The following is a 112239-nucleotide window of genomic DNA, read 5'->3' as shown; positions in this document are numbered from 1 at the left end:
TACCACTTCGGCTCGAAAAAGGCGCTGATCCAGGCGGTCTTCTCGCGCTTCCTCGGGCCGTTCTGCGCAAGCCTTGAGCGTGAACTCGAGCGCCGCCAGGGCCGCCCGGAACTCAAGCCGAGCCTTGAAGAGCTGCTGGAGATGCTGGTTGAGCAAGCGCTGGTGGTGCAGCCGCGCAGCAATAATGACCTGTCGATCTTCATGCGCCTGCTCGGCCTGGCGTTCAGCCAGAGCCAGGGCCACCTGCGCCGCTACCTTGAAGACATGTACGGCAAGGTGTTCCGCCGCTACATGCTGCTGGTCAATGATGCCGCGCCGCGTATCCCGCCGATCGAGTTGTTCTGGCGGGTGCACTTCATGCTCGGCGCGGCGGCGTTCAGCATGTCCGGGATCAAGGCCTTGCGCGCTATCGCCGAAACCGACTTTGGTATCAACACCTCGATCGAGCAGGTCATGCGCCTGATGGTGCCGTTCCTCGCAGCCGGTATGCGTGCCGACAGCGGCGTCACCGACCAGGCCATGGCTGCCGCGCAACTGCGCCCGCGCAGCAAGACCAGCCCTGCTGGCACGCCGGCCAAAGCCTGAGCCGGCACTGGCGCGCGGGCACAGGCTTCGCAGATAATTCACTGCACGACATTCCCTGAAGGACTTTTCATGACTGCCAGCCTGCAAGGCTCCCTGATGATCGACATCGCCGGTACCTGGCTGACTGCCGAGGACCGGCAGTTGCTGCGCCAGCCTGAAGTAGCTGGCCTGATCATCTTCGCCCGCAATATCGACAGCCCGCGCCAGGTGCGTGAGTTGTGTGCGTCGATTCGGGCGATCCGGCCTGATCTGATTCTGGCTGTCGATCAGGAGGGCGGGCGCGTGCAGCGCTTGCGTCAGGGCTTTGTGCGCCTGCCGGCCATGCGCGCTATAGCCGACAACCGCAATGCCGAGTACCTGGCCGAGCAATGTGGCTGGTTGATGGCCACTGAAGTGCTGGCGGTCGGTCTGGACCTGAGCTTTGCGCCGGTGCTCGACCTTGATCATCAGCGCAGCGCAGTGGTTGGCAGCCGCGCCTTCGAAGGCGATCCGGAGCGGGCCACGCAACTGGCCGGCGCGTTCATCCGCGGCATGAACTCAGCCGGCATGGCTGCGTGCGGCAAACACTTCCCGGGGCATGGTTGGGCCGAGGCCGACTCGCACGTGGCCATCCCCACCGACGAGCGCAGCCTCGAGCAGTTGCGCCAGGCTGACCTGGTGCCGTTCACCCGCCTGCGCGGTCAGTTGGCTGCGGTCATGCCCGCGCATGTGATCTACCCGCAGATCGACAATCAGCCTGCTGGCTTCTCGCGCCGCTGGTTGCAGGACATTCTGCGTGGCGAGCTGGGCTTTACCGGGGTTATCTTCAGTGACGACCTGTCGATGGCCGGTGCGCATGTGGTCGGCGATGCCGCCAACCGGATCGAAGCGGCCTTGAGCGCCGGCTGTGACATGGGCCTGGTGTGTAATGACCGGGCCGCGGCAGAGCTGGCTTTGAGTGCAGCGCAGCGGCTTAAGGTCAAGCCTTCGCCACGGGTTGCCGGCATGCGCGGGCAAGGTTTTGCCAGCACCGATTATCGCCAGCAGCCACGCTGGCTGGAGGCGCTTGGCGCTTTGAAAGAAGCACAGTTGATCGACTGAGCAAATGCCGAGCTGACCTAGGTGACAGGTCAGCCCGGCTCACCTAACGGCTGCGCTTGCCCGGCAGCGGCGCGAACAGCGCTTCAATCTCTTCATCACCCAGACGCCATTGGCCGCTATGGCCGCCATCGAGCAGGCCGGCGGCGAGTGCTGCCTTCTCTTGCTGCAGCAACTGGATCTTCTCTTCGACGGTACCGCGAGTGATCAGCTTGTAGACGAACACTGGTTTGTCCTGGCCGATCCGGTAGGCACGGTCGGTCGCCTGGTTTTCGCTTGCCGGGTTCCACCATGGGTCATAGTGGATCACCGTATCCGCGGCGGTCAGGTTGAGCCCGGTGCCGCCGGCCTTGAGGCTGATCAGAAACACTTCGCTGTCACCCTGCTGGAACTGCTGCACCGGTGCGCGCCGATCGCGAGTGTCGCCGGTCAGCAGGCTGTAGCGGATGTCACGCTTGATCAGCTCCTGCTCGATCAGCGCCAGCATCGAGGTGAACTGGGAAAACAACAGGACCCGGCGGCCTTCGCTGAGTAACTCTTCGAGCATCTGCAGCAGGCTGCCCAGCTTGCCCTTGTCGGCTTGATTACCCTTGCTCTCGACACTCTTGACCAGGCGCAGGTCGCAGCACACCTGGCGCAGCTTCAGCAGGGCATCGAGAATCACGATCTGGCTGCGTGCTGCGCCGTTACGGGCAAGTTCGTCGCGGACCTTCTTGTCCATCGCCACCCGCACCGCCTCGTAGGTGTCGCGCTGGGCGTCGCTGAGCTCGACCCAGTGCACCATCTCGGTCTTGGCTGGCAGCTCCTTGGCCACCTGCTCTTTGGTACGACGCAGCAGGAACGGGCGAATGCGCCCAGCCAGGTGGGCCAGGCGGTCCTGATCGCCGTGGCGCTCGATGGGGGTGCGGTATTCCTGATTGAAGCGTTTGCTGTCGCCCAGCCAGCCGGGCATGAGGAAGTGAAACAGCGACCAGAGCTCGCCGAGGTTGTTTTCCATCGGCGTACCGGTCAGGCACAGGCGCTGGCCTGCCTGCAGCTCGCCGACGGCGACGGCGGCCTTGCTGGTGCTGGTCTTGATGTTCTGCGCTTCATCCAGCACCAGCGTGTGCCAGTGCTGCCCGCGCAGCTGCTCTATATCGCGCGGCACCAGCGCGTAGGTGGTCAGGACCAGGTCGTATTGGTCAAGGCTGGCGAAGTGCTTGCTGCGCGCCGGCCCATGCAGGGCCAGCACGCGCAGGTCGGGGGCAAAGCGCTGAGCTTCGTCGATCCAGTTGGGGATCAAGCTGGTCGGCATCACCGCCAAGGCTGGCTGCAGCAGGCGTCCATGTTGTTTCTCCAGCAGCAGATGGGCGAGGGTCTGCAGAGTCTTGCCCAGGCCCATGTCGTCGCCCAGAATCCCGCCCGTGCCGATCTCGCGCAACGCCTGCAGCCAGTTCAAGCCCTGTTGCTGGTACGGGCGCAGGGTGGCGTTGAGCGCGAGCGGCGGCTCGACCTGGATATCCCGTGCATCGCGCAGGCGCCGCCCGAGGCCGCGCACGTGCTCGCCGCCTTCCCACAGCAGCGGCATGTGTTCCATGTCGCTCAGGCGCGCGGCATCGGCGCGGTCTAGGCGCAGCGCCGGGCCGCCTGCATGTTCATGCAGGTACAGCTCGCCGAGGGTCGCCATCACGGCCTTGATCCGGCCATAGGGCAGGGCAACGCGCAGCGGCGGGCTGTCGAGGCGGCCGCGGTTGAGGTCCAGCAGCAAGTGCTCATCGTCACTGCGCCGGGCCAGTTCGCTGGGGCGCAGCATTTCCGGATTGCTGCGCAGCAGTTGCAGCACGATCGGCAGCAGGCTGTGACGCTGGCCATCGACAACGATGCCCAGCTCAAGGTCGAACCATTCGTGGCCAGGCGCTTCGTCGACGCTGGCGTACCAGTCTTCGACCTCCTGCAAGTTGAAGGCAAAGTCGCGGTGCACATCGATGTGCCAGCCGGCCTCACGCAGGCGCGGCAAGCCGTCGCGGGCAAATGTCAGCCACGCTTCGTCGTCGGCAAGCTGATGCATGTCGCCGGCACTGTCGGGCAATGCTTTGCTTTGCCGGGTGGCCAGCTTGAAGCCCAGCTCGCGCAGGGTCTTGCGCATGGCTTGCTCGGCCTGTGGCTGACGGCGGATGCGCTGGCTGGTGGCGCCAACCAGGCGGGTCAGGGGCTTGTCGTCGTTGCCGATTGCCAGCACGCCGTCGTAGTCGAACGCCAGCGCGGCGCGGTGTTGCATCTGCCGCTGCATGCGCCCGGTCTTGGGCGTGTAAGCGCTGAACTCGAGGCTGCCCAGGGTCAGGCGCGGGGTCGGCTGGATATCTTCGAGCAACTGCTGCTTGACCTGGGTCGGGGTCGGCACTTGATGGTTGAGGGCGTTGAGCTTGTGACTCAGCGGCACTACCAGATGCTCGGGTACCGGTGGTGCCAGTGACAGTTGCAGGGCTATATGCGGGTCGAGTGAGTGGCTGACACGGCCAATTTCACCGGCGCGTACATCCAGCCAGAACAGCGGCGCCAGTGCCAGCACGAACAGCTTCTCCTCGCCGCTGAACCAGCTGCCGCAATAGGTGGCGTCGCTCTGGCGCACCCAGCGGAACTCGGCCTCGCGTTCCGGGCCCTGGCGCAGCAGTGGTCGGTCGTCGCTGTACAGGACGCGGCCGGTGTCCAGTGCGCGCTGCAGCAATTCGCCGCCTTCCTGGCCTTTGAGTGCGTAGCCGCGGTCCTGGCCGTAAGGGATGTTCTGTCCATTCAACTGGCGCAGGATGCGCAGGTCTTCAGCTGTGACGAAGCGCGGCGTGTCATACAAAAAGTCATACAGCGACTGCACCCGGCTGAAGCGCAGGCCACGCTCATCGTCGGTGCCTTTGCGCACGCGCAGGCTGCAGCTGCGGTCTTCATGGAGCACCAGCTGATAGCAGACCATCCGCCCGCGTTTGTCATCTGCGCCGAGGCTGACGGTGGCCGGTTGCTGCATTCCTTGCAGCCAGTGCTGTAGATGATGGGGCAGGGCGTCGCTTTCAGCCGGCGCGCTGCTGTCGAGCAGGGCGAACAGCACCGCAGCACAGTGCTTGCAGTTCTCTCTGACCGGGCACGAACAGTGGCCGCGCACATGGCACTGGCCAGCTGCCGCAGTGATGAAAATGCGCTGGGTATAGATGCCGCTGCCGCTACCGCGACAGGTGGCTTCAATCCGCGTGTCGTCATGGTCGAGGATCTGTACCCGGTCTTCTTCGGCGTAGCGCTGGCCGCGTTGCAAAACCGCAGCGGAGAAGGCGCGTTTCCAGCTGATGTTGCTGCGCACCAGGGCGACTGCGTCGGAGGTCACGGTGTCACTGCTCCATCATCTCCGGAGTCATCTCCGGCAGTTTGCGCGCGCCGACAGGTGCGACCTTGAGCAGAAGTGCCAGGTGGCCACCGTCGAGGAAGGTCAGCTGGCCGCTTTTCATGTTGCGATTGCTCTGCTGGAAATGCTCGCTGCGCAGCACGTTACCGTTGCCATCGAGCTGGTTGACCCAGAAGCTCGCCTGCACGGCGATGAAGCGGCCGTCGGCCAGGCTCAGGTTGCCCTCGATCGGGAAGTGACCGAACTGCTCCTCGCCAGCGCCCAGAGCAATGCTGCTGGGCTCGCTGCCGAGTTGTTGCTGCCAGGCCTTGTGCAGCAGCACGGTGTAGCTCGGCGTGGCCTCGAGGCGGGTCGCTTCGTCGGTCAGCACCGGTGGCCGTTCGGCTTCCTTGCTCAAGCGCGGCGCGCCGGCGCGCCAGTCTTCCGGGGCGAACTGGCTGGTCACCGCTGGCACATCGTTTTGCCGCACCAGCAGCATTTCCACCTGATACAAGCCATCAGCAAACGCCGTCGGCGCACACAGCGTCAACAGCAAGGTCAGGCAACGAATGGCACGCATGTAACTTCCTTCAAGCAGGCTGTGGGGTGAGGCGCTCGAACAGCGCCTCCACGGTATTGAAGCGTTCTTCCGGGCGTTCCATCGGCACCAGGAAGCGGAACTGGGTAGCGCCTTCGAACTTGTAGCGTTTGGGCTGGCCCTGGATCAGCTTGATCAGGGTCAGCGGGTCGACCGGGGTCTCGGCTTCGAATTCGATCTTGCCGCCGTTGGGGCCGCCGTCGACTTTCTTGATGCCGAGTTTTTCGGCCTGCAGCTTGAGCAGGGTGATGCGGATCAGGTTCTTGGTCGGCTCCGGCAACAGGCCGAAACGGTCGATCATCTCGACCTGCAGGTCCTTGAGGCCTTCTTCGTCGGCCGCCGAAGCGATGCGCTTGTACAGGATCAGCCGCGCATGCACATCGGGCAGGTAGTCTTCCGGGATCAACGCCGGCAGGCGCAGGTTGATTTCCGGGCCGCCGCCAAGCGGTTGTTCCAGGTTTGGCTGATTGCCCTTGCGGATCGCCTTGACTGCGCGTTCGAGCATTTCCATGTACAGGGTGAAACCGACTGCCTGGATCTGGCCGCTCTGGCCATCGCCAAGCAACTCGCCGGCGCCGCGGATTTCCAGGTCGTTGGTGGCCAGCACGAAGCCGGCACCGAGGTCCTGAGTGTTGGCAATCGCCTCCAGGCGTTTTTCGGCGTCGCTGCTGACCTTCTGCCGGGCAGGGGTGAGCAGGTAGGCATAGGCCTGGTGGTGGCTACGGCCAACCCGGCCGCGCAGCTGGTGCAGCTGGGCCAGGCCGAATTTGTCGGCGCGCTCGATGACGATGGTGTTGGCGCTGGGCACGTCGATACCGGTTTCGATGATGGTCGAGGCGATCAGCACGTTGAAGCGCTTGTGGTAGAAGTCGCTCATGACCTGTTCCAGCTCGCGTTCGCGCATCTGCCCGTGGCCGATGCCGATGCGCGCTTCAGGTACCAGTTCGGCGAGGTCAGCGGCGCACTTCTCGATGGTCTTGACGTCGTTGTGCAGGTAATACACCTGGCCGCCACGCAGCAGTTCGCGCAGTAGAGCTTCCTTTACCGTGCTGTTGTTCTGCTCCATGACGAAGGTGCGCACCGACAACCGGCGCGCCGGCGGGGTGGCGATGATCGACAGGTCGCGCATGCCGGCCACGGCCATGTTCAGGGTGCGCGGGATCGGCGTGGCGGTCAGGGTGAGGATGTCGACTTCGCTGCGCAGGGCCTTGAGCTGCTCTTTTTGCCGCACGCCAAAGCGGTGCTCTTCGTCGATCACTACCAGACCGAGGTCTTTGAAGCGCACGTCATCCTGCAGCAGCTTGTGCGTGCCGATCAGGATGTCGATCTTGCCCTCGGCCAGATCGGCAGCAGCAGTGGCGATGTCCTTGGCCGACTTGAAGCGGCTCATCACCTCGACGGTTACCGGCCAGTCGGCAAAGCGGTCGCGGAAGCTGTTGTAGTGCTGCTGGGCGAGCAGGGTGGTCGGTACCAGCACGGCCACCTGGCGGCCGCTGTGCACGGCGATGAATGCCGCGCGCATGGCCACTTCGGTCTTGCCAAAGCCGACGTCGCCGCAGACCAGGCGGTCCATCGGCTTGGCAGCGAGCATGTCCTCGCGCACCGCGTCGATGGCGTTCTGCTGATCGGGTGTTTCCTCGAACGGGAAGCCGGCGCTGAAGGTGGCGTAATCGGCTGCAGGATCGGCAAAGGCATAGCCCTTGCGTGCGGCGCGACGGGCATAGATGTCGAGCAGTTCGGCGGCCACGTCGCGGACCTGCTCGGCAGCCTTGCGCTTGGCCTTCTGCCAGGTTTCCGAGCCGAGCCGGTGCAGCGGCGCCAGGGCGTCATCGCTGCCGGTGTAGCGGGCGATCAGGTGCAGGTTGGCGACCGGCACGTACAGCTTGGCGTTCTCGGCGTACTCAAGGGTGAGGAATTCGGCGGCCTGGCCGTCGATTTCCAGTGTGGCCAGGCCCAGATAGCGGCCGACCCCGTGATCGATATGCACCACCGGTGCGCCTTCGCGCAGCTCGGTGAGGTTTTTGATCACCGCATCGTTGGCCGCCTCGCCGCGCTTTTCGCGGCGTCGGCGCTGCATCACGCGCTGGCCGAACAACGGGCTTTCGGCGATCAACGCCAGTGCCGGGTCGTCCAGCAACAGGCCGTAGTCGAGCGGTGCGATGGTGATCGCCAGGCGCTCTTTGCCGGTAATGAAATCGGTCCAGCCGTCAACGGTCTGCGGGCGCAGCTTGAGCCGTTCGAGCAGCTCCAGCAGCACTTCGCGGCGGCCGGCAGATTCTGCAGTGAACAGCACCCGGCCCGGGAACTGCTCAAGAAATGCCGACAATGCCGCCAGGGGTTGATTGGCCTTGGCTTCGATGGCCAGGTTGGGTAGCTCGCGCGCCGGGAAGCTCTGGCGGCCAGCGCCGGGTTCGAGGTCGTCACTGCTGACCACCACGCGCGGCCACTGCTTGAGGCGGGCAAAGCAGTCTTCCACTGGCATGAACAGTTCAGCCGGCGGCAGCAGTGGTCGGGTCAGGTCGCCGCGGCGGTCTTCATAGCGCCCGCGCACGTCGTTCCAGAAATGCTCGGCAGCCTGCTCGACGCCGGGCATCGAGAACACCTGGGTGTCAGCCGGAAGGTAGTCGAACAGTGTCGCGGTTTCTTCAAAGAACAGCGGCAGGTAGTACTCGATGCCGGCCGGGATGATCCCGCTGGCGAGGTCCTGGAAGATCGCGCTGCGGCGAAAATCCACGTCGAAGCGCTCGCGGAAGCGTGCCTTGAAGCGGGTGACTTCTTCCTTCTGCATCGGAAATTCGCGTGCCGGCAGCAGGCGTACCGATTCGACCTTGTCGATCGAGCGCTGGGTCTCTGGATCGAAGGTGCGCAAGGTCTCGATTTCGTTGTCGAACAGGTCGATCCGAAACGGCAGCTTGCTGCCCATCGGGAACAGGTCGATCAGCGCGCCGCGCACGGCAAATTCGCCATGCTCGTAGACCGTGTCGACGCAGCGATAGCCGCTGGCTTCGAGGCGGCTGCGCATCTGCTCGACATCGATGGTCTGGCCGACGTCGAGGACCAGGCTGCTGCCGAGCAGAAAGCGCGTTGGCGCCAGGCGGTGCAGGGCGGTGGTGATCGGCACCACAAGAATGCCGTGGTCCAGCTCCGGCAGCCGGTACAGGCTGGCGATACGCTGCGAGATGATGTCCTGATGCGGCGAGAACAGATCGTATGGCAGGGTTTCCCAGTCGGGGAACGGCAGCACCGGCAGGTCCGGGGCAAAGAAGCGCAGCTCCTGCTCGAGACGGTCGGCGGCCTGGCTGTCGGCGGTCAGCAGCAGGGTAAAGCGCCGGGCGCCACTGGCGGCCTCGGCGATGGCCAGGCTGAGGGCGGCACCGGGCAAGTTGCCCCAGGTTTGTTTGCCGGCCTGGGCCGACAATTGCGGTAAGCGCAGAACTGACACGGGAGAATGCACTCCAAGCGTTGCGGCAAAGAGGTCGATTGTACCGACGCCGGTGCCAGCTGTCAGGCTCGCGAGGGCTCAGGCAGCGGTGCGCAGCGTTAACGACAGGCGCTCATTGCTCGATACGCCGTGGGGCGTCATAATGTAGCCCCTTTTTTCTACCCCTACATGTGGAAGGTTCCCGTGACTCAGAAGCCCGACCAGTGTCTTGGTGAGTGGATTGATCGTGAAGCTTTGGCTGAAGCCATGATCCCGCTTATCGGTCAGCTCTACCGCAACAACAATGTGGTGAGCTCGATCTATGGCCGTAGCCTGATCAACCGTTCGGTGATCTCGATCCTCAAGGCGCACCGCTTTGCGCGTCACCGTCAGACCGACGAGACCGAACTGTCTGTCCACGAGACGTTCCCTTTGCTCAAGGCGATGAGCGAGCTGAAACTGGGCGCCGCTTCGGTCGACCTGGGCAAGCTGGCCAACAAGTTCAAGCTTGAAGGCAATGGCCGCAGCGCCGAGCAGTTCGTCCGCGAAGAACTGGCCGACGTGGTTGGTCAGCAAAACGTTTCGGCGCGCAAGGGCACCGACGTCGTGCTGTACGGCTTCGGTCGTATCGGCCGTCTGCTGGCACGCATCCTGATCGAAAAAACCGGTGGTGGCGACGGCCTGCGTCTGCGCGCCATCGTTGTCCGCAAGGGTGCTGAAAACGACCTGGTCAAGCGCGCCAGCCTGCTGCGTCGTGACTCGGTGCATGGCCCCTTCGATGGCACCATCACCATCGACGAAGCCAACAACACCATCACCGCCAACGGCAACCTGATCCAGGTTATCTACGCCAAGAGCCCGAGCGAAGTCGACTACACCCAGTACGGCATCAAAGATGCGCTGATCGTCGACAACACCGGTGTATGGCGTGACGCCGACGGCCTCGGCCAGCACCTGGCATGCCCAGGCGCTGCCCGCGTGATCCTCACCGCACCTGGCAAAGGCGCGCTGAAGAACATCGTGCACGGCATCAACCACGGTGAAATCAGCGCTGATGACAAGATCATCTCCGCGGCTTCCTGCACCACCAACGCCATCGTGCCGGTGCTCAAGGCAGTCAACGACAAGTTCGGCATCATCAACGGCCACGTCGAAACCGTTCACTCGTTCACCAACGACCAGAACCTGATCGACAACTTCCACAAGGGCAGCCGTCGTGGCCGCGCCGCGCCGCTGAACATGGTCATCACCGAAACCGGTGCTGCCACCGCCGCTGCCAAGGCGCTGCCTGTGCTCAAGGGCAAGCTGACCGGCAACGCGATCCGCGTACCGACGCCGAACGTGTCCATGGCCATCCTCAACCTGAACCTCGAAACCGGCACCAGCCGCGAAGAGATCAACGAGTACCTGCGCCAGACCGCGATGCACTCCGAGCTGCACAAGCAGATCGACTACGTCAACTCGCAGGAAGTGGTTTCGACCGACTTCGTTGGCTCGCGCCACGCCGGTGTGGTTGATGCTGAAGCGACCATCTGCAACGAAAACCGTGTTGTCCTGTACGTCTGGTACGACAACGAATTCGGTTACAGCTGCCAGGTAGTGCGCGTGATGGAAGACATGGCCGGGGTCAACCCGCCAGCCTTCCCGCGCTGATCCGCCGATAGCATTGTTTTGCTGATTTTGGGGCTGCTTTGCAGCCCTTCGCGGGTGAACCCGCTCCCACAGATAGCCGCGATCCTGTGGGAGCGGGTTCACCCGCGAAGGGCCGCAAAGCGGCCCCATTGCTTAACTGATGGGCATTCGGCCGCCTCACGCAGGCGTGCTTGCCACGATATGTAGTGAAGGCAAAATTCGCCTACGACGCGACCAAGGGTTAATGTGCGCGGCGTTCCCGCTTGATTAGACTGCACCCGAATTTTTCCATGGCGCCGCGGCGACATGATCGCGCCCCGCGGCCAACCGGCCGGCGGGCCAGTTTTGAAGGAGTACGCATGGCTGTCTACAACTACGACGTAGTGGTGCTGGGTTCCGGCCCGGCCGGAGAAGGTGCGGCAATGAACGCCGCCAAAGCAGGGCGCAAGGTGGCGATGGTCGATAGCCGTCGCCAGGTTGGCGGCAACTGCACCCACCTGGGCACCATCCCGTCCAAGGCACTGCGTCACTCGGTGCGGCAGATCATGCAGTTCAACACCAACCCGATGTTCCGTGCCATCGGCGAGCCGCGCTGGTTCTCGTTCCCGGACGTGCTCAAGAGCGCCGAGAAGGTGATCTCCAAGCAGGTCGCTTCGCGCACCGGCTACTACGCCCGTAACCGCGTCGACGTGTTTGTCGGTACCGGCAGTTTTGCCGACGAGCAAACCGTCGAAGTGGTCTGCGCCAATGGCGTGGTCGAAAAGCTGGTGGCCAAGCACATCATCATCGCCACCGGTTCGCGCCCGTACCGCCCGGCTGACATCGACTTCAACCACCCGCGTGTGTACGACAGCGACACCATCCTCAGCCTCAGCCACACCCCGCGCAAACTGATTGTCTACGGCGCTGGCGTGATCGGTTGCGAGTACGCCTCGATCTTCAGCGGCCTGGGTGTACTGGTCGAGCTGGTCGACAACCGTGGGCAGTTGCTGAGCTTCCTCGATTCGGAAATCTCCCAGGCACTGAGCTACCACTTCAGCAACAACAACATCACCGTGCGTCATAACGAAGACTACGAGCGGGTCGAAGGCCTCGACAACGGCGTGATCCTGCATTTGAAGTCGGGCAAGAAGATCAAGGCCGACGCCTTGCTCTGGTGCAACGGCCGTACCGGCAACACCGACAAGCTGGGCCTGGAAAACATCGGCATCAAGGTCAACAGCCGTGGCCAGATCGAAGTCGACGAAGCCTACCGCAGCACCGTGCCGAACATTTATGGCGCCGGTGACGTGATCGGCTGGCCGAGCCTGGCCAGTGCCGCCCACGATCAGGGCCGCTCGGCAGCGGGCAGCATTGTCGACAATGGCAGCTGGCGCTTCGTCAACGACGTGCCGACCGGGATCTACACCATTCCCGAGATCAGCTCGATCGGCAAGAACGAGCAGGAGCTGACCCAGGCCAAGGTGCCGTACGAAGTCGGCAAGGCATTCTTCAAGAGCATGGCGCGTGCGCAGATCGCCGGTGAGCCGCAAGGCATGCTGAAGATCCTGTTCCATCGCGAGACCTTGCAGATCCTTGGCGTACACTGCTTTGGTTACCAGGCCTCGGAGATCGTGCACATCGGCCAGGCGATCATGGATCAGCCGGGTGAGCGCAATACCCTGAAGTACTTCGTCAACACCACCTTCAACTACCCGACCATGGCCGAAGCCTATCGCGTAGCGGCCTACGACGGCCTCAACCGGCTTTTTTGAGCGGCTCCGACCGGTGGCCTGAGCCGGTCGGGGAGCTCGGTTTCAATCCTACCCAAGGGTGGTCTTGGCCAAACCGGGAAAGTCTGTAATCAGGCTGTCAGCGCCAAAGTCGGCGAGTCGGCGCATCAGTGCCGGCTCGTTGACCGTCCATACCGACACGTGCAAACCCTGGCGCTGTGCCTTGATCAGGCGCTCGGGAGTGCATAGCGTCCAGTTCAGGGCGAGCATCTGGCAGTTGTAGTTCTGCGCGACCTTCAGTGGGTCGAGCCAGGCATATTCCGCCACCAGTCCACGCGATACATCCGGCACCAGCTCAACCGCAGCGCTGAGCACTTCACGCGAGCTTGAGGTGATGGTGACCTTGTCGAGCAGGCCATATTGCTGCGCCAGCTCACGGATGGCCAGCACGGTGCTGGCGGCGCGGGTGCGCGACGCGCTTTTGACCTCAAGCTGCCAGTGCTCGAATGCGCATTTCTCGAACAGCTCTTCAAGCCGTGGAATAGGGCAGGGCTGTACATGGCCGGGGCCGCCGGCACGGGCGTCATAGGTGGTCAGGTCAGCGGCGCTGTGCTCGACCACCTTGCCGCGGCGGCCAGTGGTGCGCTTGAGTGTCGGGTCGTGGATCACCATCAGCTGGTTGTCGGCCGACAGGTGCAGGTCCAGTTCACAGCGATTGACGCCGTGCTCCAGGCACTGACGGAAGCTGGTCAGGGTGTTTTCAGGTGCTTCGCCCTTGGCGCCGCGATGGCCGTAGATCAGGGTCACGTTCGTTCCTTCAAATCAATAAGAGCGGAGCTCAGGAGGCGGGGTCGTTCTGTTCCAGTGCCTGCCGACGTTGCTGTTGCTGGCGCTGCAGGATATACCGCGCCAACAACTGGCGCTGGGCGTCGGTCATGTCGGTGAATTCGGTGCCGACTTCATAATCGCCGCCGGGGCGAGCGTCGCAGTGGGTAACCCGGCCGCGCAGCAGCAAACCGTGGGCGCGGGGCATCAACACCATCTTGACCTTGACCCGGGTGCCGGCGGCGATCGCGCTGGTCTGGCTGAACTCGATGCCGCCCTCGGACAGGATCACCCGATGCGGTGCGCCGATCTCGCCGAGCAGGCTGTGCGCGACCACTGCGCTGAGCAGGTCGAGGCGTTTGTTCTGGGCCCGTAAAAACGCCGCCAGGGTGCGGTCCTTGTCGCTCAACTGGCGCAGCAGATGTTGCGATTCAAAGTCCGACAGATGCAGTTCGCTGAGCAGGTTGAACAGCGGCGAATCATCCTGCAACAGTTCTGGCTCCAGGGCCTCAGCCGCGCTCAGCGGGGTGATTTCCAGTGCGATCCTGTCTTCGATGCGGTAGTATTCGCGGCGATCTTCATCGTCTATTGTCGTCATGGCGAACCCAAGGTTACGGCGGTGGTCCGAGTGTAAAGCCGCCGTAGGCGCCTCGCCACAAGGACGTTCCCTTTCATCCGAACAAGCCCCGACATGTTCAGACCTCTTTTCGTATTTATTGGTACTCGCTACACCCGTGCCAAACGCCGCAACCATTTCGTCTCGTTCATTTCCCTGACCTCGATGATCGGCCTCGCCCTGGGCGTGGTGGTGATGATCGTGGTGCTCTCGGTGATGAATGGCTTCGACCACGAGATGCGTACCCGCGTGCTTGGCATGATCCCTCACGCCACGCTTGAGAGCGGCCAGCCGATCAATGATTGGCCTGCCCTTGCTCAACAAGTAAAGCAGAATCCACAAGTCGTGGCGGTCGCGCCCTTCACCCAGATGCAGGGCCTGCTGACCTTCGATGGCAAGGTCAGCAAGGTGCTGCTCAACGGTATTGATCCTGCGCGTGAGCGAGAGGTGTCGATCATCGACAACTTCATCCGCGAAGGCAGCATCGACAAGCTGGCGCCGGGCGAGTGGGGCATCATGATCGGCGACAAGGCCGCGGCCAAACTGGGTGTCAAGGTCGGTGACAAACTGACCTTCGTGGCGCCAGAGGTCAGCGTCACGCCGGCGGGCATGTTCCCGCGCATGAAGCGCTTCACCGTGGTCGGCACCTTTCATGTCGGTGCGGGCGAGATCGACGGCTTCCTGGGCTTGACCAACATCGCCGACCTGTCGCGCCTGCACCGCTGGAAAGCGGATCAGGTGCAGGGCCTGCGGCTGAAATTCGACGACCTGTTCGAAGCCCCGCGCGTGGCCTGGAGCATCGCCCAGCAGTTGGGCGAGCAGGAGTTCTACTCGCGTGACTGGACCCGCACCCACGGCAACCTGTATCAGGCCATCCGCATGGAGAAGGCGATGATTGGTCTGCTCCTGCTGCTGATCGTGGCGGTGGCGGCGTTCAACATCATTTCTACCCTGGTGATGGTGGTCAATGACAAGCGTGGCGACATCGCCATTCTGCGAACCCTGGGCGCTACGCCTGGGCAGATCATGGCCATCTTCATGGTCCAGGGTACGGTGATCGGCGTGGTCGGCACCTTGATTGGTGCGGTGGTTGGCATTCTCGCAGCGCTCAATGTCAGCGCAGCGATTGCCGGCATCGAGAAGCTGATCGGGCACAAGTTCCTCAACGCCGATGTGTACTTCATCGACTACCTGCCTTCGCAGATCATCGCCCAGGACGTGTGGATGGTCTGCGGCGCGGCATTGATCCTGAGTTTCCTCGCCACCCTGTATCCGGCCTGGCGTGCGGCGCGCACCCAGCCTGCAGAGGCGCTACGTTATGAGTGAGTCGCGCATGAGTGATAAAGCCGTTCTGAGTTGCCGCAACCTGGGCAAGTCCTACGACGAGGGCCCGGAGTCGGTGCAGGTGCTGGCCAATCTGCAGCTTGAACTGCTGCCGGGTGAGCGGGTGGCGATTGTCGGCAGCTCCGGTTCCGGCAAGAGTACCTTGCTCAACTTGCTGGGCGGCCTCGACACGCCGAGCCAGGGCAGCGTGTGGCTGGCTGGCGAAGAGTTGTCGGCACTGGGCGAGCGCGCCCGTGGCCTGCTGCGCAACCGTGCGCTGGGCTTCGTGTATCAGTTTCACCACCTGCTGGCCGAGTTCACGGCGCTGGAAAACGTATGCATGCCGCTGCTGATCGGGCGCACGCCGATCCCGGAAGCGCGCGAGCGTGCCGAGGCCTTGCTCAAGCGAGTCGGCCTCGGCCATCGCCTGAGCCACAAACCGGCCGAGCTGTCCGGTGGTGAGCGCCAGCGTGTGGCGATCGCCCGCGCTCTGGTCAATCGGCCGGGGCTGGTGATGCTCGATGAGCCGACCGGCAACCTCGACCATCACACTGCGCAGGGCATTCAGGAACTGATGCAAGAGCTTTCCAGCTCATCGCGCACTGCGTTCCTGGTGGTGACCCACGACCTGAGCCTGGCGCGGCAGATGGATCGCGTGCTCAAGCTGGAAGATGGCCACCTGGTGGCGATCTGAGTCGACTGCCCGGGGTGGAATGATCCACCCCGCAACTTTTGTTCATTGGGTGTTCTCGTAAATGTTCAGACCCTTGCCCTTGTTCATCGGTGCTCGCTACACCCGTGCCAAGCGCCGCAATCACTTCATCTCGTTCATCTCGATGACTTCGATGATCGGCTTGTCCCTGGGCGTGCTGGCCATGATCGTGGTGCTGTCGGTGATGAACGGCTTCCAGCGCGAAATGAGCTCACGCATTCTTGGCCTGGTGCCGCATGCGAGCATCCTTGGCGCGCAGCCGCTGAGCGACTGGCGCAGTGTGGCTGACGCAGCGCTGAAGAACCCGGCAGTGGTCGCTGCGGCGCCGGTCACCGAAATGGAAGGCATGCTCTCGTACAAAGGCGCGATGCAGCCGATTCAGGTCAGCGGGATCGAGCCGGCCGAAGAGGGCAAGGTGTCGATCGTCGGCCAGCATATCGTCCAGGGCGCGTTGCAGGATCTGGTCCCGGGTGAATACGGGGTGGTGATCGGCGAGCTGACGGCGCGGCGCTTCCGGCTCAACACCGGTGACAAGCTGACTTTGATCGTGCCGGAAATCAGCAAGGCCCCGGGTGGTATCACGCCACGCATGCAGCGCCTGACCGTGGTCGGCATCTTCAAAGTGGGTGCCGAGCTGGATGGCTCGCAGGCTTATATCAACGTGGCCGACGCCGCCGAGATGCAGCGCTGGGCGCCGGGCAGCGTGCAGGGCGTGCGGCTCAAACTTCAGGACCTGTACGCGGCGCCGCAGGTGTCCAAGGCCATCGCCGGGCAGTTGGGCGATGCCTACCACGCCGATGACTGGTCGCACACCCAGGGCAGCCTTTTCAGCGCCATGAAGATGGAAAAGACCATGATCGGCTTGCTGCTGATGATGATCATCGCGGTGGCGGCGTTCAATATCATCGCCACCCTGGTGATGGTGGTGAACGACAAGGGCGCGGATATCGCCATCCTGCGCACCATTGGCGCCACGCCGATGCAGATCATGGGCACGTTCATGGTTCAGGGCAGCTTGATCGGTGTGGTCGGCACGCTGATTGGCGGGGTGCTGGGGGTAATTGCGGCGATCAACGTGAGTCAGATCGTTGGCTGGCTGGAGCGGGTCAGCGGTCAGCACATCTTCACCTCCGATGTGTATTTCATCAGCAGCTTGCCTTCGCAGTTGCAGTGGGGGGATGTGCTGATGATCTGTACGGCGGGCTTGGTGATGAGCTTCCTGGCGACTGTGTATCCGGCTTACCGGGCTTCGCAGATCGAGCCGGCTATGGCATTGCGTTACGAGTAAGGGCGGCGTTGGTATCTTTGGGGTCGCTGTGCGGCCCCTTGCCGAAATCAATCACAAACCGCGTCCATCCTGCTTCGCACTCCACCTGAATCCCGCCACCATGGGCGAGGACGATCGAACGGGTGATTGCCAGGCCCAGCCCGGCGTGCTCAGCGCCTCCTTCGGCCCGTGCCGAATCCCCGCGGTAGAATCGATCAAACAAGCGCTGCGCAGCCGCTGCTTCAATCGCCGCACCGGTATTGGCGACCGTAACTTGCCCTCCAGCTTGTAAATGCACCTTCACCACGCCACCTACTCCAGCAAACCGCAGCGCATTTTCCAGCAAGTTGGACAACGCCCGCCGCAACATCTGCCGATCGCCCTCGATCATCAGCTCACCTTCGCGGAGCAGGGTCACTCCAGCGTCCTCAGCCAGTGGCGCGTAATACTCCAGCAGTGCATCCACTTCCGAGGCAAGGTCCAGCACCTGCTGTTCTGGCACCAGCAGGCCGTGCTCAGCCTTGGCCAGGTAGAGCATGTCGTTGACCAGCTGCGCCATCCATTGCAGCTCCTCAAGGTTGCCATGCAAGGCCTCGCGATATTCGTCCAGGCTGCGTGGGCGGGTTAGCGTTACCTGAGTGTGGGTCAGCAGGTTCGACAACGGCGTGCGCAGTTCATGGGCGATGTCCGCGGAGAACGCCGACAGCCGTTGAAACGCATCGTCCAGCCGCTGCAGCATGGCATTCATGCTTTCTGCCAGCTGAGCCAACTCCTCGGGCATCTGCGCCACTGGCAGACGTGTGGTCAGCGAACGAGCGTTGACGCTCGCCGCCACCGCGCCGATCTGGCGCAACGGGCGCAAGCCGCGGCGTACCGCCCAGGCGCCGAGCAATGCCGTGGCCAGTGCCGACAGACCCACCGTTAGCCAGATCAAGCGCTGCATGCTCTGCAAGAAGTGCTGGTGATGGGTGATGTCGAGCAGCACGGTCAGTTGCGGTGACTGTGGGTCATGCTCGATCAATGGCGCCGACAAGCCGCGATAGTCGACGCCGCCGGCCTGCAGTGTCTTCAGTTGTGCAGACTGGTTGGCATCGGGCAAACCTGGCCGGCTTTCGAACCAGGCTTCGCCCGTGCCGCTGCTGATGCGCAGTGCGACATCGGTCTGGAGGTTGAATTGGCTCCGTAGCTCGGGGAGCCTGTCGACTACCTGCTGCCGTGTCTGGAGACCGGTAAGTTGCTCGCGTAACTGCGTCAGGCGAGTGTCGAGCAGTTGCTCATCCAACTCGATGAAATGCTGCTCGCTGGCTTGGGTGAAGAGCACGCCGGCGCCAAGCGAAACCGCCGCGGTACAGGCAGCAAACAGCAGAGCGAGGCGGCTGCCGAGGGATATCCGGCGCATCAGTCCTGGCGCTCTTCGAGTACATAACCCATGCCACGCACCGTGTGTATCAGCTTGCTGGCGTGACCGTCGTCGATCTTCAGCCGCAGCCTGCGGATGGCCACTTCGATGACGTTGGTGTCGCTGTCGAAGTTCATGTCCCACACCTGCGAGGCAATCAACGACTTGGGTAGCACCTCGCCCTGACGGCGCAATAGCAATTCCAGCAGAGCGAACTCCTTGGCGGTGAGGTCGACGCGCTGGCCGGCACGCTCGGCGCGGCGGCGGATCAAGTCCAGGCGCAGGTCCGCCAAGGCCAGGGTGGTGTCCTGCACCCCGGCGCCGCCTCGGCGCAGCAAGCTGCGCACGCGGGCCAGCAGCTCGGAGAAGGCGAACGGCTTGACCAGATAGTCGTCTGCGCCCAGTTCCAGGCCATGCACGCGGTCCTCCACGGCGTCGCGGGCGGTGAGGAACAATACTGGGGTGGCGAGCCCTGCCTGGCGTACCGCCTGCAGAATCTCCCAACCGCTGCGGCCTGGCAGCATCACATCAAGAATCAGCAGGGCATGATCGCCGGTCAGCGCCAGGTGCAGCCCGGTTTCGCCGTCGGCGCTGAGCTCGCAGGCAAAGCCGGCCTCGGTGAGGCCTTGTTGCAGGTATTGGCCAGTCTTGACCTGGTCTTCGACGATCAGCAGTTTCATCAGGTTTTTGCGTCGGTCAGGGAGTAGTGGAAATGATACGTGACGAACCCGCTCTCAAGCCAAGCTGACAAAGTTGTAATCTTGCGGTCAGCCAGTTGCCAGCTGCGCCAGCGCAGAGTGGTACGACATTGCCGTCATAATCGGAGTAGATATGAAACACCTGTTCATCGCCGCTGCCTTCGCGCTGTTCAGCACGTCGGGCTGGGCTGACGCCGAGCACACCAGCTTCGCTTTCGGTGAGCCAGCGCCAGCGGCCAAGGCCACTCGCACGGTTGAGGTGGTGCTCAAGGACATCGCCTTTGAGCCCAGCACTTTGCAGGTCAAGGCCGGCGAGACCGTGCGTTTCGTGCTGATCAACCAGGGCCAGTTGCCTCATGAGTTCAACCTGGGCGACAAGGCCATGCACGCAGAGCATCAGAAACAGATGGTGGCGATGCAGGGCAAACTGTTCACCGGGGGCATGGATCACAGCCAGATGGGCCATGGTGAACACGGCCACGACAGCGGCAACACCGTGCTGCTGCAGCCCGGCCAGCGCGGTGAGCTGACCTGGACCTTCCGTAGCGCTGCGCCGATCGAGTTTGCCTGCAACGTGCCGGGGCATTATCAGGCCGGGATGGTCGGGCCTCTGACCATCGAGTGAGTTCGGACCCAAGGCGGGCTGCAAAACCGGTAAACTGGGCGCATCCGTTTTTTCCAGGTCCTGACCATGCATCCCGCTGCCGAAGACTCTCCGCTGGGTAAATCCAGTGAATACATTGCAACCTACACCCCGTCGCTGCTGTTCCCGATTCCGCGCCTGGCCAAGTGGGCCGAGCTCGGTGTCAGTGGCGACGCCCTGCCGTGGCAGGGCGTTGATTACTGGAACTGCTTCGAGCTGTCCTGGCTGTTGCCGTCCGGCAAGCCGGTGGTGGCCATCGGTGAGTTCGCCATCCCGGCACAGTCACCGAATATCATCGAATCGAAGTCGTTCAAGCTGTACCTCAACTCGCTTAACCAGACGGCCTTTGCCAGCAGCGCTGAGCTGCAGGCTTGCCTGGAGAAAGACTTGTCTGCCGCTGCGGGCGCGCCAGTGACGGTGCGCGTGCGCAGCCTGGCAGAAGTGCAGAGTGAAGGTGTAGTGGCATTGCCTGGGGTGTGCATTGACGAACTCGATGTCGCGATCAGCAACTACGAGCAACCGCAGCCGCAACTGTTGCAGTGCGATTCAACTCAAGTAGTGGAAGAGACGGTGCACAGCCACCTGCTCAAGTCCAATTGCCCGGTGACGGGCCAGCCTGACTGGGGCACGGTGGTAGTCAAGTACAAGGGCCTGGCGCTGGATCACGCCAGCTTGCTGACGTATCTGGTGAGCTTCCGCCAGCACGCTGACTTCCATGAGCAGTGCGTCGAGCGGATCTATCTGGACCTCAAGCGCTTGCTGCAGCCTGAGCACCTGACGGTGTACGCGCGGTACGTGCGTCGCGGTGGGCTGGATATCAACCCGTACCGCAGCACCGGGCCGATCAGCCCGCAAAACCTGCGTCTGGTTCGGCAGTAATAGTGGGCCGACGGGGCACATGAGTGCCGCGTCGGCCCCGCCTGATTCAGATGCCCATGCTGTGCAAGCTGTTGGCAATGTTGCGCAGCGTGGCGGTGAGGTCGGGGTGGGCCACCTCGAAGCGCTCGACGGCGAGGTTGACGCCGTCGACCAGGTTGGTGTCCTGGGTGGCTTCTTCCAGTTTGATCTGCGCCTCGATCTGTTGCATCAGGCTGTGCAGGTTGTCGCGCTCTTCCAGCGTGAGCGGCGGGTTGCGATCCAGTTGATCGCGCAGGCTATCGAGCTGCTCTTGCAATTCGCGGGCAGGCATCAGGTGTTCTCCCTCTATGACTTGGCAAAGCATGGACCTCGGCCATTGGGCAAAGGTTCGCGCATGCCTCAAGCGTAATCCACTCGCCACGGCTTTGCATGATCCGCGTCAAGCCGCCTGTATCAGGGTTTTTCACCTTTGCGGCGGCGTTGGGCGATATCTGCCAGGCACGGTTGTAGCGCTTCCAGATGATCGATCACCGAATGCGCGCCGAGCCTGAACAGCTCAAGGGTGGCCTTGCCGCGATTCGCTTGCTGGTCTTGGGCGGTCATCGCCTGCCAGCGCTTCGACGAGGCCTCGCAGCGGGGGCTGCATGCCGCCAGGCCGATAGTCCACAAACCGGCTTTGAGCGCAGATTCAAGCAAGCGCGGATCACCGCTGACCAGCACGCTGCCATCGAGCTTCGCGCTGTTGAGCTGCATCAGCGCCTGCCAGCAGGCATTCGGTGCCGGCCAGGGCAGGGAAGGGGTCGAATGCCCCGGCAGCCAACTCGGCAGCACCCTGGTCAATGACTCGCCGGTGCCGGGCTCATCCAGCCAGATGCAAGGCACCTGCTGGCTGTGCAGGTCAGCCAGCATGGCCAGCGCGCCAGGCGCTGGCGCAGATACGTCATTGGCGGTTTCCACCAGGCAGCCACGCAGCCCGAAAAGCACAGCGGTGAAGGCGGGTGCGTCGTGCATGGCAACTTCCCTGAAAATAGTCAGACTAAGTAGCGACTGTTACACGTAGATGACGTAGCAACAGTTACTGACAAAATAATGAGCAATACTCAGCGAAGCTGTTTATCAGCCGTCGACGCTTTATACTGTCGCCCAAACTCAGCAGAGCAAACGCGCATCTGCGACCGTGAATCTTGATGGAGAAACATCTATGCATAGGATCGGCGCCAGTGTGATCGAGCGAATCACCCAGGCCTGTGTCTGCGCCAGTCTGTTGCTGGCGCCCGTGGCTGCTACGCAGGCAGCTACCGAAGAAGATCCCTGGGAGGCGGTCAACCGGCCGATCTTCCGGTTCAACGATACGATCGACACCTATGCATTCAAGCCGTTGGCCCAAGGCTACCAGGCGATCACCCCGCAGTTCGTCGAAGACGGCATTCACAACGTCTTTCGCAACATCGGCGATGTCACCAACCTGGCCAACAATATTCTGCAGCTCAAGCCCCACGCTGCTGGCGTCGACACTGCCCGCTTGATCGTCAACACCACCTTCGGTATTGGCGGCCTGTTCGATGTGGGTACCCGCATGGGCCTGCAGCGCAACGACGAAGACTTCGGTCAGACCCTCGGTTACTGGGGCGTCGCAAGTGGCCCCTACGTGGTCATTCCGCTGCTCGGCCCGAGCACCGTGCGTGACGGCCTGGCCAAGTACCCGGACAGCTACACCAAGCCGTACCGCTACATCGATCATGTACCGACCCGCAACACGACGCTGGGGGTAGACCTGGTTGACACCCGTGCCAGCCTGCTCTCGGCTGAAAAGCTGATCAGTGGCGACAAGTACGTGTTCATCCGCAACGCCTACCTGCAGAACCGCGAGTTCAAGGTCAAGGATGGCGAAGTCGAAGACGACTTCTAAGTCTGGGTAGCTGGGGCTGCAAAGCAGCCCCAAAGCTGGGCCCGCAACGGACCTTGCGACCATCCATCGGGTTACCTCAAACACATTTCTTATAACTACCAGCAATTTGCCAAACGCTGTGTAATCAAGCCGACTCGCGCATGCTTGAAACCCCCGGCGGATGGGAGTACCGTCTGCGCCTGACAGGGCACCTCTGCTGTTGCCGGACAAGGGTTCTTGTCCTACAACTCTATAGGTAGAGCAGCCAAACAGTATTCCAGTAGTGATAGGCGCAATTGCGACGATCCTACGCAAACCTAATCCGGCGCCGTTCGCCCACATGCAGAAAACCAGTGCAACGCTGCTGATTATCGATGACGACGACGTGGTCCGTGCGAGCCTCGCCGCGTATCTCGAAGACAGCGGCTTTAGCGTCCTCCAGGCCGGCAATGGCCAGCAGGGGCTTCAGGTCTTCGAACAACACCAGCCTGATCTCGTGATCTGCGATCTGCGCATGCCGCAGATGGGCGGCCTTGAGTTGATCCGTCGGATCAGCGAAGTGGCCCCGCAGTTGCCGGTGATCGTGGTTTCGGGTGCCGGTGTCATGAGCGACGCTGTCGAGGCTCTGCGCCTGGGCGCTGACGATTACCTGATCAAGCCGCTCGAGGACCTGGCAGTGCTGGAGCACTCGGTGCACCGTGCGCTTGACCGTTCGCGCCTGCTGGTCGAAAACCAGCGCTATCGCGACAAACTGGAAACCGCCAATCGCGAGCTCGAGGCCAGCCTGCACCTGCTGCAGGAAGACCAGACCGCAGGGCGCCAGGTGCAGATGAACATGCTGCCCGAGAGCCCGTGGGTAGCCGGCGAGTTCTCCTTCGAGCACCAGATCATCCCGTCGCTGTACCTGTCGGGCGACTTTGCCGACTACTTCCGCGTGGATGAGCGGCGTATCGCGTTCTACCTGGCCGACGTATCCGGCCATGGTGCTTCGTCGGCGTTCGTGACCGTACTATTGAAATTCATGACCACCCGCCTGATGTTCGAATTCAAGCGTGGCGGCAAGATGCGCGATTTCAAGCCTTCGGAAGTGCTCAGTCACATCAACCGTGGCCTGATCAACTGCAAGCTGGGCAAGCATGTGACCATGGTCGGTGGCGTCATCGACGAAGACACCGGCCTTTTGACCTACGCCGTCGGCGGCCACCTGCCAATGCCGGTGCTGTATACCCCGGAGCACACGCGCTACCTCGAAGGCCGCGGCTTGCCGGTGGGGTTGTTCGAAGAAGCCACCTATCAGGATCTGGTGATCGAGTTGCCCGCGCAGTTCAGCCTCAGCCTGATGTCGGACGGTATTCTGGACCTTTTGCCCGGTAACACGCTCAAAGATAAAGAAGCTGCCTTGCCGGAGATCGTCAAAGCAGCAGGGGGTAGCCTGGATGGGCTGCGCCAACGTTTCGGATTGGCTACGCTTGGGGAGATGCCGGATGATATCGCCCTATTGGTGTTAAGCAGGAACCTTCAATGAGTACCGGTAGAATCCAGTTCGCCGAGCAAAGCGGTACCTTTGTACTGAAGTTTGTCGGTGAAGTACGCCTGACCTTGTGTTCGGCTTTGGATGCGACGATCGAGAAAATCTTCACTGCGCTGAATTTCTCGGCCATCGTCATCGATCTGACCGAAACCGAAAGCATCGACAGCACCACCCTGGGGCTGTTGGCCAAATTGTCCATTCTGTCCCGGCAGAAGGTGGGTCTGTTGCCGACCGTGGTCACCACCAATCCGGATATCTCGCGCTTGCTGCAGTCGATGGGTTTCGATCAGGTGTTCAACATTGTGGGTCGGCCGATCCCCTGCCCAGAGTGCCTGACCGACCTGCCGTCGCAAGACCAGAGCGAAGAGGTTGTACGCTCCAAGGTGCTTGAAGCACACCGCATCCTCATGGGCCTGAACGACTCCAATCGTGAAGCCTTCCATGACCTGGTCAGCGCGCTCGAGCGCTCCTGAGCCTCGACTGCGGTGCACTGATCACCGCAGCCGCTCACTGATCGCGCAAGAACTCATTAGCCTCTGAACCATCCGCATTGAGCTGGAACACCCGCTCTGGCTGGCCGTCAGCGGTGAAAAACACCTGCCCCAGCCCCGCGCTGTTCCACAGCCGCTCGCCGGCCTTGCTGCGGCTCGGCAGGCGTGGTGCGACTTCCATCAGGCGCCGCTTGGTAAACCAGTTCAGGGGCGAGCGCGGCGAATACAGCCAGCGGTTGAGCCGATCAAGCACATCCAGCAAACGCTGCGGAAACTGGTTCTTGATGCCGCTGCTGGTGACCTGCCACAGGTGCGGGTTGTGCTGGCGATGGCGGATCATCACTTCATAGACAAACGAATAATGCACGTCGCCTGACAGCACCACGTAATGCCCCGGGGTGCGCGAGTGGCGGAAGATATTCAGGATGACCTGCGCCGCGCCGCGGTGCGCCATCCAGTTTTCAGCGTCGACCAGCAGCGGATAACCCAGCCAGCTGAACACCCGCTGCACCGCCTCGATCAGCTTGACGCCGAAGATCGGCGCCGGTGACACGATGATCGCCGAAGGGTGGTCAAGCAATGCCTGCTGCAGCTCGCACAGCGCTTCCCAGTCGAGCAGGCCAGAAGGCTTGCTCAGGCTGTTCTCGCTACGCCAGCGCCGGGTGCGGGTGTCCAGCACCAGTAGCGGCGGGGTGGTCGGCAGGCTGAACTGCCAGCCCTGAAAGCGCAGCAGCTCGCCAATAAGTGCATCCTGCGCTTGCTTGGCCAGATGTTGCTCGGCCAGGCTGCAGTACTGCTCCAGCAGTGGCGTGCAACTGTCCGGGTCGTTGCCCCAGCCCTGGCAGAGCAGGTAGCCGAGCAGGGCATTGCCGATGATCCGCCGCGAGAACGGATGGCCATAAGCGGTCTCTTCCCACTGCGCCGACAGGTTCCAGTCATCGGTGATGTCGTGGTCATCGAAGATCATCAAGCAGGGCAGGTGCGCCATGACCCGAGCGACCCCGCCGAGCCCTGCGGTAAAGCCCTCGATCAGCGGCAGCTCTTCCTGATAGCGCGCCTGGCGCTTGTCGGTCAGCCCCGCCGGCATGTCCATCTGCACCAGGCTCCAAGGCGTTGGTGACCACACCAGCAGATACATCGCCATCACCTCGGCGAAGGTCACCAGATGGTTGTCAGCGTTGCTGGAGGAGAAGATCGGCTTGCGCTTGCCGCCAAAGAAGCGCTCCCGCAGGGTCTCGTTACCTTCCTGTGCGGGCAGCAGATCGGCGCGGTGGTAATAACAGGCAGGGTGGCCGTAGAGCTCGGCGCTGTCAGCGACCAGCGCACCTTCCAGGCTTTCCTCGAACAACCCCAAATGCTCGATCAAACTGTGAATCGCACGCAGCATCGGCCCGGCGACATCGTCGGCGTAAACCTGGTCGCCGGTCATCATCAGTACCGCGGGCCGCTGCTGCGGATTTGGGTTGGCTTGCAGCAAACGGTCGGCGCAGAGCAGGCCGTCGGCCGCCGGGTGATGAGGCTTGCGGCAGGAGCCATGCAGCAGTTGGTCGATGCGCTCACGCAGCACCAGGCTCGGTCGGCTGGCGCCGGGGTAGAGCAGGTGCGGCGCCCAGCTGGCAATGCCTTCGCCCGAATCGAGCAGCAAGTCGTATTCGAGGGCCACGTCAAACGGCAGCGCGGTGTCGAAATGGATATCCAGCAGGTGGATAAAAGCCGACCTGCCGATGGGCACGGTCTGGCAATTAATCTGAGCAGTGACACCGGGGTGTTCAAGGACGAAGTCCAACTGCAGCGGTTGCGATCCAACCAGCCAGATCGCCAGGCGCTGAGGCTCCAGGCGGCGCAGTACCGGGCCAGCGAGGACAAGGGGTAACGATTCGGGGGAAGGCGTCATCGACAACTCAACAGCTCGGTGAAGCCGGGGATTATCTCACAGGCAAAAAAACGGCGGAAAATGCTCGGCATTTCCCGCCTGTTGCTTACGCGCAGATTTGTATCAAGCCTTGTCGGCCATCAGCGCTTCCAGCTTCTCCTGATCGCGGGCGAACTGGCGAATACCCTCGGCCAGCTTCTCGGTGGCCATGGCGTCTTCGTTCATCGCCCAGCGGAACTGGCTTTCGTTCAGTTGCTGCTTGGCTTCACCGGCATTGCCAGGCTTGAGGATGCGCGGCAGCTCGCCGTGGTCTTCGCTCAACTGCTGCAGCAGCTCAGGGCTGATGGTCAGCCGGTCGCAGCCGGCCAGATGCTCGATCTGGCCGATATTGCGGAAGCTCGCGCCCATCACCACGGTGTTGTAGCCGTTGGTTTTGTAGTAGTCGTAGATACGGGTTACCGACTGCACGCCAGGATCGTCAGCGCCGACATATTCTTTGCCGGTGCTCTTCTTGTACCAGTCGTAGATACGCCCAACGAATGGCGAAATCAGGAATACCCCAGCGTCGGCACAGGCCTGCGCCTGGGCGAAGGAGAACAGCAGGGTCAGGTTGGTCTGGATGCCTTCCTTCTCCAGCTTCTCGGCAGCACGGATACCTTCCCAGGTCGACGCCAGCTTGATCAGCACCCGATCACGGCCAACACCGGCTGCGTCATACAGCGCAATCAGTTGGCGCGCCTTGGCCAGCAGCGCATCTTCGTCAAACGACAAGCGTGCATCGACCTCGGTCGAAATCCGCCCCGGGATGACTTTAAGGATTCCGCTACCTACCGCTACCGAGAACTTGTCACAGGCAAGGCCAACATCGCCTTTGGCATCCGCCTTCACCTGCTTGAGCAAGTCGGCATAGCCAGCAATACCAGCAGCCTTGAGCAATAGCGAAGGGTTGGTGGTGGCATCTTCCGGCTGCAGCCGGGTGATGGCATCCAGATCGCCAGTGTCGGCGACCACGGTGGTGAACTGCTTGAGTTGTTCCAGCTTGGAAGTCATGGCGTGCTCTGTCCTGTGCAATGGCTCGACATTACCCGAGCCCGGAGCAGCGCTCAAGGGGCGTCAGGGCAGGCCGAGCATGCCCCTCGTGAAATAGCGCGAAACCTTGATCAGGCAGGGCCAAATACGAGGGGCGGCGGGTTAGCTCAGGGGCCGACGGCGAACCGCAGCCCCAGCGCTGAAGAAAGTGTGCACGTTCGAGTCGTAGCCGTGCTCAGGGTTCCATCCATTCCCGCCCGACGGCTCAACGGCCCTGCAGCAGCTCGGCCGCCTGATCCAGCACCGCCAGCGGTTGGTCGGTCTTGTGGATGTCTGCAGACAGCAACTGCCGGAACCGCCGCGCCCCCGGGAAGCCCTGGCCGAGGCCGAGGATATGCCGAGTGATGTGATGCATCGCGCCGCCGCTTTCGATGTGCGCGACGATGTAAGGCCGCAGGCGCGCCATCGCCTCGCTGCGGGTGACTACCGGCGCGGTGCTGCCAAACAACTGTTGGTCGACCTCGGCCAGCAAGTACGGATTGTGATAGGCCTCGCGGCCGAGCATCACACCATCGAACGTCTGCAGATGAGTGCGGCATTCATCCAGCGTCTTGATGCCGCCGTTGAGGATGATTTCCAGGTCGGGGAAGTCGTTCTTCAGCTGCGCGGCAACGTCATAGCGCAGCGGCGGGATATCGCGGTTTTCCTTGGGCGAGAGGCCCTCGAGAATCGCGATCCGCGCGTGTACGGTAAAGCTCTGGCAGCCGGCGTCACGCACCTGGCCAACGAAGTCGCACAGCTCGGCGTAGCTGTCGCGGCCGTTGATGCCGATCCGGTGCTTGACCGTGATCGGCGTGGATACCGCATCGCGCATTGCCTTGACGCAATCGGCGACCAACGCCGGATGGGCCATCAGGCAGGCGCCGATCATGTTGTTCTGCACCCGGTCGCTTGGACAGCCGACGTTGAGGTTGACCTCGTCGTAGCCTGTTGCCTGCGCGAGTTTTGCGCAGGCGGCCAAGTCGGTCGGATTGCTGCCGCCGAGTTGCAAGGCGAGCGGGTGCTCGGAGACGTCATGGCGCAGGAAACGGTCGGCGTCGTTGTGCAGCAGAGCGCCGGTGGTGACCATTTCGGTGTAGAGCAGGGTGTGCTGGGAGAGCAGGCGCAGGAAGTACCGGCAGTGGCGGTCGGTCCAGTCCATCATCGGTGCGACGCTGAACCGGCGGGGCGGCTCAGGGCGCGTGTTTTGTGGGTTTGAGGCTGATTCTAGGGGCATTCTGGTCTACGCATTTTGTACCATTTTTCGGGATTTTAGGGTGTTCTTGGTGTGACGGTGGTACGATGTACCATCGCCAGCCACGCTTGTACCACCGGAAATCATGGCAACGATTAGAGCAAGGAAAAAGGCCGATGGAACGGTTAGCTATACCGTCCAGATCCGCCTCAAGAAAAAGGGTGTCCTAGTCTACCAAGAAGCCCAGACGTTCGCCCGAAAGCAGGCAGCTCAGGCCTGGGCGAAGCGACGAGAGACAGAGTTGGCTGTCCCCGGAGCCATTGAGCGGGCCACCCGCAAAGGGCACGCTGTCAAGGAAATGATTGACCGCTACCTAGTGGAAGCCGAGAAAGCCCGGCCGCTGGGTAAGACGAAACGGCAGACCCTGCTAGCCATCAAGAACAGTTACCTCGGCGAGGTGGTCGACGCCAATATCTCTCAGCAGGTGCTGGTGGACTACGCCTTGTGGCGTATGAGCACCGAAGGCGGCGGCATCAAGCCGCAGACAGCCGGCAATGATCTGGCTCACCTCGGGTCAGTGCTGTCGCTGGCGAGGGCGGCGTGGGAGTACGAGATCAACCCTCAAGCCATGCCTGACGCGCGGTTGGTGTTGAAGCGGCTCGGCTACAACATGAAAAGTCGGGAGCGGGATCGCCGGCCAACCCTCGAAGAGCTTGATAAGGTGCTCGAGCATTTTTTCGAGATGCTTGCGCGTCGCCCCACTGTGATTCACATGCCCAAGGTCGTGGCGTTTGCCATCTTCTCTACACGCCGCATGGACGAGATTGCCCGCATCAGGTGGGAGGATCTGGATGAACACCGCCAGGCGGTGAAAGTTCGTGACATGAAAAATCCAGGGCAGAAGATTGGCAACGATGTGTGGTGCCATCTGCCGGATGAGGCTTGGGCGATTGTTCATGGCATGCCGCGCAAGTGCGCTGAGATCTTCCCCTACAACACCGACTCAATCGGCACGGCTTGGTCCAGGGCATGCAAGGTGGTTGGCGTGGAGGATCTGCACTTTCACGATCTGCGTCATGAGGGTTTGAGCAGGTTGTTCGAGATGGATTGGGATATCCCGCGCGTATCGAGTGTTTCCGGTCATCGTGACTGGAACTCGCTGCGGCGTTACACCCATCTAAGGGGGCGTGGGGATCGATACATGGAATGGAGTTGGTTAGAGCAGATTATCAACGCCCCAGTCACTCTGGGCGCCCGAGTTGAGTAGTTGGTTGGGGATGCGCAGAATTAACCATCACTTGTACTCGTCTTGACTAGTCGGTTGCATCGGGCCTGACCAGTCCATTGGATGGTTTGACCGGCACGAAGCGGCCATGATCTGCCCTGCGCCTCACCTCCCCTTGGTCAGTCCGTGTATTGGGGGTGGCCGCTTGCGACCCCTAACTGCCTCTCGCGAAGTGCAGCAATCGCCCAGAAGCGGTCAGTCTTCCCGATTAATAAATACTTCGCCTTTATCCCAGCCGTGCTTAGCTGGAGCGTTAACGATCTATGCCCTGAACCAAAGTATCGTCCTGTGGCATGGAGACTACCTGTAATGGATCTGATGTTGGCGCTGATTCGAATTTGACTCAGGCTGCGGGAACTTATCGGCCCGCCCGGATACTCAGCAACCGATGACCTTGCTCGGGATTTCAGAGACTGCGTATAGGTCATTCAAAATTACCTGCCGGGGTGAAAATCGTAGCAGCTCCAAGAAATCGACTATACGCAGCACAGGATGATAAGGACTGCTTTGGAGAATGCCCCCACCTTTTGCTTACAGGTGGTCGCGGTAGATTCGTAATTGTGCATCGACAACTTGACGTAGTGCGTCCTCATCTCCACAAAACATAACTATCTTTTTTGTCCCTTCTAGTCGTGACGACACCGACAGCTCAAATTGAGTGCCTCCCTGTGGATGCTGCACGGCGCGGACGATGCAGTTGGAGCTTGGGTCTTGCTGTGCTGGGCCCAGAAAAAACGCGTAGCCGTCCGGATCGTTGTGTTGCTCGGCAACTAGCTCGGGGAATTTTCGGGCGAGGAAGGTACGAATTTCACTAGGCGACATGATGGGGCCTTGCGGGGCCTGCATCTGATTGAAGTACTCTTGAAGGTTGCCAAGCCGAGAGCGCATGTCATCTACCAAAACCAGGTGCTCCTCGAGACATTTTTCTGGCCCCTCGTCATTGCTGCTTTGACCTAGGATCGCATTGATGGACATCGTCCCTACTACCTGCGAAGTGCCGGCTTTTTCTGCGCTAGCCATGATTTGACGGAAGCTTGAGCTTTGGACTTGCTCCGGGAACGTGTCATTAATTTTTTTAATTTTCGGGCGGAGTACGGCAAGGACTGCATCCCCGTACTTTACAGCCTCTTCTCGCGATGGGATTTTGCCTTTATGGATTACCTCGTTTCTAAAGCTGATCAAAGCTGTGGGCAGCAGCAGAGGAGTTTCTTCGAAATGGTTAGCCCAAAGAAATATGAATGCACCAAGCTGCCGCTCTGACATGTTCGAGACACTTTTCCAAGCTGCTTGGAAAAGACCGTCACTACCCGAAGATTTTTCGAGGAGTATTCGGATGGTGTATTCGTAGAAACGCTCAAGACTGGAGGTAAAAGACGAAACTGCCTCTCGATAGTATCCATCCAGTATCGCGTGGGAGCCAATTTCAAACAAAACTTCAAATTTGTGTTGCTGAAGGACGGTCACGGTCCTGTGACCCGACAGGCAGGTTGCCATGTAGCAACCATCGTCCCGAACTTCGATTTGCGAAGCACCTCCTGGGCGTCCGTTTTCTTGCAAGCACTGCATGCATAGCAGCGTTAACCGCATGGGCCATTTCCTCTATGTGAGCGATGCATCATCACTTGCTGCGGTGCGATGCTTCTCGATGGGTAGTGTCACCATATTAAAGTGTGTTGCTCGGTAGATGTCGAATTTGACCTGGTATTTCAAGGAAATGCCTGACCCCCCTGTTTTTATAAAACATTAGATGACTGTTTCTAGGCGTTGCCTGCCCTTTTTGAAGGGCAGCTTTGGGTCGAAAGCTGTGGCTAATCGCGTAGTCGCGGGGGTATTTCCGCCGTTCCGATCCTGTCGATTCTTTAGGGGGGCGAGTCGATAGCCGCCGATCGTAGGCGGCCATCGACGCAAGGTGGCTAAGGCGAATTCGACTGGGCGGAAGGGGGAATGCAGTGAGTTGTTCTGGGTGGGCGGCTGACACTGATCAAGTGAGTGCAATCTCCGTAACAGCCTGTCCGTCACCTCTTATTCAATTGAGCACACTCTTTGCGCGCAGCATCCCGCTGGTGGTCCAGGTAGAGAGCCAAATCGGCAATGTGTATGCCTCGGGCGCTCTTCTGGCTCCGTTCAAGGCGGGTGATGGGCAGCTTGATTTCCCCGGCCAGCACCTTGCGTTGGAATACGAGTGGCGTGAGGTGAGTGAAGTAGTCAGCGCGTACTTGTTCGAGCGAGATAATCGCCATGCTGTTGTACTGCGCCATCAAGCCTCGGTGATCGAGGCACCCAGCAGGCGGTCAAGACCAAGCATCAAGACCCCAAAACCGGCGTTTTGAAAGTGGTGGAGCTGGGCAACGACGAAGCCCCTAGCGGCCTGCCATCCGTTCACACCGACCGCCATATCTACCCCAACGAGTCGGCCGCCAAGCAGGCCGCCAAAGCCAGGCTGTCGGCATTTAACCGCAGCACCGCCGCCGTGCGGCTGGAAATGGCCGGCCGTACCGACCTCTTTGCAGAACGCCAGATCAACGCCAAGGACTTCAAACCCGGCCTTGATGGTGAGTACCTGGTGGACAGCGTAGAGCAAGTCTTTACCCAGTCCGGCTGGACAACGACCGTCGAGTGCAACGGCGGCAAGAAGGGCAAAGCGAAGGCCGCCGGCAAGAAGACGAAGAAAGCCAAACAGCCGCTCAGGATCGAGCCGCTGTGACCGAATCAAAACCCTCCGACCTGTCGCGCCAGTGCGCCGGCATGGCGTTTTAAATCAACCCGCTCAAGGATATTTCCTGATGGCTATTACCGAAAAACAACTCCAGCAGATCCTCCCCAACGCCGGCACTAAAGCCGGCGTTTTCGTACCTGGTCTCAATGCGACCATGGGCAAGTACGCGATCATCACGCGGCTACGCATGGCCGCGTTCATTGCCCAGATCGGGCATGAGTCCGGCCAGCTTCGTCACGTGCGTGAGCTTGGCAATAATGCCTACCTGGCCAAGTACGACACTGGGCGCCTCGCCCAGCGCTTGGGCAATACCCCCGAGGCGGACGGTGACGGCCAGCTGTATCGCGGCCGTGGTCTGATCCAGATCACCGGGCGCGCGAACTATGAGGCCTGCAGCGAAGCGCTGTTTGGCGATAGCCGCTTGATCAATACCCCAGAGCTGCTCGAGCAGCCGGTGTATGCGGCGATGTCGGCGGGTTGGTTCTGGCAGCGCGCTGGGCTCAACACGCTTGCCGACAAAGGCGACTTCCTCACCATCACCAAGCGGATAAACGGCGGCACCAATGGCCTCGACGACCGGAAGGCGCTCTACAAGCGAGCGCTCGAGGTGCTGCAGTGAGCGCGCTCAGCTGGCGGTTAGCCGGCTTGGCGCTGCTGTTGGGTATCTACATCGGCGGACGCGCTGCCTGGTTGTGGCAAGCCAACCATTACGAAAAAGCGCTGGCTCAACAGTCCGGCCAATACCAGCGCGAGCGTGAAGCCGCGGCACTGGCCGTGATCGACTGGCAGGCTGAGGAACAGGATCGCCGGCGCGGTCTTGAGGGTCGTCTCAAGTCGACGGCAGAAACCCACTGGAAGGAGATGAGCAATGCTCAACAAACTCAAGCTCGCCTGCGTGACAGGCTTGCTACTGCTGACCTGCGGCTGTCAGTCGTCCTCGCCGCAACAGCCGGCGAGAGTGGTAGCTGTGGGGTGTCAACCGCCCCCGGCGCCCGAGGCGTGGTACATGGAGCCGTACGCGCCGACCTTGACCCCGCGCATGCTCAACGAATTGTCGCCATCACCCACTAAGGTGATCAAGGACTAATCGCATTAGGGGCGTGCCAAGCTTATGTTTCAGAACTACAGGCCGATAAAAAAGCCCAGCATTGAGCTGGGCGCTTTAGAGCTATGCGAAGTTACGTCTCTCGTAAATTTCGTCGATTTCGTTCCCCGCTGCCTTGATTATGGCCATGCCATTTCTAACTTTTTCTGGAAACCATTGAGTTTTCAAGATTTTGTGTCTTGCGGCATAATAAGCGAGGCGCGTTAGACTACTGTGGGATAATACCATCTCCATATAGGCTGAGTAGTATTCTTGCACCGCTAAAGAAACCTCATCAATCTCCAGCTCTCTGGATTTTAGGACATTTTCAGCTTCATCTTGTGCCTTTCGCAACGCATCATCGAAGCTCGATTTTTTGTTGTTGCTGAGGAATAAGAAAGCCTTGTAGGCTTGATCAAGACCAATGTTGGGAGCAAATTGAAGAAGCATATTTATACGTTTGTAATAATACTTAAATAATGCAGATTCTTCGTTGAGAAGGCCTTTAGAAACCAACAAGACTAGATTGTCTCTGACCGCATAAAGGCGATAAGTCGCCTTAACTCTTCTCAGTCGATTCATGACAATTGAGAAGATTATAGAAATCACCAATCCTAGTGATATGAAAATCAAGAAGATCTCGATCATGCTGACTTTCTCCCTTTTGACGAAATCCTACGCCTTAGCACCTGAGCTTCCAGCTCCGCTTTGACCACACTCAACCTATCGATCTCATCCTGTTTCAGCTGCTGGGCATACCCACAGGCCAGTACCCCCAGATTGCTGACCAGCATGAACAAGGTAACTGTGCACGCCCATACGAAGGGCTCCACTACGGGATTGCTACCTGTCAGCTTCTCCATCATGTAGCCCATACTGGCGATGAGACCACAGTAGAAGCCGAACGCGGCTACCACAGTTTTAACAGAAGCATGCTTGATGATGAATCGCATCATTGCGAGAACGGCCGCCTTCCTGAGCGAAAAATTGCCGCATCCTACCTTGATGGCTAAACGGCATCAAGCAGAGTTCCAGTCCGTCCGTCGTCAGAGCCTTAGGCAACCCTTGAGTACCAAGCCTAGTCTTAAGGTCAACCTACCATCAAATAGTTCCCGCTGATAGTGGCTATTTGAGGACTAGCCTTGACAAACGCAAGTGGGATGGGCGAGAACCCACCACATTTTTGTTACCAGAGATAAACAGGACTTGCAGGTAGGAGGCGCCAGCGCCCAGCCCGGCCAACCGAGCCTGCAGACCCTACTGTGAGTCCAGCCGTGACCTATTGAATTTTCCTTTGGATAGGTGGCAGCGTCATCTGGCCGGCCGGTTTAACCCCCTCTCTCCCTCATGAATGCTACGTCTAAATCTTCGCCGGCGGCGCCGCATTGTTCTTCATGCGTGGCCAGCTCGCACCGGTTGAGGTGCTGAACGATAATATGATGACCTGGTCACCTTCTGTCGTGTTGCAGAGCCATCTGGAGGAAATTGCGCACCAGCTCAAATAGGTGCTCAGCTTCCGCCAGATACTCCAGTGGCAGGAAATCGCGTTGAGGCGCTGGCCGGTTCTTTCACCTGCGGCAGAATGCCTTTGGCGGCAAGGTCACCGGGCAGACGTTCGGTACCGCTACACAGAACCGGCTATTAACCCCCCGTCCCCTTGGCCCATTTGTGCGTCTGAGCGCATGTGGTGCGAGCTGCAGTGGCGACGGTTGTCTGGCCTCCTACGCATTGAGGAAAACCATTACCTTTCTCGGAACCCCTACGGGCGACCCCGCGTTGCTCCCCGTTTATTCATTCCGCGTGCTGGCAGGATTCCCCTCACCTGCAGATGACCACCTTGATCGGCACATTTCCATTGATGAGTGGTCCGATCTCCGTGCACCCACATCTACCTCGTTCAGGTGGAACGGGACGGCATGCAGGGCGCCGGCATCCATTCCGCTGATCTTCTGATCGTCGACCACAGCAATGAGGCTGAGCACGGAGACATCGTGATCGCCGCAATCATCACCGAGCCTGCGTGCAAGCCGTTGTATCGCCGTAACGGTGCGCTGATCCTGCAGTCGGAGAATTCTGCATACACGCCCTCGACACGTGATGGAGGGTTACGACCTGACCATATGGGGCGTAATTCGTATAGCGTGCCCGACCATGCGCAATGAGGCGTCGTTATAGCGCGGACCAAGACCTTGGCAAAGCAGGACAACATACCGCGAAGCGCCTGCAGGCGGAGATTGGAGGTTTGGTCGACATCTTTGATCCGTTGTAGCGCGACTGGGTGCTGCGCAATACTGAAGTCAAAGAGGTCTGGGGATCGGCAAGCGGATGACCGCACACCGTAAGGCATGGGTATCCACAGTGCAATGGATCTCACCAAACTGATCAATGGACGCTTCGCGAAAAATTTAGCGTGTGTCGAGAAGACAGCAAGAGAGCTTGCGGGCACATCTTGCCTAGATCTCGAGGAAGTGATCCACCAAAGCAGGAGATCTGTTGCAGCCGGATGTTCGATATGCGGCTGTCGGAGCTGACGTCGATCAAGCAAGCGAAGGCAACCCACGAGGGGCGAGCGGTGGAGAAGCTGCGCGCCCAGGGTTTGTTGTGCAAACACCTCCGAGTCAGTATTCGCACTGGCATGTCAATCCTAACGAACTGCATCAAGCGCAGGGTGCTCTTATTGAGGTGTGAGTTGCTTTATCCAAATAACGACACGTTACTAGTTACGCGTGCGGCCACCTATGCTGAAGAGCGGATCTACCAGGCTGGCCACCGATACAGCAAGGCCGAAGTGCTGCCCCCGGATCTGCGCCAGCCCGGGGAGTGCACTGACGATCTGTTCTCGATCTCCCAGCCAGCAGCCTGCGATTGCCTCATGTCGACCGTCGACGAGATCAACGGTAGATATGGACTAGGGCCTGTTAGGTTTGGCAGCGTCCCCGATTGGAGTATGCGTCGCGAAATGATGGGTCAGTCCTACTCAACTCGCTTAGATCAGCTTTGGAGAATTTATTCTATCTTGTTGTGCATCAAGTGGTGGTAGATTGATGCTCGTGGAGCAGAAGAAATTTGGGTGCGCTGCTGTCTGTGCAGCAGCGTTATTAGTCTGCTGCCATGTAAAGATCTAACAACTACCTACATGTTCTCATTGGTCGAGGGCGAGTCGTGGATCAATCGGGGTTGGGTCTTTAAAGTCGAAAGAGGTGGCCAATGAAATTTTTGATTGGTCAGTGCCGTCAGGAAAATTAGCTTCGCGAGGGTATATGATTTTTAAGAGTGTACGCGACTATAAAGGCTTTAGCTTAGATGATTGTTTTGAATTTAATGATACGATTGCAGTTTTAACTGGAAAAAATGGGTCGGGAAAGACGCGTTTTCTCGAGTCTTTGGGTAATGGGGTTGAGGTTTATGATGCTGAGGGTACGCCTCTTGTTCTAAACATTAAGCGCATATCTGCGGACGAGATGCGAGGTGGATTTCAAAATTCCTTCCACCGTGAAGATCGTCGCACTAGGTTAAGTGCGATTGTAGCGTGGCATCAAAGAGATAAGGATGGTTTTTCGTCACCATATAATCCGGATAGAAATATGGGGATTCAGGATGGTGCTGTTCCGTATACATACGAGCAGTTGCATAAAGGATTCTCCTTGGTTGCTAAAAAGCTAGGGAAAAGTGTATGGAATTTGGAGGGGGATGAGATAAGGCTTCATTTTGAAGCGCCGACGCATATATGGGGAGGCCTAGATATTGGGGGGATGTGTAATGAGTACATCTCCCGGCAACGTGAGAATTATTTTTCAATGTGGCTTGCGCGCGAGCACGGGTATGCGCGGCACTATGTAGGTGCGGACGAGTTTGAGAAAAGCTTTGGTCGTCCGCCCTGGTTGATCTTTAATGAGGTGTTAGCTGAAATATTTGATGGAAAAATTTCAATTGTTTCACCAGGTGATATATTTTCTGAGGAAGTATATGTGCCGATATTACGGGAGGTCGCAACGGGGGTGGAGTTGCCACTGGATGGGCTCTCTTCAGGTGAGAAAAATTTGTTGTGGCTCGCAAATACTATATTTAAGTTTAAGTACGCGGCGGCCTCGGGTTTTCCTGATTTGATATTGTTGGATGAGCCGGATGCTTTTTTGCATCCCAAAATGGTGGTGAAGTTCTATTCGGTTATTCAATTGATGGTCGAATACTTCGGCTGTAAGGTAATGTTCACCACTCACTCGCCAACCACGGTGGCTTTGGCGCCTGAGGGTTGTGTATACCGAGTCACCCCGGCTGCGATAACTTCGGCGGAAAAAGATGAGGCGATAGCTGATTTACTAGATGGTGTTTCACAGATCTCCTTGAGTTCGCGCAACAGACGTGAGGTCTTCGTTGAAAGCAAGATTGACGGCGATCTGTATAGGTATATCTTTGATAAGGTCAAATCGAGGTTTTCATCTGTTGATCCAAAAATATCTCTATCTTTTTTAGTGGCTGGCCCTAAAATGCCTATCGCTCAGGTAGAGTCTAAGGTTCAACAATACTTAGGTTGTACTGATGTTGAAGCTGTTAAGAGTTTTGCTGAAGAGCTCAATGGTGTTGGCAGTTGTGGCCAAGTTGTTGCTATGGTTCAGTCATTGTCCGGGGCAGGTAATTTAACGGTTAGAGGTATTATAGATTGGGATCTCAGAAATAAGCCAGCATCCAATATTGTGGTCTTTGGATATGGTTTGTTCTATACCCTTGAAAATATTGTATTAAACCCCATCTATATATTGCGATTGCTGTATGCGCATTCTCCGGAAAAATATTCTTTGGCGCGTTATTGTAATCGGGATGTAAGCTTGCGTGAATGGATGGATGATATTGATTTGTTGCAGTGTTCAGTTGATAAGTTTATTTTAGAGCTTGCTGGTGTGCCTAGTAGACGAGATTCGGAAATTCGATTCCTAGGCGGGCATATCTTGCTACTCGACAGCGAATATTTAAGGTGTAACGGTCATGAGTTAATGGGTAGGATTTTGAATAGTTATGGTGCATTGAAAGCCTTCCGCAAGCGAGACGGAGATGTGCTGTCCTCTTTGGTGAAAGCAATGGTTGACGATTTCGGATGGAAGCATGTTCCGCACTGCTTTGGTGAGATGTTCAGTGCATTGCAGCGATGACAAAAGTCAGATTGGATTTTCATTAAGCATCGTGCGGGTAGGGCATGGCGTCGAATGTAGATGGCTTGAAGCCTTAATAATTGGTGTCGTGGGTGTCTATGCTCAGTACATGGCGTCCTACAAAGAATTGGACATTCTTGACGATCAGCAGCGGTATAACAAAGTTACCACGGTACGTTCAGGAACGTAAATATGCACGGACTTGCTAGGCCAGCAGAGAAGACGGTCTACGCCGTCATCGTGCCTTGGCTTGGCCATCCAGCATTTTTAATGGGGTAGAAATGGAGCTAACCATGCGCGTTCAATGCCAAACTATGCCATTGCACATGTGGATGCCAGAACGAAAGAAGGCGCCCAAACCCTTACTCTGTGGGGGTTGGGCGCCTTTTTCTGTTCCTACTGCATAATCGTGGTGTGATTCTCTCTGGCGGAGTCTGATTATTGCTTGATGCAAAGTATGCTTAGCTATAAAGAATATTATTTGGTACGAATATCTTCGATCCAGTCATGCGGTAGCTCTTCAAGTTTATTTTTTACTATTCGAGCATCGTTATCTAGTGCCGAGCGAAAAGCGCTTATAAAATCAGCACGCTTGCCAGTAGCCTCCGCAAGCAGTGGGATGGTAGTCATGAAATAACTTCCAATATAGTTTTGTGTGTACCAGCTTTGTCGGAGAAGTGAAATAAGGTTATCCGCCAAGATTCCTTTGTTCTGAAAGTTTTCCCAGAAAACACTCGCATACGTGCCTAGAACTCCGCCGGATATTTTCTTTATTCCATGAATGTCGACGTGGCCGGCCAATACATCTTTGGTGATAAGTTCTTCAAGTCGTATTTGCACAAGCTTTTTCAAGCCTGCCCAGTTGGCTTTTGGTAGGTTTGAAAGTAGTCGCAAGTTTGGCGGCCATTTCCCTTTTGGTGTCTCTTTGTCGATAGCTGCGCTCAAGTGCGTGAGGAATTCACTTCGTTTGGCAGTAGATAGTCGAGACCAAAGAATTCTTACATATTCATCATGTTTGTATTCGTATACTAACTCATTTGCCATTCGCTTGAGTAAGTCAAATACAGCGTGGTCTGGTGTGTCCTCGCCTAATGCAGCTGCATATGCTTCTCCCTTCACAAAGTCTGTGTCCACTACACGAGAGAATAGGTGGTCAAGTGTGCGCTGCTCGCGCTCAGGATCATCAGGCGAAGTTATATTTATGAAAGCGGTGCGTATGTCGTCTAGTTGAGCGCGTGATCCAAGCATGTTGTTGAACTCAGTGGCTTCGGCAGAGTCAATGTCCGAATTAACTATTAACTCCTGAATCATTAGTCGCAGACTAAGGATGTCTCTATTCAGGCGAGATGCACGATTTTCACTTGTCAGTGTAGATAGGGAGTTCAAGTATAGGATGTCGATGATTTTGGCGATATTAGCGCCAATCATCACGTTTTCAGCATGAAGATCTCCATGCGCCATGCCTTGTGCATGGATATGGGCTAACCCATCAATTATCCCTAGCCCAAACAAAACAACCTCAGCAGCTGTCAATTTCCCACGGCTAAGGTGTTTTGCAAGCGTTACTCCACGAATCAACTCCATGACTACACAACTAGTGTCTTTGCCGGTGTTTGGGTCTGAAATTGTTTCGAGGGTGAGAACAGCTACAACATTCGGGTGGGTTGCACGAGCTAAAGCTTTTGCATGGGTGAGAGCATCTGCAACTCCTACACTCGCCTCTCTAACAATTTTTACGGCGACCTCTCTATCTAGTTCGTCTCGCGCACGCCAAACATCTGCAAACATTCCATCGCCAAGTGGATCAATCAATTCCAACTTCATAGTTATTTCTTCATTCCATTGGTTTGCGAAGATTTAGACCAGTGCATGTCGCATACCATTATCCCGTGATAGACCTAGTGTCAAGGTTTCACCAGTTAAAGCTTCAGAGAAAATCAGTGATCGAAAGCGTCGTTGGTACAAAATTGGTACATATAGACTATTATTTGTCTGAAGCCCTTTAAAAAAGGGCGGCGTGGAATATATGTGTCCAATCCATCATCGGCGCAACGCTGAACCGGCGGGACGGCTCAGGGCGCTTGGTTTGTGGGTTTGAAGCTGATTCTAGGGGCATTCTGGTCTGCGCATGTCCGTACCTTTTCTACGAGTAGGCGCCTTGTTATGACAGCGGAGAAAGCGGTTCCACTGCTGGGCGCGCCGGCTCCGTCGAGATGGCAACAATGAGAGCAAGTAATAAGGCTGATGGATCGGTTAGCTGCATCGCCCTTACCAGCCTGAAAGGATGCCGTAGTCTACCAAGAAGCCCGCAGTTTCGCCCGCGATCACCCTGATAGGGCTCGAACGAGGCGACTAGAGGTGAAGTGATTACGAAAAATGGCATTTGCGCCCTTGGCAGTTCAAAGGACAAAAGCAAGCATCCGATCGGATGGGTGCCATATGGCCTTATCAGCCGTTTATGGCGGGAAAACTAGCAGGGATTGATGGCAACCCACGCGGGCTGCCATCTGTGCGTACCTTATTTCCCTTCAATCGCCGCAGCGATAGCGTCATTGAAGGCAGGAATGTCCTTCGGCGTCCGCGAGGTAATCAAGGTCCAGCCATTGGCCTCGCATTGTTTCACCTCAGCATCGACCCAACCTTCAGCCCCGGCATTTTCAAGGTCAAGCCTAACGCTAGGGTACGAGGTGAGGGTCTTGCCCGGAATAACCCCGGCATTGATCAACACCCAAGGGCCATGGCAGATCGCAGCGATCACCTTGCCCGCATCGGCGAACTCCTTCACCAAACGCTGAGCGTTCTCGTCCAATCGCAGCGTATCGGCATTGACCGTGCCGCCTGGAATCACAAGCGCATCGAAGTCTGCCGCCTTGAGTCCAGCCAGAGCGGTCTGGGACTCGACGGTGCGATCCTTCTCGGTGTCGCCAACGAACGTCTGCGTTGTGCCGCCCTCGCTCGACCCGTGGGTGACTTCCGCACCCTGAGCCTTCAGCGCTTCCAGCGGTTTGACCAGCTCATCGCGTTCGATGCCGGTGTTTGCGGTGATGAACAGTACCTTCTTGCCTGCCAGTTGATTACTCATGGTGGTCTCTCGGTCCTCTCGATCAAGGTGGTGGAAATGGTTCGGTCGGTGCTTTTCCCCGACGCGTGAAGATGGGAGGGCAGGGCGGTTTCGAAAGTTCAGCTGGATTCAGGCGGGTGCCGGGTGCGCCTGACTCAAGTGGTGTCGATCTAAGGTCAGAGGCATGCAACGGACGACCATTGGTTGCTCCGCTCTGAAGGGCATTCCCTCAAGGGCTCTGCATTTATCTGAATTTTTGTCTGGCTTGAGATTGCTGGGGCCGCTGCGCGCCCCTGACGACCTCACGACAAGTGCACTTTCAGAACACTTCAAAAGGGATGGCTCTACAGGCGGGCTGGACCAAACTGCAGTAATGTACGATGGATTTCGTATGTATACGGGCGTCGCGACGTGCCATTCAGCGACGGCCAGGGCCAGGCGCGAGATAGTCTTGTGGGCGTCTGCAGCGGCTGCGAAACCGTGGTGGCGATTCCGCCGCAGTCCACGCCGGCGCAAGCTTGTGTATCTCGCGGTTTGATTCAATCTCAGCTCGGTCGATATGACGCGTGTCTTATTTTGTTTCATATCGGACCTACGTCCTACGTGAATTAATCAGATTTTCGCTCTTCCCTGTAGTCCATTTCCGAATCATCCTATTACCGCTTTTTCGCCATTGCGGTGGTATCTCCAACCTCCTAGTCTCGCCCTGTCGCTGCGAAATCAGCGAACGGGTCTGCAAACCCGAGCCAGAGAGGAAGGAGTCACCACCAGGCTGTCGGCATGAATTCATGCTGGCGGTTGCGCTTTATGGTGGCTGCGTATGGGAGGTTTTCGGACCTACCGGGTTTCCTTCTTCTGCCCCGGCTTTGCAGCCTGTACGTAGCCGCCACCCATCCTCTGCAAAGGACAGGTGTCTGGCTTTCCCCACGCAGGAGAAGTCGACATGATCAAGATCGTCCCCGACCCACCCCATCCCAGCTCCCTCCACGCCCTCGAAGACACCCTGATCCAAGCCGCAGATTACGTCCTGTGCGCACTGACGGTGGCCCATCAATCTGCCTTGCTCCTGCCGCGCACGCCCGGCTCGATCATGATGCTGACCATCATGCATGAGCTCGAAACCGCCCGAGCTTTGGTGGATACGGCTCTCACGCAGGTACAGCGCTTCGATGAGCCGACCAAGCCGACGTTGCACTGAATCAGCCAAGCCGGAGGACTGCACATGGACAAAGAACCGCTAGACCGCATCGGCAGGCTGGGCTTGACAGTCGGCACAGCGACTTGCCTGGAAGGCGCCATTATGGGCAAGCGGCTGTTTCGTGTAGAGGCGGGTAACTGTTGTGACCACGCCTTGGCGCAGGCATCGGTGTTGATGGATAGCGCCCGTAAGGCCTCGTTTATAGGCGTCATGGACAATGAGCCTGCACTGGTTTGGGCCTCTCATTTTCTTGGTGAAATGGCTAAAGCGCTGATGGATGATGCGCATATGGGCATTAACAGAAACTCTTGAAGGGAACCCTTCAAGGTATTTGTCGGGCAGAAATTTTGGGGGCGCTGTGCGCCCCTTTCGCGACACAAGGCCGCTCCTGCAGTGACCGAGTATCGCTGTCGGTCATCGCGTCGGTTTCAGGATACGTCTGGTCGCTGGCGCACATCCCTGTACTGGCAGGAGTGCCATGCTGTGAGGATGCCCTCGACGCCAGTGCACGTAGATGCGCGGCCGTGGGCAAGGAGGTGTCCGGCGACCACGCAACCGTGACGTGGCCGGTGCGCCGCAGCAGAACACGTCGGGCGCAGGTACTGCCTGCGCTCGCGACGCCGAGGTCCGCTGTATGCCTGATGAGACGCTTGACCTGCCCGTGATCCAGCGTGTGCTGGATCACCACCGTGACACCCCCGGCGCGCTGTTGCCGATCCTGCATGCGATCCAGGCCGGCGTTGGGTATATCCCCGATGCCGCCGTGCCGGATATCGCCCATGCACTGAACCTCAGCCAGGCTGAGGTGCGCGGGGTGATCACCTTCTACCATGACTTCCGTACCGCGCCGCCAGCGCGGCATATCCTGCGCCTGTGCCGGGCCGAATCCTGCAAGAGCCGTGGCGCCGAGACGCTGGCGGCGCAGCTGCGCGAGCAGTTGGGGCTGGATGATCACGGCACCAGTGCCGACGGCGCGGTAAGCCTGCGGCCGGTGTATTGCCTGGGGGCCTGCGCCTGTTCGCCAGCGCTGGAACTGGATGGCCAGGTGCATGCGCGGCTGACGCCGGAGCGCTTGAGCGCACTGGTCAGCGGCTGCCTGCAGGAGGTGAAGCCATGCTGAAGCTCTTTGTTCCCTGCGACTCGGTGGCGCGTGCAGTGGGCGCCGATCAACTGGCCGACGCGCTCAGCGCCGAGGCGCAACGGCGGCAGGTCGAGGTACAGATTCAGCGCACCAGCTCGCGCGGGCTGTACTGGCTGGAACCGTTGCTTGAGGTGGAAACCGCTGAGGGCCGGCAGGGCTTTGGGCCGGTGGCTGCCGAAGATGTCGCGGGCCTGTTCGAGGCGTTGACGGCGGCGCCGGCTGAGCATCCGTTGGCGCTGGGCCTGGTCGAGCAGATCCCGTATCTGAGCAGTCAGCAGCGTTTGTTGTTCGCCCGTGCCGGCATCACCCGGCCGCTGTCGCTGGACGATTACCGCAACCACGGCGGCTTCGAAGGCCTGGCCAAGGCTGCGTTGCTGGAGCAGGCAGAGGTGGTCGCGGCAGTGCTCGATTCCGGCCTGCGCGGGCGGGGCGGCGCGGCGTTTCCGGCGGGGATCAAATGGCGCACGGTGCGCGATGCTCCGGCGGTGCAGAAGTACGTGGTATGCAACGCCGACGAGGGCGACTCGGGGACGTTTGCCGACCGCATGCTGATGGAGGGCGATCCGTTTCTGCTGATCGAAGGCATGATCATTGCCGGCCTGGCGGTGGGTGCTAGCAAGGGCTACATCTACGTACGTTCGGAATATCCGGATGCGGTCCACGCGCTCAACGAGGCGGTGTTGTTGGCCCGAGAGGCGGGCTATCTGGATACCACCGGCAGCGGTGTGGCGTTCGACCTGGAGGTGCGGGTCGGCGCTGGCGCGTATATCTGCGGTGAAGAAACCGCTCTGCTCGAATCTCTCGAAGGCAAGCGCGGCATCGTCCGCGCCAAGCCGCCACTGCCGGCGCTCGAAGGCCTGTTCGGCCAGCCGACGCTGGTGCACAACGTGCTCACCCTGGCCTCGGTGCCGATCATCATGGCCAAGGGCGCGCAGTTCTATCGCGACTTCGGCATGGGCCGTTCGCTGGGCACCTTGCCGTTCCAGCTGGCGGGCAACGTGCGCTATGGCGGTTTGGTCGAACGCGCATTTGGCTTGACCTTGCGCGAGCTGGTCGAAGGCTACGGCGGTGGCACTGCCAGCGGGCGTCCGCTGAAAGCCGCTCAGGTCGGCGGGCCATTGGGCGCTTGGGTGCCGCCGAGCCAGTTCGATACGCCGCTGGACTACGAAGCGTTCGCCGCGCTTGGCGCGATGATCGGCCACGGCGGTGTGGTCGTCGCCGATGACACCCTGAACATGGCCAACATGGCGCGCTTTGCCTTGCAGTTCTGCGCTGAAGAATCCTGCGGCAAGTGCACCCCGTGCCGGATCGGCTCGACCCGTGGCATGGAGGTGGTCGACCGCTTGATCGCCAGCAGCGACCCGGCCTACCGCGCCGACCAGGCCAACCTGCTGCACGACCTGTGCGACACCATGCAATACGGCTCGCTATGCGCCATGGGCGGGATGACTTCATACCCCGTGGCCAGCGCCCTCAAGCACTTCCCTGCCGACTTCGGTCTGGCCAGCCCGGAGGCCGCCCAATGATCAATTATTTCGACCCTGCCAGTGATGCCGACCTCGGCACCCCCGCGCGTGAAAGCCAGGTGCAGGTCAGCCTGAATATCGACGGCCGCGCCATCAGCGTGCCCGCTGGCACCTCAGTGATGCGCGCCGCCGCGTTGCTCGGCACCAACATCCCCAAACTGTGTGCCACCGATACCCTCGAAGCCTTTGGCTCGTGCCGCATGTGCATGGTCGAAGTCGACGGCATGCGCGGTTACCCGGCGTCGTGCACCACACCGGTCACCGAGGGCATGGTGGTGCGCACGCAGACGCCACGCCTGGCCGACCTGCGCCGCAATGTGATGGAGCTGTATATCTCTGACCACCCGCTGGACTGCCTGACCTGCTCGGCCAACGGCAACTGCGAGTTGCAGACCGTGGCCGGCCAGGTTGGCCTGCGTGAGGTGCGTTATGGCTACGAAGGCGCCAACCACCTTGCCGACGCCAAGGACCTGTCCAACCCATATTTCAATTACGAACCGAGCAAGTGCATTGTCTGCAGCCGTTGTGTGCGTGCCTGTGAAGACATTCAGGGCACCTTTGCTCTGACCATCACCGGTCGCGGTTTCGACTCGCGAGTAGCGGCGGCTGGCGGTAGCGACTTCCTCACCTCCGAGTGCGTGTCGTGCGGCGCCTGCGTGCAGGCCTGCCCAACCGCAACCCTGACTGAAAAAAGCCTGGTCGAACTGGGCCAGCCAGAACGTGCGGTGATCACCACCTGCGCCTATTGCGGCGTGGGCTGCTCGTTCCGCGCCGAGATGAAAGGCGACCAGCTGGTGCGCATGGTCCCGGACAAGAACGGCGGCGCCAACCACGGCCATGCTTGTGTCAAAGGCCGCTTCGCCTGGGGTTACGCGACCCACCCGGACCGCATCACCAAACCAATGATTCGCAAGCACATCGACGACCCGTGGCAAGAGGTCAGCTGGGACGAGGCGGTGACCTACGCAGCCAGCGAGCTGCGCCGCATTCAGCTCAAGTACGGGCGCGACTCGATCGGCGGGATTACCTCCAGCCGCTGCACCAACGAAGAAGCCTATCTGGTGCAGAAACTCGTGCGCACGGCGTTCGGCAACAACAACGTCGACACCTGTGCACGGGTCTGCCATTCGCCGACCGGTTATGGCCTCAAGCAGACCTTGGGCGAATCCGCTGGAACTCAGAGCTTTGACTCGGTGATGCAGGCCGACGTGATCCTGGTGATCGGTGCCAACCCAACCGACGCGCACCCGGTGTTCGGCTCGCAGCTCAAACGCCGCCTGCGTGAAGGCGCCAAACTAATCGTCATCGACCCTCGGCGGATCGATCTGGTCGACTCGCCGCATGCCCGCGCCGAGCTGCACCTGCAACTGCGCCCCGGCACCAACGTGGCCATGCTCAACGCACTTGCCCATGTGATCGTTACCGAAGGGCTACTTGATCAGGGCTTTATCGATGCCCGCTGTGAAGGGCCGGAGTTCGCTCGCTGGCGCGATTTCGTCAGCCTGCCAGAGAACTCCCCCGAAGCCCTTGGCCCGACCTGTGGCGTACCGGCCGAGCAGATCCGTGCGGCAGCCAGGCTGTATGCTGGCGCTGGCAACGCGGCCATCTACTACGGCCTCGGCGTCACCGAGCACAGCCAAGGCAGCACCGCAGTGATGGGCATCGCCAACCTGGCTATGGCTACTGGCAACATCGGCCGTGAAGGGGTAGGGGTGAACCCGCTGCGTGGGCAGAACAACGTCCAGGGCTCGTGTGACATGGGCTCGTTCCCGCATGAGCTGCCGGGTTATCGGCACATCTCCAACGCCACCGTGCGTGCCGAGTTCGAGCAGGCCTGGGGTGTGACCCTGCAGCCTGACCCAGGCCTGCGCATCCCCAACATGTTCGAGGCGGCGCTGGATGGCAGCTTCAAGGCGCTGTACTGCCAGGGCGAAGACATCGCCCAGAGCGATCCCAACACCCAGCACGTGACGGCCGCGCTGCGGGCGATGGAATGCGTGGTGGTGCAGGATATCTTCCTCAACGAGACGGCCAAGTTTGCCCATGTATTCCTGCCGGGCAGCTCGTTCCTTGAAAAGGACGGCACCTTCACCAACGCCGAACGGCGTATTTCGCGGGTGCGCAAAGTCATGCAGCCGTTGGCCGGCAAGGCTGACTGGGAAGGCACCATGGCCCTGGCCAACGCCCTCGGCTACCCGATGAACTACCGTCATCCGTCAGAGATCATGGACGAGATCGCCCGGCTGACACCGAGCTTCCACAGCGTCAGCTACAGCGAGCTGGAGCGTCACGGCAGCCTGCAATGGCCGTGCAACGAAGCCGCGCCAGACGGCACGCCGACCATGCACATCGACCAGTTCGTGCGCGGCAAGGGCCGCTTCATGCTGACTGGCTACGTGCCCACCGACGAGAAGGTCAACAGCCGTTATCCGCTGCTGCTGACCACTGGCCGCATCCTCAGCCAGTACAACGTCGGCGCGCAGACACGGCGTACCGAAAACGTCGCCTGGCATGCCCAGGATCGGCTTGAGATTCACCCAAGCGACGCCGAAAGCCGCGGCATTGTCGAAGGCGATTGGGTCGGTATTGGCAGCCGCGCCGGGCAGACGGTGCTGCGTGCTCAGGTCAGTACCCGGGTTGCGCCGGGGGTGGTGTACACCACCTTCCACTTCCCCGAGTCGGGCGCCAACGTCATCACCACCGACAACTCCGACTGGGCCACAAACTGCCCCGAGTACAAGGTTACGGCGGTAGAAGTGGTGCGTGTATCGCAGCCGTCGCAATGGCAGCAGCGTTATCAGGAATTCAGTGACGAACAACGGCGCCTGCTGCAGGAGCGGCGCAACAGCGAGCAACAGGAAACTGCCGAGGTACGCCGATGAGTGTCGACAGCCTGGTCAAGATGGCCAACCAGATCGCCCACTACTTTGACAGCGAGCCCAACCGGACGCTGGCGGTGCAGGGGGTACGCCAGCATATTCACAGCTTCTGGACCCCGCTGATGCGCAAACAGATCGTCGAGTGGATGCAGGCACATCCCGACGAAGGCGTGGACGATCTGGTGCGTGAGGCCCTCGCGGAGGGTTGACCAGAGGAGGCAGGCAGCGGCGTCCAGCCGCTGCCTTCTGCCTAGAACAGCGTTCCTTGCACTGTTTCCAGCACCAGCAACTGGGCACCTTCATTGCGCATGTTGCCTACGTCTTTGCTGACCGCAAACCACTCGAAATCAGCCACCGGCAAGCACTGCTCACGGGCCAGCCGTTCAGCCTGCTCGGCGGGTAGTTGCGGGTCGAGCCAGGCCCGTGCCTGTTCCGGCGCCAGCACCAAGGGGCGGCGGTCGTGGATATCGAGCATGCCCTCATCACTGGCCGCGGTGATGATCACGAAGCCATCGCCCTCGTTCGGCTCAAGCCCGGCTTGCACCTGCGCCAACGCTGCCATGAAAATAGGCGCCCGGCTTTTCAAACGGATGAAATACGGCTGCTTGCGCTTGGGGTCGGCCGGGTCGACCACCCATTCATACCAACCATCGGCCATCACCAGTGCCCGGCCTTGCGGCCACAGCGGTTGAAAGAACTTGCCGGTAGTCACCGTCTCGACCCGTGCATTGATCGGCGCTGGGCGTTTGCCGGTGGCCCAGAACGGCGCCCAGCCCCAATGACACGGGTCGATGCGCAGGCCGTCGGCGGCGTTGTGCAGGATCAGTACACGGCTGCCCGGGGCGACGTTGTAGCGGTCGATCGGCACGTTGTCGTAGCCACTGATGACATCCTGCTCGGCGTCCAGCTCACGCAGATAATCGGCCAGGCCTTGCGACTGAACAAAGCGTCCGCACATTGCAGGTCTCCCACTTGTCGAAATTTCCTACGCCGAAATTGACCAAAGCCGTGGCGCCCGATTAACTGTATATCCGTACAGTTTAATTGCAAGGCGTGCCTCATGACTACCATCCTTGGCCCCATCGCAGCCGGCGCAGGCGCGCTGTCACGCTATCTGTTCAGCGTGCCGGCAGGCTTTCCCTCGCCTGCGGCGGACCACATGGAGCAGCCGATCTCGCTGGACGAGCTGTTCAACCTGCGCGCGCCGCATATGTACCTGGTGAGAATAGACGGCGACAGCATGCAGGACGCGGGCATCTTCGATGGCGACCTGGTGCTGGTCGATCGCTCGATCGAAGCCCAGCACGGCCATGTGGTGATCGCCGCCGTCAATGGCGAGCCATTGTGCAAGCGGCTGCACAGAGTTGGCCGGCAGGTGGTGCTGCGCTCGGACAACCCGCGCTTTGCCCCGCGGCATATCCTCGAGGGCGACGAGCTGGCGATCTGGGGCGTGGTCACCTTCAGCGTGCGCAGCCACGATCCCAAGGCTTGAGTTCAAGATCGGGCACGCCAGAGAGCATTGAATTGGGTGGTGAAACTCTGGCTCATCAACTCGCGGCGCATCTCCCAATCCGGTGCCGCTGGCACACTGGCCGCGCGCATGGTGCCCGAGCCCCAGCGCCCGTTGATGTCATCCATCACCTGCATCAGGCGATCACAAGTCGGCGATTGTCTGGGGGCGAACAGGTCATCTGAAAACTCCCCCGGTTGGCACAGGTCCATCAACAACACCTCGGCCTTACTGTAGCGAAAGCCTGGGCGAAAGATCGTGCCTACCGCCTCCAGCGCCATGCGCGTAAGCAGCCGTACGTCGTCGGTGGGGTAGGGCAGTTGCACCACTACGCCGCTGGCGTACTTGGTTTCTTCGGGGTTGAACATGCCGGTGCGGATGCTCACCCGCAGCTTGCGCGCCAGCGAGCGTTGCGCGCGCAGTTTCTGGGTGGCGCGCATGACGTAGGTGGCCACCGCCTGCCTGATCGGCTGCAACTCGCTGACCCGCTCGCCGAACATGCGGCTGCAGCAGATTTCCTGGCGCGGCGGCTCCTGCGCCTGCAGTTCCAGGCAGGGCGTGCCGGACAACTCGCGGGCGGTTTTTTCAACTACCACGCTGAACTGCTTGCGTAGGCTCCACGGGTCGGCCTGAGCCAGGTCCCAGGCGCTGCGGATGTTCAGCGCGGTGAGGTGCGCCGCCATGCGCGGGCCGATACCCCAGACGTCCGAGGCCTGGCACTTTTTCAGCACCCAGTCGCGCCGTACCGGGTCGCGCATGTCGTAGACCCCGCCGGTTTGCGCGGTCCAGCGCTTGGCCGCGTGATTGGCCAGCTTAGCCAGGGTCTTGGTACCGGCGATGCCGACCCCGACGGGAATGCCGGTGTGCTTGAGAACACGCTCGCGAATGTCGCGGCCCAGTTGCTCGAGATCGCCAGGCACGCCGCTGAGGTCGGCGAAGGCTTCATCGATCGAGTACACCTCGGTGGCCGGGACCATGCCTTCGATCACCGTCATTACTCGCTGGCTCATGTCGCCATACAGCGCGTAATTGGAGGAGAACGCCACCACGCCGTGACGGCGCAGCACATCCCGCACCTGAAAGTACGGCTGGCCCATCTTTACCCATTGCTTGGCCTCGGCGCTGCGGGCAATGACGCAACCGTCGTTGTTGCTCAGTACCACGATCGGCGTGCGTACCAGGTCGGGGCGGAACACCCGTTCGCAGCTGGCGTAGAAGCTGTTGCAGTCGATCAGGGCGAATACGGGTGAGGTGGCGGTTGGCATGGCGGCTGGCTTTTTGCTGTATATACATACAGTAAACAGCTGCGGTTTGGGACGGTCAAGTTGGCCGCGACCGCCGGCCCGGCGACGTTGGTAAAGTTGACTTATGGATCAACACCAATCGCCGGTTTAATTGTGTACAGGAGATTAGCTAAAGATATAGATCCGTGCGGCCGAAACAGTGTGAGTAGCAGGTCGCCACTACTGCCCAGCAGCGGCCATTTGCCCCCGCCCTACATGGATGGTCGTGACAGTGAAAATAAAAACCAAATTGATCCTTGCCTTCGTCTCGGTAGCCTTTATCCCAGTCAGCGTGGTCGGGGTTATATCGGTGCTGAATATCCGCGCCGATGCACTTGAACAGTTTGTCGATGGCAGCACGCGGGAAATCCGTCAGATAGACGGCAACATGCGTCAGTTCTTTGATGCAACTACGCAAAACGTCGATCAACTGTCCGCTGATCCTGTATACACTTCAGTAAGTACTTTAAAACAGTACACCAGTCCCGACGCCGCCAGTCAGCCAATGCCGGCTGCGGCGCAGCAGGTCATTGATCAATTCGCCCGCTATGGTTCGACTCACCCGGCCGCGGCGATTCTGTCCATCGGCCTGGAAGACGGCAGTTACGCGAAATGGCCGGATGATCCCAAGCTTGCCAACTACGATCCGCGCACGCGGCCTTGGTACAAGGCGGCCATGGCCAGCCCGAACAAGACCGTGCGCACCGCTGCCTATTACTACGACAAGGACGATGTGGCGCTGGTCGGCACTGCGCGGGCATTGCTCGATGACGCCGGCAAGCCCAAGGGTGTGTTCGTCGTCAGCGTCTCGCTGAAAAACCTCACCGAGCTGATCAAGAGCATCAAGCTCGGCAACAGCGGCTACGTGATGCTGGTCGAAGACGGCACGGTGCTGGTCGACCCACGCGACGCCAGCCACAGTTTCAAGCAGCTCAAGGACCTTGGCGAGCCTTACGCGCATCTGGCAGCGACCGCGCAGGGCTCGACTGAAGTCGAGATCGATGGCGTCAACTACATGGCCAACGTATGGACTTCTCCAGGCCTGGGCTGGCGCTTTGTCGGCCTGATCGAGAAGCAGGAAGTGATGGCTGCGGCCACGCGCATGAGCTATCTCACGGCAGTCATCGTCATCTTGCTGGCGCTGGTATTTGCGGTGATCGCGGCGGCGTTCTCCAAGCTGATCGTCAAGCCCATCGGCCAGGTCAGCACCGGCTTGCAGTCGATCGCCGAAGGCGAGGGTGACCTGCGCCGAGATCTGCAGGTGCAGGGCAAGGATGAAACAGCTGAGCTGGCCGGCTGGTTCAACAAGTTCCTGGCGGCGATTCGCCAGCTGATCCAGCGCATCGGCGCTGCGTCGAGCAATCTTGAGGACGCTTCGCGGGTCAATAGCGAGGTGGCGAGCAATATGAACGAAGCCGCCGGGCGTCAGCGCGAAGCAGTCGAACTGGTGTCCACTGCATTCAACGAGATGGTCGCCACCGCCAACGAAGTTGCGCGCTCGTGCAGCAGCGCTGCCGATGCTGCCGAAAACGGCCACCGCCGTGTCGCTGAGGGCAAGCAGCAGATCGAGCAGACCACCGACAACGTCAACCGCCTCGGCATGCGCTTGAGCGAGTCGTCTCAGGCGATGGTCGAGCTGGAGCAGGGCAGTCGCAGCATCAACCAGATCCTCGGCACCATCCGCGCCATTGCCGAGCAGACCAACCTGCTGGCGTTGAACGCTGCGATCGAAGCTGCCCGCGCCGGTGATCAGGGCCGCGGCTTTGCCGTGGTGGCCGATGAAGTGCGCGCGCTGGCCAAGCGTACCGCTGACTCCACGGGCGAAATCGACCTGCTGCTCAATACCCTCGGCAGCAAGACTGCAGAGGTCTCGGAGAAGATGGACAGCTGCCTGGATCTGTCGCGGGCCAGCGTGTCGTCGATCGAGAGTGCGCGCGACAGCTTTGAAGGGATTCAGTTGTCGGTCAATGAAATCCGCGACCAGAACCTGCAGATTTCCGCAGCGGCGGAGGAGCAGCACAGCGTTGCCGAAGAGATCAACCGGCATATTCAGCAGATCTATGACGAAGCGCAGCTGGTCGAGGGCCTGGCCAGTTCGGCGCAGGCTGACTCCGGGCGGTTGTCGCAGCTGTCGCAGGAGTTGAATGGGTTGGTTGGGCGGTTCAAGTCCTGACAGCTAGGGCCGTACATTGGCTTGATGATTAGGGCAACCATTTGGGTTTCGGGGCTGCTGTGCAGCCCCTTTCGACTGGATTGCCGCCCCGCCAAGGGGTTTCACGTGGCAGGGTATCAGTGGCGATTCTGCAGCACCTCTCGAAACACGTCCGGGCGAGAGGCCGCGATATATAGCAGCGAGCGAGCCGCACCAGAAGGCGCTCGACGCCCTTGTTCCCACTCCTGAAGGGTTCGAATCGAAACACCCAGCAGTTCTGCGAATTTAAGCTGCGATAGCCCCGTCTTGTTACGCGCCTCAGCGGCTTCAGTCACTTCAACCTGATGCACTGCGCCGTAGCGGCCGGCTTTCACATCGCGGATCGACTGCAGTAATTCTTCGCCGATGTCGCGCTTGGCGTCCCGAAGCATGAGCTCTGTCTCACTCAACGGCATGGTCCAGCTCCTTCATGATCTTGCGCAGCACATGCGCAGGTATATTTTCTACAGCGCTTTTGCAGTACACGAGCAGTGTAACCAGTGCACCGTCAGCGAGTTGGGCCGTGTAGATGACTCTGACCGCGCCCCGTTTCCCTTGCCCATCCATGCTCCAGCGCACCTTGCGACACCCACCAGAACCGGCGATCACGACGCCAGCTTCTGGATCCGCAGCAAGGTACGCCATAAAAGCTCCATGCTCCTCGGCGGTCCAGTAATCCGGCCACTGCCTGGAGAAAAGCGGCGATTCGATAATGGTCAGCATACCTCATCCCTACGTCTTTGACGTAGCGATTGTGGGAGTCATAACACTGACGAGGGAAGGTCGATGTTGTATCGAGCAGTTGCTCGGCCTTGGATCGCAGCAGGCCGGCAACCTGCGCAAGTTCCCCACCCAATCTGTAAATTTCGTAAATAAGATTTAAAGTCATTTGAGAATCGTTATATTCCACATCCCTATTGGCCCCCCAAGTACTGCTTGAGAGGCCGGAGGGTGTGGGCTCTTCGGTTTCCTGGTCGGGGTTGGCATTTGCCCATGATCAGGAGATGTGTCGATGCAATCCAGAACCTCACCCAATGGCCTGGCCCTGGCTTTTGTTGCCTTGGCCACACCAGCACTGCTGGTCGCGCCGGCTCACGCCGAAGAGCAGCAAAACGCCGAGGTGCTGGACGTCCCGCTAGACAGCAATGCACTGATCATCCAGGACACTCTGGTTACCGCCGAACGTGAGGCGCGTCAGGCGCTCGGTTCGTCGATCATTACCGAAGAAGACATCAAGCGCCGCCCGCCCGCCAATGACCTGTCCGACATCATCCGCCGCGAGCCTGGGGTCAATCTGACCGGCAACAGCGCCAGCGGCGCGCGTGGCAACAACCGCCAGATCGACCTGCGTGGCATGGGCCCGGAAAACACCCTGATCCTGATCGACGGCAAGCCGTCCAATGCGCGCAACGCCGTGCGCTACGGCTGGAACGGTGACCGCGATACCCGTGGCGAGACCAACTGGGTGCCGGCCGAAGCGGTCGAGCGCATCGAGATCCTGCGTGGCCCGGCGGCGGCGCGTTACGGCTCCGGGGCCATGGGTGGGGTGGTCAACATCATCACCAAGCGCCCGACCGATGAGTTCAAGGGCAACGTCAACGTCTACACCCAGCTGCCGGAAGACAGCGCCGAGGGCATGAGCCGGCGGACCAACTTCAACCTCAGCGGTGGGCTGACCGAAAACCTTGGCTTCCGTCTGTTCGGCGGCCTGGCAAAGACCGATGCCGATGACCTCGACATCAATGCCGACGCGGCCAACAGTGCCCTCGTGGGCGGCCGCGAAGGTGTGCGCAACAAAGACATCAACGGCCTGCTGAGCTGGAAGCTCAACGACGAGCATCGCCTCGAGATGAGCAGCGGTTACAGCCGCCAAGGCAACATCTACGCCGGCGACACCATGAACAGCAACGGCGGCGGCAACGTTGATCTGATCTCCAGCCTGTACGGCAAGGAGACCAACATCATGCAGCGCAGCACCTACGACCTGACCCACCTGGGCGACTTCAGCTGGGGCACCAGCAAGACCGTGCTGGCCTACGAGTACGTGCGCAACTGGCGCCTCAACGAAGGCCTCGCCGGTGGCCCGGAAGGCGCGATCAACGACAGTGGCGCGGCTATGTCGCGGCTGCGCAACACGCGCCTGACCAGTGAGGTCAACCTGCCGTTCGCCATGGGCAGCACCGAACACGTGCTGACCCTGGGCGGCGAATACCTGTACGAGAGCCTCAACGACCAGGGCTCGTTCCGCCCGCAGAGCTTCGATCCGAGCGGCAACGGCGGCGATGCGATCAGTGGCTTTGATCGCAGCAACTCGAAGATGACTGCCAAGAGCTACGCGCTGTTCGTCGAAGACAACGTCATCATCGGCGATACCACCGTCACCCCCGGGCTGCGCCTGGATCACCACGAAGCCTTCGGTGACAACTTCAGCCCAAGCCTGAACCTGTCGCACAAGCTGACCGAGGCGCTGACCGTCAAGGGCGGCATTGCCCGTGCCTACAAAACGCCGAACCTCTACCAGTACAACTCCAACTACCTGCTGTACAGCCGCGGCAACGGGTGCAGCGTCGGCCAGACCAACTCCGGTGGCTGCTACCTGCAGGGTAACAGCGACCTCAAGCCGGAAATCAGCGTCAACAAGGAAATCGGCCTGCAGTACGACCGCGGCACCTGGCGCACCAGCGCGACGTACTTCCGTAACGACTACCAGAACAAGATCATCGGTGGCACCGACGTGATCTATGCGATCAACAGTGGTCGTCGCGTGACCCAGTGGGAAAACGCCGGCGAAGCGCGGGTCGAGGGTATCGAGGGCAACTTCTTCATCGAGCTGAGCCCGGCGCTCGACTGGAACACCAACCTGACCTGGATGCTCGACAACGACAACCGTGAAACCGGCGAGCCGCTGTCGGTGATCCCCGAGTACACGGTCAATACCACCCTCGACTGGCGCGCCACCGACAAGCTGTCGTTCCAGCTCGCCGGCACCTACTTCGGCAAGCAGAAGTCGCCAAGCTACAACTACCGCACCCAGCAGGACTACGACCTGGCAGCACAGCAGGATGTGGAAGCCTACGGCCTGGTGGATATCAGCACCGGCTACAAATTCAACCAGAACTACGACGTGCGCGTGGGCGTGAACAACGTCTTCGACAAGCAGATCCTGCGCGGCGGCAACGCCAGCAGCTCCGGCGCCAACACCTATAACCAGCCTGGGCGCGCCGTGTTTGCCTCGTTGAACATTTCGTTCTGATCGATCGGCACAAGGACCTTCTGATGAGCGAAACCCCAACCTGGCTGCGCATCCTCTCGCGCAGCGGCGCAGCCCTGTTGGGTGGCTACGCCTTCAGTTACGCCAGCACCGCCTGCCTGGCGCGGATCCTGCCGCTGGCGCCGGCGGACGCGGTGATCATCGCCACGCTACCGGCGTTCGTCTTCTATACCCTGGCGATCCTCTGGGCCTTCGCCAGCCGTGACGCGCTGCGGGCCTGGGCGCCACTGGCGCTGGCGGTGCCGTTGGCGTTGATTGGCTTCTGGCCGCAGGCGCTGCGGTGGCTGGCATGAAAAACACCTTCACTCAATCGATGGCCTGGCTGCACACCTGGGCCGGGCTGATCTTTGGCTGGCTGCTGTTCGCAATCTTTGTCACCGGCACCCTGGCGGTGTTCGACAAAGAGCTCAACCACTGGATGCAGCCAGAAATCCCGGCAAGTACAGTGTCCCAGGCCGATGCCGCCAAGCGCGCGATCAGCTACCTGCAACAGCACCAAGCCAACGCCGGCAACTGGGGTATCAGCTTGCCGACCGAACGCTCGCCGGGCTTGAGCGTCTCCACCGGCGATCGCCGCCACGGCGTGGTGGTGCCGCTCGACCCGAACAGCGGCGAGCCGCTTGCCGTACGTGACAGCGTCGGCGGCAACTTCTTCTTCCGCTTCCACTTCACCCTCGACCTGCCGCGCAACTGGGGCATCTTCGTGGTCGGCGCGCTGGCGCTGGTGATGCTTGCGGGGTTGATCACCGGCATCGTCATTCACAAGAAGATCTTCAAGGAGTTCTTTACCTTCCGCCCCGACAAAGGCCAGCGCTCGTGGTTGGACTTTCACAACGCCAGCGCGGTGTTGCTGCTGCCGTTTCACTTGATGATCACCTACACCGGCCTGGTGATTTTCATGATGATCTACATCCCCGCAGGCGTGGACGCCGTGTTCGAGGGCGACAGCCGGGCGTACTTCCAGGCCCAGGGCAATGCCCGTGTGGAACAACCGCGACGGCTGGCCAAGACGCCCGCCGAGCTGGTCGAGCTGGCGCCGCTGCTGGCCCAGGCCGAAGCTCGTCTCGGGCCAATTGGCAGCATTGGCATTCGTAACCCGAACACCGCCGCGGCGCTGATCGAAGTGCGGCCGGTGCTGGGTAACCGCATCGCGCTGACCAAAGGCAATGCAATGGTGTTCGACGGTGTCAGCGGCAAGCTGCTCAGCGACGTCCCTGAACTGCGCCCGGCGCCGCTGACTCAGCGGGTCATGGCCGGGCTGCATTTTGCGCAGTTTGGTGGCTACCCGATGCGCTGGCTGTACTTCATCTGCGGCTTGATCAGCTGCGCAATGATCGCCAGCGGGCTGGTGCTGTTCTGCGTCAAGCGTGGGCGCAAATATGCCGCTGCCGACAGCCGTGCCGATGCGGCGGCGCGACGTTGGTATCGCGTGGCTGAAGTGTGCAACGTCGGCTTTATCAGCGGCCTGATGGTCGCCTGTGTCGGCTTACTGTGGGCCAGCCGACTGTTGCCAGCGGAGCTGGCGCAACGTGAGGCGTGGGAAGTGCGGGCGTTCTTTGGCCTGTGGCTGCTGGCGTTGCTGCATGCCGGCGTGCGCCCTGCCAAACAGGCATGGGTCGAGCAGTTGGCACTTTGCGCCGTGCTGTGCGGTGGTCTGGGTGTGCTGGGTATCTTTGCCGGCGGCGTCGACCACCTGCGCCTGGGTGTCGAGGTCACGGGCCTGGTGTTGGGTATTGGCCTGGCCTTGGCGGCATGGCGTGTGGCGTGCCCCAAACCGGTGGTGGTCAAGCCGCGCGCGGCGCGCACAATGGAGGCCAAGGCATGATCAGTCTGGTGACGGGTAGCCTGCTGTTTGCCTATGCCGGCATGCTCGGTTTGTGTCAGGGGCTGGAGCGCCATTACAAACAGGTGTGGCAACGGTCACCGTCGCCAGCGCTGCGGCTGAGCCTGCGCGCGCTGGGCTGGCTGGGGCTGCTGTTGAGCTTGCTGCTGTGCGCTCAGGCCTGGGGCTGGGCGATGGGCGCGGTGGCCTGGTTTGGGGTGATCTCGCTGGCGGCGGTGATGCTGGTGATGCTGCTGCCGTACTGGCCCAGGTTCGCCGTAGCGCTGGTGGCGGCAATACCGGCGTGGGGCGTGCTGCACCTGTTCGGTTGATCAGGCCAGCACGCCGCAGTCCTGCAGCCAGTGCTCGAAGCACTCAAACGTAGCGATGGCGGCGGCCACCGTCTGTGGGTGACTGGCGGCAGGCTGGTCGAGGCGCTGCAGGAAACTGCGCCAATGCGCGCCGGTCAGCGGCCCGTACACGTCGAGAAAGCGCGCGCCGTGGTCGCCGTCGATCCCCAGGCGCTCAGCCATCGCCCGCTTGAGCACCTGACCGCCGAGGGTCGAGCCTTCGATCACATACATCACGCCGAGCACGCTGGCTTCATCGGCAGTTGCCGGCAGCGCCTCGCAGCGGGGCAGGGCGGCAACCTCTGCGCGGCTCAGGCCCAACGCCTGAAGGTCATGTTCGAGCACTGTGGTCTTGGCCCGCTCGCTGCCTTGATGGTCTGTCAGTAGCGCTTGTAGCGGGGCATGGAAGCCATAGTAAGCCTGCATCAGCCGTCGATAGGCAGGCAGGTCGAAGTCATCACGGAAAAACGGCAAGCGGGCTTCCAGACGCTGGTGACAGGCTTGGGTACCTGCGCGCAGTGCGAGCAGAAGCGGACTGGGGGTGTGGGGCATTGGCGGCTCGGGTAGAAGGGTGTGGCATCTAGACAGCATCCTACCGCAAGGTAGCGGTGGCAGCGTAGTATCAGCGCGCCTGAAGCCTGCGTTGGAGGACACCGGTGAAAGCTGTTCGCTTGACCTTGATCTGCCATGGACTGACCGATGCCCAGCGGCTCGGCCGTATGGCTTGCCCTGATGATGCGCTGGTTGCGCTGCCTTCTGCCGCTGAACTGATGGCTGATTACACGCAGGTATTGTCAGCGCCCGAGCGCCGTACCCTCGACACCGCCGGTGTGCTGGGCGATCAGGTGATGAGCGAGCCGGCCTTGGCCGACGCTGATCTGGGTCGCTGGCAGGGATTGACGCTGAAGCAGTTGCAGCGCGAGCAGCCGGATGCGCTGGCGCAGTGGCTGAGCGATCCCTACAGTGCCTCCCACGGCGGCGAATCCCTGGCTCAGCTGAGCGAACGAGTGGCCGCCTGGCTTGCGGCGTTCAACAGCCCAGGCTCGACCTTGGCAGTGACTCATCCTCAGGTGATCAGGGCTGTGCTTGGGCAACTGCTCGACTGCCCGCTGGCTGCCCTGCAGCGCATCGATGTACTGCCCCTGGCAAAACTACAGCTGAGCTTCAACGGGCAGTGGCGGGTGCGTCTGCTGTGACCTGACGCAAATCCTGGCAACGCCCGGTTGCACTTGGCGGCGCATCTGCAATGATCGTCAGGCCCGTTCAGGGCACCTCAAGGACTGCACAGGAATCAGCATGATGCACGTAACCCTCCCATGCCGGGCAGCCCTGCTCGGCCTCGCGTTGCTGCCGAGCCTGGCCGTAGCGGCTGGCCCGGAACCAGTACCGGTATATCGGCAGATCAAGGACTGGATCGTTGGCTGCGACAACACCCGCGCCTGTACCGCCGTCGCCGCAGCGCAGGAAGATACCAATTCGCTGTGGCTGGTGGTGCACCGCGAGGCCGGTCTGAACGGTGCGCTGAGCCTGCGCGTGGTCGGCGGTGCTGCCTGGGATTCGCCGCCGCTACTCGACGGCCAGCCATTGACGGCGAGCTGGCACAAGCAGCGCGACGAGTATCAGACCGTCCTGCAGGTGGACGGTGAGGCCGGCGCCGCGCTCGTGCGCCAGTTGCGCAACGGCGAGCGCCTGACAGCGGCCAGCAGCGACGGCGCGTTGCAGGCATCGCTGCAGGGCATCAGTGCGGCGCTGCTGCTGATCGATTCGGTGCAAGGCCGTATCGGCCACGCCAGCGCGTTGGTGCGCCCCGGCACTGCCGCAGATGCGAGCGTGCCACCAGCACCTACTATGGCCAAGCTGCCGCTGTTCACCGCAGCGCCCGCGCTGGACCCTGCGCAGGCCACCCAGATGCGCAGCGCGGTCATGGCCAAAGCCAAGGCCGACGGCGATGTATTTGATCAAGAGGGTGTGCGCAGCCTCGAACTGCAGCCACTCGACAGCCAGCACGCGCTGGCCCTGATCAGTTCGGAATGCGGCGCCTACAACTGCTCGTACACGCTGTACCGGGTTGGCCGCGCAGCGCCTTACGTGATCAGCGAGCTACCATTCGAGGCGCCGGCAAGTGAGGTGGTCGACAGCCGCTTGACCGGCTATGTCGCGTTCGATTCGAACAGCGGCGAGCTGTATGGCTTCGACAAGGGCCGCGGGATTGGCGACTGCGGTGTCAACGAGATCTGGCGCTACGACGGTGAGCGCATGCGCTTGCTCAGCCTGGCCAAGATGGACCGCTGTGCGCAGGTTTCTTCAGAGTATTGGCCGGTGCTGTGGCGTGCCGACAAGTAACGGCAAGGGCTGCGCTGCAGCCCCGGAAGAAGGTCAGAACGCCAGCTTGTAACCGATCAGCAGCAACATCGCCGCCAGGCATGGGCGCAGGACGTTGTCGGAGATGCGCCCGCTGAGGTGGCTGCCCAGGTAGATGCCCGGCAGCGAGCCCAGCAACAGATAACCGAGCAGCGACCAATCCATGTTGCCCATGCCGGCATGGCCAAGGCCCGCGACCAGCGTCAGCGGCACGGCGTGAGCGATCTCGGTGCCGACCAGGCGGCGGGTAACCAGGAACGGGTACAGCAGGAACAACGCTACCGTACCCAGGGCACCGGCGCCGATCGAGGTCAGGGTCACCATCACGCCGAGGATCACCCCGGTGAACACGGTCAGGCCGTTGAGGGTGCGATCGCTGAGGTGATAGTGGTCGCCGGCATGGCGGCTGGCAAAGGCCTGCAGGCGCGATTTGAACAGCAGCGCCAGCGCGGTCAGGATCAGCACCACAGCCAGGCCTTGCTTGATCACCGCATTCAGCGCCGAGGTGTCGGCATGCAGCGTGCTGAGGAACCACAGGGTTAGCGCCGCGGCAGGCACGCTGCCCAGGCTGAGCCAGCCGGTGATCTTCCAGTCGATGTTCTTGTTGCGCCCGTGCACCCAGACGCCACTGGCCTTGGTAATAGCAGCATAGAGCAGGTCGGTGCCCACGGCAGTTGCAGGGTTGACGCCAAACCAGAGCAGGATCGGCGTCATCAACGACCCGCCGCCAACGCCAGTCATGCCAACGATGAAACCTACGATTAGCCCTGCAATGGTGAAACCGAAAGAACCTACATCCATACGTTACTCGACTGCCCAACTTGCCCGTGATCGGATGAGCGCAAGCATATAGGTAGTTGATATAGCCAAATAGATTTGTTGGTTATTAGGTTATAACCGGGTGCGGGAGGGTGTTGCGGGCAAGCCCCGCGCCGTAGCTGGCGCGGGGCTTTGTCACGCGGGGCTGGATCAGATACGGAAACTGCCGACCAGCTGCTTCAGACGCCCCGCCTGCTGGCTCAGCGCATCGCAGTGCTGCAGGGTCTCGTTGAGGTTCTGCACGCCTTGCTGGTTGAGGGTGTTGATCTGGGTGATATCCAGGTTGAGGCTCTCGACCACGGCGGTCTGCTCTTCGGTGGCGGTGGCCACCGACTGGTTCATGCCGTCGATTTCACCGATCCGCTGCGTGACGCTGGCCAGCCGCTCACCGGCCTTGTTGGCGACCTGCACGGTCTGCTCACTCGACACCTGGCTGGCGTTCATGGTGTGCACCGCCTCACGCGAACCGACCTGCAGGCTGGTGATCATGCGGTGAATCTCTTCTGCCGACTCCTGCGTACGGTGGGCAAGGTTGCGCACCTCGTCGGCAACCACGGCAAAGCCACGGCCGGCTTCACCGGCGCGGGCAGCTTCGATGGCCGCGTTGAGCGCGAGCAGGTTGGTCTGCTGGGAAATCCCCTTGATCACATCAAGGATCTTGCCGATGTCGTCAGTGCTGGTGTTGAGGATTTCGATCTGCTCGCACGACTCACTGATTTTCAGCGACAGTGCGGTCATCGCCGTGATGGCATCGTCGACCACCTGGCGGCCGTCATGGGCCTGGTCGCTGGCGCCGCTGGCGTGTTGCGAGGCGTCGGCAGCGTTGCGGGCAATTTCCTGGGTCGCGGCACCGAGCTGATTGATCGCTGCCGCGACGCTGTTGGTGCGCATGCTTTGCTCTTCCGAGCCGCTGATCGAGGCATTGGAGGCACTGACGACTTTTTCCGAGAGGTCATGGACCAGGCGGGTCGCCGAGGACACCTCGCTGATGGAAGCATGGATGCGCTCGACGAAGCGGTTGAACGAGGTCGCCAGTTCGCCGAACTCGTCCTGGTTCTGCACGGTGAGGCGGCGGGTCAGGTCGCCTTCGCCTTCAGCGATGTCGCGCATGGCGCGGCCCATGGTGGTCAGCGGGCGCATCAATACCGGGATCAGCAAACCGAGCAGACCGGCGATGGCCGCTACGGCAACCAGCATGGCAATGATTGCCGAGGTGCGGAACTGGCTCAGCGCGGCATAGGCCTTGTCCTTGTCGATGGACAGGCCGATATACCACTTGGCCGACGGCAGGCCGTTGATCGGGGCGAACGAGATCAGCCGCTCCTGGCCATCGAGCACCACGTCCTGCATGCCCGGCTCGACGCGCAGGTTGGCGGCAGGGTAGATGTCCTTGAGGTTTTTCATCACCTGGGTCTTGTCCGGGCTGACGATCACCTGGCCGTCGCGGTCGGCCAGAAACGCATGGCCGATGCCGCCGAAGTCGACCGAGTTGATGATCTCGACCAGGGTGTCGAGCGACAGGTCACCGCCGATTACACCGAGCAGTTGGCCGTCGGCCTTGGCTTTGACCGGGGTGGCAATGGTCACCACCAGGCCGCCGACGGCGCTCTGGTAGGGCGGCGTCAGCAGGGTCTGGCCGGCGCTGACAGCGGCGCTGTACCAGGGGCGCTGACGCGGGTCGTAGGTGTCGGGCATCTTCTCGTCAGGGCGCTGGGTGAATACGCCATTGGTCTGGCCCAGGTAGGTGAAGAGGAAGTTGCGGGTGTACGAAGGCTGGCCGATCAGTCCGGCCAGGTTATTGCCAGCACCTTGCTCGGCAATGTCTTCAGCGAGGTTTTCCAGCACCAGGATGCGTCCACTCATCCAGTTTTGCACGCTGCTGGCAGTCAATGCGCCGGCCTGCTGCACCGACGATTCCAGGTTCTGGCGAATCGTACTGCGCTGCAGGTAGTCGTTGTAGAGGGTAAACAGGGCAAATGCCAGCACCACGACACCGCAGGCACTGAGGAGAATCTTGTGGCGGAACTTCAGGTTCATGTTTCGAGACCTTGAGCCATGTTGAGAGGACGCCGGGCGCTTGTGACGCGATGACGGCTTACTTGATTTCTATCGGCTCAAGCCGGACAAAACTGATAGGCCAGTGCGGCTTTATTTAGTGCACGGCGACGGACGGTGAGCGTCGGCTGGTTTGCCCATGCTGCAGTGCCTTGCGGCTAACGCTCAGTCAGCAGCTCGACCAGCATTCGCGCGCCCTGCGCCAGCGGCTGCTGTTTGCTCCAATAAGCATGCACGGGCAGCTCCAGGGCGTTCTGGGTATTGCCGAAATCCAGCTGCAGCAAGCGCCCGGCGGCGACCAGTGGGGTGACTCGAGAGGCCGGGAAGTCACCCCAGCCCAAGCCTGCCTCGACCAGCTGCAGGGCCAGATCGAGGCTGTTGCTGCGCCAGTGTGCGGCGCCGATCAGCGTGCGTGGATCAGCCAGCGGCAGCTCGCTGCTGCAGACCAGAATCTGGCGCACATTGACCAGGTCTTCGAGGTAGCGGATGCGCTTGCCGTTCAGGGCCGGATGATGCGGTGCCAGGGTTGCCAGTAGCGACTCCTTGCCGATGTTGTGAAAGCTGCGACGCGAGTCGACCTTGAGCTCGGCAAACGCCAGGCACAGGCTCACCCGTGCACTGTCGAGCAAGTGCAGGGCCTCATCCTGCGGCGCGCTGATCAGCTCAACGTCGAGCAGCGGGTAGCGTGCGCTCAAGGTCGCAATGGCTTGCAGCAGGGGTTGGTGGTCGATGTCCGGCACCACCGCAATGGCCAGGCTGCTTTCCAGCCCTCTGGACAGCTCCAGCGCATGCACCTGCAAGCGGCCCAGCTGGTCGCCGATCAGCCGTGCATGAGGCTCGAGTGCCAGTGCTTGCGGGGTAGGGCGGGCCTCACGCGGGCCTCGCTGAAACAGCGGGTAGCCAAGCTCAGCTTCGAGATTGCCGATTGCCATGCTCACCGCCGATGGCACCCGGCGCAAGGCGCGGGCGGCGGCCGAGAACGAGCCGTGGTCGAGGACGGCGAGAAACAGCTGGATCGTGTCGCTGGAAAAATTCATGGTCGGTCAGGCTCCTGTCAGCAAAGCTGATAGCAGCTGACTTTTCCTGTCAAGTCTACTGAAGCATCCTGCGCGCCTTCGGTGAACGCAAGACGTGAGGTAACGCTGTGCAAGGTGTCAAACGCAAACTGGTCTACGTGACTTTCTATGAGCTGATCGGCCTGTGCATGTCGACACTCGGGCTGGCTTATCTGTCCGACACCCAGGCGTCACATACCGGGCCGCTGGCGGTGATGATCACCACCATCGCGATGCTCTGGAACCTGATCTACAACAGCCTGTTCGAGTACTGGGAGGCGCGCCAGAGCAAGCGCGGGCGCAGCGTGGCGCGGCGGCTAGCGCATGCCATCGGTTTTCAGCTGACCCTGGTGGTATACCTGATCCCGCTGATTGCCTGGTGGCTGGACATGACCTTGCTTGAAGCACTGGTGGTGGATCTCGCGTTCATCATCTTGGTGCCGTGCTACACCTTTGCCTACAACTGGGCATTCGATCGCCTGTTCGGCCTGCCCACCTCGGCCATGGCTACTGCTTGAGCAGCAGGCCATCCTCGATCTGCCCCGACAGGTAATACACCCCGGACATCGCCCCACTCTGGCGGTTGTCCATCAGCTCGCGCCACTCCTGGTTGAGGGCAACGTTGAGGATCACCCGCAGTTGCTCGACCATCTGCGGTTGCTCTTGGTCGTGGCTGATCATCGCGATGCCGGTAGCGGCTACCGAGATCAACGCCCCGGCGGCCTTGCCCACCGCCGCCGCCACCGCACTGGCAATACCGCGTGGGGCGAGGGTGGCGCTGAGCTTTTCACTGGCGCGAGTGGCCACCGACGACAGGCCGAGCTGGGTTTGGCTGGCGAGTTTGGCTGCCTGTTGATTGAGGTGCTGGCGCAGCGCAAGCCAGGCTGGTTGCTGCGCCAGGGGTTTGGCTCTGAGCAGTTGATAGAGGCTGGCATCCCGCGCAGCGGGTGGGCCTAGTGCGATTGCCTTGACCCGCGTGAGGCGTTGGCTGAGCTGGTCGGGCGGGGCGTTGTAGCGCTGGATGATGGCCGTCAGTTGCTGGGCAAACAGTTGCAGGTACAGCTCGCTGGCGCGGTCACGGATGGCTTCGGGGTTGATCTCCCGTGCCACCGGCTCGAGTACGCGCTGGTGATACTGCTCCTGCAGATACAACGCCAGGCGCTTCTCGGGTGGCTCGGCACCGTTGCCGCTGTTCATCTTGTACCAGGCGACTTTCAGGGTCAGCCACTGCTGCGTCCAGTAGCCGGTGAACCACGGGATGAAGTCGCTTTCGGTGCGTTTCTGCACCTCGTCCTTCCATACTCGCATCGAGCGCCGCGCATAGTCGTTGGCCGAGCCGGTGGCAGCCAGCGAGGCGTTGATCAGTTCGCGATCGACCTGCTGCCAGGCGCCGACATTCAGAGCGACCGGGGGCGGCGCAGTGGGCCGCTTGCCGGCACAGCCGCCTACCGCCAGCACCAGGCAGAGCAAGAGCAAGCCACCACGCGCATTCATGCCGGCGCCTCCTTGTGAAGAGGCTGAGGGGATCAGCTGATTATAGGTAGGCAGCGGCCCCGCGGCAGTTTTTGCTAAAGGCTGTGGTCCTGGCCGAGATCGAGCTTGGCTTCGAGCCGGTCCAGATGCTCGTGCATCAAGGTCAGCGCCGCGCTGCTGTCGCCACTTTCAACGGCATCGATGATCGCGGCGTGTTCTTCCCAGGCGCAGTGGTCGCAGCAGGGTGACTCATAGCGGGCAATGATCAACGAAGTCATCGGCACCAGGCCATTGAGAAAGCGCGCCAAGGGTGCGTTGGCGGCCATCTGCGCAAGCTTCAGGTGGAACTCGCCGCCGAGGCGGATCGCCGTGCAGCGCTCGCCCTGTTCATGGTGCTGGCGCTCGCGCTCGACCAGTTGCCGTAGTTGCCGGATCTGATTGGGGCGGGCCCGTTGGGTCGCCAGGGTGATCAGGGTGGTTTCGGCCAGGCGGCGGGCGCTGAGCACTTGCCGCGCCTGTTGCGGGTCGGGTGCGGCCAGGTGCGCGGTATGGCTTGGACGCTGCACCACCACTTGCTGATCGGACAAGCGCCCAAGCACCCGCCGGATCACCGTGCGGCTGACGCCAAAGGCGTCGCCCAGAGCCTGTTCCGGCAGTGCACTGCCAGGTGGCAGGCGCTGTTCGAGGATGGCGTCGAACAAGCGTGGGTAGATCTGCTCGGCAGAGAGGCGGGTCTCGCCGGCGCCGAGCAGGGCAGGCAGGGGCTGGGCGGCGTGGGCGCAAGCGGTCATGGTCGCTCTCCTGGAGTCATGGGCCGGGGTGTTCGTCCGGGATATTCAGTTCGATACCCATGCGCAGGCCTTCCTGGAGGATGTGCCGACGCATCTGGGCACTGGCCTGGGCGCTGTTCTTGTCACGGATGGCACGCACCACGGCTTCGTTCTCACGCAGGCGCGCAGCCAGGTGCTCGGGCGAATTGCGCAGCATGTCGGCGCTTTGCTTGAGGGCATTGCCGGTCTGTTGCACCACGCTCTGGAAAATCGGGTTGGTGGTCAGGGCAAACAGCTCCTGGTGGAAGGCGATGTAGGCGTTGACGCCAGCTTCGCTGTCGCTGGCGTCTAGCGCCTCGCGCATGTCCATCAGGGTCAGGCGCAGTTGGCCTATGTCCTGGCTGTTAGCCGACTGCGCGACCAGGCCGACGATAAACGGCTCAAGGGTGTAACGCAGTTCGAGCACGTCAGCCAGGCTGGCAGCGCCGACGGCGTCGCCGACCGGCTCCTGCGCTGCGGCGGCGTCAGCGTCCAGGACCAGCACCCCTTTGCCCGGCAGCGAGCGCACCAGGCCGAGGGTTTCGAGGACGGTTACCGCTTCGCGCAGGCTCGGCCGGCTGATGCCCATCTGTTCGGCCAGCTCGCGCTGGCCGGGCAGCATTTCACCGCTGCGCCACTGGCCGCGGGCCAGCGCCTGGCGCAGTTTTTCCACTACTGATGTGACCACGGTCGATGAACTGATCATGGGTCGTTTCCTGATAAAAGTTGCATAACGCTCCTGAAACAGGCCGGCATCGCTGCCGGCCTGTTTCAATCAGAACTCCTGTTGATGGGCGATGGGTTGTTTGCGCGGCTGGTGGGCAAAGCCCGGTTTGCCGCTGAGCACGTTGTTGGCGCGCTCCAGGTCGATGTCTTTTTCCCAGCGGGCGATGGCCACGGTGGCGACGCAGTTGCCGATCAGGTTGGTCAGGGCGCGACCGATACCCATGAACCAGTCCACTGCCAGCACCAGCACCAGGCCAACCACCGGGATCGCCGGCACTGCGGTCAGCGTGGCTGCGAGGATCACCAGTGCCGAGCCGGGGATGCCGTGGGCGCCTTTGGAGGTGACCAGCGATACCAGCAAGATGGTCATCAGGTCAGTCATGGCCAGCGGCGTGCCGGTGGCATTGGCGATGAACACGATGGCCAACGTCAGGTAGATCGAGAAACCGTCGAGATTGAACGAGTAGCCGGTAGGGATCACCAGGCCAACCGTCGAGCTACCGATACCGAGGTGCTCGAGCTTGCGCATGATCTGCGGCAGTACAGCGTCGGACGAAGCGGTGCCCATGACGATGGTCAGCTCTTCACGCAGGTACTTGATCAGTGGCAGCAGGCGCAGGCCCGACAGGCGCATCACGGTGCCGAGCACGACCAGCACGAAGCCGGCGCAGGTCAGGTAGAACAGCGCGACCAGGCCGCCCAGGTGGTGCAGCGACTCCAGGCCATATTTGCTGGTAGTGAAAGCGATCGCGCCGAACACGCCAATCGGTGCCAGGCGCACGATCATGCCCATGATGCGGAAGATCACATGGCTGAGTTCGTTAATCAGGCGCGAAATGCCTGACGCGGCTTCACCAACCAGGTTCAGGGCACTGCCGAACAGCACCGAGAACAGCAGCACCTGCAGGATGTTGTTGTCGGCGAAGGCGCCGATGACCGAGGTCGGGATCAGGCCCATGAGGAAGGTGGCGGTGCTGTGCACCTGCTGGCCGCGGTCGGCGAGGCCATTGGCGTCGGCAACAGACAGTTGATCCAGATGGATGTTGGCGCCGCTACCGATGCCGGTACTGAAGGCGAACACCAGGCCGATGACCAGGGCAATAGTTGTCAGTACCTCGAAGTAGATCACCGACTTGAGGCCGATGCGCCCGACCTTTTTCAGGTCGCCGGCACCGGAAATGCCACTGACCACCACGCAGAACACGATCAGGCCGATGAGCATCTTGATCAGCTTGATAAAGCCGTCGCCGAGGGGTTTCAACTGGAGGGAGACCTCAGGGAAGCTGAGGCCGCAAACGATACCAAGGACCAGCCCTAGCACCACCTGAAGGAAAATCGAACGCGAGCACCACTTAAGCATGGGAGGAGTCTCAGATCGGTGTCCTTGCTTCGATGGAGCAGCGGGCCAAAGAGCGCAGGACTTAATTATTGTGGTCTTACCGGTTTGTTCAGTGCCCGATCATAAAACCGCGAAATTTCCTACATTGCAAGTGAATTTGGCCTGACCGGTCTGACCAGTTGCGAGCTATTGCATCTGGCCGCTCTGGCGCGGGAAATTACCTGTGCAAGCGCTCGAGCCAGAGCAATTTGCTGTGCAGGGTGCGGCAGATGCCGCTTGAACCCAAACGGCGCTAGCCAGTGCGCTGATGCTTTGGCCTCATTTCCATTCTCGGCATGGACACGTAGAATCCGCCGCTTTTGCTTGAGCGGCCGCCTGATCTGTATGGATGAAGCGGTTCAAGCGCTGGGCCAGGATGGCATATGGACGATAACTACCGCGCGGCCGTGGACGCGGCCGCGATTTTTTCCGAAGCCGACCTGAGCGGGCGTATCACCTACGTCAACCAGCAGTTTTGCAGCATCTCCGGCTACAGCCGGGAGGAACTGCTCGGCGCCAACCACCGGATCCTCAATTCGGGCCTGCACGAGCCTGAGTTCTTCCTCGACATGTGGCGCGCGCTGGTGGCCGGGCAGGTCTGGAAAGGCGAGATCTGCAACCGTGCCAAGGACGGTTCGTTGTATTGGGTCGACAGCACCATGGTGCCGTTGATTGATCCGGCGTCGGGCAAGGTTCGCAAGTACGTTTCGATCCGCTTCGACGTGACCGAAAAGCGCCAACTGCTGCACACCCTGCAGTGGCGGGTCGGACACGATGTGTTGACCGGGCTGCCCAATCGCGCCTACCTGTCCGATCTGCTCAATCAGGCCCTGGCTTTCTCTCGCAGAGAGAACATTCCGTTGGCCGTGTGCATGCTTGATCTGGACCGGTTCAAGGCGGTCAACGACGGCTACGGGCATGCTGCGGGTGACCGGTTGCTGGTGGAAGTGGCGAGCCGTCTGCAAAAGATCTTGCGCGCAGGGGACTCGGTGGCGCGGCTGTCAGGGGATGAGTTTGTGCTGATCCTGCGCCATGTAAAGGACAGTGACCAGCTGCATGCAGGCCTGCAGCGCATCCTCGATGCCCTGGCGGCGCCTTATCCGTTACGCGAGCAGACCGTGATCGTCAGTGCGAGCATCGGCGTTACCCTATTTCCGCAGGATGACGAGGATGCCGACACCCTGGTGCGCCATGCCGATCAGGCCATGTATGTTGCCAAGCAGCGCGGGCGCAACCGTTACCACCTGTTCGACGTGACGCAGGAGCTTGAACTCAAGGCCACTCACCAGACCGTGGCGCGGGTTCGCCAGGCCCTGCATGACGGTGAGCTGTGCCTGCATTACCAGCCCAAGGTGAATATGCGCAGCGGGGAAGTGCTGGGCTTTGAAGGGCTGCTGCGCTGGCAGCACCCGCTCAACGGAATGGTGATGCCTGGAGATTTTCTGCCATTGGTCGAGCAGACCGACCTGATCGTCGAACTGGGCGAATGGGTGATCGAGCAGGCCTTGAGGCAATTGCAAAGCTGGCACACGCAAGGTCATCAATGGTCGGTCAGCGTCAACATCGCTGCGCGTCATTTGCAGCGCGCTGATTTTGCCGAGCGTCTGGAGCAATTGCTGGCGCGCCATGCCTCGGTCGATCCGGCGCTGCTGGACCTGGAGATCGTCGAGTCGGTCGCCATCGAGAATATCCAGCACGTCAGCCAATGCCTGGCGGCTTGTCAGGGCCTTGGGGTGCGTTTCTCGCTGGACGACTTCGGTACCGGCTATTCCTCGCTCAGCTACCTGAAGCGATTGCAGGCGCAGACGATCAAGATCGACAAGTCGTTCGTGCGGGACATTTTGCATGATCAGGATGACCTGGCTCTGACCCGGGCGGTGATCGGCCTGGCTCGGGCCTTTGGCCGCGAGGTCATCGCCGAGGGTCTTGAGACTCACGAGCACGGCCTGGTATTGATGGCGCTGGGCTGTGATCTGGCTCAGGGGTATGCGATTGCGCGGCCCATGCCGGCGGCGGATGTGCTGGTGTGGGCGCACGGCTACGTGCAGCCAGAGCAGTGGCCTGGTGGAGTGCTCAAACGTATCTGACGAACTGGGCTCAAAAAAAACGGCACATGAGTGCCGTTTTTTTACGCTGTAGCAGCCGTGGCCACCATTGACCTTATTTATGCAGCTCTTGCGCCGCATACAAGGTGTTTTCCAGCAGGCAGGCGCGAGTCATCGGCCCAACGCCGCCTGGTACCGGCGTAATCCAGCCGGCACGGGGCAGGGCGGTCTCGTAGACCACATCGCCGACCAGCTTGCCGTCTTCCTGGCGGTTGATGCCGACGTCGATGACGATCGCGCCCGGCTTGATCCACTCACCCTTGACCAGGCCCGGCTTGCCCGCCGCAACCACGACCAGGTCGGCGCGGCCGACGTGTTCGGCCAGATCCTTGGTGAAGCGGTGAGTGACGGTCACGGTGCAGCCAGCCAGCAGCAGCTCCATGGCCATCGGCCGGCCAACGATATTCGAGGCGCCGACGACCACAGCGTCCATCCCGTACAGGTCCTGGCCGGTGCTTTCCAGCAGGGCCATGATGCCTTTCGGGGTGCATGGGCGCAGCAGCGGGATGCGCTGGGCGAGGCGGCCGACGTTATACGGATGGAAACCGTCGACGTCCTTGTCCGGGCGAATCCGCTCGAGCAGCAGCGAAGCGTCGAGGTGCGCTGGCAACGGCAGCTGCAGGAGGATGCCGTCGACTGCGGCGTCCTCATTGAGCTGGTCGATCAGGTCGGTCAGCGCTTGCTGGGAGGTTTCGCTGGGCAGGTCGAACGCCTGGGAGATAAAGCCGACCTCTTCGCAGTCCTTGCGCTTGTGCGATACATAGACTTGGGAGGCGGGATCGGTGCCGACCAGGATCACTGCCAGGCCTGGCGTGCGCAGGCCTTGCTGGCGGCGCTCCACGACCTGTTGAGCGATCTGCTGGCGCAGGTTGGCGGCGATCGCCTTGCCATCGATAAGGTGTGCAGTCATAGACGCGTGATTAACCATCGAGAAAGAAACAGATAGAATGGCGCATTCTCGCACGACACGGCCCGAGGGCAAAGGCGGGTGGTCGGGCAAATCCTCTAACTCCTTCAATAATTTCGATTTTTTAGAGAAAGGTGTTGACGCTTTTACAGCTCGTCTATAACATTCGGCGCACTTGTCGGGCACAGCCTATCACTGGTTGGCGAAGTCGGGCAGAATGGGTGGTTCGCAGCGTTGCTGCCAGCCCCTGTGAGGTTAGGCAGATTGCTTATGTGCCCGTAGCTCAGCTGGATAGAGCATCCGCCTTCTAAGCGGATGGTCGCAGGTTCGAGTCCTGCCGGGTGCGCCATTAGGCAGCTTAGGCACGCAAGTGATGCAGTAACGTAATGCCGCTATATGGTGGGCGTAGCTCAGTTGGTAGAGCGCCGGATTGTGATTCCGGTTGTCGTGGGTTCGATTCCCATCGTCCACCCCATATTTTTCGAAGGCGCCTTGATTGAACGATCTGGCGCCTTTGATTTAAGTGTTGCATGCGGATGTGGTGGAATTGGTAGACACACTGGATTTAGGTTCCAGCGGCGCAAGCTGTAAGAGTTCGAGTCTCTTCATCCGCACCATGCTTCAAGGTTTCAACGCAGTACCGCACTATGGTGGGCGTAGCTCAGTTGGTAGAGCGCCGGATTGTGATTCCGGTTGTCGTGGGTTCGATTCCCATCGTCCACCCCATATTTATATTAAAGGCGCCTCGATCGAATGATCAGGCGCCTTTTTTGTTTCCCACAGTTTGGCTCTGCCAGGTGCGCACTGTGTGCTGGTGAAATCCAGATAAAAGCTGATAGATTTCAGCTGGTTGAATTGCGGTTACGTGCCGCCAGAGGAAATACCCGATGATAGCCAAAGAAGCTCGCCAGGCGCTGGCACTGCAACGCTTTGCCGAGGCCAATCCGCAGATGCTCGAAGAGATCCGCGAATTGAGCCCGCGCGAGCAGGCTCAGCAGATCCAGTGGGCCTTTGATGATGCAGCGCAGGAGCAGGGCATCGAGCCCTGGGAACTGACCCTGCAATTGGTCGCTCAGAGCCCTGAGGAACTGCACGCCATGCGTCTTGAGGTGCACCGTGAGGTGGCCGAGGCGTTGGGCATGGAGTGGGATGAGTACTGCGCGTTCAACGAGATCGGCCCCGAGCACGGCTGATTGCCGCCGTGTTTGTTTGACAAGGTTTTTCAGTCAGGGGCTGCGGCTGCCTGCGTGCAGCCCTTTATAGATGAGGCCTGGCGCATTTTGCGCAGGGTTTTCCATGAAATCGATCGGCGAGATTTCCCGTCGTCTTGAGTGGGGTGACTTCTGGTGCGTGAGTCACTAGAATGCTTGCCCTTGATTCTGGAGTCGGGCTTTCGCCGGCTAACGTCTGTGCAACGAGGAATATCCATGCAAGTTTCGGTTGAAAACACTTCCGCTCTCGAGCGCCGCATGACCATCGCCGTCCCGGCCGAGCGCGTCGAGACCGAAGTCAACAAGCGTCTGCAGCAGACTGCCCGTCGCGCCAAGGTTGCGGGCTTCCGCCCTGGCAAGGTGCCAATGAGCGTGATCCGCCAGCGTTACGAAGAAGCTGCCCGTCAGGAAGCCTTCGGTGACCTGGTTCAGTCGTCCTTCTACGAGGCTGTGGTTGAGCAGAAGCTGAACCCGGCTGGCGCCCCGGCCGTTGAGCCAAAGTCCTTCGAAAAAGGCAAGGACCTGGAATTCGTTGCCATCTTCGAAGTGTTCCCAGAGTTCACCGTTGCCGGCTTCGACTCGATCAACGTCGAGCGTCTGAGCGCCGAAGTGGCTGATGCTGACCTGGACAACATGCTGGAAGTCCTGCGCAAGCAGAACACCCGCTTTGAAACTGTCGAGCGCGCTGCGCAGATCGACGACCAGGTCAACATCGACTTCGTCGGCAAGGTTGACGGTGAAGAGTTCGCCGGTGGCTCGGCCAAGGGCACCCAGCTGGTACTGGGCTCCGGCCGCATGATCCCAGGCTTCGAAGATGGCCTGGTAGGCGCCAAGGCTGGCGAAGAGCGCGTTGTCAACGTGACCTTCCCAGAGGACTACCAGAACCTCGACCTGGCTGGCAAAGCTGCTGAGTTCACCATGACCGTGAACAGCGTTTCGGCTCCCCAGCTGCCTGAGCTGAACGAAGAGTTCTTCGCCCAGTTCGGCATCAAGGAAACCACCCTGGAAGGCTTCCGCACCGAAGTTCGCAAGAACATGGAGCGTGAACTGCGCCAGGCGATCAAGACCAAGGTAAAAAACCAGGTCATGGACGGTCTGCTGGCCGCCAACCCGATCGAAGTGCCAAAAGCGCTGCTGGAAAACGAAGTCAACCGTCTGCGCGTACAGGCTGTTCAGCAGTTCGGTGGCAACATCAAGCCTGAGCAACTGCCGGCCGAGCTGTTCGAAGAACAAGCCAAGCGCCGCGTAGTGCTGGGTCTGATCGTGGCTGAAGTGGTCAAGCAGTTCGACCTCAAGCCTGACGAAGGCAAGGTTCGCGAGATGATCGAAGAAATGGCTTCCGCTTACCAGGAGCCAGAGCAGGTCATCAGCTGGTACTACAAAAACGACCAGCAGCTGAACGAAGTGCGTTCGGTTGTGCTGGAAGAGCAAGTTGTAGATACTGTCCTGCAGAAAGCGACTGTGACCGACAAATCGGTCTCGTACGAAGAAGCAGTAAAACCAGCACAGGCTCCTGCCGAAGCTGAGTAATCTGCAGCTCTCGTAGGAAACCACCACAAGCCAGCCTTCGCGCTGGCTTGTGCGTATTCAAGCCATGACTATTTGGGAGTGAGTGCAGGACATGTCCCGCAATTCTTATATTCAGCAGAGCTCTGACATCCAGGCCGCAGGCGGTCTGGTCCCGATGGTTGTCGAGCAGTCCGCCCGCGGCGAACGCGCCTATGACATCTACTCGCGCCTCTTGAAGGAGCGGGTGATCTTCCTGGTAGGTCCTGTAGAAGACTACATGGCCAACCTGGTAGTGGCGCAGATGTTGTTCCTCGAAGCGGAAAACCCGGACAAGGATATCCATCTCTACATCAACTCACCGGGCGGTTCGGTGACTGCGGGCATGTCGATCTACGACACCATGCAGTTCATCAAGCCGGATGTCTCCACCATCTGCATCGGCCAAGCCTGCAGCATGGGTGCCTTCCTGTTGACCGCGGGTGCCAAGGGCAAGCGTCACTGCCTGCCGAACTCGCGCGTCATGATCCACCAGCCGCTTGGCGGCTTCCAGGGTCAGGCCACCGACATCCAGATCCACGCCCAGGAAATCCTCAGCATCAAGGCCCGTCTCAACGAGCTGCTGGCCTACCACACTGGCCAGGATCTGGAGACGATCCAGCGTGATACTGAGCGTGACAACTTCATGAGCGCGCAGCGCGCGGCCGAGTACGGCCTGGTCGACTCGGTATACGACAAGCGGCAACTGGCGTCCTGATCCTCAGGGCCAGAGCAGGCAGGCGTCAAAAGCGCCTGCCTGCGGACTTGAAAAAGCCCGCAATTGCCTTCATCTTGTGTTGCAAGCCTACCGGATTGGATCGATCGAATGACTGACACCCGTAACGGCGAGGACAGCGGCAAATTGCTTTATTGCTCCTTCTGCGGCAAAAGCCAGCACGAAGTGCGCAAATTGATTGCTGGGCCCTCGGTATTTATCTGCGACGAGTGCGTCGACCTGTGCAACGACATCATCCGAGAGGAGGTGCAGGAAGCCCAGGCCGAAAGCAATGCGCACAAATTGCCTTCGCCGAAAGAAATCAGCGGCATCCTTGACCAGTACGTGATTGGTCAGGAGCGCGCGAAGAAGGTGCTCGCGGTAGCGGTGTACAACCACTACAAGCGCCTGAATCAGCGTGACAAGAAGGGCGACGAAGTCGAACTCGGCAAGAGCAACATTCTCCTGATCGGGCCGACTGGCTCGGGCAAGACGCTGCTCGCCGAAACCCTGGCACGCCTTTTGAACGTACCTTTTACCATTGCCGACGCCACCACCCTGACCGAAGCCGGTTATGTTGGTGAGGACGTCGAGAACATCATTCAGAAGCTGCTGCAAAAGTGCGACTACGACGTGGAGAAGGCCCAGATGGGCATTGTCTACATCGACGAAATCGACAAGATTTCGCGCAAGTCGGACAACCCGTCGATCACCCGTGACGTTTCGGGTGAGGGCGTGCAGCAAGCGCTGTTGAAGTTGATTGAAGGCACCGTGGCTTCCGTGCCGCCGCAAGGTGGTCGCAAGCACCCGCAACAGGAATTCCTGCAGGTTGATACCCGCAATATCCTGTTCATTTGCGGTGGCGCATTCTCTGGCCTCGAGAAGGTCATCCAAGGCCGTTCCACCAAAGGTGGCATTGGTTTTGGTGCAGAAGTGCGCAGCAAGGAAGAAGGCAAGAAGGTTGGTGAATCCCTGCGTGAAGTCGAGCCTGACGATCTGGTCAAGTTCGGTCTGATCCCTGAGTTCGTTGGCCGTCTGCCGGTGTTGGCTACCCTCGACGAGTTGGACGAAGCTGCGCTGATGCAGATTCTGACCGAGCCAAAGAACGCCCTCACCAAGCAGTACGCCAAGCTGTTCGAGATGGAAAGCGTGGACCTCGAGTTCCGCAGCGACGCTCTCAAGGCCGTCGCGCGCAAGGCCCTGGAGCGCAAGACCGGCGCCCGTGGCCTGCGTTCGATTCTCGAAGGCGTGTTGCTCGACACCATGTACGAGATTCCTTCGCAGAAGGAAGTCAGCAAGGTGGTGATCGACGAGAGCGTCATCGAAGGTACCTCGCAGCCGTTGCTCATTTACGAGAACAACGAGCCGCAGGCCAAAGCCGCACCGGACGCCTGATCCAGGCAGCCGTTGTGAAAAATGAAAGGGGCCTTCGGGCCCCTTTCTGCTTTTCCCGCTTAAGTGCTTGTAATTTGAAGGACCTACCCCCACATTAGGTCCAAGCACTATTTCCACCGGATTCGGCCATAAGGCCGCTGTAGAGGCGAAATCATGAAGACAACCCTCGACTTGCCTCTTTTGCCATTGCGCGATGTCGTCGTTTACCCGCACATGGTTATCCCGCTGTTTGTGGGGCGCGAAAAATCCATCGAAGCCCTCGAGGCGGCGATGACGGGCGAAAAGCAGATCCTGCTGCTTGCCCAGAAAAACCCTGCCGATGATGATCCAGGTGAAGACGCCCTGTACCGCGTCGGCACCATCGCCACTGTCCTGCAGCTGCTGAAACTGCCCGATGGCACCGTCAAGGTCCTGGTCGAAGGTGAGCAGCGCGGCGCTGTAGAGCGTTTCAACGAGGTTGATGGGCATGTCCGTGCCGACGTCAGCCTGATCGATGAAACCGACGCCCCAGAGCGTGAGTCGGAAGTGTTCGTGCGCAGCTTGCTGTCGCAGTTCGAGCAGTATGTGCAGTTGGGCAAGAAAGTCCCGGCTGAAGTACTGTCCTCGCTCAACAGCATCGAAGAGCCGGGTCGCCTGGTCGATACCATGGCCGCGCATATGGCGCTGAAGATCGAGCAGAAGCAAGAGATCCTCGAGATTGTCGACCTGCAGGCGCGGGTCGAGCACGTGCTGGCCTTGCTGGATGGCGAGATCGACCTGCTGCAGGTTGAAAAACGCATCCGCGGCCGGGTCAAGAAGCAGATGGAGCGCAGCCAGCGCGAGTACTACCTGAATGAGCAGATGAAGGCCATTCAGAAGGAGCTTGGTGATGGCGATGAAGGCCACAACGAAGTCGAAGAGCTGAAAAAGCGCATCGATGCCGCTGGCCTGCCCAAAGATGCCCTGACCAAGGCTCAGGCTGAGCTGAACAAACTCAAGCAGATGTCGCCTATGTCGGCTGAAGCTACCGTGGTGCGGACCTACCTCGACTGGCTGGTGCAGGTGCCATGGAAAGCCCAGAGCAAGGTCCGCCTGGACCTGGCCAAGGCTGAAGAAATTCTCGACGCCGACCACTATGGCCTGGACGAGGTCAAGGAGCGCATCCTTGAGTATCTCGCTGTACAGAAGCGGGTGAAAAAGATCCGTGGTCCTGTGCTGTGCCTGGTTGGCCCGCCTGGCGTCGGCAAGACCTCGCTGGCCGAGTCGATCGCCACTGCTACCAATCGCAAGTTCGTCCGGATGGCCCTCGGTGGCGTGCGTGACGAGGCCGAGATTCGTGGTCACCGGCGTACCTACATCGGCTCTATGCCGGGCCGCCTGATCCAGAAAATGACCAAGGTTGGCGTACGTAACCCGCTGTTCCTGCTTGACGAGATCGACAAGATGGGCAGCGACATGCGCGGCGATCCGGCCTCGGCACTGCTGGAAGTACTCGATCCCGAGCAGAACCACAATTTCAACGACCATTACCTGGAGGTCGATTACGACCTGTCCGACGTAATGTTCCTGTGCACCTCGAACTCGATGAATATCCCGCCGGCGCTGCTCGACCGAATGGAAGTCATCCGTCTGCCGGGTTACACCGAAGACGAGAAGATCAACATCGCGGTCAAGTACCTGGTGCCCAAGCAGGTCAAGGCCAACGGCCTGAAGAAGGACGAGCTGGACATCGATGTCTCGGCGATCCGCGACATCATCCGCTTCTATACTCGCGAAGCCGGTGTGCGTGGCCTCGAACGTCAGATTGCGAAGATCTGCCGCAAGGTGGTCAAGGAGCACAGCGGGCAGAAATCGGTGAAGGTCAAGGTCACCAGCGAGCAGCTCGAGCATCACCTGGGCGTACGCAAGTTCCGTTACGGCCTGGCTGAGCAGCAGGATCAGATCGGTCAAGTGACCGGCCTGGCATGGACCCAGGTGGGCGGGGAATTGCTCACCATCGAGGCGGTAGTGATCCCTGGCAAGGGCCAGTTGATCAAGACCGGTTCGCTCGGTGACGTCATGGTCGAGTCGATCACGGCGGCGCAAACCGTGGTTCGCAGCCGTGCCCGTAGTCTGGGGATCGCCGCTGACTTCCACGAGAAGCGCGACGTTCACATCCACATGCCTGAAGGAGCGACGCCGAAGGATGGCCCGAGCGCAGGCGTTGGCATGTGCACCGCATTGGTCTCGGCACTGACCCAGATCCCGGTACGCGCCGACGTGGCCATGACCGGCGAGATCACCTTGCGTGGTCAGGTTCTGGCCATCGGCGGGCTCAAGGAAAAGCTCCTTGCAGCGCACCGGGGTGGGATCAAGACGGTGATCATTCCCGAAGAGAACGTTCGTGACCTGAAAGAGATTCCGGACAACATCAAGCAGGATCTTCAGATCAAACCGGTCAAATGGATTGACGAAGTCCTCCAAATTGCGCTGCAATACGCCCCCGAGCCCTTGCCAGATGTGGCTCCGGAGATCGTCGCGAAGGATGACAAGCGCGACAGCGATGCCAAGGAAAGAATCAGCACGCACTAATACGTTTCACGCTGGGGGGCTTTCCTTGACAGTTTTTTCGGGCCCTTGCTATAAAGCGGCACGCTCGTGTCAACAGGCCACCCAGCGCTCGTTTTGCACGCACAAATTTTACACGCATTAATTACATACTTAGAAACATACTTAAATTAGAGATATAAGGGGACTTAGAGTGAACAAGTCGGAACTGATTGACGCTATCGCCACATCTGCTGATATTTCGAAAGCCACCGCCGGTAAGGCTCTGGATGCAGTGATCGACTCCGTACAGGGCGCTCTGCAAAAAGGCGACGACGTGGTTCTGGTAGGTTTCGGTACTTTCACGGTCAAAGACCGTGCCGAGCGCACTGGCCGTAACCCGCAAACCGGTGCTGCGATCAAGATCGCCGCCGCCAAGGTTCCTGGCTTCAAGCCTGGCAAAGGCCTGAAAGACGCTGTCAACTAAGTCGTCTGTTCAGCCGGCCGCGGCGCTACCGTGGCCAATCGCGTGACGGCGGGACGCAAACGTTCCCGCCGTCACGCTCGCTTCGAGAAGGCGCATCTTCGGATGCGCCTTTCTTCTATCAGGACTCTACCCACGCTCCGCGGTTGACGACGCAGTGGTACAACCGTTTCTGGGGGACGCATGCTGCAGAATATCAGGGACAATTCACAGGGTTGGATTGCCAAGACCATCATCGGCCTTATCGTCGTGCTGATGGCATTGACGGGCTTCGAGGCGATTTTTCAGGCCGCCAGCCATAGCCAGGACGCCGCCAAGGTAAACGGTGAAACCATCAGCCAGAACGAGCTGAGCCAGGCTGTCGATATGCAGCGCCGCCAGCTGATGCAACAGCTGGGCAAGGACTTCGATCCTGCTCTGCTGGACGAAAAGATGCTGCGTGAAGCAGCGCTCAAAGGCTTGATCGATCGCAAATTGCTGTTGGAAGGTGCCAAGGACGCGAAATTTGCATTCTCCGAGGCGGCGCTGGATCAAGTGATCCTGCAAACGCCTGAGTTCCAGGTTGATGGCAAGTTCGATGCAAACCGCTTCGACCAGGTCATTCGCCAGATGGGCTACGGGCGCCTGCAGTTCCGCGAGATGCTCGCCGAAGAAATGCTCATCGGCCAGCTGCGCACCGGGCTTGCCGGCAGCAGCTTTGTCACCGACAAACAGGTCGAGGCGTTTGCGCGTCTGGAAAAACAGACCCGCGACTTCGCCTCGCTGACCTTCAAGGCCAACCCGGCGGCGGTCAAGGTCAGTGATGAAGAGGTCAAAGCGCACTACGACCAGCACGCCAAGGAGTTCATGACGCCGGATCAGGTCGTCATCGACTACATCGAGCTGAAGAAATCGGCGTTCTTCGACCAGGTCAAGGTCGATCCGGCCGAGCTGCAAGCGCTGTACGAGAAAGAGATCGCCAACCTGGCCGAGCAACGCCATGCCGCGCACATCCTCATCGATGTCAACGACAAGGTCAGCGATGCCCAGGCCAAGGCCAAGATCGAAGAGATCCAGCAGCGTCTGGCCAAAGGTGAAGACTTCGCCGCCCTGGCCAAGGAGTTCTCGCAGGACGCCGGTTCCGCTGCCAGCGGTGGTGATCTTGGCTTCGCCGGCCCTGGTGCTTACGACGCCGAGTTTGAAGATGCCCTGTACAAGCTGAACAAGGACCAGGTGTCGCAGCCGGTTCGCAGCGAGTTTGGTTATCACCTGATCAAGCTGCTGGGTGTCGAGGCGCCGCAAGTGCCGACCTTCGCCAGCCTGAAAGACAAGCTGACCCGCGAGCTGCAAACCCAGCAGGTCGAGCAGCGCTTCGTTGAAGTGACCAAGCAACTGGAAGACTCCGCCTTTGAAGCCTCCGACCTGGCCCAGCCGGCTCAGGACCTGGGTTTGAAAGTGCAGACTTCGGCGCCGTTCGGGCGTGAAGGTGGCGACGGCATTACCGCTAACCGCCAGGTCGTCCAGGCCGCGTTCAGCGAGGAAGTGATCGACGAAGGCGCCAACAGCAGCGCCATCGAGCTGGATCCAGAGACCGTGCTGGTGCTGCGTGTCAAAGAACACCGCAAGCCCGAGCAACTGCCGCTGGAGGCAGTCGCGCAACGGATCAGCGAGCACCTGGCCAAAGAGAAGGCGACTGCCGAACTCAAAGCCAAGGCTGACAAACTGATTGCCGGTCTGCGTGACGGTTCGATCGCCGCCGGTGCTGGCCATGACGGTCAGACCTGGAAAGTCCAGGAAGCGGTCAGCCGCGGCCAGGAAGGTATCGATCCAGTCGAGCTGCAGGCAGTGTTCCGCCTGGCCAAGCCTGCCGGCAAGGACAAGCCTGAATACGCCAGTGCCGTGCTCGCCGATGGCAGCCTGGTGGTGGTCCAACTGCGCGGCGTCAACGAAGGCGCTGCGGCCACCGACGAAGAGAAGCAGCAGATCCGCCGCTACCTCGCTTCGCGTGCCGGTCAGCAGGACTTCGCGGCCTACCGCAAGCAGTTGGCAGCTAATGCCGAGATCACTCGCTACTGAGTTGATCTGCCCAAAACCAGACAGGCCGCTTATGCGGCCTGTCTGGTTTCTGCAGCCTGCAAATGCGCGGTAATCAGCGCCGCTTGCCCTCGTAGATGTCCAGCGTGTCGCGGGCGATTTCCCGGCCCAGGGCGATCAGCTCCGGTGCCTTGTAGAACTCGAAGAACTGGCACACCCGCTTGGGCACGTTGATCAGTACATCTGGCGGGTAGCCGGCAATCTTGTACTGCGCCAGCGACGTCTGCATGACCTCGAAGCTCTGGTTGATCAGGTCGAGCAGGGACGCCGGGCCGACGTTGTCGATGATGAACGAGCCCGCTGCTGAGCGCGGTGCGCCGCCGCTCTCGGGCGCCGCAGCGGGTTGCTGGCCTTCGGGGTTGGCTGCTTCACCCAGCCACGGATTGCTTGCGATCAGGTTCTCGGCAAGCACTGCCTGGTCGATGCGGCTGAGCTGCTCTGCCGGCTTGCGGCGGAACGGCAGGCGCGAGCCCACCGAACTCATCAGCGCGTCGAAGCGCTTCTTGAACGCGGCGGGGCGCTCGATCACCGGCAACTGGTACTGGTTCTGGTTGGTGGCGTTGAGGTTGACCGCGATGATCAGGTCACAGTGGCTGGAAACCACCGGCACGATCGGCAGCGGGTTGAGAATGCCGCCGTCGACCAGCATGCGGTTGCCCTGCACGACGGGGGTGAACAGGCTTGGTATTGCCGCCGAGGCGCGCATGGCCTGGTGCAGGCAGCCTTCCTGAAACCAGATTTCCTGCTGATTGGTGAGGTCGGTGGCCACCGCCGTATAGGGAATGCGCAGCTGTTCGATGTTGATTTCACCGACAATCTTGCGGATCTGGCCAAACACCTTGTCACCGCGAATAGCGCCGAGACGAAAGCTCACATCGACCAGCCGCAGTACATCCAGGTAATCCAGGCTCTCGATCCAGTGGCGATAGTCATCGAGCTTGCCTGCCGCATAGATACCGCCGACCACCGCGCCCATCGAGCAGCCGGCAATGCAGGATATCTCGTAGCCGCGGCGCTCGATTTCTTCGATCACCCCGATGTGCGCATAGCCTCGTGCACCGCCCGAACCCAGCACCAATGCAACGCGTTTACTCATGTCATTCCCTCGTGGCTGTGCAACCATCCCCGAACAATGCACCCATTGCGCCCTCGGCTTCAATGCAAGCCTTGCTGGACTACGCTGATGAGGGCACTTTTCGCTTGGCCGAGCGTCGAACGGCCACTCCCTTGTGCACTTTGAGGTATTACTGATGAAAGCATGGATCTGCCTGCCATTGATGGTTGTGGCGCTCGCTGGCTGCGCCGGCAAGACGGCCTATCGTGATAGCTGCGCAACCCAGCTGGACGCCGCCTGGAAGGAGCTCGACCTGGCCAAGGCCGAAGGGTTTGCGGGCACCGTCAGTTATTCCAAGGCATTGTCGCTGTTGACCGGGGCCAAGACCCAGCAGCAGTTCGAAGGCTTCGAAGGCTGTGCGAAAAAATCCGAGAAGGCCCGCTTCTACATTCGTGAGTCCCGCGCCGGGCGTTGAACAAGGAGCGTTGTATGTCTGCCATGCTTGATCACGTGGTTGCCCAGGTGCTGACCCTGCAGGTGCGCTTGCTCGCCTGCCGCGAGCGGCTGGCGGCTGATGTCGACAGTGAAGCCCTGCACGACCTGCGCACCACCACGCGGCGCCTGCGCAGTTTGCTGCGGCCGCTGCGGGGCTTGCCTGCAGTCGATCAGTTGGAAGATGCCGCGCGGGCACTGGGCGCCCTGACCACGCCGCTGCGTGACCGTGAGGTGCTCGCTGCCGAGTTGCGCGAGCGTGGTCAACAGGACGCTGCCGAGCGGCGCCTGCGGGGCAGGGCGCAGACCTTTGCCACTGTGGCCGCGAGTCCCGAGTTGACGCGCATGCTGGCGATCATCGACGCGTTTCCGGCGTTTCTGCGGGCAGCGGATCGCGAAGGCCTGGTCAAAGGCCTGCAAAAACGCGTCGACAAACGCCTCGGCAAACAGTGGCACAGACTGCAGCAGGGGTTACTCGACCCAGCCCACGATCGGCACCGTTTGCGCCTGCTGATCAAGCGGGTGCGCTATGGCGATGAGGCCTACCCACAGCTTGATCATGCCGGCGGCAAGTTGCAGCGCCTGCTCAAGCGCGCACAAGGCGATCTGGGCGATTGGCACGACCGTCTGCAGTGGTTGGTGCAGGTACCGCTCGACGCAGCGCTACGGCCCTGCCAGGCGGCCTGGCAGGCTGAGCTTGAGGCCGCTGAGCGGCAAGGCGACCTGACCTTGAAGCGCCTGCACAAGGCAGTGTCACGCCGCTAGGCGCTGGATTGACCGATATGAAGCCTGCATCGGCGAGCGCAGCTGGTTAAGATCGGCTGCAGCTGGGGCGCCTGGGCGCCCCGATTCGATAGCCAAGCCTGCGAGATCGCCATGACCTTCACCCAATTGCTGGCCGCGGTACAACAATCACCAGAAGCCGTCACGGTGCCTGCCACCTGGGCGCAGGGGCGTGCAGTTTTCGGCGGACTGATGGCTGCCATGGTCTATGAGCGCATGCGCCTGCAACTTGTCGACGAGCGTCCGGTGCGCTCGCTGGCCATCACCTTCGTTGCTCCCGCCGCGGCAGATGTCCCAATCAGCTTCGAGATAGAGGTGCTGCGGGAGGGTAAAGCCGTCAGCACCCTGCTTGGGCGTGCTGTGCAGCAAGGCCAGGTAGTGACGATCGTGCAGGGCAGCTTTGGCGCGGGCCGCTCCTCGCTGATAGATGTTCCTGCGCAGCCCCCGGTCGAGATGAAGGCGCTCGCCGAAGCAGCGCCGGAACTGCCTTATATCAAAGGTGTGACGCCAGAGTTCATGCGCAATGTGGCCTTGCGCTGGACGCTCGGCGGGCTGCCCTTCAGTGGCAACACTTCACGGCAAATGGGCGGCTGGGTGCGTCTGCGGGATGTGCCTGAGGAAGCCGCGACCGAAGCGCATCTGCTGGCCTTGGTCGACGCCTGGCCGCCGAGCCTGCTGCCGCACCTGAAACAGCCTGCGGCGGGCAGCACTCTGACCTGGACCATCGAATTCATTCAGCCCCGGCCGCAACTGAGCACCCATGACTGGTGCCGGTATTGCGTGGACACGGAATACGCCAAGGATGGCTACGGCCATGCCTGCGCGGCGTTGTGGACGGCTGACGGCGAGCTGCTTGCCCTCAGCCGCCAAACCGTCACCGTATTTGCCTAGCGACGATAGCCGTGCCGTTGCAGGCCCAGACCCGCGATCAAGGCGATCAGGCCTACCGCAATCTGGCTCAGGTCCATACTGAACACGCCGGACAGGACCAGCAATGCTCCAAGGACGCCCAACGCTACGGCTAGCAGCAACAGTGCCAGCTCGGCCGGTTGGCGGTGGGCGTGGTGGTCGCCACGCCATTGGTTGGGGTGAAGGTTGAACAGGCGCTTGCTCATGGGCATTTCCTCACAGTCATGCCCAAAGCTTAGTGCTGCGCGATCATTGCGGCCAATCGAGGCTGGCTATGGTGACTATAGCTTGAGCTGACCGATCGCCTTGTTCAGCTCACCGGCGAGGGTTGCCAGCTCGCTGCTGGTGGTCGCCGAGCCGACGGTCTGCTGCACGGTCTGCTCGGTGACATCGCGGATGCTTACCACCGCGCGGTTCATTTCCTCGGCCACCTGGCTTTGCTGTTCGGCAGCCACTGCAATCTGGGTGTTGCTCTCGCGCATCTGCGCGACTGCGCTGGTGATCTCCGCCAGCGACTCACCGGCCTCGCGGGCTTGCTTGACGCAGTCATCGGCCTTGTAGGAACTCTCTTGCATGAACTCCACCGCATCGCGGGTGCCGGACTGCAGGGCGCAGACCATGTCGGTGATCTCGTCGGTGGAGCTCTGTACCCGCTTGGCCAGGTTGCGCACCTCGTCGGCGACCACGGCAAAACCACGGCCGAGATCGCCCGCCCGCGCCGCTTCGATGGCGGCGTTCAGGGCAAGCAGATTGGTTTGCTCGGCAATACTATGAATTACCCCAACTACGCCGTTGATCTTCTGGCTGTCTTCCGCCAGCTGGCGGATCATTTCGGCGGTCTGCTGCACGCCGCTGGACAGCCCGGAAATCGAATCCTGCACGCGACCGACGACTGCCTGCCCGCTGCCGGCAAGGTTGTCCGCGGTTTGCGACAAGTCACGGGTGGCACCGGCATGTTGGGCGATGTGGTGCACAGTCGCGGTCATTTCGTTGATGGCGGTAGCGGCCTGGTCAGTCTCGCTTTGCTGGCCGAGCATGCCGTGGCGTACATCGCTCATGCTCGCTGCCAGGCGCGCGGCGCCGGAGTCGAGTTGCGCTGCAGTGCGCGCTACGGTGCTGACTACCCGGTGATAGGTCGACTGCATGGCGTTGAACGCGCCGGCCATTTGCCCGACCTCATCGCCGCAGGCCAGCGGCACACGCGCCGACAGGTCGCCGGTCTTCTCGACGTGGAGCATGACGTCCTTGAGCGTGTTGAGCTGGCTGAGCAGAAAGCGGATCAGCAGCTGCGACGCACCGAGCATGGCCAGCATCAGGACCATCACGCACACCGCGTAATTGGCGAAGCGATCAATAAACACCTGGCGCAGGCTTGGCGAGTGCGCCAGCAGCGCCAGTTGCTGTTGGCCATGGCTCACGACCTGAGCGCCGCGCAGCGGGTTGTCACCCAATAGCGAGCGATTGGCCAGCTCGACCCAGCCCTGGGCGTTGTTCAGCGCGGGCAGTGGTTGGCCGGCGAAACTTGGCGTTTGCCCGGCTTGCCAGCTGATCAGGTTGGCCAGTTCAGGCAGCGCTTGCCCGGCCGGCCAGGCCGCAAGCAGACGAGCCTGCGCCTGGGCGGTTGCTCGCGCACCTTCGGCCCGGGCCTGCTGCTCGAGCTGCACGGCGTACAGCACCAGCAGCAGGGTGGTGACAAAGGCCACTGCGTTGACGGCCCAGAATTTGTACTTCAAGGAAATATTGCTAAGCCAGGCACCCATCGTATAGGTCTTCTCTGAGTTGAGCGGAAACAGTATTGGCAAGGTGCCATCATTGTTTCCGATTGCTTCAGAGTGAGTCTTGATGTGTGTCAACGAATCCCGGTCGACTTATGCCTTTGCCGGCGCCAGGGCGAAGAACTGGCGCGCGCACTCGGTGGTGTGCCTTGCCGTGTATTCCAGGCTCTCGCCGCGGTGCAAGGCGACCTCACGCAGCACCTCGGGCAAGAACGCAGGCTCGTTGCGGCCGCTTTTCGGTTTCGGCCGCAAGCTGCGCGGCAGCAGGTACGGTGCATCGCTTTCGAGCATCAGGCGACCCACGGGGATGCTGCTGACCAAGGGATGCAGGTGCGTGCCACGGCGCTCGTCACAGATCCAGCCAGTGATGCCGATGTGCAGGTCCAGATCGAGATAGGCGAACAGCGCCGCGCGCTCGCCGGTGAAGCAATGCACCACGGCGGCTGGTAACTGGTCACGGTAGTCCTTCAGGATCGCCAGCAGGCGCTCGCTGGCATCGCGCTCATGCAAAAACACCGGCAGCTGGGTTTCTACTGCCAGGGCCAGATGTGCGTGCAGGGCTTTCTCCTGCTCAGGCCGTGGCGAGAAATCGCGATTGAAGTCCAGACCGCACTCGCCGACTGCCTTTACCCGAGGCTGAGCGAGCAGGTGGCGCAGTTGCCGCTCGCTGTCGACACCCCAGCTCTTGGCGTCGTGAGGGTGCACGCCAGCGGTGGTGAACAGTCGATGCCCCGGTTCATCCAGTTGCTGGCACAGCTCCAGCGCCTGTTCGCTGCCTTCCAGGCTGGTACCGGTCACGACCATTTGCACGACGCCTGCCTGCTGCGCGCGCTCGACGATGTCAGCCTCTTTGCCGTGAAAGCTGTTGTTGGTCAGGTTGACGCCGATATCGATCAGTTGCATGGTGCTACCTCGTGCTGCGGGGCGGCCAGCATAGCAAATCCCCCGAACATCGCGAAAAAGCCAAGAACTTCAATGGATTGCCAAGGTCTTTCAGTCTCTGCTGGCGCCGCCGCAGAGGCCTCTTCCCACACCATGGACATGTTTGCCGATGCAGCGATTCCTGCTGATTGTTTCGCTGATGTTCAGCCTGCTCACGGCGGCCGCCGCGCATGCGGCAGTGTCCGGGCCGGCGCAGGCCAGCTCAACCAGCAAGCAGCCGCGCGATCTGGCGCAGGTGCGCAGCAGCAAGGTACTGCGGGTGCTGGTCAACCAGAGCCGCAACAGCTCCGGGGAAATCAAGGGCGAGCCGGTCGGCATCGAATACCATCGGCTGCGCGCGCTGGAGCATTTTCTCAATGGCCGCGAACGCCAGGGTGATCTGATTCAAGTCAAATTGATCCCGCGGGCCAAGGAGCAACTGCTCGGCGCCTTGCAGCGCGGGGAGGGTGACCTGGCAGCGCCGGGCGAGCTGCTCGACCCGGCCCAGGTCAGTGGCGTCGGGGTGAGTGCGCCAGTGCTGGACAAGGTGCCGCTGCTGCTGGTTGGACGCAAGGGCGAGCGCAGCTTCAGTCGGGTCGAGCAGTTGTCCGGGCGCACCATCGCCCTGACCACCGCCAGCGGTGCGGGCGCTGCGATCCAGGCTATCAATCAGCAGCTGGCATTGCGCAAGCGCGCACCGATCAAGATCGAATGGGTAGACCCAACGCTGGCGGTCGAGGATGTGCTGGAGATGGTCCAGGCCGGCATCTATCACCTGACCGTGGTGGAGCGGCCGATCGCGCTGCGCTGGGCGCGGGTGATGCCGCGGCTGCGCGTCGACAGCAAGGTACAGATCGGCCAACCGCAGGCTGTGCGCTGGTACGTCGGTAAAGGCGCTGATCAGTTGCTGGCAACTGTCGACCGCTTTCTGGCCGGCTACCGCGCCCCGGAAAACCAGGACGCCGCATTCGAGCGTATCTACCGGCGCCAGTACCGCGTGCACAATCCGCTGGCCCGCCAGGAGCGCCAGCGCTTGCAGGCGGTGCGTGGGGTGTTGCAGAAGCACGGCGAGGCGCAGCAGATCGACTGGCTCAATCTGGCCGCGCTGGCGTTCAAGGAATCGACCCTCAATCCCGCCGCGCGCGGCGTCGGCGGCGCCCATGGGCTGATGCAGATCACGCCGTCGGCGGCGCAGCGGGTAGGGGTGAGCAACACGGCGAACGTGGATGGCAATGTCCAGGCCAGCGCGCGATATCTGGCGTTGATCCGTCGCAAGTTTTTCGCCAGCCCCCAGCTCAATGAGCGCGAGCGCATGGCGTTTGTGCTGGCGGCGTACAACCTCGGCCCGGAGCGGGTCCAGGCGATGCGTGCCGAAGCGCGCAGGCGCGGGCTCAATGGCAATCAGTGGTTCTTCCAGACCGAGCGCATCGCCATGGAGCAGGTCGGCATGGGCCCGGTCAATTTCGTCAACAGCGTCAACAAGTACTTCCTCGCCTTCAATCGCGAGCGCGCCAGCCTCGAGCGCGTCGCCAGGCGTTGAGCAATCTGGCTGTCACAAGGGCTACACGTACAGCTTGTAAGTTGTCGCGTGTAGCTCTAGCATAACCCTTGCGCCGATTTAAACAGCTACTTGCGGGGCGCAGGAGGCAGCCCCATGCCAGGGCACTCTGAAATACCGCTAAAACGCTGGTTCGGTGACGCCTCCCACCGCAGCCCAGCGGGATTCGCGAGGCGGAGAATTACTCCATGAGTTGTCCACGTACCAGTGTCTGTCTGACCCCTCTGCCTGCCGGCCAGGTATCGCGCACCCCGCGCATTCTACTCAGCGGTCAGCACCAACCTACCTTGTTGCGCCACCTTGACGGCTTTTCGCGGCGCAAGGGCCAGGCTCGCGCGTTTCTGATCCAGTTCGCTGAAACCTGTGCCTTGCTCAAGCAGTACGGAAGTGATCGTTTTGATCTGGCAGTAATTCAGTCGCCTACGGCGGAGGAGGCCGGCGAGGTGATCGGTCACCTGACGCGGATTGCTCGGCAGGGGTTGATTACCCGGCGTTGAGCGAGTGGGGCTGCAGAGCAGCCCCCAAATCGTCATCCCACCTCATATTCGATACTGGCAATAAACCACACCGCTTCGCCGGTCGGCGTTTGCACGATCACCTCATCTCCTTCCGACTTCTTCAACAGCGCCCGCGCCATCGGTGAGTCGATGGAGATGTAGTCGTTACGTCCGTAAATTTCGTCGTAGCCGACCACTCTGAAGCGTTTGACCTCGCCGGCCTCGTTGTCAATTTCTACCCAGGCACCGAAGAACACCTTGCCCTCTTGTTCGGGGGCGTAGTCGACAACGCGGATATCCTCCAGACGCTTGCGCAGGTAGCGGATTCTGCGGTCGATTTCGCGCAGCAGCTTCTTGTTGTACTGGTAATCGGCGTTTTCACTGCGATCGCCAAGCGATGCCGCCCAGGCGACCTTTTGCGTGATTTCCGGGCGATAGGTTTGCCACAGATGATCCAGCTCTGCTTTCAGCGCAGTGTGGCCTGCGCGGGTGATGATGTTGGTTGGCAATGCTGACTCCAAGCACGGTCGAGCTGACTGCTTGCACAAGGCCAGGCTAGCGTTGCCAGGCGTGCAAACGTCGAATTCAATACAGAATTGGGCAGACGCCCAACAGTCACGGAGCCGAGGCTAGCACGCAAGGCTGGCCTCGGTCACACCGGGTGTCGAGCGCGCCTCGTCAGCCCTCGCGCAGCACTGTCAGCGGGCTCGCATTCAGCGCCCGGCGAGTACCAAACACCCCAGCACCGCCAACTAGCAGGGCGCCAATCAACGGCAGCAACAGCAGCCATGGATGTGGGCCCCACTGCAGATCGAAGGCGTAGCGATACAGCGCCCAGCTGATCAACTCGCAGCCCACTGCCGCGAGCACTCCACTGGCGGCGCCGAGCAGGCCGAACTCGATCCGTCGCGCCCGCACCAGCAATGGCCGACCGGCGCCCAGTGCACGCAGCAATGCGCCTTGGCGGATGCGCTCGTCAAGGGTGGCCTGCAGCCCGGCGAACAGCACTGCCAGGCCTGCTGCGAGCACGAACAGCAGCACGTATTCGACCGCTAGGGTGACCTGGGCGAGGATGCTGCGCAGCTGTTCGAGCAGGGCGTCTACCTGGAGGATGGTGGCTGCCGGGAACGTACGTGATAGCGCCACCACTTCCTGATCATGCCCTGGGGCCAGATAGAAGCTGGTCAGGTAGGTGGTTGGCAGGCCTTGCAGGGTGCCCGGCTGGAAGATCATGTAGAAGTTTGGCTGGAAGCTGTCCCAGTGCACGCTGCGCAGGCTGCTGACGCGGGCCTGGCGTTGCTGGCCGGCAATGTCGAAGTTGAGCAGGTCGCCGAGTTTGAGGTGCAGGCTGGCAGCCAGCTCGGTTTCCACCGATACCCCCGGGATGCCGTCACTCGCTGGCGCTGCCTGCCACCACTCACCGCTGACCAGTGCATTACCCTGCGGCAGATCGGCCGCCCAGGTCAGGCTCAGGTCGCGCTGCACAGCGCGTTCGCCGGTGGACTCCTTGCTCACCAGCTGGCGCACCGGCTCATCGTTGATATGGGTCAGCCGGCCGGGGATGACCGGGTACAACGGCGCGGAGATGGCGTTTGCTTCACGCAGACGCTGGGCGAACGGCTCGCGGTCATCCGGCAGGATATTCAGGGCGAAATGATTCGGCGCATCCTTTGGCAGCTGCGCTTGCCAGTTGTCCAGCAACTCGGCCCGCAGCAGCGCTACCAGGCCCATCGCCAGCAAGATCAGGCCGAACGCCAGCGCCTGGCCGGCAGCGGCCAACGGGTGGCGCAGCAACTGGCCAAGGCCCAGTCGCCAGGTCAGCGGCGCACCGGCCAGCAAGCGGCGCAGACTGCGCAGGCCGAGCAAGAGCAGGCCGCCAAGGAGCAGGGCGGCAATCAGGCCGCCACCGAGCAGGGCAAAGGTCAGCAACAGGTCCAGGCTCAGCCGCCACATGATCAGGCCAAGGGCGAACAGCGCTGTGCCATACACCAGCCAACTGCTGGCTGGCACGGGCAGCAGGTCACGGCGCAATACTCGCAGCGGTGGCACTCGGCCCAGCGCGGCCAGCGGCGGCAAGGCGAAGCCGGCCAGTGCCACCAGCCCGGTGGCGATACCGGCCAACGCTGGAGTGAGGCCACCCGGCGGGATGGTGCTCGGCATCAGTCCATCCAGCAGGCGGAACAAGCCCAGCTGTGCCAGCCAGCCAATAACCGCTCCGGCCAATGCCGCGACCAGGCCCAGGGCTGCCAGTTGCACACAGTACAGGCCCAAGGCCTGGCGCCTGGACAAGCCCAGGCAGCGCAGCAGGGCGCTGGCGTCGAGGCGGCGTGCCGCATAACGGCTGGCCGACAGCGCCACGGCTACCCCAGCGAGCAACACTGCGACCAGGCTGGCCATGTTCAGATAACGCTCGGCCTTGCCCAGTGCGCCGCCGATCTGGCGATTGCCATCGCGGGTGTCGCGCAGGCTCTGGTTGGCCGCCAGGGTTGGCTCCACGGTCTGGCGATAGCGGCTCAGCGTCTCGGCCTCGCCACGCCACAGGTCGCGGTAGGTCACTCGGCTGCCAGGCTGGATCACGCCAGTGGCCTGCAGGTCGTCGAAGTTGATCAGCACCCGCGGCGTCAGGCTGTAGAAGTTGTTGGCGCGGTCGGGCTCGTAGGTCAGTACCCGGCTGATGCGCAAGCTCTTCATGCCGACGTCGATGCTGTCACCCATGGCCAGGCCCAAGGCTACCAGCAGGCGCGGTTCGACCCAGGCCTCGCCAGGCGCCGGGCCGCCGCCTGGGCGTTCTTCGGCAAACGGCGCGGCGGCGCTGCGCAGTTCGCCGCGCAGTGGGTAGGCGGCATCAGCGGCTTTGATGCTCGACAGCTGGATACCGGCGTCGGTGCCGACCACGCTGGTGAACTCCACGACCCGCGCATGGCGCAAGCCCAGCTCTGTGCCGGCACTGATCTGCGGATCGCTTGCCGCCGAGCTGCCTTGCAAGACCAGGTCGGCGCCGAGGAATTCGCTGGCGCGCAGTTGCATGGCGCCGTTGAGGCGGGCGCCGAAGTAGCCGATGGCGGTGCTTGCCGCCACTGCCACCAGCAGGGCGAAGAACAGCACACGCACTTCACTGGCGCGAACATCGCGCAGCAGCTGGCGCAGGGCCAGGCTGCAAAGGCGCAGCAACGACAATTGTCTCATCACGGCTCCAGGGGCGCGACCAGACGGCCAGCGTCCAGGCGGATCAGGCGGCGGCAACGTTTGGCCAGACGCTCGTCATGGGTGACCAGCACCAGGGTGGTGCCGCGCTCCTTGTTCAGTTCGAACAGCAGGTCGCTGATGCGTTCGCCGGTGTGGCTGTCGAGATTGCCGGTTGGCTCGTCGGCGAACAGCACCGCCGGCTGCGCGGCGAACGCGCGGGCAATCGCCACCCGTTGCTGTTCGCCGCCGGAGAGCTGGCGCGGGGTGTGGGTCAGGCGCTGGCCCAGGCCGACCCGCTCGAGCAGGCTGCGTGCCACCTCGCGGGCATCACGACGGCCATCGAGCTCCAGCGGCAGCATGACGTTCTCCAGCGCGTTGAGGCTGTCGAGCAACTGGAACGACTGGAACACAAAGCCGACGTGCTCGGCCCGTACTCGCGCGCGCTGGTCTTCATCCAGCGGGCCGAGATCCTGCCCGGCCAGGATTACGTTGCCTGCGCTGGGCCGGTCGAGGCCGGCGAGCAAGCCGAGCAGGGTGGATTTGCCCGAACCGGACGCACCGACGATGGCCAGGCTGTCGCCTTTGGCCAGATCCAGGTCCAACGCGTGCAGGATGGTCAGGTCGCCTTCCGTGCTGGGGACCACTTTGCTAAGGTTCTGCGCAACGAGAATGCTTTGATCCATGGAGAATCCAATGCGAGCGTGGTGGTTGAGTGCGGGTCTGGCCTTGTGTTGCCTGGCTCAGAGCGCGACGGCGGGGACACTGCTGGTTGTCGGCGATAGTATCAGTGCCGGTTTTGGCCTGGATACCCGCCAGGGTTGGGTTTCCCTGTTGCAGCAGCGGCTCGAGGCCCAGGGCAACGACGCCAAAGTGGTCAATGCGTCGATCAGTGGCGATACCAGCGCAGGCGGCCAGGCGCGGCTACCAGCGCTGCTCGCAGCGCACAAGCCAGAGCTGGTGATCATCGAGTTGGGCGGCAACGATGGCCTGCGTGGGCAGCCCCCAGCGCAATTGAAACAAAATCTTGCGTCGATGATCGAGCGCTCCCAGGCCAGCGGGGCCAAGGTGGTGCTGTTGGGCATGCGCTTGCCGCCCAATTACGGCCTGCGCTATACCACGGCCTTTGCCCAGGTGTTCGAAGAGTTGGGTGCTGATAAAAAGGTGCCGTTGGTGCCGTTCTTTCTTGAAGGCGTGGGCGGGGTGCCCGAGCTGATGCAGGCAGATGGCATTCATCCGGCGCAGGCCGCGCAGGAGCGTCTGCTGGAAAATGCCTGGCCGGTGATAAAACCCTTGCTGTGACGCTTTAAACGGGGGCCGCTTTCGGATAATGTTGCGCCCCCCGTTTCGAGACCCCCCGATGCCGCGTCCTGCCTGGTCCCTGTATGCCTATCAACTGATCGAGCCTGATGATCAGCTGGACCTGTTCGCGTGTCAGGAAGTCCGCGTGCACCTGGTAGCTCGCCAACTTGAGTTGGGCGCGCCGGTAGACCGCACCCTGTGTGGTGGTTTACTGCCGGCTCAGCCGCGCTGGTCGGTGGTGCCGCGCTCGATCCAGCGCGATAACCGCCTGTGTACGTTGTGCCGGGCCATCCTCGATGCCCAGCGGCGCGGAACTCGTCCCGTCTGGCCACAGCTGTGAACGGCCGCGTGGAACCGTAGCAGCCTTTCATCATCTGAAATGTATGCAGCCACTGCCCGTCTCCCGCTTGCGCCGGGGCGGGTGTACAATCGACCGTCTTGATCTACCTTCGAAGGATTCTCCGGATGTTGCCGCGCATTCCCGCCGTCACCCGTCGCCTGTCCCTGGCTGCCCTGCTGGTAGCGGGCCCCGCCTGCGCGCTGGAACTGCCACTGCCGCCGCCTGGTGAGGACGTCGTTGGTCAGGTGCAGACCATCAAAGCCAAGTACGAAGACACCTTCGCCGACATCGGCACCGCCAACGACCTCGGCTACCTCGAGATGATCGCGGCCAACCCGGGTGTCGACCCGTGGCTGCCGGGTGCCGGCACCGAGATCATTCTGCCTACGCGTTATGTGCTGCCGCCTGGCCCCCGTGAAGGGGTGGTGATCAACCTGGCCGAATATCGCCTGTACTACTACCCGAAAGGGCAGAACGTGGTGCATACCTATCCGCTGGGTATCGGTCGCGAAGGCTGGGGCTCGCCGATCGCCAACACCAAGATCACCGCCAAGACGCCGAACCCGACCTGGACGCCGCCGGCCTCGATCCGCGCCGAGCATGCCGCCGATGGCGACATTCTGCCAACCGTGGTGCCGGCCGGGCCGGATAACCCGCTTGGGCCGTTCAAGTTCACCCTGGGCGTGCCGGGTTACCTGATCCACGGTTCCAACAAGAAGTTCGGCATTGGCATGCGCACCAGCCACGGTTGCTTCCGCATGTTCAACAACAATGTGCTGGAGCTGTCGAAGATGGTTCCGGTGGGTACCCCGGTGCGCATCATCAACGAGCCGTACAAGTTTGGTGTTAGTGCCGGCAAGGTGTATCTGGAAGCGCACACGCCGCTGGATGATCATGGTGATCCGTCGGTGGTCGACAAGCACACCGCAGTGATCAATGCCCTGCTCAAGCGCGAAGACCTGGCCAACAACCTGCGCATGAACTGGGACATGGTTCGCGATGTTGTCGCCGCCGAAGATGGCATGCCGGTGGAAATTGCCGTGCCGGTGGCAGGGCAGGCTGGCGCACCGATGGTGTCGAGCATTCCCGAAGAGCTGCAGTAATTCGCAGTGCATTGCCCGAAGGCCTGCCGCGTGCAGGCCTTTTTGTTGCCTGAGACTTTTGTTTTCCCAGAAAAACCCGGGCATAAAAAAAGCCGACCCACGAGTGGGTCGGCTTCACAACAATCCGTGAGGATTATTACTTGCGGCTGGCTTTGTCCAGCATACGCAGAGCGCGCTCATTGGCTTCGTCAGCAGTTTGCTGAGCCTTCTGAGCAGCAGCCAGAGCGTCGTCAGCCTTACGGTAGGCTTCATCGGCACGGGCTTGAGCGCGAGCGGCTGCGTCTTCGGTAGCAGTCAGGCGAGCTTCGGTTTCTTTGGATACGCTGCTGCAACCGGTAGCCAGAACAGCGGCCAGGGCGAGAGCAGAGAATTTCAGAACGTTGTTCATCGTGTTCCCCTTCAAGGATCTTCTAGTCAAAAGAGCCATCTCTCAAAAAAGAGAAACTGGCCGGCGTACATAGTACCCATTACTTGTAGTAAGTAAACTGACGGAGCGCAAGAACTGTGAAAAAAATGCCGCTTTATAGGGGCTTGGCGGCGCATCTCGGGGTTTTCCCCAACATGGCCTCCGGCGCATGCAAGCACTTGTAGCACCAGAACTTTTTTGTTGAACTAAAGGTGACTTCAGCGGTCTTTCAGCGTCATACCAGAACATCATCCGGATGCTCTTGTGAGTGAGCCAGCGGTGTGTACCGCTGTTTGCTCATCGCTGACTAAGCGCGCTGAAAACTTGAGCAATCCTGCCACGGGCGCCTACTATTTGTAGGTGCCAGAAATGCCGAACGTGCAGGGAACCCTGTGGTCGAAGGGGGCATGAGGGGGCGTAGAGTTTCTCCGCCGGATACATCAATCGGGTAAGGTATGGGTCTGCCGACGAGACCTGCGAGGAGTAGTGATGAGCGAAGCGCTGACCATCCACCATGACCAGGCCGGTCATCAGTTCGAGACCAATGTGGACGGTCATCGTGCCTACCTCACCTACATGGATCTGGGTAAGCAAACGCTGGATATCTACCGTACCTTCGTACCCAACGCCCTGCGCGGTCGCGGTATCGCAGCGGCGCTGACCCAGCAGGCACTGCAGTATGCCGAACAGATGGGCTATACGGTCATCCCGTCCTGCTCGTATGTCGAGCGCTACATGGAGCGTCAGCAGCGCCACTCGAGCAAGGCTTGAGTCGCTGACTGCGGACACAAAAACGCCGGGCAATGCCCGGCGTTTTGCTGTCTGGCGTCAGCCGCGTTTACGCTGCGGCAGCACATCCTTGAGCTTGCTGTGCATGCTGCGCACTGCCTTCTCGGTCGCGCTCCAGTCAATGCACGAGTCGGTCACCGAAACACCGTACTGCAGGTCGGCGAGGTCTTTGGGAATTGACTGGCAGCCCCAGTTCAGGTGGCTCTCGACCATCAGGCCGATGATCGACTGGTTGCCCTCAAGGATCTGGTTGGCGACGTTTTCCATGACCAGTGGCTGCAGTGCCGGGTCCTTGTTGGAGTTGGCGTGGCTGCAGTCGACCATGATATTGGCCTTGATCTTGGCCTTGGCCAGATCCTGCTCGCACAGCGCAACGCTGACCGAGTCGTAGTTGGGCTTGCCATTGCCACCACGCAGCACCACGTGACCATAGGCGTTGCCTTTGGTGGTGACGATGGACACGCCGCCTTCCTGGTTGATGCCAAGGAAGCGGTGCGGCTTGGAGACCGACTGCAGGGCGTTGATGGCCACGGTCAGGCCGCCATCGGTGCCGTTCTTGAAGCCGACTGCCGAAGACAGGCCCGAGGCCATTTCGCGGTGGGTCTGGGATTCGGTGGTGCGTGCGCCGATCGCCGACCAACTGATCAAATCCTGCAGGTACTGCGGCGAGATCGGGTCGAGCGCTTCGGTAGCCGTTGGCAGGCCCATTTCCGCGAGGTCCAGCAGCAGCTTGCGGCCAATGTGCAGACCATCCTGGATCTTGAACGAGTCATCCAGGTACGGGTCGTTGATCAGGCCTTTCCAGCCGACAGTGGTACGCGGCTTCTCGAAGTACACGCGCATCACCAGGTACAAGGTGTCGGAGACTTCAGCAGCGAGCACCTTGAGGCGTTCGGCGTATTCGTGGGCGGCTTTGATGTCGTGAATCGAGCAGGGGCCGATCACCACGAACAGGCGGTGGTCCTTGCCGTCGAGAATATTGCGCACCACTTCGCGGCCGGCAGTAACGGTCTGCAGGGCCTTGGCGCTGAGAGGGATTTCCTTCTTGAGCTGATCAGGGGTGATCAAGGTCTCGTTGGAGGCAACGTTTAGGTCATCGATCGGTAAATCAGCCATCGTGTTACTCGTCAGGTCACGGGTGCCGGCCGCCAACAATCCCCGTGCGGCCCAGCAGCAGATTGTTCGCAGCGGGGAGGCCGAACCTTAGCGCGTTACAGGGGTCGCGACAATGGGCTGAGCCCAGGTAATAAAGGGTGCGAGTGCAATCAGATGACAGCTGGTGCCACAAGATAGCGGCATGCGCGGGCAACTATGGCAGCGGCGTAGCTGGACGGCACGGCGTCCGGGCACGGCGCTGCTAAGCTGAAGTTGCTCTGCCTTGGCGGCAGGGCAGGAGGCCGAATGATTCGTTCCATGCTGTACGCCACCGACCTTGGGGTTTATGCGCCGTTTGTCATGCAGCATGCCCTGGCGCTGGCGCGAACCTTCAATGCGCAGCTTTATGTGATTCATGCAGTCGAGCCGATGGGCCAGTTTGCCGAGTCGTTGCTACAGAGTTATCTGGATGAGCAAACCCTGGATCAGTTGCACAGTCAGGGCGTCAACACGGTCATGGCCAACATCGAGCAGAAGGTGCTGGCCAGTTTTCGTGAGGAGCTCGGCGAGGACGCCGACCTGGCGGTGATTCAGGCGGTAAGGGTGCGCCAGGGCGACCCTGCGCAGGTCATTCTCGAGCAGGCCCAGCGCTTGAGCGTTGACCTGCTGATCTTCGGTAGCCATACCCATGGGGCAGGGGTCGATGTGCCCATCGGGCGAACAGCGGTGCGGCTGTTGCAGTTGTCGTCGGTGCCGGTCTACATGGTGCCTCTGGCCCAGCATCTGGGGCGTAGGAAATTGTGAAATGCGGCGTAGGACATTTCCTGCTCATGTAACAAAATAGTTCTAGATTTATTACATTAGCCACTAATATAGTTATATATCGTCGCTGCCTGCTGCTGGTGACTTACCGCAGAACCGAGGGAAACCTATGAAGCTTCAACAACTGCGCTACATCTGGGAAGTGGCGCACCACGACCTCAACGTCTCCGCAACAGCGCAGAGCCTGTATACCTCGCAGCCGGGGATCAGCAAGCAAATCCGTCTGCTCGAGGATGAGTTGGGCGTCGAAGTTTTTGCACGCAGCGGCAAGCACCTGACCCGCGTTACTCCAGCCGGCGAGCGCATCATCAACACCGCTGGCGAGATCCTGCGCAAGGTTGAAAGCATCAAGCAGATCGCTCAGGAATTCTCCAACGAGAAAAAGGGCACGCTGTCGATCGCCACGACCCACACCCAGGCGCGTTACGCGCTCCCGCCGGTGATCAGCAGCTTCATCAAGCAATATCCGGATGTGTCCCTGCACATGCACCAGGGCTCGCCGATGCAGATCGCTGAAATGGCCGCTGACGGTACCGTCGATTTCGCCATCGCCACCGAGGCGCTGGAGCTGTTCGGCGATCTGATCATGATGCCTTGCTACAAGTGGAACCGCTGCGTGGTGGTGCCGCAGGGACATCCGCTGGCCAAGCTGCCGAAGCTGACCCTGGAAGCGGTTGCCGAATACCCGATCGTGACCTACGTGTTTGGATTCACTGGCCGCTCCAAGCTGGACGAGGCGTTCAACCATCGCGGCCTCACCCCGAAAGTGGTGTTCACCGCAGCCGATGCCGACGTGATCAAGACTTACGTGCGCCTGGGGTTGGGTGTGGGCATCGTGGCTGGCATGGCGGTCGATGCCAAGCTCGACAGCGACCTGGTGGCACTGGATGCCAGCGAGCTGTTCGAAGCCAGCGTGACCAAGATCGGTTTCCGCCGCGGGACCTTCCTGCGTGGCTTCATGTGCGACTTCATCGAGAAGTTCGCCCCGCACCTGACCCGTGAAGTGATGGCCAAGGCGATTCAGTGCCATAACAAGCAAGAGCTTGAAGAGCTGTTCAACGGGGTTGAGCTGCCGGTGCATTGATCTGCGCTATCAGGGGCTGCCAAGCAGCCCCGATCCAGGCGCCGTGCACTACGCCTTGGAAATGATATTCCCCGCATGCAACCCACACTCCTTCTGCGTTGCCTCTTCCCACCACCAGCGGCCTTCGCGCTCATGCTGATTGGGCAGTACCGGCCGTGTGCACGGCTCGCAACCAATGCTGATGAAGCCGCGCTCATGCAGGCTGTTGTACGGCAGCTCGAGCATGCGGATATAACCCCACACTTCTTCACTGCTCATCTGCGCCAGCGGATTGAACTTGTACAGGGTGTGCTCGGGCGTTGAAAACGCGGTGTCGATTTCCAGTGCGGCAACCTGGCTGCGGGTGCCAGGGCTCTGGTCGCGACGCTGGCCAGTGGCCCAGGCGCTGACTGTGGCCAGCTTGCGGCGCAGCGGTTCGATCTTGCGAATCCCGCAGCACTCGCCATGGCCGTCCTTGTAGAAACTGAACAGGCCTTTCTCTTTGACCAGCGGCTCGAGCTTGGCCTGGTCGGGGCTGAGGATTTCGATCGGCAGGTTGTACTGCTCGCGGACCTGATCGATAAAGCGGTAGGTCTCCGGGTGCAGCCGACCGGTGTCCAGGCTGAACACCTTGACCTGCTTGTTGAGCTTCCAGGCCATGTCCACCAGCACCACGTCTTCGGCGCCGCTGAAAGAGATCCACAGGTCATCGCCAAAGTGCTCGAAGGCGAGTTTGAGAATGTCCTGGGGGGACTTGCTGGCGTAACTTGCAGCCAGGGTGGCAACGTCGAAGGCTTGGCTCATCAGGCGGTTTCCATCGGGTTTATGGCGCTGTGCGCTCGTAGTCGGCAAATGGTAACAAAAATTGGCAGGACGGACCGCTTGTGATGCCCCGCGCCGCAGCTCAGAGCCTTTGCAGGGTCTGCAGCAATACCCGCACCTTGGCGATCGATTCTTCGTATTCCGCCTCCCAGTGCGAGTCTGCCACCACCGCGCCGCCGCCCCAGCAGCAGGCCTGACCATCCTTGATCAGCACGCTGCGAATGGCGATCGAGCTGTCCATTTCGCCGCGTACATCGATGTACAGCAGCGAGCCGCAGTACAGTGCGCGGCGGGTGGGTTCCAGTTCGTCGATGATCTGCATGGCGCGGATCTTCGGTGCGCCAGTGATCGAGCCGCCAGGGAAACTATCGCCGAGCAGGTCGAGCGAGTCCTTGCCTGCGGCCAGGCGGCCAGTGATGCTGCTGACCAGGTGGTGCACGTTGGGGTAGCTCTCCAGGCTGAACAGCTCGGGTACCTTGACCGTACCGGTCTCGCAGGTGCGCCCCAGGTCGTTGCGCAGCAAGTCGACGATCATCAGATTCTCTGAGCGGTCCTTGCTGCTGGCAAGCAGCTCGGCGGCGTTGCGTGCGTCTTCCGTCGGGTCGCTGGAGCGCGGCCGGGTGCCCTTGATCGGGCGGGTTTCCACTTCGCCCTGGCTCACTCGCACAAACCGTTCCGGCGAGAAGCTCAGCAGGGCACTGCCATCTGCCAACTGCTGGTAGCCAGAGAACGGCGTAGGGCAAGCCTTGCGCAGCGCTTGATAAGCGGCCCACGGGTCACCCTGGCAGGGCGCACGAAAACGTTGGGTCAGGTTGATCTGGTAGCAGTCGCCGGCTTTGATGTACTGCTGCACGCGATCAAACGCCTGGCGATAGTCGTCGGGCTGCAGATCGCCGCGCATCGGCGCGAGCAGGCTGAACGTGCCGGGCGCAGCCTCGGCCGCGGTGCTGAACAGCGCGATCAGCCGCTGCTGCTCGCCTGGCGCAAGGCTTGGATGAAACACCAGTTGGCTGGTGCCCAGCAGGTGATCGCTGACCAAGGCCCAGGCGTACAAACCCAGTTGCGCGTCAGCCAGGCCGAGGTCGTCGCGAGCCTGGTTCGGTAGCTGCTCGAGGCGGCGGCCAAAATCATAGCTGAGGTAGCCGATCAGGCCGCCAGCGAAGGGCAGTTCGACGTCGTCCGGCAGCTCGGCGCGGCCTAGCCGGCTGAGGCTGGCGCGCAGCCGTTGCAGATACGCCCGGCCATCTTCATCGGCTTGGATTTGCAGCTGCTCGACTGGCCAGGCGCTGAGCAGATCGTAGCGGCCGCGCTCAGCACCGGGGCGGGCGCTGTCCAGCAGGATCGCGCCCGGCGCCTGGCGCAGGCGAGCGAACCACACGGCCGGGTCGGCCTGATAGGGCAGGGGGTGAAGCGTACAGGTCGGCATGCGAATGAACAGCGCTGAAAAAACGAGGAGGCGATTGTAGGCTGCTGATGCCGAGCGGCCTAGTCCCGGCTGCGACATCCGCAGCCTGGGTAGCGCAGTGGAGCTGCTCGCAGCCCCATGCGCAGGCACTACTCAGTTGTGCGAAGGGACGTGGCCAAACAAGCTTTGCGCAACCCGCACGCGCTGCTCGGCATCTTCGCTGATGCCGTCTTTGGCCAGCGCTTCGATATGCGCTTCGATGGCATGGGTACGCTGGGTCAGGCCGCAGTCGTTGGCGATCTGGATATTCAGGCCCGGGCGGGCGTTGAGCTCGAGAATCAACGGCCCCTTGTCCTGATCCAGCACCATGTCGACGCCGATGTAACCCAGCCCGCACAGCTCGTAGCAGCCGGCGGCGAGCTTCATGAAACCGTCCCAGTTGGGCAACTGCACGCCGTCTACCGAGTTGGTGGTGTCCGGGTGCTTGCTGATGATGTTGTTCAGCCAGGTACCGCGCAGGGTGACGCCGGTGGCGAGGTCGACACCGACGCCGATGGCGCCCTGGTGCAGGTTGGCCTTGCCGCCCGACTGGCGGGTAGGCAGGCGCAGCATGGCCATCACCGGGTAGCCCATCAGGACGATGATGCGGATGTCAGGCACGCCTTCGTAACTGATGCTCTTGAAGATCTGGTCCGGCGTTACCCGGTACTCGATCAGCGCCCGGTCACGGTGGCCGCCAAGCGAGTACAAGCCCGTGAGGATGCTCGACACCTGGTGTTCGATTTCCTCGTGGCTCATGATCTTGCCCGACACTGTGCGGTAGCGGTCCTCGAAGCGGTCGGCGATGACCAGGATGCCGTCACCGCCCGCGCCCTGAGCGGGCTTGATGACGAAGTCACTACGCCCGCCGATGATCTCGTGCAGCTTGTCGATCTGCTTTTCGGTCTCGATCACGCCATACATTTCCGGCACATGGATGCCGGCCGCGATGGCGCGTTCCTTGGTGATGATCTTGTCGTCGACGATCGGGTACAGGTTGCGCTTGTTGTACTTGAGGACGTAGTCCGCGTTGCGCCGATTGATACCCATGATGCCCCGGGCCTCCAGGGCTTTCCACGTCTTGATCAGTCCGAACATCAGGCGTCAGCCTTCTTCAGGAATGCCTTGAAGCGCACCAGCTCGGTCAGGCGGTAGCCGCGGTAGCGACCCATCGCCAGCATGAAGCCCACCAGAATCAACAGCACCGCAGGGAAGGTGAAGACGAAGTACACCAGCTCCGGCACCATCATCAGCAGGTGCGCCAGCGAGGCGGCGAACAGGGTGCCGATGGCAACTTTCATGGCATGGCCACCGCCACGTTCTTCCCAGGTAATCGACAGGCGTTCGATAGTCATGGTCAAAATCACCATCGGGAACAGCGCCACCGACAGGCCGCGCTCAAGCCCCAGCTTGTGGCTGAACAGGCTGATGGCAGCGATCAATACCACGACAAAGGTCAGCACCACCGACAGCCGCGGCAGCATCTGCAACTTGAGGTGCTCAAGGTATGAGCGCAACGACAGGCCCAGGGCGGTAATCACGGTAAACAGGATGATGCCGAAGCCCAGCTGAGTCTCGCGGAAGGCCAGGGCGATCAGCACCGGGGTAAAAGTACCCAGGGTCTGGAGGCCGATCAGGTTGCGCAGCACCAGGATCACCAGCACGCCAATCGGGATCATGACCATGATCATGAACGTCTGCTGGGTTTGCAGCGGCAGGCTGTACAGCGAGTATTCGAGGAAGTCGGCGTCGGTGTTCTCGTCGGTCAGCTTGGCCAGGCGGATGGCATTCATCTCGCTGTTGTTCATGCTGAAGGTGACGTTGGCCTTCTTGCCGCCATCGACGGTGATCAGGTTGTCATCGCCGGTCCACCACAGCAGGCGATCGCTGGGCAGGCCTTGCTCGCCGGTGTCCGGGTTGAAGTACAGCCAGTCGTTGCCGTTGAAGCTGCGCAGCCACAGTTCAGGCGATTGCGGGGTGTCGGCAATCAGGCGAATCGTGTGGACCTTTTCCATCGGTACGTGGGCGATGGACAGCAGCAGGTCGATGACCTTGGCCTTGTTCATGGCCGAGGTGTCGCCGGCCAACAGCAGCTTGACGTTGTCGTCGTTGAGGTTGTTGACCCGCTTGATGGTCTCGCCGACAAAGGTTTCGACGTCGGCCGAGTGCTGGCGAATCGGCGCCATCAACGCTTCGGCAGCAATCTTCTCAGGCCCCTCGACAGCTTTGCTGTCACGGAAGGTCGGGCCTTTGATGGCGATCTTCTCGTTGCTGTAGCGCTTAGTCAGCACCAGGCGGTAGTACAGGGTCTGATTGCCATTGGCGCGGCGCGCCGACCAGGTCACCTTGCGGTTGCCATCGGCGCGGTTGACGCTGACGCCGTAGTTGTTGGAGATGAAGCTCTCGTTGAGGCTGACGTAATCGCGGCTCAGCGGCGGCACGAACATCTGCACCTTGACTGGATCCTTGGCACTGGCGACGAACTCGACCTTGGCGTCGATGTTCCACAAGTCGTCGGTTTCGTCTTCGGTCATCGGGATGCCGAGGAAGAAGATCTGATAGGCCGTGACCGCCACGCCCAGCAACACCAGCACGGTGATGAGGACTTTGAGGTGAAGGGTGAGAGAGCGCATCGGGATTACTCTGCTTTGGGAGCGTCGGTGGCACAGGCAGGTTTGCCGGCCGCGTATTTGAGGCTGGGGTCGACCAGCGCGTCGAAGTCTTTCAAGGCCTCGGAGCCGATCAGCAGCGGGAACTGGAACGTGCTGCGATCGGTAAGGTTGACTTCGATGGTGCGCAGGGCTCGGCCCATGCAAATGTTCAATTCGATAACCGGGCGGGCAGTGTAGGCCTTGCCTTCGTCGGCATTGTAATCACCGGCACGCCGCTTGATCTTGCTGACCCGGGCCAGTGGCCGCTCGATCGGGTGCGAGTGAGCGCTATCGATGGCCAGGTAGAAGCGCACCCAGCTCTCGCCGTTGCGCTTGAAACGCTTGATATCACGGGCACTCAGCGAGGCTGTCTTGGCGCCAGTATCGAGCTTGGCCGCAACCTCGAGGTCGAGGTCATTCAAGTGGGCGTACTCGTTCAGGCCGTACACGGTCTTCTCGGCTGCGTGGCCGAAGGTCGGCAGCAGGGCAAGGCAGAACAACAATAGAACGGGTGTAAGTCTCATAAATCCTGGCGCGGTGCTGTGCTGGGTTCAGGGCAAGGCGACTGGCCAAGCATCCTTTTGATCTGTCGACACTTATACAAATGACTACACAAATGACATGCGACGACAGGCGGACTGTTGATGCCCCCTCAGGGAAGCGCGGCATTCTACCACGGCGACGTCTTGACGCCAGCGCGTCGCAATCTGACAGTGCTGGCGCGCTTTAAGTTCGCCGTTAGACGATTGTCGACAATGTGCATTTTGGCTTTGACTATTCAAGTCTGTTTAGCTAGTTTTGTGGCTATTGAAGTTCAAGGTGTCGACAATATGCTGGACCTCAGCCAAGCCCCGCCGACCATAGTGGAAGAAAGCGAGACGCTTTCGGAAAACGTCTTCCGGCGTATCCAGGCTGCCATCGTCAAAGGCGAAATCGCCCCAGGCAGCAAGATCTCCGAGCCGGAGCTGGCGCGCACCTACGGCATCAGCCGGGGCCCATTGCGCGAGGCCATCCACCGCCTCGAAGGCCAGCGCTTGCTGGTGCGGGTGCCGCATGTTGGTGCTCGCGTGGTATCGCTGAGCCACGCCGAACTGATCGAACTGTACGAGATCCGCGAATCGCTCGAGGGCATGGCCTGTCGGCTGGCCGCCGAGCGCATGAGTGCGGCCGAGATCGACGAACTGCGCCGGGTGCTCGACACCCACGAGCGTGATGCCGCGTTCCAGGCCGGGGTGGGCTACTACCAGCAGGAAGGCGACTATGACTTCCACTACCGCATCATTCAGGGCAGCGGCAACCAGACCCTGGTGCAGATGCTCTGCGGCGAGCTGTACCAGCTGGTGCGCATGTACCGCATCCAGTTTTCCGCCACGCCTAACCGCCCGCATCAGGCCTTCGCCGAGCATCACCGTATCCTCGATGCGATTGCCGACCGCGACGGCGAGCTGGCCGAACTGCTGATGCGCCGCCATATCGGCGCCTCCAAACGCAATATCGCGCGCCACTATGAAGGCGTAGACAACAACAGCCCACGAGGTGAGTCATGACTGTGAAGAGCACGCCAGGCCAACGTTTCCGCGACGCGGTTGCCGCTGAACATCCTTTGCAGGTGGTCGGCGCGATCAACGCCAACCACGCGTTGCTGGCCAAACGCGCCGGGTTCAAGGCCATCTACCTGTCCGGTGGTGGCGTCGCCGCCGGCTCGCTTGGCCTGCCAGACCTGGGTATCACCGGTCTGGATGACGTACTCACCGACGTGCGGCGCATCACCGACGTCTGCGACCTGCCGTTGCTGGTGGATGTCGACACCGGCTTTGGCGCTTCGGCATTCAACGTGGCGCGCACCGTGCGTTCGATGAACAAGTTCGGCGCCGCGGCCATTCATATCGAAGACCAGGTTGGGGCCAAGCGTTGCGGCCACCGGCCTAACAAGGAGATCGTCACCCAGCAGGAGATGGTCGACCGGATCAAGGCCGCCGTCGATGCGCGCCTGGACGACAGCTTCGTGATCATGGCGCGCACTGACGCGCTGGCAGTAGAGGGCCTCAACGCCGCGCTGGACCGCGCCGCCGCCTGTGTCGAGGCGGGGGCTGACATGATCTTCCCCGAGGCGATCACTGAACTGGCAATGTACAAGACCTTTGCCGAGCGCGTGCAGGCGCCGATCCTGGCCAACATCACCGAGTTCGGCGCTACCCCGCTGTACACCACCGAACAGCTGGCAGCGGTCGACGTGTCGCTGGTGCTGTACCCGCTGTCGGCGTTCCGCGCCATGAACAAAGCAGCGGAAAACGTCTACACCGCACTGCGCCGCGATGGCACTCAGCAAAACGTCATCGACACCATGCAGACTCGCATGGAGCTCTACGATGCCATCGGCTACCACGCCTTCGAGCAGAGCCTCGATGCGCTGTTTGCCCAGAAAAAAGGCTGACACTCAGTTAGCAGTCGCCCGGATTAGCCAGCAATTCCATAACAAGTTCAATAAAGGAGAAGCCCCATGGCCGAAGCAAAAGTACTCAGTGGCGCAGGCCTGCGTGGCCAGGTGGCCGGCCAAACCGCGCTGTCGACCGTTGGCCAGGCCGGTGCCGGCCTGACCTACCGTGGTTACGACGTGCGCGACCTGGCAAAGCATGCCGAATTTGAAGAGGTCGCCTACCTGCTGCTGTATGGCGAGCTGCCCAGCAAAGCCGAAGTCAACGACTACAAGCGCAAGCTCAAGGGCATGCGTGATCTGCCCCAGGCGCTCAAGGAGGTGCTTGAGCGCATTCCCCGTGATACCCACCCGATGGACGTCATGCGCACCGGCTGCTCGATGCTCGGCACGCTTGAGCCGGAGCTGACCTTCGACACCCAACAGGACAAGACCGATCGCCTGCTCGCGCTGTTCCCGGCGATCATGTGCTACTGGTACCGCTTCAGCCACCATGGCGTGCGCATCGACTGCAACAGCGATGAAGACACCCTCGGCGGGCACTTCCTGCAACTGCTGCACGGCAAGAAGCCGAGCGAACTGCATGTGAAGGTGATGAACGTCTCGCTGATTCTGTACGCCGAGCATGAGTTCAACGCTTCGACCTTTACCGCCCGGGTCTGCGCCTCGACCTTGTCTGACCTGTATTCCTGCGTTACCGCGGCGATCGGCTCGCTGCGCGGCCCCCTGCATGGCGGCGCCAACGAAGCGGCGATGGCCTTGATCGAGCGCTTCCAGAGCCCGCAGGAAGCGACCGCCGAGCTGCTGCAGATGCTCGAGCGCAAGGACAAGATCATGGGCTTTGGCCATGCGATCTACAAAGAGTCCGACCCGCGCAACGAGGTGATCAAGGGCTGGGCCAAACAGCTCGCTGATGAAGCCGGTGACACCGTGCTGTATCCGGTTTCCGAAGCGATCGACAAGACCATGTGGGAGCAGAAGAAGCTGTTCCCCAACGCCGACTTCTACCATGCCTCGGCGTATCACTTCATGGGCATTCCGACCGAGCTGTTCACGCCGATCTTCGTCTGCTCGCGGCTGACCGGCTGGGCGGCGCATGTGTTCGAGCAGCGTGCCAACAACCGGATCATTCGCCCGAGTGCGGAGTATGTCGGGGTCGAGCAGCGTGAGTATGTGCCGATAGAGCAGCGTTGAGGCTGCGGGTGTCGGGGGCTGCTCTGCAGCCCTATCGCGACACAAGGGCGCTCCTACAGTGGACTGCGGTGCTTTTGTAGGAGCGGCCTTGCGTCGCGAAAGGGGCGCTCAGCGCCCCCAGCTTTACCAACCAATACCGTGAGCCTGATAACTATATGAACAGCACCTTCCGCAAGGCCCTGCCAGGCTCCGGCCTGGACTATTTCGATGCCCGCGCAGCGGTCGAGGCGATCAAGCCCGGCGCCTACGCAGGTCTGCCGTACACCTCCCGCGTACTGGCCGAAAACCTGGTGCGCCGCTGTGACCCAGCCACCCTCAATGCCTCGCTGGAGCAGTTGATCGAACGCAAACGCGATCTCGACTTCCCCTGGTTCCCGGCGCGGGTGGTGTGCCACGACATTCTTGGCCAGACCGCCCTGGTCGACCTGGCAGGCCTGCGCGACGCGATCGCCGACAAGGGCGGCGACCCGGCCCAGGTCAACCCGGTAGTGCCCGTGCAACTGATCGTCGACCACTCCCTGGCCGTCGAGTGCGGTGGCTACGATCCGCAGGCTTTCGAGCGCAACCGCGCCATCGAAGACCGGCGCAACGAAGACCGCTTTCATTTCATCAACTGGACCAAGAAAGCCTTCAAGAACGTTGATGTGATCCAGCCCGGCAACGGCATCATGCACCAGATCAACCTGGAGAAGATGTCGCCGGTGATCCACAGCGAGCGCGGCGTAGCCTACCCGGACACCTGCGTCGGCACCGACAGCCACACCCCGCATGTCGATGCACTGGGCGTCATCGCCATTGGTGTGGGCGGCCTTGAAGCCGAGAACGTCATGCTCGGTCGCGCCTCGTGGATGCGCCTGCCGGAAATCGTCGGCGTCGAGCTGACCGGCCGCCTGCAGCCGAACATCACCGCCACCGACCTGGTCCTGGCCCTGACCGAGTTTCTGCGCAAGCAGAAGGTAGTCGGCGCCTATCTGGAGTTCTACGGTGAGGGCGCCCGCGCGCTGACCTTGGGCGACCGCGCCACCATCTCCAACATGGCTCCGGAATACGGTGCCACTGCGGCGATGTTCGCCATCGACCAGCAGACCATCGACTACCTGCGCCTGACCGGCCGCGAAGAGCAGCAGGTGCAACTGGTCGAGAACTACGCCAAAGTCGCCGGCCTCTGGGCCGACAGCCTGGTCGACGCGGTTTACGAGCGTGTCCTCAGCTTCGACCTGTCGAGCGTGGTGCGCAACATGGCCGGGCCATCCAACCCGCATGCCCGCGTGGCCACCAGCGAGCTGGCCGCCAAGGGCATCGCCGGGGCCTGGCAGGATGTGCCCGGGCAGATGCCGGACGGCGCCGTGATCATCGCTGCCATCACCAGCTGCACCAATACCAGCAACCCGCGCAACGTGATCGCCGCCGGCTTGATCGCCCGCAACGCCAACCGCCTTGGGCTGACCCGCAAGCCGTGGGTCAAGTCGTCGCTGGCGCCGGGTTCCAAGGCGGTCAAGCTGTACCTGCAGGAAGCCGGGCTCGAACATGAGCTGGAGCAACTGGGCTTTGGCATCGTCGCCTTCGCCTGCACCACCTGCAACGGTATGTCTGGCGCGCTCGATCCGGTTATCCAGCAGGAGATCATCGACCGCGACCTGTACGCCACCGCGGTGTTGTCGGGCAACCGCAACTTCGACGGGCGCATCCACCCGTACGCCAAGCAGGCGTTCCTCGCCTCGCCGCCGCTGGTGGTGGCCTACGCCATTGCCGGGACCATTCGCTTCGATATCGAGAAGGATGTGCTGGGTGTGGTCGACGGCAAGGAAATCCGCCTCAAGGACATCTGGCCCAGCGATGCCGAAATCGATGCCGTGGTCGGTGCCGCGGTCAAGCCCGAGCAGTTCCGCAGTGTGTACATCCCGATGTTCGCCATCGAAGAAGACACCGGGCCCAAGGTCCCGCCGCTGTACGACTGGCGCCCGATGAGCACCTACATTCGTCGCCCGCCGTACTGGGAAGGCGCCCTGGCCGGTGAGCGCAGCCTGCGCGGCATGCGCCCGCTGGCGGTGCTGCCGGACAACATCACCACTGATCACCTGTCGCCGTCGAATGCGATCATGCTCGACAGCGCCGCCGGTGAATACCTGGCGAAGATGGGCCTGCCCGAGGAAGACTTCAATTCCTACGCAACCCACCGCGGCGATCACCTGACTGCCCAGCGCGCCACCTTTGCCAACCCCAAGCTGTTCAACGAAATGGTGCGCAAGGCCGATGGCAGCGTGCAGCAGGGTTCGCTGGCGCGGCTTGAGCCGGAAGGGCAGGTGGTGCGCATGTGGGAAGCGATCGAAACCTACATGCAGCGCAAGCAGCCGCTGATCATCGTTGCCGGTGCGGATTACGGCCAAGGCTCGTCACGCGACTGGGCGGCCAAGGGCGTGCGCCTGGCCGGGGTCGAGGCGATCGTTGCCGAAGGCTTCGAGCGCATTCACCGCACCAATCTGGTCGGTATGGGGGTGTTGCCGCTGGAGTTCCAGGCCGGCACCGACCGCAACACCCTCGGCCTCGATGGCAGCGAAAGCTACGACGTGCTCGGCCGGCGCACCCCGCGGGCGACCCTCACCCTGGTGGTCACCCGCCGCAACGGCGAGCGCCTCGAGGTACCGGTGACCTGCCGCCTGGATACCGCCGAAGAGGTTTCCATCTACGAAGCGGGCGGGGTGCTGCAGCGCTTCGCCCAGGATTTCCTCGAAGCTACCGCCTGAGTACCGGGGCCGCTGTGCGGCCC

General features: G+C 61.1%; 97 protein-coding genes, 4 tRNA genes and 5 pseudogenes (1 of these 106 only partly in view). 61 read left to right on the top strand and 45 right to left on the bottom strand.

Annotated features, from left to right (window positions below; genetic code table 11):
• Positions 1-585 carry the 3' portion of a TetR/AcrR family transcriptional regulator gene (locus IDM28_RS15590; protein WP_101321193.1) on the top strand. It extends 129 nt beyond the left edge of the window, so only the last 585 of its 714 coding nucleotides appear in the window; its start codon lies beyond the left edge, outside the window; the stop codon is at positions 583-585.
• An 81-nt stretch (positions 586-666) separates the two neighbouring features.
• Complete coding sequence (nagZ, locus tag IDM28_RS15585) at positions 667-1665, top strand: beta-N-acetylhexosaminidase (protein WP_178080835.1); 999 nt, start codon at positions 667-669, stop codon at positions 1663-1665.
• A 43-nt stretch (positions 1666-1708) separates the two neighbouring features.
• Here the strand turns inward: nagZ and IDM28_RS15580 are convergent, their stop codons facing one another.
• From IDM28_RS15580 to mfd, 3 genes are read right to left on the bottom strand one after another with little or no spacing between them, the layout of a single operon-like run.
• On the bottom strand, positions 1709-5008 hold the full coding sequence (locus IDM28_RS15580; protein ID WP_188036422.1) for a DEAD/DEAH box helicase: 3300 nt from the start codon (positions 5006-5008) through the stop codon (positions 1709-1711).
• A gap of 4 nt (positions 5009-5012) precedes the next feature.
• Positions 5013-5585, bottom strand: coding sequence for a CsiV family protein (locus tag IDM28_RS15575; RefSeq protein WP_103438022.1), 573 nt, complete (start codon positions 5583-5585; stop codon positions 5013-5015).
• Positions 5586-5595: 10 nt separating this feature from the next.
• Entirely contained in the window at positions 5596-9045 is a 3450-nt protein-coding gene (mfd, locus tag IDM28_RS15570) for a transcription-repair coupling factor (RefSeq protein WP_150572385.1), read from the bottom strand.
• Between the two features lie 168 nt (positions 9046-9213).
• On the opposite strand from mfd, the gene IDM28_RS15565 reads away from it, so the two are divergent.
• Together IDM28_RS15565 and sthA are read left to right on the top strand one after the other, a co-directional pair.
• Entirely contained in the window at positions 9214-10677 is a 1464-nt protein-coding gene (locus IDM28_RS15565) for a glyceraldehyde-3-phosphate dehydrogenase (RefSeq protein WP_101321182.1), read from the top strand.
• A 338-nt stretch (positions 10678-11015) separates the two neighbouring features.
• The gene (gene sthA / locus IDM28_RS15560) at positions 11016-12410 is read left to right on the top strand and encodes a Si-specific NAD(P)(+) transhydrogenase (protein WP_101321180.1); all 1395 of its coding nucleotides are present in this window, start codon (positions 11016-11018) and stop codon (positions 12408-12410) included.
• Positions 12411-12458: 48 nt separating this feature from the next.
• Here sthA and IDM28_RS15555 read toward each other — a convergent pair whose 3' ends face one another.
• Together IDM28_RS15555 and IDM28_RS15550 are read right to left on the bottom strand one after the other, a co-directional pair.
• Positions 12459-13175, bottom strand: a complete 717-nt coding sequence (locus IDM28_RS15555; protein WP_101321178.1) for a glycerophosphodiester phosphodiesterase — start codon at positions 13173-13175, stop codon at positions 12459-12461.
• Between the two features lie 31 nt (positions 13176-13206).
• Positions 13207-13791, bottom strand: a complete 585-nt coding sequence (locus tag IDM28_RS15550; protein ID WP_101321176.1) for a PilZ domain-containing protein — start codon at positions 13789-13791, stop codon at positions 13207-13209.
• A gap of 93 nt (positions 13792-13884) precedes the next feature.
• Between IDM28_RS15550 and IDM28_RS15545 the strand changes: the two genes are divergently transcribed.
• The 3 genes from IDM28_RS15545 to IDM28_RS15535 all read left to right on the top strand — a co-directional run bounded on the left by IDM28_RS15545 (position 13885) and on the right by IDM28_RS15535 (position 17132).
• Positions 13885-15135 (top strand): lipoprotein-releasing ABC transporter permease subunit, encoded by a 1251-nt coding sequence (locus IDM28_RS15545; protein ID WP_101321174.1) that lies wholly within the window; start codon positions 13885-13887, stop codon positions 15133-15135.
• Between the two features lie 7 nt (positions 15136-15142).
• Complete coding sequence (lolD, locus tag IDM28_RS15540) at positions 15143-15826, top strand: lipoprotein-releasing ABC transporter ATP-binding protein LolD (protein ID WP_178080783.1); 684 nt, start codon at positions 15143-15145, stop codon at positions 15824-15826.
• Between the two features lie 61 nt (positions 15827-15887).
• Positions 15888-17132 (top strand): lipoprotein-releasing ABC transporter permease subunit, encoded by a 1245-nt coding sequence (locus tag IDM28_RS15535; RefSeq protein ID WP_101323074.1) that lies wholly within the window; start codon positions 15888-15890, stop codon positions 17130-17132.
• Here the strand turns inward: IDM28_RS15535 and IDM28_RS15530 are convergent.
• Together IDM28_RS15530 and IDM28_RS15525 are read right to left on the bottom strand one after the other, a co-directional pair.
• Positions 17110-18510, bottom strand: a complete 1401-nt coding sequence (locus IDM28_RS15530; protein WP_188036421.1) for a heavy metal sensor histidine kinase — start codon at positions 18508-18510, stop codon at positions 17110-17112. The two genes, IDM28_RS15535 and IDM28_RS15530, sit on opposite strands and share 23 nt — an antisense overlap.
• Positions 18510-19190 carry a heavy metal response regulator transcription factor gene (locus IDM28_RS15525; protein ID WP_101321170.1) on the bottom strand — a complete coding sequence of 227 codons (681 nt, stop codon included), beginning with the start codon at positions 19188-19190 and terminating at the stop codon, positions 18510-18512. Before IDM28_RS15525 ends, IDM28_RS15530 begins: the two co-directional genes overlap by 1 nt.
• A 151-nt stretch (positions 19191-19341) precedes the next feature.
• On the opposite strand from IDM28_RS15525, the gene IDM28_RS15520 reads away from it, so the two are divergent.
• Positions 19342-19833, top strand: a complete 492-nt coding sequence (locus tag IDM28_RS15520) for a plastocyanin/azurin family copper-binding protein (protein ID WP_188036420.1) — start codon at positions 19342-19344, stop codon at positions 19831-19833.
• Positions 19834-19899: 66 nt separating this feature from the next.
• Positions 19900-20730, top strand: a complete 831-nt coding sequence (gene queF / locus IDM28_RS15515; RefSeq protein ID WP_101321166.1) for an NADPH-dependent 7-cyano-7-deazaguanine reductase QueF — start codon at positions 19900-19902, stop codon at positions 20728-20730.
• Positions 20731-20776: 46 nt separating this feature from the next.
• Here queF and IDM28_RS15510 read toward each other — a convergent pair whose 3' ends face one another.
• Positions 20777-21040: a DUF4404 family protein gene (locus IDM28_RS15510; protein WP_101321164.1), complete on the bottom strand. Its 264-nt coding sequence runs from the start codon at positions 21038-21040 to the stop codon at positions 20777-20779.
• A 122-nt stretch (positions 21041-21162) separates the two neighbouring features.
• The gene (locus IDM28_RS15505) at positions 21163-21720 is read right to left on the bottom strand and encodes a phosphonoacetaldehyde phosphonohydrolase-related protein (RefSeq protein WP_101321161.1); all 558 of its coding nucleotides are present in this window, start codon (positions 21718-21720) and stop codon (positions 21163-21165) included.
• 190 nt (positions 21721-21910) lie between these two features.
• On the opposite strand from IDM28_RS15505, the gene IDM28_RS15500 reads away from it, so the two are divergent.
• The 3 genes from IDM28_RS15500 (at position 21911) to rssC (ending at position 24601) form a co-directional block, all read left to right on the top strand.
• Positions 21911-22618, top strand: a complete 708-nt coding sequence (locus tag IDM28_RS15500) for a VacJ family lipoprotein (protein ID WP_101321158.1) — start codon at positions 21911-21913, stop codon at positions 22616-22618.
• Positions 22619-22937: 319 nt separating this feature from the next.
• Positions 22938-24122 carry a two-component system response regulator RssB gene (rssB, locus tag IDM28_RS15495; protein WP_150572389.1) on the top strand — a complete coding sequence of 395 codons (1185 nt, stop codon included), beginning with the start codon at positions 22938-22940 and terminating at the stop codon, positions 24120-24122.
• Positions 24119-24601: an anti-sigma factor antagonist RssC gene (gene rssC / locus IDM28_RS15490; protein ID WP_101321154.1), complete on the top strand. Its 483-nt coding sequence runs from the start codon at positions 24119-24121 to the stop codon at positions 24599-24601. The genes rssB and rssC overlap by 4 nt, the downstream gene beginning before the upstream one ends.
• A 34-nt stretch (positions 24602-24635) precedes the next feature.
• On the opposite strand, the gene IDM28_RS15485 is transcribed toward rssC, so the two are convergent.
• From IDM28_RS15485 to dusA, 3 genes are all read right to left on the bottom strand, one after another.
• Complete coding sequence (locus tag IDM28_RS15485) at positions 24636-26513, bottom strand: alkaline phosphatase D family protein (protein WP_188036419.1); 1878 nt, start codon at positions 26511-26513, stop codon at positions 24636-24638.
• A gap of 102 nt (positions 26514-26615) precedes the next feature.
• Entirely contained in the window at positions 26616-27542 is a 927-nt protein-coding gene (tal, locus tag IDM28_RS15480) for a transaldolase (protein WP_101321150.1), read from the bottom strand.
• Positions 27543-27786: 244 nt separating this feature from the next.
• A complete protein-coding gene (gene dusA, locus IDM28_RS15475) occupies positions 27787-28797 on the bottom strand; it encodes a tRNA dihydrouridine(20/20a) synthase DusA (protein ID WP_188036418.1) in 1011 nt (336 codons plus the stop codon).
• A gap of 103 nt (positions 28798-28900) precedes the next feature.
• On the opposite strand from dusA, the gene IDM28_RS15470 reads away from it, so the two are divergent.
• Positions 28901-30022 carry a site-specific integrase gene (locus IDM28_RS15470; RefSeq protein ID WP_188036417.1) on the top strand — a complete coding sequence of 374 codons (1122 nt, stop codon included), beginning with the start codon at positions 28901-28903 and terminating at the stop codon, positions 30020-30022.
• Positions 30023-30571: 549 nt separating this feature from the next.
• On the opposite strand, the gene IDM28_RS15465 is transcribed toward IDM28_RS15470, so the two are convergent.
• Together IDM28_RS15465 and IDM28_RS15460 are read right to left on the bottom strand one after the other, a co-directional pair.
• Positions 30572-31534: a hypothetical protein gene (locus IDM28_RS15465; protein ID WP_188036416.1), complete on the bottom strand. Its 963-nt coding sequence runs from the start codon at positions 31532-31534 to the stop codon at positions 30572-30574.
• A 521-nt stretch (positions 31535-32055) separates the two neighbouring features.
• Positions 32056-32298, bottom strand: a complete 243-nt coding sequence (locus IDM28_RS15460) for a pyocin activator PrtN family protein (RefSeq protein ID WP_188036415.1) — start codon at positions 32296-32298, stop codon at positions 32056-32058.
• Positions 32299-32303: 5 nt separating this feature from the next.
• Here IDM28_RS15460 and IDM28_RS15455 point away from each other — a divergent pair.
• The 3 genes and pseudogenes from IDM28_RS15455 to IDM28_RS15445 all read left to right on the top strand — a co-directional run.
• A pseudogene (locus IDM28_RS15455) lies at positions 32304-32744 on the top strand (late control protein); the annotation flags it as partial.
• A 79-nt stretch (positions 32745-32823) separates the two neighbouring features.
• The gene (locus IDM28_RS15450; protein WP_188036414.1) at positions 32824-33375 is read left to right on the top strand and encodes a glycoside hydrolase family 19 protein; all 552 of its coding nucleotides are present in this window, start codon (positions 32824-32826) and stop codon (positions 33373-33375) included.
• A pseudogene (locus IDM28_RS15445) lies at positions 33372-33824 on the top strand (lysis protein); the annotation flags it as partial. The gene IDM28_RS15450 and the pseudogene IDM28_RS15445, both read left to right, overlap by 4 nt.
• A 100-nt stretch (positions 33825-33924) precedes the next feature.
• Here IDM28_RS15445 and IDM28_RS15440 read toward each other — a convergent pair.
• Both IDM28_RS15440 and IDM28_RS15435 read right to left on the bottom strand, forming a co-directional pair.
• Positions 33925-34488 (bottom strand): hypothetical protein, encoded by a 564-nt coding sequence (locus IDM28_RS15440; RefSeq protein ID WP_188036413.1) that lies wholly within the window; start codon positions 34486-34488, stop codon positions 33925-33927.
• Positions 34485-34796, bottom strand: coding sequence for a hypothetical protein (locus IDM28_RS15435; protein WP_188036412.1), 312 nt, complete (start codon positions 34794-34796; stop codon positions 34485-34487). Before IDM28_RS15435 ends, IDM28_RS15440 begins: the two co-directional genes overlap by 4 nt.
• A gap of 772 nt (positions 34797-35568) precedes the next feature.
• Between IDM28_RS15435 and IDM28_RS15430 the strand changes: the two are divergent.
• From IDM28_RS15430 to IDM28_RS15420, 3 genes and pseudogenes are all read left to right on the top strand, one after another.
• A pseudogene (locus IDM28_RS15430) lies at positions 35569-36002 on the top strand (LexA family protein).
• 341 nt (positions 36003-36343) lie between these two features.
• Positions 36344-36880: a DUF4113 domain-containing protein gene (locus tag IDM28_RS23915; RefSeq protein WP_316937011.1), complete on the top strand. Its 537-nt coding sequence runs from the start codon at positions 36344-36346 to the stop codon at positions 36878-36880.
• Between the two features lie 160 nt (positions 36881-37040).
• Entirely contained in the window at positions 37041-38987 is a 1947-nt protein-coding gene (locus IDM28_RS15420) for an ATP-binding protein (RefSeq protein ID WP_188036411.1), read from the top strand.
• Between the two features lie 477 nt (positions 38988-39464).
• Here the strand turns inward: IDM28_RS15420 and IDM28_RS15415 are convergent, their stop codons facing one another.
• Both IDM28_RS15415 and IDM28_RS15410 read right to left on the bottom strand, forming a co-directional pair.
• The gene (locus IDM28_RS15415; protein WP_188036410.1) at positions 39465-40811 is read right to left on the bottom strand and encodes a serine/threonine protein kinase; all 1347 of its coding nucleotides are present in this window, start codon (positions 40809-40811) and stop codon (positions 39465-39467) included.
• 694 nt (positions 40812-41505) lie between these two features.
• Positions 41506-42069 (bottom strand): type 1 glutamine amidotransferase domain-containing protein, encoded by a 564-nt coding sequence (locus IDM28_RS15410; protein ID WP_150570753.1) that lies wholly within the window; start codon positions 42067-42069, stop codon positions 41506-41508.
• Positions 42070-42991: 922 nt separating this feature from the next.
• Here IDM28_RS15410 and IDM28_RS15405 point away from each other — a divergent pair.
• From IDM28_RS15405 to IDM28_RS15380, 6 genes are all read left to right on the top strand, one after another.
• The gene (locus tag IDM28_RS15405) at positions 42992-43246 is read left to right on the top strand and encodes a hypothetical protein (RefSeq protein ID WP_188036409.1); all 255 of its coding nucleotides are present in this window, start codon (positions 42992-42994) and stop codon (positions 43244-43246) included.
• A gap of 24 nt (positions 43247-43270) precedes the next feature.
• Complete coding sequence (locus IDM28_RS15400; RefSeq protein WP_188036408.1) at positions 43271-43558, top strand: DUF3077 domain-containing protein; 288 nt, start codon at positions 43271-43273, stop codon at positions 43556-43558.
• A gap of 322 nt (positions 43559-43880) precedes the next feature.
• Positions 43881-44366 (top strand): formate dehydrogenase subunit gamma, encoded by a 486-nt coding sequence (locus IDM28_RS15395; RefSeq protein ID WP_181108103.1) that lies wholly within the window; start codon positions 43881-43883, stop codon positions 44364-44366.
• On the top strand, positions 44360-45913 hold the full coding sequence (locus tag IDM28_RS15390; protein ID WP_150570756.1) for a formate dehydrogenase beta subunit: 1554 nt from the start codon (positions 44360-44362) through the stop codon (positions 45911-45913). Before IDM28_RS15395 ends, IDM28_RS15390 begins: the two co-directional genes overlap by 7 nt.
• Positions 45910-48795, top strand: coding sequence for a formate dehydrogenase subunit alpha (gene fdhF / locus IDM28_RS15385; protein WP_188036407.1), 2886 nt, complete (start codon positions 45910-45912; stop codon positions 48793-48795). Before IDM28_RS15390 ends, fdhF begins: the two co-directional genes overlap by 4 nt.
• Complete coding sequence (locus tag IDM28_RS15380) at positions 48792-49001, top strand: formate dehydrogenase subunit delta (protein ID WP_101321121.1); 210 nt, start codon at positions 48792-48794, stop codon at positions 48999-49001. The genes fdhF and IDM28_RS15380 overlap by 4 nt, the downstream gene beginning before the upstream one ends.
• 41 nt (positions 49002-49042) lie before the next feature.
• Here IDM28_RS15380 and IDM28_RS15375 read toward each other — a convergent pair whose 3' ends face one another.
• Positions 49043-49750: an SOS response-associated peptidase family protein gene (locus tag IDM28_RS15375; RefSeq protein WP_150570758.1), complete on the bottom strand. Its 708-nt coding sequence runs from the start codon at positions 49748-49750 to the stop codon at positions 49043-49045.
• 102 nt (positions 49751-49852) lie between these two features.
• Here IDM28_RS15375 and IDM28_RS15370 point away from each other — a divergent pair, with 102 nt between their 5' ends.
• On the top strand, positions 49853-50284 hold the full coding sequence (locus IDM28_RS15370) for a LexA family protein (RefSeq protein ID WP_101321117.1): 432 nt from the start codon (positions 49853-49855) through the stop codon (positions 50282-50284).
• Between the two features lie 2 nt (positions 50285-50286).
• Here IDM28_RS15370 and IDM28_RS15365 read toward each other — a convergent pair whose 3' ends face one another.
• The gene (locus IDM28_RS15365) at positions 50287-51567 is read right to left on the bottom strand and encodes a Y-family DNA polymerase (protein WP_188036406.1); all 1281 of its coding nucleotides are present in this window, start codon (positions 51565-51567) and stop codon (positions 50287-50289) included.
• A gap of 250 nt (positions 51568-51817) precedes the next feature.
• Here IDM28_RS15365 and IDM28_RS15360 point away from each other — a divergent pair, with 250 nt between their 5' ends.
• A complete protein-coding gene (locus IDM28_RS15360) occupies positions 51818-53758 on the top strand; it encodes a methyl-accepting chemotaxis protein (protein ID WP_188036405.1) in 1941 nt (646 codons plus the stop codon).
• A gap of 116 nt (positions 53759-53874) precedes the next feature.
• On the opposite strand, the gene IDM28_RS15355 is transcribed toward IDM28_RS15360, so the two are convergent.
• Both IDM28_RS15355 and IDM28_RS15350 read right to left on the bottom strand, forming a co-directional pair.
• Positions 53875-54192: a helix-turn-helix domain-containing protein gene (locus IDM28_RS15355; protein WP_150570764.1), complete on the bottom strand. Its 318-nt coding sequence runs from the start codon at positions 54190-54192 to the stop codon at positions 53875-53877.
• The gene (locus IDM28_RS15350; protein ID WP_188036404.1) at positions 54179-54499 is read right to left on the bottom strand and encodes a transcriptional regulator; all 321 of its coding nucleotides are present in this window, start codon (positions 54497-54499) and stop codon (positions 54179-54181) included. Before IDM28_RS15350 ends, IDM28_RS15355 begins: the two co-directional genes overlap by 14 nt.
• 289 nt (positions 54500-54788) lie before the next feature.
• On the opposite strand from IDM28_RS15350, the gene IDM28_RS15345 reads away from it, so the two are divergent.
• From IDM28_RS15345 to IDM28_RS15330, 4 genes are read left to right on the top strand one after another with little or no spacing between them, the layout of a single operon-like run.
• Positions 54789-57029, top strand: coding sequence for a TonB-dependent siderophore receptor (locus IDM28_RS15345; RefSeq protein ID WP_188036403.1), 2241 nt, complete (start codon positions 54789-54791; stop codon positions 57027-57029).
• A gap of 23 nt (positions 57030-57052) precedes the next feature.
• Positions 57053-57340, top strand: coding sequence for an iron transporter (locus IDM28_RS15340; protein WP_188036402.1), 288 nt, complete (start codon positions 57053-57055; stop codon positions 57338-57340).
• Positions 57337-58872 (top strand): PepSY-associated TM helix domain-containing protein, encoded by a 1536-nt coding sequence (locus IDM28_RS15335; RefSeq protein ID WP_188036401.1) that lies wholly within the window; start codon positions 57337-57339, stop codon positions 58870-58872. The genes IDM28_RS15340 and IDM28_RS15335 overlap by 4 nt, the downstream gene beginning before the upstream one ends.
• On the top strand, positions 58869-59201 hold the full coding sequence (locus tag IDM28_RS15330; protein ID WP_188036400.1) for a DUF3325 domain-containing protein: 333 nt from the start codon (positions 58869-58871) through the stop codon (positions 59199-59201). Before IDM28_RS15335 ends, IDM28_RS15330 begins: the two co-directional genes overlap by 4 nt.
• Here IDM28_RS15330 and IDM28_RS15325 read toward each other — a convergent pair whose 3' ends face one another.
• Positions 59202-59771: a biliverdin-producing heme oxygenase gene (locus IDM28_RS15325; protein WP_101321104.1), complete on the bottom strand. Its 570-nt coding sequence runs from the start codon at positions 59769-59771 to the stop codon at positions 59202-59204.
• Positions 59772-59875: 104 nt separating this feature from the next.
• Here IDM28_RS15325 and IDM28_RS15320 point away from each other — a divergent pair, with 104 nt between their 5' ends.
• Complete coding sequence (locus IDM28_RS15320) at positions 59876-60415, top strand: histidine phosphatase family protein (RefSeq protein ID WP_181108111.1); 540 nt, start codon at positions 59876-59878, stop codon at positions 60413-60415.
• Positions 60416-60515: 100 nt separating this feature from the next.
• Positions 60516-61562 (top strand): DUF1176 domain-containing protein, encoded by a 1047-nt coding sequence (locus IDM28_RS15315; RefSeq protein WP_188036399.1) that lies wholly within the window; start codon positions 60516-60518, stop codon positions 61560-61562.
• Between the two features lie 33 nt (positions 61563-61595).
• Here the strand turns inward: IDM28_RS15315 and IDM28_RS15310 are convergent, their stop codons facing one another.
• The 3 genes from IDM28_RS15310 to IDM28_RS15300 all read right to left on the bottom strand — a co-directional run bounded on the left by IDM28_RS15310 (position 61596) and on the right by IDM28_RS15300 (position 65491).
• Positions 61596-62381 carry a sulfite exporter TauE/SafE family protein gene (locus tag IDM28_RS15310; RefSeq protein ID WP_101321097.1) on the bottom strand — a complete coding sequence of 262 codons (786 nt, stop codon included), beginning with the start codon at positions 62379-62381 and terminating at the stop codon, positions 61596-61598.
• A 168-nt stretch (positions 62382-62549) separates the two neighbouring features.
• Positions 62550-64436: a methyl-accepting chemotaxis protein McpA gene (gene mcpA, locus IDM28_RS15305; RefSeq protein ID WP_150570771.1), complete on the bottom strand. Its 1887-nt coding sequence runs from the start codon at positions 64434-64436 to the stop codon at positions 62550-62552.
• A 176-nt stretch (positions 64437-64612) separates the two neighbouring features.
• Positions 64613-65491, bottom strand: coding sequence for a LysR family transcriptional regulator (locus tag IDM28_RS15300; protein ID WP_188036398.1), 879 nt, complete (start codon positions 65489-65491; stop codon positions 64613-64615).
• Between the two features lie 107 nt (positions 65492-65598).
• Here IDM28_RS15300 and IDM28_RS15295 point away from each other — a divergent pair, with 107 nt between their 5' ends.
• Complete coding sequence (locus IDM28_RS15295) at positions 65599-66027, top strand: PACE efflux transporter (RefSeq protein ID WP_150570772.1); 429 nt, start codon at positions 65599-65601, stop codon at positions 66025-66027.
• Between the two features lies 1 nt (position 66028).
• Here the strand turns inward: IDM28_RS15295 and IDM28_RS15290 are convergent.
• The 4 genes and pseudogenes from IDM28_RS15290 to IDM28_RS15275 all read right to left on the bottom strand — a co-directional run.
• A pseudogene (locus IDM28_RS15290) lies at positions 66029-67003 on the bottom strand (hypothetical protein); the annotation flags it as partial.
• A gap of 74 nt (positions 67004-67077) precedes the next feature.
• Positions 67078-67773, bottom strand: coding sequence for a GntR family transcriptional regulator (locus IDM28_RS15285; protein ID WP_101321089.1), 696 nt, complete (start codon positions 67771-67773; stop codon positions 67078-67080).
• Positions 67774-67789: 16 nt separating this feature from the next.
• Positions 67790-68497: a FadR/GntR family transcriptional regulator gene (locus tag IDM28_RS15280; RefSeq protein WP_101323070.1), complete on the bottom strand. Its 708-nt coding sequence runs from the start codon at positions 68495-68497 to the stop codon at positions 67790-67792.
• Positions 68498-68566: 69 nt separating this feature from the next.
• On the bottom strand, positions 68567-69877 hold the full coding sequence (locus IDM28_RS15275; protein WP_101321087.1) for a C4-dicarboxylate transporter DctA: 1311 nt from the start codon (positions 69875-69877) through the stop codon (positions 68567-68569).
• Positions 69878-70278: 401 nt separating this feature from the next.
• Between IDM28_RS15275 and IDM28_RS15270 the strand changes: the two genes are divergently transcribed.
• The gene (locus IDM28_RS15270) at positions 70279-71982 is read left to right on the top strand and encodes a putative bifunctional diguanylate cyclase/phosphodiesterase (protein ID WP_101321085.1); all 1704 of its coding nucleotides are present in this window, start codon (positions 70279-70281) and stop codon (positions 71980-71982) included.
• 73 nt (positions 71983-72055) lie between these two features.
• On the opposite strand, the gene folD is transcribed toward IDM28_RS15270, so the two are convergent.
• Complete coding sequence (gene folD / locus IDM28_RS15265) at positions 72056-72910, bottom strand: bifunctional methylenetetrahydrofolate dehydrogenase/methenyltetrahydrofolate cyclohydrolase FolD (protein ID WP_101321083.1); 855 nt, start codon at positions 72908-72910, stop codon at positions 72056-72058.
• 269 nt (positions 72911-73179) lie between these two features.
• Here folD and IDM28_RS15260 point away from each other — a divergent pair.
• The 11 genes from IDM28_RS15260 (at position 73180) to IDM28_RS15210 (ending at position 82817) form a co-directional block, all read left to right on the top strand.
• Positions 73180-73256: transfer RNA gene (locus IDM28_RS15260), tRNA-Arg, on the top strand.
• Between the two features lie 50 nt (positions 73257-73306).
• Positions 73307-73382: transfer RNA gene (locus tag IDM28_RS15255), tRNA-His, on the top strand.
• 57 nt (positions 73383-73439) lie between these two features.
• A tRNA-Leu gene (locus IDM28_RS15250) sits at positions 73440-73524 on the top strand.
• Positions 73525-73557: 33 nt separating this feature from the next.
• Positions 73558-73633: transfer RNA gene (locus IDM28_RS15245), tRNA-His, on the top strand.
• 161 nt (positions 73634-73794) lie between these two features.
• Positions 73795-74100 (top strand): DUF6388 family protein, encoded by a 306-nt coding sequence (locus IDM28_RS15240; RefSeq protein ID WP_188036397.1) that lies wholly within the window; start codon positions 73795-73797, stop codon positions 74098-74100.
• Between the two features lie 234 nt (positions 74101-74334).
• Complete coding sequence (tig, locus tag IDM28_RS15235) at positions 74335-75648, top strand: trigger factor (RefSeq protein ID WP_188036396.1); 1314 nt, start codon at positions 74335-74337, stop codon at positions 75646-75648.
• A gap of 91 nt (positions 75649-75739) precedes the next feature.
• Positions 75740-76381, top strand: coding sequence for an ATP-dependent Clp endopeptidase proteolytic subunit ClpP (gene clpP, locus IDM28_RS15230; RefSeq protein WP_101321077.1), 642 nt, complete (start codon positions 75740-75742; stop codon positions 76379-76381).
• Positions 76382-76489: 108 nt separating this feature from the next.
• Positions 76490-77773, top strand: a complete 1284-nt coding sequence (clpX, locus tag IDM28_RS15225; RefSeq protein ID WP_101321075.1) for an ATP-dependent Clp protease ATP-binding subunit ClpX — start codon at positions 76490-76492, stop codon at positions 77771-77773.
• 153 nt (positions 77774-77926) lie between these two features.
• Positions 77927-80323, top strand: coding sequence for an endopeptidase La (lon, locus tag IDM28_RS15220; protein ID WP_101321072.1), 2397 nt, complete (start codon positions 77927-77929; stop codon positions 80321-80323).
• Between the two features lie 169 nt (positions 80324-80492).
• A complete protein-coding gene (locus IDM28_RS15215; RefSeq protein WP_101321070.1) occupies positions 80493-80765 on the top strand; it encodes an HU family DNA-binding protein in 273 nt (90 codons plus the stop codon).
• Positions 80766-80945: 180 nt separating this feature from the next.
• Complete coding sequence (locus tag IDM28_RS15210; protein WP_188036395.1) at positions 80946-82817, top strand: SurA N-terminal domain-containing protein; 1872 nt, start codon at positions 80946-80948, stop codon at positions 82815-82817.
• Positions 82818-82890: 73 nt separating this feature from the next.
• Here IDM28_RS15210 and IDM28_RS15205 read toward each other — a convergent pair whose 3' ends face one another.
• The gene (locus IDM28_RS15205) at positions 82891-83931 is read right to left on the bottom strand and encodes a patatin-like phospholipase family protein (protein WP_101321066.1); all 1041 of its coding nucleotides are present in this window, start codon (positions 83929-83931) and stop codon (positions 82891-82893) included.
• Positions 83932-84085: 154 nt separating this feature from the next.
• Here IDM28_RS15205 and IDM28_RS15200 point away from each other — a divergent pair, with 154 nt between their 5' ends.
• From IDM28_RS15200 to IDM28_RS15190, 3 genes are all read left to right on the top strand, one after another.
• Entirely contained in the window at positions 84086-84364 is a 279-nt protein-coding gene (locus tag IDM28_RS15200) for a hypothetical protein (RefSeq protein ID WP_101321064.1), read from the top strand.
• Positions 84365-84378: 14 nt separating this feature from the next.
• On the top strand, positions 84379-85146 hold the full coding sequence (locus IDM28_RS15195) for a CHAD domain-containing protein (protein WP_188036394.1): 768 nt from the start codon (positions 84379-84381) through the stop codon (positions 85144-85146).
• A gap of 111 nt (positions 85147-85257) precedes the next feature.
• A complete protein-coding gene (locus tag IDM28_RS15190; protein ID WP_188036393.1) occupies positions 85258-86055 on the top strand; it encodes an acyl-CoA thioesterase in 798 nt (265 codons plus the stop codon).
• Between the two features lie 2 nt (positions 86056-86057).
• Here IDM28_RS15190 and IDM28_RS15185 read toward each other — a convergent pair.
• From IDM28_RS15185 to IDM28_RS15175, 3 genes and pseudogenes are all read right to left on the bottom strand, one after another.
• Positions 86058-86279 (bottom strand): annotated as a pseudogene (locus tag IDM28_RS15185) (terminase); the annotation flags it as partial.
• 75 nt (positions 86280-86354) lie between these two features.
• On the bottom strand, positions 86355-87833 hold the full coding sequence (locus IDM28_RS15180; RefSeq protein WP_150569841.1) for a methyl-accepting chemotaxis protein: 1479 nt from the start codon (positions 87831-87833) through the stop codon (positions 86355-86357).
• 108 nt (positions 87834-87941) lie between these two features.
• Positions 87942-88751 (bottom strand): TatD family hydrolase, encoded by an 810-nt coding sequence (locus IDM28_RS15175; protein ID WP_188036391.1) that lies wholly within the window; start codon positions 88749-88751, stop codon positions 87942-87944.
• A gap of 148 nt (positions 88752-88899) precedes the next feature.
• On the opposite strand from IDM28_RS15175, the gene IDM28_RS15170 reads away from it, so the two are divergent.
• Positions 88900-90309: a transglycosylase SLT domain-containing protein gene (locus tag IDM28_RS15170; RefSeq protein WP_150569843.1), complete on the top strand. Its 1410-nt coding sequence runs from the start codon at positions 88900-88902 to the stop codon at positions 90307-90309.
• A 206-nt stretch (positions 90310-90515) separates the two neighbouring features.
• Positions 90516-90824 (top strand): hypothetical protein, encoded by a 309-nt coding sequence (locus IDM28_RS15165; protein ID WP_101321052.1) that lies wholly within the window; start codon positions 90516-90518, stop codon positions 90822-90824.
• A gap of 32 nt (positions 90825-90856) precedes the next feature.
• Here IDM28_RS15165 and greB read toward each other — a convergent pair whose 3' ends face one another.
• From greB to IDM28_RS15150, 3 genes are all read right to left on the bottom strand, one after another.
• On the bottom strand, positions 90857-91333 hold the full coding sequence (gene greB, locus IDM28_RS15160) for a transcription elongation factor GreB (protein ID WP_101321050.1): 477 nt from the start codon (positions 91331-91333) through the stop codon (positions 90857-90859).
• 169 nt (positions 91334-91502) lie between these two features.
• Positions 91503-94010: an ABC transporter permease gene (locus IDM28_RS15155; RefSeq protein ID WP_188036390.1), complete on the bottom strand. Its 2508-nt coding sequence runs from the start codon at positions 94008-94010 to the stop codon at positions 91503-91505.
• Positions 94010-94693 carry an ABC transporter ATP-binding protein gene (locus tag IDM28_RS15150; protein ID WP_103437957.1) on the bottom strand — a complete coding sequence of 228 codons (684 nt, stop codon included), beginning with the start codon at positions 94691-94693 and terminating at the stop codon, positions 94010-94012. The genes IDM28_RS15155 and IDM28_RS15150 overlap by 1 nt, the downstream gene beginning before the upstream one ends.
• Before the next feature lie 10 nt (positions 94694-94703).
• On the opposite strand from IDM28_RS15150, the gene IDM28_RS15145 reads away from it, so the two are divergent.
• From IDM28_RS15145 to IDM28_RS15135, 3 genes are all read left to right on the top strand, one after another.
• Complete coding sequence (locus IDM28_RS15145; protein WP_178080780.1) at positions 94704-95309, top strand: arylesterase; 606 nt, start codon at positions 94704-94706, stop codon at positions 95307-95309.
• 58 nt (positions 95310-95367) lie between these two features.
• Entirely contained in the window at positions 95368-95649 is a 282-nt protein-coding gene (locus tag IDM28_RS15140; protein ID WP_101321041.1) for a hypothetical protein, read from the top strand.
• Between the two features lie 125 nt (positions 95650-95774).
• A complete protein-coding gene (locus IDM28_RS15135; protein WP_101321039.1) occupies positions 95775-96752 on the top strand; it encodes a L,D-transpeptidase family protein in 978 nt (325 codons plus the stop codon).
• A gap of 136 nt (positions 96753-96888) precedes the next feature.
• Here IDM28_RS15135 and oprI read toward each other — a convergent pair whose 3' ends face one another.
• Positions 96889-97140, bottom strand: a complete 252-nt coding sequence (gene oprI, locus IDM28_RS15130) for an outer membrane lipoprotei OprI (protein ID WP_003259780.1) — start codon at positions 97138-97140, stop codon at positions 96889-96891.
• A 507-nt stretch (positions 97141-97647) separates the two neighbouring features.
• On the opposite strand from oprI, the gene IDM28_RS15125 reads away from it, so the two are divergent.
• Positions 97648-97929, top strand: coding sequence for a GNAT family N-acetyltransferase (locus IDM28_RS15125; RefSeq protein ID WP_101321037.1), 282 nt, complete (start codon positions 97648-97650; stop codon positions 97927-97929).
• A gap of 57 nt (positions 97930-97986) precedes the next feature.
• Here the strand turns inward: IDM28_RS15125 and IDM28_RS15120 are convergent, their stop codons facing one another.
• Positions 97987-99063, bottom strand: coding sequence for a 3-deoxy-7-phosphoheptulonate synthase (locus IDM28_RS15120; protein WP_150569846.1), 1077 nt, complete (start codon positions 99061-99063; stop codon positions 97987-97989).
• Between the two features lie 285 nt (positions 99064-99348).
• Here IDM28_RS15120 and IDM28_RS15115 point away from each other — a divergent pair, with 285 nt between their 5' ends.
• Both IDM28_RS15115 and cysB read left to right on the top strand, forming a co-directional pair.
• On the top strand, positions 99349-99846 hold the full coding sequence (locus tag IDM28_RS15115; RefSeq protein ID WP_103437954.1) for a universal stress protein: 498 nt from the start codon (positions 99349-99351) through the stop codon (positions 99844-99846).
• Between the two features lie 127 nt (positions 99847-99973).
• The gene (gene cysB, locus IDM28_RS15110) at positions 99974-100948 is read left to right on the top strand and encodes an HTH-type transcriptional regulator CysB (protein WP_101321031.1); all 975 of its coding nucleotides are present in this window, start codon (positions 99974-99976) and stop codon (positions 100946-100948) included.
• 48 nt (positions 100949-100996) lie between these two features.
• Here the strand turns inward: cysB and IDM28_RS15105 are convergent, their stop codons facing one another.
• The 5 genes from IDM28_RS15105 to IDM28_RS15085 all read right to left on the bottom strand — a co-directional run bounded on the left by IDM28_RS15105 (position 100997) and on the right by IDM28_RS15085 (position 106368).
• The gene (locus tag IDM28_RS15105) at positions 100997-101731 is read right to left on the bottom strand and encodes a phosphoadenylyl-sulfate reductase (RefSeq protein ID WP_188036389.1); all 735 of its coding nucleotides are present in this window, start codon (positions 101729-101731) and stop codon (positions 100997-100999) included.
• A gap of 100 nt (positions 101732-101831) precedes the next feature.
• On the bottom strand, positions 101832-103175 hold the full coding sequence (pabB, locus tag IDM28_RS15100) for an aminodeoxychorismate synthase component I (protein ID WP_181108129.1): 1344 nt from the start codon (positions 103173-103175) through the stop codon (positions 101832-101834).
• A gap of 132 nt (positions 103176-103307) precedes the next feature.
• Positions 103308-104291: an alpha-L-glutamate ligase-like protein gene (locus IDM28_RS15095; RefSeq protein WP_101321026.1), complete on the bottom strand. Its 984-nt coding sequence runs from the start codon at positions 104289-104291 to the stop codon at positions 103308-103310.
• A complete protein-coding gene (locus IDM28_RS15090; RefSeq protein ID WP_101321024.1) occupies positions 104291-105826 on the bottom strand; it encodes an inactive transglutaminase family protein in 1536 nt (511 codons plus the stop codon). Before IDM28_RS15090 ends, IDM28_RS15095 begins: the two co-directional genes overlap by 1 nt.
• Positions 105827-105831: 5 nt before the next feature.
• On the bottom strand, positions 105832-106368 hold the full coding sequence (locus IDM28_RS15085; RefSeq protein ID WP_101321022.1) for an ATP-dependent zinc protease: 537 nt from the start codon (positions 106366-106368) through the stop codon (positions 105832-105834).
• A gap of 306 nt (positions 106369-106674) precedes the next feature.
• Between IDM28_RS15085 and IDM28_RS15080 the strand changes: the two genes are divergently transcribed.
• From IDM28_RS15080 to acnD, 4 genes are all read left to right on the top strand, one after another.
• Positions 106675-107391, top strand: coding sequence for a GntR family transcriptional regulator (locus IDM28_RS15080; RefSeq protein ID WP_101321020.1), 717 nt, complete (start codon positions 106675-106677; stop codon positions 107389-107391).
• A complete protein-coding gene (gene prpB, locus IDM28_RS15075; RefSeq protein ID WP_103437949.1) occupies positions 107388-108278 on the top strand; it encodes a methylisocitrate lyase in 891 nt (296 codons plus the stop codon). The genes IDM28_RS15080 and prpB overlap by 4 nt, the downstream gene beginning before the upstream one ends.
• A 66-nt stretch (positions 108279-108344) precedes the next feature.
• Positions 108345-109472, top strand: a complete 1128-nt coding sequence (gene prpC, locus IDM28_RS15070; RefSeq protein ID WP_101321016.1) for a 2-methylcitrate synthase — start codon at positions 108345-108347, stop codon at positions 109470-109472.
• Positions 109473-109627: 155 nt separating this feature from the next.
• Positions 109628-112216: a Fe/S-dependent 2-methylisocitrate dehydratase AcnD gene (gene acnD / locus IDM28_RS15065; protein ID WP_150569850.1), complete on the top strand. Its 2589-nt coding sequence runs from the start codon at positions 109628-109630 to the stop codon at positions 112214-112216.
• Positions 112217-112239: the final 23 nt, after the last annotated feature.

The sequence above is a fragment of the Pseudomonas sp. EZ-C24 genome (assembly GCF_014525325.1).
In the GTDB taxonomy this organism is placed as follows: domain Bacteria; phylum Pseudomonadota; class Gammaproteobacteria; order Pseudomonadales; family Pseudomonadaceae; genus Aquipseudomonas; species Aquipseudomonas shirazensis.
This window is presented reverse-complemented; position numbering and strand designations above follow the sequence as displayed.

What these genes read in the sequence shown, in the direction of transcription:
- IDM28_RS15575 (WP_103438022.1), bottom strand. Translation starts at nt 5,585, where the DNA reads ATGCGTGCCATTCGTTGCCTGACCTTGCTGTTGACGCTGTGTGCGCCG.
- IDM28_RS15565 (WP_101321182.1), top strand. Translation starts at nt 9,214, where the DNA reads ATGTGGAAGGTTCCCGTGACTCAGAAGCCCGACCAGTGTCTTGGTGAG.
- sthA (WP_101321180.1), top strand. Translation starts at nt 11,016, where the DNA reads ATGGCTGTCTACAACTACGACGTAGTGGTGCTGGGTTCCGGCCCGGCC.
- IDM28_RS15550 (WP_101321176.1), bottom strand. Translation starts at nt 13,791, where the DNA reads ATGACGACAATAGACGATGAAGATCGCCGCGAATACTACCGCATCGAA.
- IDM28_RS15545 (WP_101321174.1), top strand. Translation starts at nt 13,885, where the DNA reads ATGTTCAGACCTCTTTTCGTATTTATTGGTACTCGCTACACCCGTGCC.
- lolD (WP_178080783.1), top strand. Translation starts at nt 15,143, where the DNA reads ATGAGTGATAAAGCCGTTCTGAGTTGCCGCAACCTGGGCAAGTCCTAC.
- IDM28_RS15535 (WP_101323074.1), top strand. Translation starts at nt 15,888, where the DNA reads ATGTTCAGACCCTTGCCCTTGTTCATCGGTGCTCGCTACACCCGTGCC.
- IDM28_RS15530 (WP_188036421.1), bottom strand. Translation starts at nt 18,510, where the DNA reads ATGCGCCGGATATCCCTCGGCAGCCGCCTCGCTCTGCTGTTTGCTGCC.
- IDM28_RS15525 (WP_101321170.1), bottom strand. Translation starts at nt 19,190, where the DNA reads ATGAAACTGCTGATCGTCGAAGACCAGGTCAAGACTGGCCAATACCTG.
- IDM28_RS15520 (WP_188036420.1), top strand. Translation starts at nt 19,342, where the DNA reads ATGAAACACCTGTTCATCGCCGCTGCCTTCGCGCTGTTCAGCACGTCG.
- queF (WP_101321166.1), top strand. Translation starts at nt 19,900, where the DNA reads ATGCATCCCGCTGCCGAAGACTCTCCGCTGGGTAAATCCAGTGAATAC.
- IDM28_RS15510 (WP_101321164.1), bottom strand. Translation starts at nt 21,040, where the DNA reads ATGCCTGCCCGCGAATTGCAAGAGCAGCTCGATAGCCTGCGCGATCAA.
- IDM28_RS15505 (WP_101321161.1), bottom strand. Translation starts at nt 21,720, where the DNA reads ATGCACGACGCACCCGCCTTCACCGCTGTGCTTTTCGGGCTGCGTGGC.
- IDM28_RS15500 (WP_101321158.1), top strand. Translation starts at nt 21,911, where the DNA reads ATGCATAGGATCGGCGCCAGTGTGATCGAGCGAATCACCCAGGCCTGT.
- rssB (WP_150572389.1), top strand. Translation starts at nt 22,938, where the DNA reads ATGCAGAAAACCAGTGCAACGCTGCTGATTATCGATGACGACGACGTG.
- rssC (WP_101321154.1), top strand. Translation starts at nt 24,119, where the DNA reads ATGAGTACCGGTAGAATCCAGTTCGCCGAGCAAAGCGGTACCTTTGTA.
- IDM28_RS15485 (WP_188036419.1), bottom strand. Translation starts at nt 26,513, where the DNA reads ATGACGCCTTCCCCCGAATCGTTACCCCTTGTCCTCGCTGGCCCGGTA.
- tal (WP_101321150.1), bottom strand. Translation starts at nt 27,542, where the DNA reads ATGACTTCCAAGCTGGAACAACTCAAGCAGTTCACCACCGTGGTCGCC.
- dusA (WP_188036418.1), bottom strand. Translation starts at nt 28,797, where the DNA reads ATGCCCCTAGAATCAGCCTCAAACCCACAAAACACGCGCCCTGAGCCG.
- IDM28_RS15470 (WP_188036417.1), top strand. Translation starts at nt 28,901, where the DNA reads ATGGCAACGATTAGAGCAAGGAAAAAGGCCGATGGAACGGTTAGCTAT.
- IDM28_RS15465 (WP_188036416.1), bottom strand. Translation starts at nt 31,534, where the DNA reads ATGGCAACCTGCCTGTCGGGTCACAGGACCGTGACCGTCCTTCAGCAA.
- IDM28_RS15460 (WP_188036415.1), bottom strand. Translation starts at nt 32,298, where the DNA reads ATGGCGCAGTACAACAGCATGGCGATTATCTCGCTCGAACAAGTACGC.
- IDM28_RS15450 (WP_188036414.1), top strand. Translation starts at nt 32,824, where the DNA reads ATGGCTATTACCGAAAAACAACTCCAGCAGATCCTCCCCAACGCCGGC.
- IDM28_RS15440 (WP_188036413.1), bottom strand. Translation starts at nt 34,488, where the DNA reads ATGATCGAGATCTTCTTGATTTTCATATCACTAGGATTGGTGATTTCT.
- IDM28_RS15435 (WP_188036412.1), bottom strand. Translation starts at nt 34,796, where the DNA reads ATGATGCGATTCATCATCAAGCATGCTTCTGTTAAAACTGTGGTAGCC.
- IDM28_RS23915 (WP_316937011.1), top strand. Translation starts at nt 36,344, where the DNA reads ATGTTCGATATGCGGCTGTCGGAGCTGACGTCGATCAAGCAAGCGAAG.
- IDM28_RS15415 (WP_188036410.1), bottom strand. Translation starts at nt 40,811, where the DNA reads ATGAAGTTGGAATTGATTGATCCACTTGGCGATGGAATGTTTGCAGAT.
- IDM28_RS15410 (WP_150570753.1), bottom strand. Translation starts at nt 42,069, where the DNA reads ATGAGTAATCAACTGGCAGGCAAGAAGGTACTGTTCATCACCGCAAAC.
- IDM28_RS15405 (WP_188036409.1), top strand. Translation starts at nt 42,992, where the DNA reads ATGATCAAGATCGTCCCCGACCCACCCCATCCCAGCTCCCTCCACGCC.
- IDM28_RS15400 (WP_188036408.1), top strand. Translation starts at nt 43,271, where the DNA reads ATGGACAAAGAACCGCTAGACCGCATCGGCAGGCTGGGCTTGACAGTC.
- IDM28_RS15395 (WP_181108103.1), top strand. Translation starts at nt 43,881, where the DNA reads ATGCCTGATGAGACGCTTGACCTGCCCGTGATCCAGCGTGTGCTGGAT.
- IDM28_RS15390 (WP_150570756.1), top strand. Translation starts at nt 44,360, where the DNA reads ATGCTGAAGCTCTTTGTTCCCTGCGACTCGGTGGCGCGTGCAGTGGGC.
- fdhF (WP_188036407.1), top strand. Translation starts at nt 45,910, where the DNA reads ATGATCAATTATTTCGACCCTGCCAGTGATGCCGACCTCGGCACCCCC.
- IDM28_RS15380 (WP_101321121.1), top strand. Translation starts at nt 48,792, where the DNA reads ATGAGTGTCGACAGCCTGGTCAAGATGGCCAACCAGATCGCCCACTAC.
- IDM28_RS15375 (WP_150570758.1), bottom strand. Translation starts at nt 49,750, where the DNA reads ATGTGCGGACGCTTTGTTCAGTCGCAAGGCCTGGCCGATTATCTGCGT.
- IDM28_RS15370 (WP_101321117.1), top strand. Translation starts at nt 49,853, where the DNA reads ATGACTACCATCCTTGGCCCCATCGCAGCCGGCGCAGGCGCGCTGTCA.
- IDM28_RS15365 (WP_188036406.1), bottom strand. Translation starts at nt 51,567, where the DNA reads ATGCCAACCGCCACCTCACCCGTATTCGCCCTGATCGACTGCAACAGC.
- IDM28_RS15355 (WP_150570764.1), bottom strand. Translation starts at nt 54,192, where the DNA reads ATGCCGTTGAGTGAGACAGAGCTCATGCTTCGGGACGCCAAGCGCGAC.
- IDM28_RS15350 (WP_188036404.1), bottom strand. Translation starts at nt 54,499, where the DNA reads ATGCTGACCATTATCGAATCGCCGCTTTTCTCCAGGCAGTGGCCGGAT.
- IDM28_RS15345 (WP_188036403.1), top strand. Translation starts at nt 54,789, where the DNA reads ATGCAATCCAGAACCTCACCCAATGGCCTGGCCCTGGCTTTTGTTGCC.
- IDM28_RS15340 (WP_188036402.1), top strand. Translation starts at nt 57,053, where the DNA reads ATGAGCGAAACCCCAACCTGGCTGCGCATCCTCTCGCGCAGCGGCGCA.
- IDM28_RS15335 (WP_188036401.1), top strand. Translation starts at nt 57,337, where the DNA reads ATGAAAAACACCTTCACTCAATCGATGGCCTGGCTGCACACCTGGGCC.
- IDM28_RS15330 (WP_188036400.1), top strand. Translation starts at nt 58,869, where the DNA reads ATGATCAGTCTGGTGACGGGTAGCCTGCTGTTTGCCTATGCCGGCATG.
- IDM28_RS15325 (WP_101321104.1), bottom strand. Translation starts at nt 59,771, where the DNA reads ATGCCCCACACCCCCAGTCCGCTTCTGCTCGCACTGCGCGCAGGTACC.
- IDM28_RS15315 (WP_188036399.1), top strand. Translation starts at nt 60,516, where the DNA reads ATGATGCACGTAACCCTCCCATGCCGGGCAGCCCTGCTCGGCCTCGCG.
- IDM28_RS15310 (WP_101321097.1), bottom strand. Translation starts at nt 62,381, where the DNA reads ATGGATGTAGGTTCTTTCGGTTTCACCATTGCAGGGCTAATCGTAGGT.
- mcpA (WP_150570771.1), bottom strand. Translation starts at nt 64,436, where the DNA reads ATGAACCTGAAGTTCCGCCACAAGATTCTCCTCAGTGCCTGCGGTGTC.
- IDM28_RS15300 (WP_188036398.1), bottom strand. Translation starts at nt 65,491, where the DNA reads ATGAATTTTTCCAGCGACACGATCCAGCTGTTTCTCGCCGTCCTCGAC.
- IDM28_RS15285 (WP_101321089.1), bottom strand. Translation starts at nt 67,773, where the DNA reads ATGACCGCTTGCGCCCACGCCGCCCAGCCCCTGCCTGCCCTGCTCGGC.
- IDM28_RS15280 (WP_101323070.1), bottom strand. Translation starts at nt 68,497, where the DNA reads ATGATCAGTTCATCGACCGTGGTCACATCAGTAGTGGAAAAACTGCGC.
- IDM28_RS15275 (WP_101321087.1), bottom strand. Translation starts at nt 69,877, where the DNA reads ATGCTTAAGTGGTGCTCGCGTTCGATTTTCCTTCAGGTGGTGCTAGGG.
- IDM28_RS15270 (WP_101321085.1), top strand. Translation starts at nt 70,279, where the DNA reads ATGGACGATAACTACCGCGCGGCCGTGGACGCGGCCGCGATTTTTTCC.
- folD (WP_101321083.1), bottom strand. Translation starts at nt 72,910, where the DNA reads ATGACTGCACACCTTATCGATGGCAAGGCGATCGCCGCCAACCTGCGC.
- IDM28_RS15240 (WP_188036397.1), top strand. Translation starts at nt 73,795, where the DNA reads ATGATAGCCAAAGAAGCTCGCCAGGCGCTGGCACTGCAACGCTTTGCC.
- tig (WP_188036396.1), top strand. Translation starts at nt 74,335, where the DNA reads ATGCAAGTTTCGGTTGAAAACACTTCCGCTCTCGAGCGCCGCATGACC.
- clpP (WP_101321077.1), top strand. Translation starts at nt 75,740, where the DNA reads ATGTCCCGCAATTCTTATATTCAGCAGAGCTCTGACATCCAGGCCGCA.
- clpX (WP_101321075.1), top strand. Translation starts at nt 76,490, where the DNA reads ATGACTGACACCCGTAACGGCGAGGACAGCGGCAAATTGCTTTATTGC.
- lon (WP_101321072.1), top strand. Translation starts at nt 77,927, where the DNA reads ATGAAGACAACCCTCGACTTGCCTCTTTTGCCATTGCGCGATGTCGTC.
- IDM28_RS15210 (WP_188036395.1), top strand. Translation starts at nt 80,946, where the DNA reads ATGCTGCAGAATATCAGGGACAATTCACAGGGTTGGATTGCCAAGACC.
- IDM28_RS15205 (WP_101321066.1), bottom strand. Translation starts at nt 83,931, where the DNA reads ATGAGTAAACGCGTTGCATTGGTGCTGGGTTCGGGCGGTGCACGAGGC.
- IDM28_RS15200 (WP_101321064.1), top strand. Translation starts at nt 84,086, where the DNA reads ATGAAAGCATGGATCTGCCTGCCATTGATGGTTGTGGCGCTCGCTGGC.
- IDM28_RS15195 (WP_188036394.1), top strand. Translation starts at nt 84,379, where the DNA reads ATGTCTGCCATGCTTGATCACGTGGTTGCCCAGGTGCTGACCCTGCAG.
- IDM28_RS15190 (WP_188036393.1), top strand. Translation starts at nt 85,258, where the DNA reads ATGACCTTCACCCAATTGCTGGCCGCGGTACAACAATCACCAGAAGCC.
- IDM28_RS15180 (WP_150569841.1), bottom strand. Translation starts at nt 87,833, where the DNA reads ATGGGTGCCTGGCTTAGCAATATTTCCTTGAAGTACAAATTCTGGGCC.
- IDM28_RS15175 (WP_188036391.1), bottom strand. Translation starts at nt 88,751, where the DNA reads ATGCAACTGATCGATATCGGCGTCAACCTGACCAACAACAGCTTTCAC.
- IDM28_RS15170 (WP_150569843.1), top strand. Translation starts at nt 88,900, where the DNA reads ATGCAGCGATTCCTGCTGATTGTTTCGCTGATGTTCAGCCTGCTCACG.
- IDM28_RS15165 (WP_101321052.1), top strand. Translation starts at nt 90,516, where the DNA reads ATGAGTTGTCCACGTACCAGTGTCTGTCTGACCCCTCTGCCTGCCGGC.
- IDM28_RS15155 (WP_188036390.1), bottom strand. Translation starts at nt 94,010, where the DNA reads ATGAGACAATTGTCGTTGCTGCGCCTTTGCAGCCTGGCCCTGCGCCAG.
- IDM28_RS15150 (WP_103437957.1), bottom strand. Translation starts at nt 94,693, where the DNA reads ATGGATCAAAGCATTCTCGTTGCGCAGAACCTTAGCAAAGTGGTCCCC.
- IDM28_RS15145 (WP_178080780.1), top strand. Translation starts at nt 94,704, where the DNA reads ATGCGAGCGTGGTGGTTGAGTGCGGGTCTGGCCTTGTGTTGCCTGGCT.
- IDM28_RS15140 (WP_101321041.1), top strand. Translation starts at nt 95,368, where the DNA reads ATGCCGCGTCCTGCCTGGTCCCTGTATGCCTATCAACTGATCGAGCCT.
- IDM28_RS15135 (WP_101321039.1), top strand. Translation starts at nt 95,775, where the DNA reads ATGTTGCCGCGCATTCCCGCCGTCACCCGTCGCCTGTCCCTGGCTGCC.
- oprI (WP_003259780.1), bottom strand. Translation starts at nt 97,140, where the DNA reads ATGAACAACGTTCTGAAATTCTCTGCTCTCGCCCTGGCCGCTGTTCTG.
- IDM28_RS15125 (WP_101321037.1), top strand. Translation starts at nt 97,648, where the DNA reads ATGAGCGAAGCGCTGACCATCCACCATGACCAGGCCGGTCATCAGTTC.
- IDM28_RS15120 (WP_150569846.1), bottom strand. Translation starts at nt 99,063, where the DNA reads ATGGCTGATTTACCGATCGATGACCTAAACGTTGCCTCCAACGAGACC.
- IDM28_RS15115 (WP_103437954.1), top strand. Translation starts at nt 99,349, where the DNA reads ATGATTCGTTCCATGCTGTACGCCACCGACCTTGGGGTTTATGCGCCG.
- cysB (WP_101321031.1), top strand. Translation starts at nt 99,974, where the DNA reads ATGAAGCTTCAACAACTGCGCTACATCTGGGAAGTGGCGCACCACGAC.
- IDM28_RS15105 (WP_188036389.1), bottom strand. Translation starts at nt 101,731, where the DNA reads ATGAGCCAAGCCTTCGACGTTGCCACCCTGGCTGCAAGTTACGCCAGC.
- pabB (WP_181108129.1), bottom strand. Translation starts at nt 103,175, where the DNA reads ATGCCGACCTGTACGCTTCACCCCCTGCCCTATCAGGCCGACCCGGCC.
- IDM28_RS15095 (WP_101321026.1), bottom strand. Translation starts at nt 104,291, where the DNA reads ATGTTCGGACTGATCAAGACGTGGAAAGCCCTGGAGGCCCGGGGCATC.
- IDM28_RS15090 (WP_101321024.1), bottom strand. Translation starts at nt 105,826, where the DNA reads ATGCGCTCTCTCACCCTTCACCTCAAAGTCCTCATCACCGTGCTGGTG.
- IDM28_RS15085 (WP_101321022.1), bottom strand. Translation starts at nt 106,368, where the DNA reads ATGAGACTTACACCCGTTCTATTGTTGTTCTGCCTTGCCCTGCTGCCG.
- IDM28_RS15080 (WP_101321020.1), top strand. Translation starts at nt 106,675, where the DNA reads ATGCTGGACCTCAGCCAAGCCCCGCCGACCATAGTGGAAGAAAGCGAG.
- prpB (WP_103437949.1), top strand. Translation starts at nt 107,388, where the DNA reads ATGACTGTGAAGAGCACGCCAGGCCAACGTTTCCGCGACGCGGTTGCC.
- prpC (WP_101321016.1), top strand. Translation starts at nt 108,345, where the DNA reads ATGGCCGAAGCAAAAGTACTCAGTGGCGCAGGCCTGCGTGGCCAGGTG.
- acnD (WP_150569850.1), top strand. Translation starts at nt 109,628, where the DNA reads ATGAACAGCACCTTCCGCAAGGCCCTGCCAGGCTCCGGCCTGGACTAT.